The sequence below is a fragment of the Gillisia sp. CAL575 genome (genome assembly GCF_000403785.1).
Lineage (GTDB): Bacteria > Bacteroidota > Bacteroidia > Flavobacteriales > Flavobacteriaceae > Gillisia.
The window spans coordinates 57,672-155,336 of the sequence record NZ_APHJ01000025.1 but is presented as its reverse complement, the minus strand read 5'-3'; the positions used below and the strand labels follow the sequence as shown (position 1 = coordinate 155,336).

86 protein-coding genes and 2 tRNA genes (1 of these 88 cut by a window edge) are annotated in these 97,665 nt (G+C 33.8%); 40 read left to right on the top strand and 48 right to left on the bottom strand.

Annotated elements, in window-relative coordinates; genetic code table 11:
- Positions 1–803: IS110 family transposase (locus I130_RS08640; RefSeq protein ID WP_034921680.1), on the bottom strand; the 803-nt coding region annotated here is incomplete at its 3' end.
- Between the two features lie 201 nt (positions 804–1,004).
- On the opposite strand from I130_RS08640, the gene I130_RS08635 reads away from it, so the two are divergent.
- The 20 genes from I130_RS08635 (at position 1,005) to I130_RS08540 (ending at position 24,579) form a co-directional block, all read left to right on the top strand.
- The gene (locus I130_RS08635; protein WP_034921678.1) at positions 1,005–3,212 is read left to right on the top strand and encodes a S41 family peptidase; all 2,208 of its coding nucleotides are present in this window, start codon (positions 1,005–1,007) and stop codon (positions 3,210–3,212) included.
- 1,118 nt (positions 3,213–4,330) lie between these two features.
- Positions 4,331–5,473 (top strand): alpha/beta fold hydrolase, encoded by a 1,143-nt coding sequence (locus I130_RS08620; RefSeq protein ID WP_034921672.1) that lies wholly within the window; start codon positions 4,331–4,333, stop codon positions 5,471–5,473.
- A gap of 276 nt (positions 5,474–5,749) precedes the next feature.
- Positions 5,750–5,905 carry a hypothetical protein gene (locus I130_RS16695; RefSeq protein WP_198012043.1) on the top strand — a complete coding sequence of 52 codons (156 nt, stop codon included), beginning with the start codon at positions 5,750–5,752 and terminating at the stop codon, positions 5,903–5,905.
- 369 nt (positions 5,906–6,274) lie between these two features.
- A complete protein-coding gene (locus tag I130_RS08610) occupies positions 6,275–6,850 on the top strand; it encodes a hypothetical protein (RefSeq protein WP_157480556.1) in 576 nt (191 codons plus the stop codon).
- A 454-nt stretch (positions 6,851–7,304) separates the two neighbouring features.
- The gene (locus I130_RS16620) at positions 7,305–7,466 is read left to right on the top strand and encodes a hypothetical protein (protein ID WP_157480554.1); all 162 of its coding nucleotides are present in this window, start codon (positions 7,305–7,307) and stop codon (positions 7,464–7,466) included.
- A 393-nt stretch (positions 7,467–7,859) separates the two neighbouring features.
- Positions 7,860–8,222 (top strand): RDD family protein, encoded by a 363-nt coding sequence (locus I130_RS08605; RefSeq protein WP_034921665.1) that lies wholly within the window; start codon positions 7,860–7,862, stop codon positions 8,220–8,222.
- 333 nt (positions 8,223–8,555) lie between these two features.
- Positions 8,556–9,392: a tetratricopeptide repeat protein gene (locus tag I130_RS08600; protein WP_051119658.1), complete on the top strand. Its 837-nt coding sequence runs from the start codon at positions 8,556–8,558 to the stop codon at positions 9,390–9,392.
- A 144-nt stretch (positions 9,393–9,536) separates the two neighbouring features.
- Positions 9,537–10,028: a hypothetical protein gene (locus I130_RS08595; RefSeq protein WP_051119657.1), complete on the top strand. Its 492-nt coding sequence runs from the start codon at positions 9,537–9,539 to the stop codon at positions 10,026–10,028.
- A gap of 156 nt (positions 10,029–10,184) precedes the next feature.
- Positions 10,185–10,733: a hypothetical protein gene (locus tag I130_RS08590; protein ID WP_034921660.1), complete on the top strand. Its 549-nt coding sequence runs from the start codon at positions 10,185–10,187 to the stop codon at positions 10,731–10,733.
- Between the two features lie 256 nt (positions 10,734–10,989).
- A complete protein-coding gene (locus I130_RS08585; RefSeq protein ID WP_034921656.1) occupies positions 10,990–11,772 on the top strand; it encodes a head GIN domain-containing protein in 783 nt (260 codons plus the stop codon).
- A gap of 684 nt (positions 11,773–12,456) precedes the next feature.
- The gene (locus I130_RS08580) at positions 12,457–13,386 is read left to right on the top strand and encodes a M64 family metallopeptidase (RefSeq protein WP_034921648.1); all 930 of its coding nucleotides are present in this window, start codon (positions 12,457–12,459) and stop codon (positions 13,384–13,386) included.
- Positions 13,387–13,504: 118 nt separating this feature from the next.
- Positions 13,505–14,212 carry an SUMF1/EgtB/PvdO family nonheme iron enzyme gene (locus I130_RS08575; RefSeq protein ID WP_034921644.1) on the top strand — a complete coding sequence of 236 codons (708 nt, stop codon included), beginning with the start codon at positions 13,505–13,507 and terminating at the stop codon, positions 14,210–14,212.
- Between the two features lie 133 nt (positions 14,213–14,345).
- Positions 14,346–14,534 carry a hypothetical protein gene (locus tag I130_RS08570; protein ID WP_034921640.1) on the top strand — a complete coding sequence of 63 codons (189 nt, stop codon included), beginning with the start codon at positions 14,346–14,348 and terminating at the stop codon, positions 14,532–14,534.
- A gap of 364 nt (positions 14,535–14,898) precedes the next feature.
- Positions 14,899–15,741 carry an aldo/keto reductase gene (locus I130_RS08565; RefSeq protein ID WP_034921636.1) on the top strand — a complete coding sequence of 281 codons (843 nt, stop codon included), beginning with the start codon at positions 14,899–14,901 and terminating at the stop codon, positions 15,739–15,741.
- A 255-nt stretch (positions 15,742–15,996) separates the two neighbouring features.
- Entirely contained in the window at positions 15,997–17,664 is a 1,668-nt protein-coding gene (locus I130_RS08560) for a MutS-related protein (RefSeq protein WP_034921633.1), read from the top strand.
- Positions 17,665–17,833: 169 nt separating this feature from the next.
- Entirely contained in the window at positions 17,834–19,546 is a 1,713-nt protein-coding gene (locus I130_RS08555) for an erythromycin esterase family protein (RefSeq protein WP_051119656.1), read from the top strand.
- A gap of 50 nt (positions 19,547–19,596) precedes the next feature.
- Positions 19,597–20,220, top strand: a complete 624-nt coding sequence (locus I130_RS16235; RefSeq protein WP_051119655.1) for a hypothetical protein — start codon at positions 19,597–19,599, stop codon at positions 20,218–20,220.
- 197 nt (positions 20,221–20,417) lie between these two features.
- Positions 20,418–20,642: a hypothetical protein gene (locus tag I130_RS08550; protein ID WP_034921632.1), complete on the top strand. Its 225-nt coding sequence runs from the start codon at positions 20,418–20,420 to the stop codon at positions 20,640–20,642.
- A gap of 325 nt (positions 20,643–20,967) precedes the next feature.
- On the top strand, positions 20,968–23,508 hold the full coding sequence (gene uvrA / locus I130_RS08545; RefSeq protein ID WP_034921705.1) for an excinuclease ABC subunit UvrA: 2,541 nt from the start codon (positions 20,968–20,970) through the stop codon (positions 23,506–23,508).
- Positions 23,509–23,604: 96 nt separating this feature from the next.
- Entirely contained in the window at positions 23,605–24,579 is a 975-nt protein-coding gene (locus I130_RS08540; protein ID WP_034921629.1) for an NAD(P)H-quinone oxidoreductase, read from the top strand.
- A 198-nt stretch (positions 24,580–24,777) separates the two neighbouring features.
- On the opposite strand, the gene I130_RS08535 is transcribed toward I130_RS08540, so the two are convergent.
- The 5 genes from I130_RS08535 to gntA form a co-directional block, all read right to left on the bottom strand.
- Positions 24,778–25,206, bottom strand: a complete 429-nt coding sequence (locus I130_RS08535) for a DUF4174 domain-containing protein (RefSeq protein ID WP_198012042.1) — start codon at positions 25,204–25,206, stop codon at positions 24,778–24,780.
- Between the two features lie 192 nt (positions 25,207–25,398).
- The gene (locus I130_RS08530) at positions 25,399–25,653 is read right to left on the bottom strand and encodes a DUF3253 domain-containing protein (RefSeq protein ID WP_034921622.1); all 255 of its coding nucleotides are present in this window, start codon (positions 25,651–25,653) and stop codon (positions 25,399–25,401) included.
- A 26-nt stretch (positions 25,654–25,679) separates the two neighbouring features.
- Positions 25,680–26,246 carry a DUF421 domain-containing protein gene (locus I130_RS08525; RefSeq protein ID WP_051119654.1) on the bottom strand — a complete coding sequence of 189 codons (567 nt, stop codon included), beginning with the start codon at positions 26,244–26,246 and terminating at the stop codon, positions 25,680–25,682.
- Between the two features lie 176 nt (positions 26,247–26,422).
- Entirely contained in the window at positions 26,423–26,656 is a 234-nt protein-coding gene (locus tag I130_RS08520) for a hypothetical protein (RefSeq protein WP_034921610.1), read from the bottom strand.
- Positions 26,657–26,885: 229 nt separating this feature from the next.
- Entirely contained in the window at positions 26,886–27,539 is a 654-nt protein-coding gene (gntA, locus tag I130_RS08515; protein WP_034921702.1) for a guanitoxin biosynthesis heme-dependent pre-guanitoxin N-hydroxylase GntA, read from the bottom strand.
- Between the two features lie 108 nt (positions 27,540–27,647).
- Here gntA and I130_RS08510 point away from each other — a divergent pair, with 108 nt between their 5' ends.
- Positions 27,648–27,881, top strand: coding sequence for a hypothetical protein (locus I130_RS08510; protein ID WP_034921601.1), 234 nt, complete (start codon positions 27,648–27,650; stop codon positions 27,879–27,881).
- A gap of 137 nt (positions 27,882–28,018) precedes the next feature.
- Here the strand turns inward: I130_RS08510 and I130_RS08505 are convergent, their stop codons facing one another.
- Together I130_RS08505 and I130_RS08495 are read right to left on the bottom strand one after the other, a co-directional pair.
- Entirely contained in the window at positions 28,019–29,722 is a 1,704-nt protein-coding gene (locus I130_RS08505; protein ID WP_034921593.1) for a potassium channel family protein, read from the bottom strand.
- A 484-nt stretch (positions 29,723–30,206) separates the two neighbouring features.
- Positions 30,207–30,291: transfer RNA gene (locus I130_RS08495), tRNA-Ser, on the bottom strand.
- A gap of 261 nt (positions 30,292–30,552) precedes the next feature.
- On the opposite strand from I130_RS08495, the gene I130_RS08490 reads away from it, so the two are divergent.
- Positions 30,553–31,575, top strand: coding sequence for a M28 family metallopeptidase (locus I130_RS08490; RefSeq protein ID WP_034921582.1), 1,023 nt, complete (start codon positions 30,553–30,555; stop codon positions 31,573–31,575).
- Positions 31,576–31,986: 411 nt separating this feature from the next.
- Here the strand turns inward: I130_RS08490 and I130_RS08485 are convergent, their stop codons facing one another.
- Positions 31,987–33,363, bottom strand: a complete 1,377-nt coding sequence (locus tag I130_RS08485; RefSeq protein WP_034921577.1) for a pyridoxal phosphate-dependent decarboxylase family protein — start codon at positions 33,361–33,363, stop codon at positions 31,987–31,989.
- Position 33,364: 1 nt separating this feature from the next.
- Positions 33,365–34,981, bottom strand: a complete 1,617-nt coding sequence (gene bshC / locus I130_RS08480; RefSeq protein WP_034921569.1) for a bacillithiol biosynthesis cysteine-adding enzyme BshC — start codon at positions 34,979–34,981, stop codon at positions 33,365–33,367.
- Positions 34,982–35,096: 115 nt separating this feature from the next.
- Between bshC and I130_RS08475 the strand changes: the two genes are divergently transcribed.
- The 3 genes from I130_RS08475 (at position 35,097) to I130_RS08465 (ending at position 41,598) form a co-directional block, all read left to right on the top strand.
- Entirely contained in the window at positions 35,097–37,598 is a 2,502-nt protein-coding gene (locus tag I130_RS08475; protein WP_034921565.1) for a M14 metallopeptidase family protein, read from the top strand.
- Positions 37,599–37,760: 162 nt separating this feature from the next.
- Positions 37,761–40,577: a M16 family metallopeptidase gene (locus I130_RS08470; RefSeq protein WP_034921562.1), complete on the top strand. Its 2,817-nt coding sequence runs from the start codon at positions 37,761–37,763 to the stop codon at positions 40,575–40,577.
- Positions 40,567–41,598, top strand: a complete 1,032-nt coding sequence (locus tag I130_RS08465; RefSeq protein ID WP_034921559.1) for a hypothetical protein — start codon at positions 40,567–40,569, stop codon at positions 41,596–41,598. The genes I130_RS08470 and I130_RS08465 overlap by 11 nt, the downstream gene beginning before the upstream one ends.
- Before the next feature lie 177 nt (positions 41,599–41,775).
- Here I130_RS08465 and phoU read toward each other — a convergent pair whose 3' ends face one another.
- From phoU to recR, 19 genes are all read right to left on the bottom strand, one after another.
- Complete coding sequence (phoU, locus tag I130_RS08460) at positions 41,776–42,459, bottom strand: phosphate signaling complex protein PhoU (protein WP_051119653.1); 684 nt, start codon at positions 42,457–42,459, stop codon at positions 41,776–41,778.
- Positions 42,460–42,470: 11 nt separating this feature from the next.
- Positions 42,471–43,271 carry a phosphate ABC transporter ATP-binding protein PstB gene (pstB, locus tag I130_RS08455; protein ID WP_051119652.1) on the bottom strand — a complete coding sequence of 267 codons (801 nt, stop codon included), beginning with the start codon at positions 43,269–43,271 and terminating at the stop codon, positions 42,471–42,473.
- Positions 43,272–43,286: 15 nt separating this feature from the next.
- Positions 43,287–44,141 carry a phosphate ABC transporter permease PstA gene (gene pstA, locus I130_RS08450; RefSeq protein WP_034921552.1) on the bottom strand — a complete coding sequence of 285 codons (855 nt, stop codon included), beginning with the start codon at positions 44,139–44,141 and terminating at the stop codon, positions 43,287–43,289.
- Positions 44,134–45,012, bottom strand: coding sequence for a phosphate ABC transporter permease subunit PstC (gene pstC, locus I130_RS08445; protein WP_034921547.1), 879 nt, complete (start codon positions 45,010–45,012; stop codon positions 44,134–44,136). The genes pstA and pstC overlap by 8 nt, the downstream gene beginning before the upstream one ends.
- A gap of 123 nt (positions 45,013–45,135) precedes the next feature.
- The gene (locus I130_RS08440; protein ID WP_034921545.1) at positions 45,136–46,083 is read right to left on the bottom strand and encodes a PstS family phosphate ABC transporter substrate-binding protein; all 948 of its coding nucleotides are present in this window, start codon (positions 46,081–46,083) and stop codon (positions 45,136–45,138) included.
- Between the two features lie 13 nt (positions 46,084–46,096).
- A complete protein-coding gene (locus tag I130_RS08435; protein ID WP_034921543.1) occupies positions 46,097–47,299 on the bottom strand; it encodes a porin in 1,203 nt (400 codons plus the stop codon).
- Positions 47,300–47,564: 265 nt separating this feature from the next.
- Positions 47,565–48,917 (bottom strand): 30S ribosomal protein S12 methylthiotransferase RimO, encoded by a 1,353-nt coding sequence (rimO, locus tag I130_RS08430; RefSeq protein WP_034921538.1) that lies wholly within the window; start codon positions 48,915–48,917, stop codon positions 47,565–47,567.
- A 112-nt stretch (positions 48,918–49,029) separates the two neighbouring features.
- On the bottom strand, positions 49,030–49,311 hold the full coding sequence (locus tag I130_RS08425; protein WP_034921535.1) for a hypothetical protein: 282 nt from the start codon (positions 49,309–49,311) through the stop codon (positions 49,030–49,032).
- Position 49,312: 1 nt separating this feature from the next.
- Complete coding sequence (locus I130_RS08420) at positions 49,313–50,947, bottom strand: amidase family protein (protein WP_034921532.1); 1,635 nt, start codon at positions 50,945–50,947, stop codon at positions 49,313–49,315.
- A gap of 60 nt (positions 50,948–51,007) precedes the next feature.
- On the bottom strand, positions 51,008–51,967 hold the full coding sequence (gene ftsY / locus I130_RS08415; RefSeq protein ID WP_034921524.1) for a signal recognition particle-docking protein FtsY: 960 nt from the start codon (positions 51,965–51,967) through the stop codon (positions 51,008–51,010).
- A 125-nt stretch (positions 51,968–52,092) separates the two neighbouring features.
- Complete coding sequence (locus I130_RS16450) at positions 52,093–52,245, bottom strand: DUF4295 domain-containing protein (RefSeq protein ID WP_083932888.1); 153 nt, start codon at positions 52,243–52,245, stop codon at positions 52,093–52,095.
- Positions 52,246–52,254: 9 nt separating this feature from the next.
- Positions 52,255–52,437: a 50S ribosomal protein L33 gene (rpmG, locus tag I130_RS08410; RefSeq protein WP_010229301.1), complete on the bottom strand. Its 183-nt coding sequence runs from the start codon at positions 52,435–52,437 to the stop codon at positions 52,255–52,257.
- A 25-nt stretch (positions 52,438–52,462) separates the two neighbouring features.
- The gene (gene rpmB, locus I130_RS08405) at positions 52,463–52,702 is read right to left on the bottom strand and encodes a 50S ribosomal protein L28 (RefSeq protein ID WP_010229300.1); all 240 of its coding nucleotides are present in this window, start codon (positions 52,700–52,702) and stop codon (positions 52,463–52,465) included.
- A gap of 158 nt (positions 52,703–52,860) precedes the next feature.
- Positions 52,861–54,111 (bottom strand): competence/damage-inducible protein A, encoded by a 1,251-nt coding sequence (locus tag I130_RS08400; RefSeq protein ID WP_034921520.1) that lies wholly within the window; start codon positions 54,109–54,111, stop codon positions 52,861–52,863.
- The gene (locus I130_RS08395; RefSeq protein WP_034921517.1) at positions 54,111–54,449 is read right to left on the bottom strand and encodes a hypothetical protein; all 339 of its coding nucleotides are present in this window, start codon (positions 54,447–54,449) and stop codon (positions 54,111–54,113) included. Before I130_RS08395 ends, I130_RS08400 begins: the two co-directional genes overlap by 1 nt.
- Positions 54,450–55,064 carry a fumarylacetoacetate hydrolase family protein gene (locus I130_RS08390; protein WP_034921510.1) on the bottom strand — a complete coding sequence of 205 codons (615 nt, stop codon included), beginning with the start codon at positions 55,062–55,064 and terminating at the stop codon, positions 54,450–54,452.
- A gap of 10 nt (positions 55,065–55,074) precedes the next feature.
- Positions 55,075–55,851 carry a 3'-5' exonuclease gene (locus I130_RS08385; RefSeq protein WP_034921505.1) on the bottom strand — a complete coding sequence of 259 codons (777 nt, stop codon included), beginning with the start codon at positions 55,849–55,851 and terminating at the stop codon, positions 55,075–55,077.
- A 199-nt stretch (positions 55,852–56,050) separates the two neighbouring features.
- The gene (locus I130_RS08380; protein WP_034921501.1) at positions 56,051–57,370 is read right to left on the bottom strand and encodes a dihydrolipoamide acetyltransferase family protein; all 1,320 of its coding nucleotides are present in this window, start codon (positions 57,368–57,370) and stop codon (positions 56,051–56,053) included.
- A gap of 199 nt (positions 57,371–57,569) precedes the next feature.
- Positions 57,570–58,187: a recombination mediator RecR gene (recR, locus tag I130_RS08375; RefSeq protein ID WP_034921499.1), complete on the bottom strand. Its 618-nt coding sequence runs from the start codon at positions 58,185–58,187 to the stop codon at positions 57,570–57,572.
- A 104-nt stretch (positions 58,188–58,291) separates the two neighbouring features.
- On the opposite strand from recR, the gene I130_RS08370 reads away from it, so the two are divergent.
- Entirely contained in the window at positions 58,292–59,737 is a 1,446-nt protein-coding gene (locus I130_RS08370) for a sodium:solute symporter (protein WP_034921496.1), read from the top strand.
- Here the strand turns inward: I130_RS08370 and I130_RS08365 are convergent.
- Positions 59,708–60,070 (bottom strand): CoA-binding protein, encoded by a 363-nt coding sequence (locus I130_RS08365; protein WP_034921494.1) that lies wholly within the window; start codon positions 60,068–60,070, stop codon positions 59,708–59,710. The genes I130_RS08370 and I130_RS08365 overlap by 30 nt on opposite strands.
- Positions 60,071–60,381: 311 nt before the next feature.
- Between I130_RS08365 and I130_RS08360 the strand changes: the two genes are divergently transcribed.
- Positions 60,382–62,748 carry a TonB-dependent receptor domain-containing protein gene (locus I130_RS08360; protein WP_034921490.1) on the top strand — a complete coding sequence of 789 codons (2,367 nt, stop codon included), beginning with the start codon at positions 60,382–60,384 and terminating at the stop codon, positions 62,746–62,748.
- Positions 62,749–62,833: 85 nt separating this feature from the next.
- Here the strand turns inward: I130_RS08360 and I130_RS08355 are convergent, their stop codons facing one another.
- Positions 62,834–63,844 carry a 3-oxoacyl-ACP synthase III family protein gene (locus I130_RS08355; protein WP_034921487.1) on the bottom strand — a complete coding sequence of 337 codons (1,011 nt, stop codon included), beginning with the start codon at positions 63,842–63,844 and terminating at the stop codon, positions 62,834–62,836.
- Between the two features lie 139 nt (positions 63,845–63,983).
- Between I130_RS08355 and I130_RS08350 the strand changes: the two genes are divergently transcribed.
- Positions 63,984–66,440 carry a prolyl oligopeptidase family serine peptidase gene (locus I130_RS08350; protein WP_034921484.1) on the top strand — a complete coding sequence of 819 codons (2,457 nt, stop codon included), beginning with the start codon at positions 63,984–63,986 and terminating at the stop codon, positions 66,438–66,440.
- Positions 66,441–66,577: 137 nt separating this feature from the next.
- Here I130_RS08350 and I130_RS08345 read toward each other — a convergent pair whose 3' ends face one another.
- Both I130_RS08345 and I130_RS08340 read right to left on the bottom strand, forming a co-directional pair.
- Positions 66,578–67,885, bottom strand: a complete 1,308-nt coding sequence (locus I130_RS08345; protein ID WP_034921482.1) for an ABC1 kinase family protein — start codon at positions 67,883–67,885, stop codon at positions 66,578–66,580.
- A 95-nt stretch (positions 67,886–67,980) separates the two neighbouring features.
- Positions 67,981–68,646 (bottom strand): TetR family transcriptional regulator C-terminal domain-containing protein, encoded by a 666-nt coding sequence (locus tag I130_RS08340; RefSeq protein WP_034921479.1) that lies wholly within the window; start codon positions 68,644–68,646, stop codon positions 67,981–67,983.
- 218 nt (positions 68,647–68,864) lie between these two features.
- Between I130_RS08340 and htpG the strand changes: the two genes are divergently transcribed.
- Positions 68,865–70,751, top strand: a complete 1,887-nt coding sequence (gene htpG / locus I130_RS08335) for a molecular chaperone HtpG (protein ID WP_034921476.1) — start codon at positions 68,865–68,867, stop codon at positions 70,749–70,751.
- 116 nt (positions 70,752–70,867) lie between these two features.
- Positions 70,868–71,698: a hypothetical protein gene (locus I130_RS08330; protein WP_034921474.1), complete on the top strand. Its 831-nt coding sequence runs from the start codon at positions 70,868–70,870 to the stop codon at positions 71,696–71,698.
- A gap of 2 nt (positions 71,699–71,700) precedes the next feature.
- On the opposite strand, the gene I130_RS08325 is transcribed toward I130_RS08330, so the two are convergent.
- Entirely contained in the window at positions 71,701–73,896 is a 2,196-nt protein-coding gene (locus I130_RS08325; RefSeq protein ID WP_232224042.1) for a response regulator, read from the bottom strand.
- 190 nt (positions 73,897–74,086) lie between these two features.
- Here I130_RS08325 and I130_RS08320 point away from each other — a divergent pair, with 190 nt between their 5' ends.
- Together I130_RS08320 and I130_RS08315 are read left to right on the top strand one after the other, a co-directional pair.
- Positions 74,087–74,440, top strand: coding sequence for a MauE/DoxX family redox-associated membrane protein (locus I130_RS08320; protein ID WP_034921470.1), 354 nt, complete (start codon positions 74,087–74,089; stop codon positions 74,438–74,440).
- 3 nt (positions 74,441–74,443) lie between these two features.
- Positions 74,444–75,040 (top strand): alpha-ketoglutarate-dependent dioxygenase AlkB family protein, encoded by a 597-nt coding sequence (locus tag I130_RS08315; protein ID WP_034921466.1) that lies wholly within the window; start codon positions 74,444–74,446, stop codon positions 75,038–75,040.
- A 137-nt stretch (positions 75,041–75,177) separates the two neighbouring features.
- On the opposite strand, the gene I130_RS08310 is transcribed toward I130_RS08315, so the two are convergent.
- The gene (locus tag I130_RS08310; RefSeq protein WP_034921698.1) at positions 75,178–75,960 is read right to left on the bottom strand and encodes a S1/P1 nuclease; all 783 of its coding nucleotides are present in this window, start codon (positions 75,958–75,960) and stop codon (positions 75,178–75,180) included.
- A gap of 122 nt (positions 75,961–76,082) precedes the next feature.
- Between I130_RS08310 and I130_RS08305 the strand changes: the two genes are divergently transcribed.
- The 7 genes from I130_RS08305 (at position 76,083) to I130_RS08280 (ending at position 81,589) form a co-directional block, all read left to right on the top strand.
- Positions 76,083–76,946 carry an SPFH domain-containing protein gene (locus I130_RS08305; protein ID WP_034921464.1) on the top strand — a complete coding sequence of 288 codons (864 nt, stop codon included), beginning with the start codon at positions 76,083–76,085 and terminating at the stop codon, positions 76,944–76,946.
- Position 76,947: 1 nt separating this feature from the next.
- Positions 76,948–77,352 (top strand): hypothetical protein, encoded by a 405-nt coding sequence (locus I130_RS08300; RefSeq protein ID WP_034921461.1) that lies wholly within the window; start codon positions 76,948–76,950, stop codon positions 77,350–77,352.
- A 98-nt stretch (positions 77,353–77,450) separates the two neighbouring features.
- A complete protein-coding gene (locus I130_RS08295; RefSeq protein ID WP_034921459.1) occupies positions 77,451–78,383 on the top strand; it encodes an alpha/beta hydrolase in 933 nt (310 codons plus the stop codon).
- Between the two features lie 6 nt (positions 78,384–78,389).
- Positions 78,390–78,557 carry an Arc family DNA-binding protein gene (locus I130_RS16445; protein WP_083932887.1) on the top strand — a complete coding sequence of 56 codons (168 nt, stop codon included), beginning with the start codon at positions 78,390–78,392 and terminating at the stop codon, positions 78,555–78,557.
- On the top strand, positions 78,558–79,376 hold the full coding sequence (locus I130_RS08290) for a Cof-type HAD-IIB family hydrolase (RefSeq protein WP_034921458.1): 819 nt from the start codon (positions 78,558–78,560) through the stop codon (positions 79,374–79,376). It begins immediately after the preceding gene.
- A gap of 162 nt (positions 79,377–79,538) precedes the next feature.
- Complete coding sequence (locus I130_RS08285; RefSeq protein WP_034921455.1) at positions 79,539–80,804, top strand: DUF819 domain-containing protein; 1,266 nt, start codon at positions 79,539–79,541, stop codon at positions 80,802–80,804.
- 53 nt (positions 80,805–80,857) lie between these two features.
- Positions 80,858–81,589 (top strand): DUF4369 domain-containing protein, encoded by a 732-nt coding sequence (locus I130_RS08280; RefSeq protein ID WP_034921453.1) that lies wholly within the window; start codon positions 80,858–80,860, stop codon positions 81,587–81,589.
- A 323-nt stretch (positions 81,590–81,912) separates the two neighbouring features.
- On the opposite strand, the gene I130_RS08275 is transcribed toward I130_RS08280, so the two are convergent.
- From I130_RS08275 to idi, 5 genes are all read right to left on the bottom strand, one after another.
- Positions 81,913–81,986 (bottom strand) — tRNA-Thr (locus I130_RS08275).
- Between the two features lie 12 nt (positions 81,987–81,998).
- Positions 81,999–82,265, bottom strand: coding sequence for a hypothetical protein (locus I130_RS08270; RefSeq protein WP_034921450.1), 267 nt, complete (start codon positions 82,263–82,265; stop codon positions 81,999–82,001).
- Positions 82,266–82,311: 46 nt separating this feature from the next.
- Positions 82,312–83,289, bottom strand: coding sequence for a type I phosphomannose isomerase catalytic subunit (locus I130_RS08265; protein ID WP_034921448.1), 978 nt, complete (start codon positions 83,287–83,289; stop codon positions 82,312–82,314).
- 214 nt (positions 83,290–83,503) lie between these two features.
- Complete coding sequence (locus I130_RS08260) at positions 83,504–83,914, bottom strand: 6-pyruvoyl trahydropterin synthase family protein (protein ID WP_034921445.1); 411 nt, start codon at positions 83,912–83,914, stop codon at positions 83,504–83,506.
- Positions 83,911–84,429 carry an isopentenyl-diphosphate Delta-isomerase gene (idi, locus tag I130_RS08255; RefSeq protein ID WP_034921443.1) on the bottom strand — a complete coding sequence of 173 codons (519 nt, stop codon included), beginning with the start codon at positions 84,427–84,429 and terminating at the stop codon, positions 83,911–83,913. Before idi ends, I130_RS08260 begins: the two co-directional genes overlap by 4 nt.
- Before the next feature lie 160 nt (positions 84,430–84,589).
- On the opposite strand from idi, the gene I130_RS08250 reads away from it, so the two are divergent.
- Positions 84,590–86,176 carry a peptide chain release factor 3 gene (locus I130_RS08250; protein ID WP_034921440.1) on the top strand — a complete coding sequence of 529 codons (1,587 nt, stop codon included), beginning with the start codon at positions 84,590–84,592 and terminating at the stop codon, positions 86,174–86,176.
- 164 nt (positions 86,177–86,340) lie between these two features.
- Here I130_RS08250 and I130_RS08245 read toward each other — a convergent pair whose 3' ends face one another.
- The 8 genes from I130_RS08245 to nusG all read right to left on the bottom strand — a co-directional run.
- The gene (locus I130_RS08245; RefSeq protein WP_034921696.1) at positions 86,341–86,655 is read right to left on the bottom strand and encodes a DUF3467 domain-containing protein; all 315 of its coding nucleotides are present in this window, start codon (positions 86,653–86,655) and stop codon (positions 86,341–86,343) included.
- A 122-nt stretch (positions 86,656–86,777) separates the two neighbouring features.
- A complete protein-coding gene (rpoC, locus tag I130_RS08240; RefSeq protein ID WP_034921436.1) occupies positions 86,778–91,079 on the bottom strand; it encodes a DNA-directed RNA polymerase subunit beta' in 4,302 nt (1,433 codons plus the stop codon).
- A 78-nt stretch (positions 91,080–91,157) separates the two neighbouring features.
- The gene (gene rpoB / locus I130_RS08235) at positions 91,158–94,970 is read right to left on the bottom strand and encodes a DNA-directed RNA polymerase subunit beta (protein ID WP_034921433.1); all 3,813 of its coding nucleotides are present in this window, start codon (positions 94,968–94,970) and stop codon (positions 91,158–91,160) included.
- A 131-nt stretch (positions 94,971–95,101) separates the two neighbouring features.
- Positions 95,102–95,476 (bottom strand): 50S ribosomal protein L7/L12, encoded by a 375-nt coding sequence (gene rplL / locus I130_RS08230; RefSeq protein WP_034921431.1) that lies wholly within the window; start codon positions 95,474–95,476, stop codon positions 95,102–95,104.
- 56 nt (positions 95,477–95,532) lie between these two features.
- A complete protein-coding gene (rplJ, locus tag I130_RS08225) occupies positions 95,533–96,054 on the bottom strand; it encodes a 50S ribosomal protein L10 (RefSeq protein WP_034921428.1) in 522 nt (173 codons plus the stop codon).
- An 11-nt stretch (positions 96,055–96,065) separates the two neighbouring features.
- Positions 96,066–96,764, bottom strand: a complete 699-nt coding sequence (gene rplA / locus I130_RS08220) for a 50S ribosomal protein L1 (protein WP_034921425.1) — start codon at positions 96,762–96,764, stop codon at positions 96,066–96,068.
- 18 nt (positions 96,765–96,782) lie between these two features.
- The gene (rplK, locus tag I130_RS08215; RefSeq protein ID WP_034921423.1) at positions 96,783–97,220 is read right to left on the bottom strand and encodes a 50S ribosomal protein L11; all 438 of its coding nucleotides are present in this window, start codon (positions 97,218–97,220) and stop codon (positions 96,783–96,785) included.
- Positions 97,221–97,294: 74 nt separating this feature from the next.
- Positions 97,295–97,665: the 3' portion of a transcription termination/antitermination protein NusG gene (nusG, locus tag I130_RS08210; RefSeq protein WP_034921420.1), read on the bottom strand. Its footprint extends 181 nt past the window's final position; the window shows 371 of its 552 coding nt (coding positions 182–552); its start codon lies off the right edge, out of view; its stop codon occupies positions 97,295–97,297.

Genomic DNA, 97,665 nt, shown 5'->3' with positions numbered 1-97,665 from the left:
GGAGCCAATCCAATATAACCCGCTAAATGTTTAAGCGTGTTGAAACGTCTTATATCACCCAGCTCAGACAAAATCCCTACCGCTACAATCCCTCCAATGCCCGGAACACTTCTTAACAAATAGTAATCTTTCTTGAAATGTTTTCGGCAATAGGCCCTTAATTGACTTGATACATCCCGAAGCTCTTTATCGATAAATCGGAAAGTTCGCATTTTGCTAGCCATGGTTTCCTGTGCGGTGGGGTAATTGAATTCTTGGCTATCCACCCAATGACGAAAAGCATGGCTCCAGTGATCATTATCAAATTCTGCAGGAACTTTAATTCCGAAATATAGCAAGTGCATCTTAATCCTACTTTTTATTCGACGAAAGTCTTTGACTAACTCATTGCGACGGCGAAACAGACTACGTAATTCTTCTCGTTCTATATCTGGAACAGTGATACCATCCAGACGGCCATCTTTAAGCTCTCGGCTAATGAGTTGCGCATCAATACGGTCTGTTTTAGTGTAGCGCTCCTTTCCTTTACGATGGATATCAGCAGGGTTCACAACTAGAGATTTCCAACCATAGCTCTCAAAACTACGATGGGCAGAATACCCACAGCAACCAGCCTCATAAGCAGTAGTTACTTGGTGATCAGAAAAATGTTTCTGAACGTACTCATATAACTTCTCAGGATCTGGAGGCATTGTAAAAGATTTACCGCCAAAGAGATCGGTGCTGCAATGTATTTTCCAGCTTCTCTTGTGAATATCAATTCCTATGAATAACTTTGGTAATGCAGTAACTCGGGTTTCCATATCTTTAGTTTTTATCGTGATTATTAAAGATACTCGATTACTGCTTTTTCATGGATGCTAACAGCAAATAGCGGGTAATTAGGTGAAAATTACTATTTTAGAGAATAAGTAAAAAACAACAATGCCGACAAGAAAGCGTCCCTACTCCACGTTACTTGCGTTAAACAAGACTGTTGTGTTCATATTAATAAAACGAAATCGATGAATAAAGTACTGATCGCATTATTGACAATTATCTCTTTCAATTGTCAAGGACAAGAAATCGAAAAATTCAACCTCGGATTTGAAAATCAAAAAGAGGAAAAATCACTCTCCGATGGATGGCTCAAATGGGGTAACTATGAACTAACAATAACTGATACGTCTCATTCGGGAAAAAAATCAGGAAAAATCACATCAGACCAAGAAGGTAGTTCTTTTGGAAGTATCGCTTATAAAATCCCAGCAAACTATGAAGGAAAAGAAATAAAACTTGAGGGTTTTATGAAAATGAAAAATGTTGAAAATGGATTTGCGGGTTTGCTGTTGCGAGTTGACGGAAATGGAGGTTCTTTGGCATTTGACAACATGCAAAATCAAAATGTGACAGGAACAAGAGATTGGCAGAAATATACAATAACTCTCGACTATCCAGAGGGAGCTGAAAATATATTTATTGCAGGAATACTTACAGGAAAAGGAGAAGCTTGGTTTGACGATTTTACTTTATCAATTGACGGTAAAAATGTTCAAACGTTAAAAGAAGTAGAAAAAGAGTTGTCAAAAGCACAGCTTGACAAGGAATTTGATAATGGGTCTTTAATTGAGCTATCTAATTTGACCACTGAAAATATAGAAAACCTCGAATTATTAGGCAGAGTTTGGGGATTTCTTAAATATCATCATCCTGAAATTGCGAAAGGGAACTACAATTGGGACTATGAACTTTTTAGGTTTTTACCAAAATACATTGAGGTAGAAAATAATAAAGAAAGAGATAAACTTATCATTGATTGGATTAATTCACTTGGCAAAGTAGAAGAATGTACAAAATGTGAACCAGCAAATAAAAATGCATTCCTGAATCCTGATTTAGAATGGATTAACAATCAAAATGAAGAACTTAAAAACGAGTTATTTCACATATATAATAATCGTTCTCAAGCCAAACACTATTATATTGGAATGACTGCAAATGTTGGAAATCCTAATTTTAAAAACGAAAATCCATATTCAAATATGTCCTTTCCCGATGATGGATTTAGATTATTATCGCTTTATCGCTATTGGAATATGATAAACTACTTTTTTCCTTACAAACACCTAATGGATGAAGATTGGAATAAAAAATTAAAAGAATACATTCCTCTTTTTCTTAAATCAAAAGACGAGTTAGAATACGAATTGACAGCAGTTCAAATAATTGGAGATATAGAGGACACTCACGCAAATCTTTGGGGCGGAGCGGACAAAATTGATGAATGGAAAGGCTCAAACTATCCACCAATAATAGTACGTTTTATAGAAAACAAATTAGTTGTAACAGATTATTACAACGAAGAAATAAAAAACCAAGTTGGACTAAAAATTGGAGATGTCATTACCAAAATAAATGGCAATCTTATTGACAAAATTGTAAAGGAAAAATCCAAATATTATCCAGCTTCAAATGAGCCAACAAGATTAAGAGATATTTCGGCAGACCTTTTACGTACAAATTCAAATAATATTGAAATTGAGTTTGTTTCGAGTAATCCTAACCTCCAAACAAAGACAATTAAACTATACCCAAAAGATAGCCTGGACATTTATAGTTGGTATAGAAGAAATGATACCAAATCTTTTAAAATGTTAGACAATAACATAGGTTATGTAACACTTCAAAACATCAAAGAAGAAGACATTCCCAATATAAAAAGTGAGTTTAAGGATACAAAAGGAATTATTATTGACATTCGCAATTATCCGTCTACTTTTGTTCCTTTTAGTTTAGGCTCATTTTTTGTTTCGTCATCGACACCTTTTGTGAAGTTTACTAACGGGAATGTTAATAATCCAGGTGAATTTACATTCACAAGTAATTTAGAAATACCAAGTCAAGGTAAAACCTATAAAGGAAAGCTGATTGTTTTAGTCAACGAACTATCCCAAAGTCAGGCAGAATATACATCAATGGCATTTAGAGCAGGCGATAATACCACAATTATTGGAAGTACAACAGCAGGAGCAGACGGAAACGTGTCAACAATTGTGTTGCCAGGTGGATTAAGAACAATGATTTCAGGCATTGGAGTAAATTACCCAAATGGAGAAGAAACCCAACGAATTGGAATAGTTCCAGACATAGTGGTTAAGCCAACTATCGATGGTATTAGAAAAGGAAAAGATGAACTGCTGGAAAAAGCGATTGAAGTAATTTTAAAAGAATAAAAACCTGCACAAAACATCATTTAACAGCGAATAGCGAATATTAAAGTTAAAAGTGCTATTCTAAACACCAGGCAAAAAAAACAATGCTGGCAAGAACGTGTCCCTAATCCACGCTACTTGTCTTAATTAAGAGCGTTTGCAAAAATTTAAGTCAGACAAATTTTAAGATTTGATCTTTAAAATATAGAATAATGAAAAACGTGATTTATTCACTTACTTTAATGGTATTTTTTTCGTCGTTTAGTTCTGATGATTCAAACAAAACTGGCTTAGATAATTTGACTCTAGAATGGAAAAGAACCGAATCTTTTGTAAGTGCGGCAGGACCACTATTAGTGATTTGGATTATTTACCTTGTCTATATGATAATTACAAAAAAGGAAAAGGAAAAAATAACAGAATTATTTTTTTTGGGATTATTTTTTCTCGCTATTTGGACCGTTTTTTACCTATTAATATTTTAAAATGCTGTTTATAAAAACTTATTTGCAACCGACTTATTTAGGGCGATTACCAACGCCTGATAGTCCTGCGGACAATCAGGACCCCCAACTCGCATTGTTTTTATAAGAGACTTTGGCGAAAATTTAAATACACTAACAATAAAAAAATCTACAAATGGACAAAATATTGATAATATTAATAGCGATAGCAATTTTTCTAATATTCAATCCCATTTATTATATAAATATGAGGGGTTATGTGGGAAAAGCATTCGGTAAAAAGTGGTTGAAAATTTGGGTAAACAAGGTTTATTTCTGGCAAAGTTCCTTGTTTGTTAGTTCTGCAGGTACGTTTTTAATAATGTTCATTCTAAAAGGGTCAATATTTTGAATTTTTAAACCAACCTGAGTTTACACTTTATTTTTAATTCATCGATATGAACGTTAAAGGACATTTATAATTTGTGTTGTCTCAGTATGATCTGAACAAATTAATAAATAAGATAAAAACTTTTGCCAACAACATATAAAAACAATTCTCAAATCTGTCTTAAATAGAAATACCGTGCTCACATATAATGGTTGATTGTCCTGCGGACAATCAGGCTCACCAACTCGCACTGTTTCAATACGAGACGTTTTCATAATAATGGAATAACTTAAATAACAAACCAAATGAGACATTTTTATTTAACATTCTTTGTAATTTTCACTTTATCATTCTCTTTGCATGCCCAAAGTCAAGATACGCTAATAGACGTTGGAGGTTATAAAATGTATTTTAACATTATGAAAGGAAAAGGAACTCCAATTCTTTTTGAAGCTGGTGCGGGTGATGATAGTTATGTTTGGAACAATATATTAGAAAAGATTCATAATGTTACAGGTACAACACTAATTACTTATGACCGGTCTGGATTTGGACAAAGTGAATTAAATCCAAATTTGATAAACGATATGGATTTTGGAATAGAAAATGGTATTAAAGAATTGGAGACAGGTCTTTCCATGTTGGGTTACAACAATGAAATTATTCTGGTTTCCCATTCATACGGTGGATTATATAATTTGTTATTCGCTCGTAAACATCCTGAAAATGTGCTCTCGGTCATTTTAATAGATGCTACTCTTAGTGATTTCTGGAATGAGGAATTACTGACAATGAGAGATATGAATTTTGATATGAGTACTATAAAAAAGCCTTCAGGCGATTATTATTTGAATTCAAATTTCAATGAAACAATGCGCTATACGAGAAATATGCAGTTCCCAGAAAACACCGCAATTACAAATGTTTTTCCTGAAAACTCCTTTCAAAATTTCCCGGAGATTCTTTCAAACAGGTGGAAAAAACTCCACGAAGAGCTTGGTGAAAATAAGGAGAATGTAAAAAATATTATAGCCAAGGGAAGTGGTCATGCTGTATTTCAAGATAACCCTGCGTTAATCATCAATACCATAATTAAAGCGTACTCAGAAACGGTAGACGAAGATCAACAAAATGCGCTGTTAAATAAGGTTCTAGATAATGCAATAGAATTATCTATTGAAGCTAAGGTAAATAATCGTTCTGAACATGATTTGAATGAATTAGGTTATTCATTTTTGAGAAATGAAGAATTAGATAAGGCTTTAGAAGTTTTTAAATTAACTGCAATTTTATATCCAGATAGTTTTAATGCATATGATAGTTATGGTGAAGCCTTATTGATGGCAAATAAAAAAGAAGAAGCAATTGAAATGTATGAGAAATCAATTGAATTAAATCCAGAAAACGAAAATGGAAAAAAAGTATTACTACAAATGAAACAAGAATAATTATATACAATATCGGATAATTTCAAATAGCGGGTTAATTGAATGTAAAATGCTATTCTAGACACCCGGCAAAAAAAAACAATATTGCTGGCAAGAACGTATCCCTACTCCACGCTACCTGCGTTAAACAAAACCGTTGCCGCGATAAATCTTAAATAATTACTTGAAAAAGAAAAAATGGTTAAAATTTAAAAGGTATATTTTAAATTAGCATTATTGAGAGTAATTTAAAACTGAAAATAATTCTAAACAAAATCAAAATAATAACACAAGATTATGAAATTCAATATTAAAGTTAGAGATGTGAAATTTTTTATATTAGGAATTTTTGCTTTCTTTATTTTTTCTGTTATATATGACTGGAAAGATAATGTAAAATCATTCAGAGAAGGATTTGCAAAAGGCGAACAAGCAAACTTTATAACTAGATAAGTATGAATGGCAGAATAAAATCTGGTTTGGTCATCCTAAATGCACTTCTAATATTAGCCATAATTATAGGTCAATATGAATTATTAGAACCAAAAACGGTCATTGATATATTTATAATCCCAGCATTTATAATTTCAATTTCACTATTTCTATTCAGTAAAAAATCCGCAAAAGAAAAAGGTTAAAGAATAAAATCAGGAAATAGGTACTGCAGGTAACATCGCTTATCGTAAATAACGGGCAATTAAGTGAAAAGAGATATTTTAGACATCAACTAACAAACAACAAAGCGGCAATTACATGTCCCTATTAAACCCACTTAAATTAATTAAGACGTCGTGCAAAATTTATAACAATAGTCGAAATGTCATGAAAAAATCCGTTTTCTGTCTCCTTATTATATTTTCTATAATGGGTTGCTGTAGAGATCAAATTGTCTCTATTTATAAAATTCCCGTAGACCAACAATATTTAATTCCTTTTGAGCAAGATGCTGGTTTGACTTATATAAGCCAACAAAACATTGCTTTCTCTGCGAACGCTAAACAAAAAAAAATACAAATTCTTGAAGAAAGATCTGGTCCAGATAGTTGTAATTTATGGACCTTTGAGGTATTGAAAAGCTCAATTTTCATAAACATATTTGAGTTAAAATTTGAATTCATCCTCTCTAGAGGATTCAACGATGATGAACTTATCTTGTCTATGAAGAGATTATTCAAAAGTGGATCACATCAAGATTATCGAATAGTAAATGCAAATGGTCAAAATCACTTTAGTGAAGATCTATTTACAGAAATTGAAATAAATGGCTTTACTTTCAATAATGTATTGATTTTTAAAACATCCCTCCTGTCCGAAATAAATCAAGTAATTTACTCAGCAGAAAATGGAATTGAATATATAGATTTTGACGATGGTAGATATCTCAAGCTAAATAGATAATAAAAGTTTCACGACCTGATTTTGTGGCACATAGCGGGCGATCTCGTGAAAATCCTAAGTCGGTTACCTGCTATGATTCAATTAAGATTACTATAGTAATAAAAATAACTGCTCATTTATTAAAATTTTCATAGTTTTAAAATTATAAATTAGAGTGTTATGAATAAGAAACGAATTCAACTTCCTTTTATAATTAAAGCTTCATTACTAATTGTGTTTTCAATTCTGTTCCTCGGACAAATTGCTTATTATTTTGGACGATTATTTAATAATTGTCTGTAAAAAAGCTTGACTTAACGATTGAAACATAAAAATATAAATATGCAAAACTTCCAAAAAATATTAAAAGTAATAGGAGTAATTGCGTTTGTAATAATTACCATTTTTATACTAGATTATTTTTTAGAAGTGGCTCTTGGTGCTTGGAATAATCCAATATAAACTTTAATTATATATGACTGAAACAACATTCCATATTGATTCCCATCAAATAAAATTTGAAAACTCAATATTTAGTAAAGAAAAAGTTATTCTCGATGGAGAAGAAAAATCAAGTCGCTATTCATTTATTGGTACAAAACATAAGTTTAAAATTGAAGTGAAGATTTCTCAATAATTACTAAATACAATATGTTTGATAAATCGGTTATACAATTAAAAGTCTTGAAAGAAAATAATCTAATACAAGAAAGATCTATAAAATTAAGTTTTAAAGATCGTTTGCCTTGGATCATTCTAGGAATAATTTCTGGGATAATATCTTATCAATTGCTCAATCTGATAGTAAAAGTAATTTAGAACTTAATTAAGCTGCTAGTATTCAACACTATTTAAATTATCTGTTACGCACAAATAGCGGGCATTATTGTGAAAATCCTAAGTCGGCTACCTGCCTTAATCCAAACCTTTCCAAGCAAGATTCATTATGATTGTATCAAATACAGAGCCTTATCTAACTAAAAGAATTATTGCCACTATAATTGATTATGGACTGTTTTATTTGTTCTGAATGATTTATATCGGGTTTTTTGGCCACGATACTGGAGATGGTGGACAAGAGGTAAATGGAGCAATGACCTTACCTATTATTCTAGTATGGTTTATATATTTTGTGCTATCTGAAATTATTTTTTCTGCAACATTGGGACATCAACTTTTTGAACTAGAAGTTAGACAGACAGATGGAAGTAAAATTTATTTTACTCAGGCTATAAAGAGAAGATTTTTAGATCCCATAGATATTTTTATTTGGGGAATTCCAGCAATTATTGCAATTAAAAATACTGACAAGAATCAAAGACTTGGCGATTTATGGGCTGAAACAGTTATAATGAAAATTGTAGATAAGAAAACTAACGTTAAAGTAAATTAAAATTCAAACGAAACAGGTAGCATCTGATAAATGTATACGTCCGACATTTGGTAAAAAAGTAAAATTTCATAGATCTACATCCTTGAAAATCTAGACCGATCTAATCAATAATTATTATAAAGATCACTCTCTTCGTTAATAAGTGTTTATAACTAGTAGACTAAAGAGTTAGGAGCTTTAGAAAAATAGAATTATGTTTGAAACACGGAAATTCCAGTTGCCCTACCCATTTAGAGTTTCTCTCTTGTTATTAAGAAATATTTTGTCTTGAGATTCTGGGGTTTTAGTATTTAAAAATAATGATATATGCATGTGCAAAATTTAAAATAAGATTTGAAATACTTAAAATTACCCCTTCTGACTTTGCTTTTTATTTCAACTTTAAATAGTTGTAATCAGAAAGAAGAATTAAAAAATTCCAATGAAAAATCAGTTTCAAAATTCACTGAGAAACAACAAGATTCTTTAAAAGAAATTTATCTTAAAAACGGGGCTTGGCAAACCGATGTTTATTCTCAGGAATGGCAAAATGAAATAGATAAAGGACTGGAAGTAGATTCTACATTAGCTTATTTCTGGCAACAGAAAGCTATGCCACTTTTCAAGCAAAGCAAATACGAGATAGGAATGACTTTTATTGATAAAGCAGTAAAATACAATCCTGAAAGATGGCAAAACTACCGAGCCTTTATTAAGTGTATATTTTCTAAGCAATATAAAGATGCTATTAATGATTTTCAAGATTATCAGGAGACCTATGGTTATGGCTTTGTAATGGATCACTCTTACGATTTTTACATTGCATTGAGCTATTTGCAACTCAGTGAATTCGAGGAAGCAGAAAAATTATTTGAGAAAGATTACCAAAGAACCCTTGATAAAAAAGGTGAAGACTGGCTACATCATTTAGACCTATTTTACTATGGAATTAGCAAGTATGAACTAAAAAAATATGATGAAGCCTTAGTATTATTTGATCAAGCATTAGCGCGATATCCCCAATTTTCAGATGTTCAATATTACAAGGCCAAAATCCTTTATAAATTAGGAAAACCAGAGGAAGCCGATAGCGTGTATAAAAGCGCAAAGGAATATGCACGGAAAGGCTTCTCGATTAATGAAGACAATGTAGTTTATGAAAGATATCCCTATCAAATTAGGTGGAATTAGACTTTTTATAGCTAGTTCTACTCAAAAGTAATTTTGAAGATTTAAAAATTCACAACATTGCATACAAGTTTGCATGCTTGCACATAACAGTTAATATAATCAAGACCAATAGCAACCAGTATCATCCAGTATCAACCAGAAATTATGAAAAGAGAATTGATTTTCTTACTTGGGATTTTAATTTTAGCCTGTAATCAAAATAAAAAAGAGGATTTAAGAACTGAGTCTAAATCTGATACTTTAATAAAGAATCCTGAAAATTTTGACTGGCTATTAGGTAAATGGAAGCGACTAAACGAAGATGAAGGGAAAGATACTTTTGAATACTGGGAAAAAACAAATAAGACTGAATACTCCGGGATAGGCTTTACCATGCAAAATGGAGACAATTTTAAGCAAGAAAATATTCGACTTACAAAAGGAGCAAAATTTTGGGATCTAGTCGTTAAAACTCCCTATGAAGAATCAATTATATTTAGAGGAACCAGTTATACAAAAACTGAATTTATTTGTGAAAATAATGAAATCGAATTTCCAAACAGAATAAAATATTGGATAGATGGCAATCAATTAAATGCTACAGTTTCTGGAGGAGAAATGAAAATATCATTTGAATTTGAAAAACTGAACAAATAAAAGCCCTAGGTAATCATTAGTATATTTTTTTAACCAAATAATGATAAACCAAAGCCTAATCCTGATAAATAGGATCACTCCCCTACACCGCCCCTATTGGGATTTACACGACACCAATAATTTTAAATTTAATTTAAATCTACAAATTACATATTTATGAAAACAATATCAATATTAGTTATTCTAGCGCTATTTGCAATTACAACAAATGCGCAAGAGGAAAAATCTTATAAAACAGAAAAAGTCTGGAGAGTTAATTTTCTAAATCCTGCCTTAGAATTGGAACTCCCAACAGGAAATTATTCAACATTTTCAGCCGCTTTTGGAATTGGATATGGAGGAGGATATCCCGATTTAACTTCAGGAGCAAATGGGATTATTTATATTATTGCGCCATTTGTAGATTTACAACAAAAATGGTTTTATAATATTGATAAGCGGGTTAGAAAGGGAAAAACTGTAGATAACAATTCAGGAAATTTCATTTCTGCGAGAATAATAAGTCGGGGTCCGTCTATTGCAGATAACGTTTTTAGAACATCGGACTATGATTGGGCTGTAGGACCAACTTGGGGAATACAAAGAAAATACGGGAAAAATTTTCATTTACTATTTGATATTGGACCTCAATATTATATAGGTGTAGAAGGTAGAGGGAATATATTTCCGGTTATGTTTCAGCTTAATTTAGGATTTGATTTATAAACTGAGATTAGTAAGGCTGAATAAACTTAATTGTTTAAATCTCTAAATTGCAGGACAAAATTCTAATAAAGAATTCGACTACACATATTATTCTAAGCACTATTATATGTAATTACTCGAGGGAGTTGGGTTAAGGAAAAGCAAGGCTAAGATTATCTATAATTCGATATTCATCAAAGAGTTTTATAAGTAAAAGTGTAACACTTCAAAAAAAGTACTGTCTTTATAAAAAGTATAATCATTAAAATTTCAGCAAATGTTTAAAGATCAAAAGATTATTCCATTAAAAAAGATAGTAAAAATAACAAGTTTAGCAGTTCTGGCATTCCTGTTTTGCTCAAATTATTCCATTGCTCAATCTAAAGTTATTGATGTCGAAGCTTTTGACAAGGTTATTATAAGCCCAAATATTGAAGTCATTTTCGTAGAAGGAAACAAAGAATCTGTGAGTATTGAATTTATTACAGTACCAATGGATAAGCTGAATGTCATTGTTAAAAATAACACACTAAATGTATATTTAGATGATGCAAAAATCACAGCAAATAAAAGGAAAGAAAAAAATAAGGGGAACATCAGAAACACCTCCATCTATAACGGCACTGTAGTTAGAGCCATTATCACTTATAAGAAAATTAGTTCATTAGACTTAAGAGGAGAAGAAAAGTTTGTTTTTAAAAGCACTATGAATTCAGACAATTTACGTTTAAACATATATGGGGAATCTCAGGTTTACTTTAATGATGTCTACCTTAAATATCTACAGGTATCTATATATGGGGAAAGTTATCTGGAAATCACAAAAGGAAACATTGAAAAGCAGAAATTTACTGCATATGGAGAAAGTAAAGTTAATACCTCTAACATAGTAAATACGGAAACAAAGTTAACTGCATATGGAGATGGAAGTTTTCAATTGAATGTTTCTAAAAAGCTTAAAATAACATCTTATGGAGAAGCCACAATTATTTACTCTGGCAACCCAGAAATAGATAAAGGGATCGTAATAGGAGAAACGAAGATTACAAGAATCAATTAATAGCTTTCTATTTAATTATTAAAGATATTTATAAAAATCCAGATTGTTGACTACTAGGTTTTAATCTGGTTTTTTACTGAATTACACCATTAAAATCGAGTGTCATTAATCACTATTATTGGTATGTATTCGGCTGAAAAATGATATCTAAAAAACCAAGAAACAAACAAGAACTCTCACCATAAAAAAGGTTTAGGAATGTCTAATCCCTGCTCCAGGACCCTTTAGTCAACCCAAACCGTTAAACCGTTGGGCATTATATGCAGCCAGCAATAACAATTTTTATTCTTCATTAAAAGAAAGCTGTATAAAGTGTGATTTATTTAGAATTAATAAGCTTATAATCATAATTTTAGAATTTAATTTGAATTAACACCTTAATTCAGAGAAATATATAATTTAAAAAATCTCTCCCCAAGATTTTTAAATCAATTTCAGAATTAGAGGACTATTACAAAAAAAATAACAACTCTTTAAGTGACTGACATTACTACTGCCAGAATAGGTTAAATGCTAAAATGGGGTGTTTAAATAAAAAGTTATATTTTAGAGTTTAAATTAAAACTAACAAAGCCTACAATTCAGGAATTTATCGCAACACCTCCCTACTCCACGTTAGTTGCCTTTTCCAAGACAGGAATGCCAAAGTTGATTAGAGAATTCATGATTTAATCTTAAAAAAGTATGCAAAAAACTATATTTCTTATTTTAACGTGTGTTCTCATTTTTAGCTGTAATAATGATGACTTACCAGAAAAAGAGATCACTCAAAACTGTGAAGACCCTAAATTCCCTTGTCCAATAATAATTGGAGAAGAAAAAACAGGTTGTGTTGCTAACATTATATTCTTAGCGGAAGGCTTTACAGAGGAAGAAATACCAGAATTTCAAAATTTAAGTAATATTGCAAAACAAGCAATTCTTGATATGGAACCTTTTGCCTCCTCAAGCAATAGCTTAAACTTTTATAGAGTAGACTCGCCATCCTTAACCTCAGGTATTAGAACAATAGAATTTACCAGCGATTGTAATGGAACAACTGGCACTAATACTACCTCACAAACTCCTTGGAGTGTGTTTAGCAACAAAATTGGACTTGAACGTTTGTTAGGCCTGGAATCTTCAAAAAGAGACACTCTTGAAACCTTATATGGACGCTACTCAACAGGAGATTATGCGTATACCATAATTATAGTAAATTCTTCAGGATATTTTGCAAGTGCTGAATTTCCTGGTATAACAGAATATAATACAATTTCAGATCCCAAGGTTTCTAATATGATCGTTTCAAAAAATGACAGTGATGAAATATTCAAATTTTTGATAAGACATGAATTCGGTCATTCTTTTGGAAATATGGATGATGAGTATGAAAATTCCGAATCTAATTGTGCAATGAAATTACAACCTTGGTTTCTACCAACAATACCAAAATTAAACGTTCTAACACATAATCCAGATAAATGGTTTGAAGGATCAAGGTATTCTCAAACAGGTTATTGGAGAGAATGGAACAATTCTATAATGAGAAATGACTTTTATTCAACTGAATTTTCTCCGACACAAAAAAGTATCGTTGAACAAAGGTTAGTTGATGCAATAGGATGTAATTAATTAAAAAAAATAGATCTGAATAATTGTTTTATAGTTGAAACAATAACATCGGAAATTTTAATTGAGATTTGGACTTTCGGCTCCAAACTATTTGCCTGATTTTAAACCGTTTACCCTTATGAAGAAACTTTTTATTTTATTATTTATTAGCTTAAATCTGAATTCCCCGACTTTATTTGGTCAAAACAATTTAGAAACCCCACCTGGAACAATTTTTCTGAATGACAGTTTGTTCATTGATAAAGTTCCTGTTACCAATTTAATGTTCTTGGAATATTTAACAGCAAAACATTTCATTAGAAAAAAAGGTTTTGATTCTTTTTCTGAATTTCATAAAAGCGCAGATCAAAAATTTGATCGACTAACATTTTTATATCCTTCCTTCTTAAAAAACCTGAATAAGAAGGGAAGTTTCCTTACAAAGAAAAATTACTTTGAAAATTATAGATACAAAAATTCGCCTGTCTTGAATGTATCTAAAGAACAAGCCTTGGACTATTGCAAATGGAGGACAGAAATGGTACGATATTCTTGGTCAAATAAAACTGACCAAATCAATTACAAGATTAATTATAGATTGCCCAAAGAAGATGAAATAAGTTTAGCCAAGGAATATTTCGAAAATCTCAATAAATTCAAGTATCACGCTGGTAAAAATCCTACTAAATTCAAAACCCAGAATGAAGAAAATGATTTTGTTTTATATAATATTTCAGAGTATACGTTGAAAGAAAACCTTTTTGGGCAGAATTGGAAGAATAGCTCTCCCTCCGAATTTCCAAATGAAGCGACAGGATTTCGATGCGTATGTGAAATTCAGCCATAACAAAGTATGCCGAAAATAATAAAAGCTTTAGCAATTGGCACTCCTGAAAAATATTAAATTCTAAATAACAATTTTATAAATAAGAAAAACAAAATTCAAAATTGTAATTTCAAGAAATTAAATATTATTAAAAATGAATAAGCGCAAAATTCAGTTATTACAATTAATTTCAGTTGGTTTAATTATCATTGCACTTTCTCAAATAATTTGGCACTATTTAGAATTATCAGATTTTTATAAAGGTGCATCTATCGGAATTGGGTTTGGATTAATGCTGTTAGCAATTCTTAAAATAAGAAAAAACAGTTTCGCTAAAACTTGATTTGGTTTGTATATAGAGTAACTATTCATTGATTGAAAATTCTGTTTCTGGCTAAAGAAAACTCTTAAATATGGGCAAAGGAAATTTGAAGTAATTCTCATAAAAATTCTTTCAGTATTTTCTTATCTCCAGCACTCGAATATCTTTCAATAGCAATTAATCCAGTCACTGCAGTTTAAAATGAAAATTATTATGAATAATAAACATTACAGTAAAAAAGTTATATAGTAAAAACAAGGAATGTTTAAAAAGATAAGATTCACGGGAGTTTTAAGATTGCTTCTGCTTTGTCCTTATTGAATTAACAAATGTTATTAGTATACATTTTAAAGAATAAATAATTTAAGAAATTGACTAAAGGTTTATGAAGAAAGTAATCTTAAATGACGGAAATAAGATTCCACTAGTAGGTTTTGGGACTTACAAAGCAAAAGAGCAAGAAGGGATTGAAGCCATCACCACTGCTATTTCTAAAGGTTATTCTCTAATAGACACCGCAGCAAAATACGAAAATGAAGAAGCTATTGGTAAAGGAATAAAAGCTAGTGGAGTTTTAAGAGAAGAAATTTATATAACTACTAAATTATGGCGTGAGAATTTAGGTTTTGAATCAACTAAAACGGAATTTGAAAATTCTTTAAGAAGACTTAATCTGGACTATATAGATTTATACTTAATACACTGGCCTGCAAATGCCAAAAATTACGATAATTGGCAAAAAACCAATGCTGATACCTGGAGAGCAATGGAAGAATTACAAGCTGAAGGGAAAATAAAATCTATAGGTGTTAGTAATTTTTTTCGAGAACATTTAGAAGCTTTATTTGAAACGGCAAATGTGATTCCTGCAATAAACCAAATAGAATTTCATCCAGGTTATTGGCAACAAGAATTGGTAGAATATTGTAAAAGTAAAAACATAGTAGTGGAATCTTGGTCACCTTTAGCACGAGGGAAGGTGTTTGGGAATGAAGTGTTGCAAGCAATTGCCAAAAAATATAATAAATCTGTATCACAAGTGTGTCTTAGATGGATTATTCAACACGATGTAATTGTAATTCCAAAATCCACCTCGCCAAATAGAATTGAAGAAAATATCAATCTGTTCGATTTTGAGTTGAATGCGGTAGATATGGAATATATTAATAATCTTCCTGAAATAGGTTTTAGTGGAGAAATGCCTAATAACTGGCCAGATAAGGTTTAAGATAACCTTCGCTAACGAAATTTAAGAATTTGGGGCACTGCTATATTCCAATTAAGCTTTTCTAACAAATAATTGTAAATTGTAATTTCCAAATTATTGAACTGGCTTTCCTCACTTGTTAGTTAGCAATTAAGATAATTTGTAGCAAAGATAATTTAAGAGACATTAAGCGTTTACAGCAGTAAATTGTAACAAACGACATAATTTATATACAAATCTTTTAGTAAATATATTAATCATGATTTTAGCTTAGATATGAACTGGATTTTAAGCTTTGTTCTAATTTTAATTGTAATGTACCTTGTTGGTATTCAATTAAGAAAACGCCGAAGTAAAATTGCAAGAAAGACTTTAGAAGAAATTTGGGGGAAACCTAAAAACGAAAAGAACTTCGATTTTAATTTAATAGATCAGTTTTATAACAATCATAATTCCCAAAAAGGAATATTTCAATCAATATCTAATACTACCTGGACTGATCTAGATTTAGATGATATTTTTAAATTTATAGATAGAACAACCTCAAAGATAGGTCAGCAATATCTTTATTATAAACTTAGAACAATCTCAGGGGTTTCAGAATTAAACCGATTTGGAAATCTTACTGAAATTTTTAAATTAAACCCAAGCTTAAGACTTCAATGTCAGGTAGAGTTATATAAATTGTCGTCTAATAAAGCCTATTACTTAGAAGAAATATTCCGATCACAAAGCGTAGAAAGATCTAATAAAATATGGCTGTTCAGTTTTCTTTCTTTAGCTGCAATTTCATCTATTATTCTTAGCTTTTTTAATCCAATATGGTTTCTCTTACTAATTCCTATATTTTTCATCAATCTTGTTTTTCATTATAAAAATAAATCTTCAATACAATATTATTTAAATGGTGTTGGGCAATTAGCCACTGCATATAAAGTTGCTAAGAAATTAAGCTCTTCTACAGAAATTGAATCCTTCTATAAAGACTTCATTTTTTTAAAGAACGTGAAAGCTATTTTATCAAAAATTAAATTTATTGAATGGGAGAAAAAGTTGGATAGTGAATATACCTTGTTCATTTGGTTCATATCAGAGATCATAAAAATCACTTTTAATATAGAACCCATACTTTTTTACATTTTTCAAAATTCATTAAAAGAAAAAGAAGAAGATATCAAACAACTTTTTCAGTTTATAGGCGAAATAGACTCTGCGATATCTTGCGCTTCAATACAATCTGCTCATGCTAATTATTGCAAACCAAATTTTATAAGCGGTAAAAAAGTTGTTACTGAAGACATCTATCATCCTTTGATAGAAAATTGCGTCTCTAATAATTTAAATTTAGAAAATAACAGTTTGTTATTGACTGGCTCTAATATGTCTGGCAAAACAACATTTATAAGAACATTTAGTATTAATGCAATTTTAGGACAAACATTAAACTTTTGCTTTGCTACAAAATTTGAAGCTGCATTTTTTAAGATCTATTCATCTATTAGAATTTCTGATAATCTAATGAATAGTACCAGCTATTATTTAGAAGAAGTTGTTAGAATTAAAGAACTAATTGATGCTTCAAATCAAGGAAATTGCAACCTGTTTATTTTAGATGAACTTTTTAAAGGAACCAATACCATGGAAAGAATCGCAGCTGGAAAATCAATATTATCCTATTTGAATAAAAAGAATCATGTTGTTATGGTTTCTACCCACGATTTGGAACTCACAGAACTTTTGAAAGAGGAAAATTTTGATTTATATCATTTTTCAGAAACTATAAAAAATGACCAATTAAGTTTTGATTACAAGATTAAGCCTGGAAAACCGCAGAGTGGAAATGCTATAAAAATTTTGGAGTTATATGATTATCCCTTAGAAATTATAAGGAATTCTAGAGATTTTGAGATCATAGTAAAAAAACTAATCATGCAATCCATATAGATCATGAGATCCTTTTCCTCTTCTTATTGATCTTGTGTTATCCAAGACAGTTATCCTAGTACAAAGCCGAAAATAAAAATTATAATACTATGCTCAGGCAACCATTTCTGGTTTTAATACGTCTTTATTAAAAGGAAGACTTCAATCGTCCTTTAACTCCCGAAAAATTATGAAGTATTATTATTCTATTTTATTCTTACTTATTGCCACTTATTGTCAGGCGCAAGAATTAAAAACCTTTCCATTATATCCGCCTCAAACAGAAAATCTTGAAGATCTTAAATTCCTGAATGAAGAATTGAAAGGTACACGTTTGGTAACCTTGGGTGAGCAAAGTCATATGTATGGTAATATTTTTGAAATGAAAATACGGGTTATTAAGTATTTACATCAAGAATTAGGGTATGCTACCATAGCGATGGAATCGCCAATCTATGATCTTTATAAACTTAGTTTAAATCCCGAATTTGATACGATTGCTTTTAACGAATCTATATATGGTGTTTGGTCAAATTCTTCTGAGTTTCAAGAATTAGTGAAATACATTGAAGAAAATAATTTAAAAACAATTGGATTTGACTCCCAGATAAATGATACAGATTCTTTTATCACAGATCTATTTGATTATTTGGAAGTTAATGAAATTGAGCTCCATTTAGATGAAGAAGATTTTGGCATTGTTTTAGAAAATCTACTTAACACCAATACCTACGAGGATTTTGATATTGGTTTTCCGCAATTTGAGAAAGAATTAAAATCACTTCTGAAAAAAATAAGCAAACTGAAAGATACTGAAGAGAATTACTATTGGAATCAGTTTATAAAAGGCCTTTTGGCATCTACGAGAGATGCTTACTACAACGAAGAACCTATTTTAAGCACCTATTATGCAAATAAAAGTCATAATTTTCGAGATGAGCAGATGGCAGATAATTTACTTAATTACATGGCCAGAAATCCCACAGAGAAAATAATCGTCTGGGCAGATAACATCCATCTTATCAATACCATGAAAAGTGAAACAAATTTTATAACCAAAGAATTTTTACCCATGGGTTCCTTCTTAAAACAACAACTTAAAGAGAAAGTATATAGCCTTGCGACGATACACGCAAACGACTCTCTTTTTGAACAAAAAGAATGGTACAAAACCCCCATTCAAATCCCTTCTTTTGAGTATGAGTTGAATTCCTTTAATGAACCTTTTCTATTTGTAAGTTCTAATCAAGTGGCAATGAAAACCTTAAGATCTCACAGATTATTGAGTTTTATAGACTTTTCTGAAAGTCGGTTGGATGAGCTACATGATGGTTATATTTTTATAAAAAATGCAGTCAACTCTAATTCAGTACATAATCATAGAATAGAAGTAAAAAATAACATTCCAAAGGATACGGTACTAGCCACCATTAAAATTGATAATGATCTTTCGTTTTTATCAGGAAAAATTATAGATGCCCAAACTAACCTATCTGTTCCTTATGCAAACTTAATAATGAAGACTAAAGAAATATATAGAGTTTCAGATGAAGAAGGAGGATTTAGCTTACCTGTGTTGAATAAAGATATGCTTAACAATTCATCTATAGAAATTTCTTCTATGGGTTATGAAACACGCGTAATACCTTTAAAAAATTTGCCATCAACTATTTATTTAAGTCCAAGTATGGATGAGTTGGAAGCTGTTGTAATTATTAGTAATAGAACTGCTAAATCTGTTTTAAAACAAGCAGTAAAGCAATTGGATATCAACCATCCTATCACTCCCTTTAATTATTATAGATATTCTAATTATTTACTAAATAAAGATGATAAGGATCTAATTGATGTAGATATAATTACCAAGGAGTATGAACAAGGCTATCGTCAGCTAAACAGATAACTCAACGGGTAGAGCAAATTAAATGGAATAAAAGATCTGAAAAGTCAAATTTGCAGAATGTTAGGCAAATATTTCATTATCGTCAAAACCCAATTAGATATTCCAACATTTTACATCAGAGAAAATACAAGAAATTTAATGTAAGTTTCAATAAATCAAACAAGCTTGAAGACGAAGGATTATATATAATTGCTTTTAGTACAGATAGAAATAAATGGAATTACACGAATCGTAACTATCCAACATCCTATTCCGGTAAAGTTTATATAGATAAAGCAAATTTTGCAATTGTAAAAGTTATAGAAAATTGGGAAACTACTTTAAATAATGAGGAAATTAAAAAGAATTATAGACTGAAGTCCTATAATAGTATGAATCAATTAATATTTAAAGAGGAATACATAGCAGATTTCGCTAAGGATAGTGATGAAAAATATTATGCAACTAACTATTTTCAGCGCCAATTTATTGAAACAAAAGATTCTAAAAACCTTAGAGATAACATTGTTATAGAGTTAAGGTCTTCCATTTTCGACCTAGAAAAAGATAATTTAGAAGTTATAGATTATGATCATTATCAAGAAAACGAGGTCTTACTCAACAGAGTTGAGTTCAATGAATTGTTCTGGAATACATTCAAAAATGAACTATACGAGAATAAGAAAATAGACTGAGTAAATTCAATATTCAACTTTAAGACAAAAGCGAGCATCACGAAAATTGAAAATTTTAGTTGTTTAAAATAGTTGTCGGGTCATCCAGACTTCATGTGAATTAAGTTAACCAGCTTGCGCAGCACTAAAGTTAATAAAGGGGTAACTATCATCTAAACTCTAGTATCTTGCACCAATAAATTATTATCGATATTATTATGAAATTAAATTTATTGTCTTGTGATGCTCCTAGACCAGATAGAAGAGCGATAGCCAAATGTATTGAAGAAATTTCATCTAACATTGATGGATCCATATCCAATGAACTCACCGATATTCTCCTAGAAGGTGATGCTGTAGATATTGAGATGGAAGATAAAAATTCTGGTTCTGCTTTGAGGGCTTTGCGAAAATTAAGTGTTAACTATGAAATTATTGAATAACCCAAAAGGCTTTACAAAATCGCTATGAAAAGGAAATGTCGCTTTGTGAACTGAATGCATTTACGGGAGACGTGTCATTTTATAAATCGGGGAAAGAACTTATTTGATAATTATTCACTTTCGAGTAACTATCCTGCTACCTCCAAAGCATTACGCAAGATCTCTAGCTAGAACCCAGCTTTATTAATATTTTTTTCTATTCATTAAAAAAAATACAAGATTTTGATCTGTCGTGAATAGCGTTTAGCGTTAAACTTAAGCAAAAGTCTTGGGCTTAGAGTTAATCCAGCTGCTGCTTGGTATATTTTTTGGACGAACCGAAGATATGAAACAACCGCATGACAACAAGACAAAAAAACAAGGCTTCGTTACTGTAAGTGGAGCAAGACAACATAATCTAAAAAATGTCTCTCTGGAAATTCCTCGTGATGCCTTGGTAGTCTTCACTGGGGTCTCTGGGTCGGGTAAATCGTCACTCGCTTTTGGTACTTTATATGCCGAAGCTCAGCGAAGATATTTAGAATCTGTCTCGCCGTATGCACGCCGACTTTTTCATCAGATGCCAATCCCAGAAGTAGATGAAATTGAAGGTTTACCACCAGCGGTTGCTTTACAGCAGCAACGTGGTTCTGGAACCACAAGATCTTCAGTAGGCTCCGTAACTACATTGTCTAACTTGTTGCGCATGTTATATTCCCGTGCAGGTGATTATCCAGAAGGTCAATCTATTTTATATGCCGATTCATTTTCAACAAACACTCCAGAAGGAGCTTGCCCTCAGTGCCATGGACTTGGTAGAGTTTACGAAGTAACAGAAAAAAGTATGGTTCCAGATGATAGCCTGACAATTCGGGAGAGAGCTATCGCTGCCTGGCCAACCGCCTGGCAAGGGAAAAACCTGCGGGACATATTAGTCACCCTTGGTTACAACGTTGACATTCCTTGGAAAGATCTTCCAAAAAAAGAACGTGACTGGATCTTGTTTACTAATGAAAAACCGCAAGTGCCGGTATACCGAAACCTAAATCAAGAGGAGGTACAACTAGCCATTAAAGAAAAGAGGGAGCCAAGCTATATGGGTACCTACACTGGTGCTAAAAAACATGTATTGCACACCTTCGCAAATACACAAAGTGCTTTAATGAAAAAGCGCGTTTCACAATATATGCTTAGCAGCGAATGTCCTACCTGCAATGGCAAACGTTTAAATCGCGAAGCTCTTTCTGTCACTTTTGCAAATTATGATATTGCCGATATTTCAAGATTACCTTTAAAAATGTTGCTCTCTATTTTCAAGCCTTATAGCGATGGATCTGCACTTGGTTTAGTTGAATTAAGGGAACAACATCAGGAGAAAGCAATGGTGGCACAACGAATAGCAGAAGATCTTGTTGCTAGAGTAAATGTATTATTAGAATTAGGACTTGGTTACTTATCATTGGAGCGTAGCACTCCTAGCCTTTCTCCTGGGGAACATCAGCGTTTAAGACTAGCTACCCAAGTACGTAGTAATCTATTTGGGGTAGTTTATGTTTTAGATGAACCTTCTGCAGGATTACACCCCGCTGATACCGAGGCTTTACTTAAAACGTTGGATAGATTAAAAGCTTCTGGGAATTCACTTTTTGTTGTAGAGCATGAGCTGGACGTAATTCGCTATGCCGACTGGATTGTAGATGTAGGGCCAGAAGCTGGTGAAGGTGGCGGCGAGATCTTGTATAGTGGTCCTCCAGCAGGATTAAAAAATATAACTAGATCTAAAACCAGGGAACATCTTTTTAATGATTTGCCTTTCAAAAAGCCCACACCCAGAAAACCATCTGGATGGATGAAAATAAGTGGAGTTACAAGAAATAATTTAAATGACCTTGAGGCATCTTTTCCACTAGGTGTATTAACAAGTGTTACAGGTGTTTCAGGCTCGGGTAAAAGTAGTTTGGTAAGTCAGGTTTTGGTGGAGTTAATGACCACCGAGTTAGGAAATGGAGTTGCGCCAGAAGAGGAAGGAGAAGATGTTTTGCAACAGGATGTTGTAGCAACGCTTGGAGGTGAAATTACCGAAGGTTCAGAAAACATAAAACGTTTGGTTGTAGTCAACCAGAAACCAATTGGAAGAACCCCGCGCTCTAACCTTGCAACGTATACTGGCTTATTTGATGTGGTTCGAAAATTATTTGCTTCAACAAAATTAGCTAAATCTCGACATTATAGTGCTGGCCGTTTTTCATTTAATGTTGGAAAGGGTCGTTGCCCAAATTGCGAAGGAGAAGGATTTGTTATGGTTGAATTATTATTTCTACCAAGTGTCTATGCACCTTGTCCAGTTTGTAGCGGTACTCGATATAATGCTGAAACCTTGGAAGTAACCTATCATGAAAAGAATATTGCACAGGTTCTTAACATGACCGTAAATGAGGCAGCTAAATTTTTTGAGAAAGAAGACCGTGTAAGTCGGCCGCTAAAAGTATTGCAGGAAGTAGGTTTAGGTTATTTACGCCTAGGACAGCCAGCAACTGAGCTCTCCGGTGGAGAAGCGCAACGAATTAAGCTCGCTAAAGAACTTCAGCGTCCTAGTCGTGGGAATACTCTTTATATATTAGATGAACCAACTACAGGCTTACACCCAAATGACGTTGAAAAATTACAACTTCAGCTAGCGAGCTTAGTTGATGCAGGGAATACCGTAATTGTAGTAGAACATGATATGCAGATAGTGGCAGGAAGTGATTGGGTTATAGACATAGGTCCTGGAGCAGGAGAAGATGGCGGAAAAATAGTGGCGGAAGGTACGCCAGATGAAGTAGCAAAAAACAAATCTAGTAAAACAGCAGTTTACCTAGCGAGAACTTTAAATGGACATCCATAAACTGAGGAATTAAGTACATATAAAAACCTTATGTTTTTATTATAATAGAGTTATAAAATATTTTGTTTATTAATCTTAATTGAAAAAATAGAAGAAATGAGAGCGATTCATATAACAAAATCCGGAGGACCGGAAGTATTAAAATTAAAAGAGACTCCAAAGCCAAAACTGGAGAAAAACCAAGTTCTAATAAAAGTAAAAGCGGCAGGTATAAATCGTAGTGATATTGTAACTCGTAAAAACATGAACACCTATGGCAATGGTTCTACTGAGACAATAATTCCTGGGCTGGAAGTTTCTGGTGTAATCACTGAAATTGGCGATACTGTGAGTGACAAAAAGATTGGTGATGAAGTATGCGCCCTTGTTTCAAGTGGAGGTTATGCAGAATATGTAGCAGTTGAGAGTTCCCACTGTCTTCCTATACCAGCGGGAATAAGTTTAACAGATGCCGCTGCAATTCCCGAAACTGTTTTTACAGTTTGGTTCAATGTATTCCATTTAGCAAATCTGCAGCCGGAAGAAAAGTTACTAATACATGGTGGCACTAGTGGAATTGGAACAATGGGCTTACAAATGGCTAAAGCTTTAGGCTCTCAAATATATACCACTGCTGGTAGCGATAAAAAGATTGATTTTCTCAATAAAATGAATCTCGGCAAAGCCATCAATTATAAAAAAGAAGCTTTTGAAGAAGTTTTTAAAGATGAAAAAATAGATGTCATCTTAGATATGGTAGGTGGAGATTATACCCAAAAGAATCTTGAAATTTTGAATAAGAAGGGTCGCCTTATTAATATCAACGGAATGAATAGTATGGAGGCAACTATCAATCTACGTAGCATAATGAGTAAAAATCTCGTTTTAACTGGTAGTTTTTTAAAGCCACAGTCGGCTGATGTAAAAACTCAGATTGCGAAAGAGGTAGAAAAAAATATATGGCCACTGTTTAAATCTGAAAAAATACATCCTGTTATTTATAAAAAGTTTCCGTTAGAAGATGCTGCAGAAGCTCATAAGCTAATGGAAAGCAGCGAACATATCGGGAAAATATTATTGATAATGGATTAGAAAACTAGATTGGCTAATTCAAAAAATTGAAGATTTTCTTCTCGATTGTTATTCTGATACCGAATGATTAATTTATCTATATAACAAGGAAAGAGGTTTATAAAACTTCCCTGAGTAGCGAAATTAAATGAAAAAAAATGTTCTGATTTTTTTATAGTAAAAATCTAAAAATTCAAGTTGATGAATTAATAAAATCTTCTAAGTTTTCGGCTGGATCTTATTTTTTCTAATTGGCATCGTATCAATAAGATCTTGTATTTTGTCTATAGAAATACAACTAGTATCCTGCAGTTTTACTTTTCCATCTAAGCCAATTAGATAAAATTCAAACGGACTATTCTTTTCATCATATTTTTTGTACAAATTGGTCGCAGCGGTCCATTCTGCGTCTTTTTCCAAGCCTACTTTCATTTGATGTTGATATACCTGATAAACAATCACTTTTCGTTCTTCCAGACCTATTAAACCAGATTCCAGTTCCTTTATCTGACTGTTGAAATCTTCATCTGCAAGATCTTCTGTGAGCAATAAAATTAACCTATTTTCCCAATGATGCTTGGAAAGATCTTGTGATTGCGAAATTTGCACACAAAGAAAAAACAGTAAAAAAGGGAAAATAATTTTCATTCCTAATAATACGACTTTTTGCATGAAACAACTAGAAACAAACACTTTTCTCCCTGCACAATGGCAGAAAATACCAGATATTAATTGAGAGTTCAAGGATGTAGAATATTCTACGCCGATGAATTCTATAAAAAATGCATCCGCTTAATTAAAAGATTAAAATCTAATCTGGGATAATGAAAAAAGTCTTTCTTATTGACTCCCTTTTTTCTGTAAACGTATAGGTCCAGATAATTTAGAAGGTGGTGTCAAGCTAATTTCTCCTTTTTGTAAAACTACGAGCGTTCCAGACTTAACCAATTCATCTGCCATTTCTCTTACAAGATTCATTTTATCTCTCCAATTTTCCGGAAATAATTTTCTAGCTACTTCAGAAGGGCAATATGTTTTTTCTATTCCACGCTCTTCAGCAAAGAATAAGTGAGAGTTTCGAATTTTATCCAGCATGGTTTCATGAATTATTTAATATCTAATTATTCATTATCCAGAATAACTTCATTTATTAAATTCATTTTAGACACTGGTTTATCTTCTACATATTTAAAAATGCTAAGATCTCCTGTTCGCTCTAATATTGCAAATTCAACCTCACCCATATTACGAATTCCACCAACTCTTAACATTCCGTAGAGCTCCTCTTCTCGTATTCTAGATTCCTTGAGTCCTGATACATGAATTTCTCCATTCTTAATGAGAACAACAGGGGTACCATCTAAAAAAGTATTCACTTTTTTAACTCTAATTTGCAAATATTGGATATACCTGGATATACCAACAATAATTATTATCACTATACAAGCATATACCAGAGGGACTTTTGGATAAAACATAGAATCCCCAATGGCCGAACCTAAGGCGATAATTAAAACATTTTCAAACATGGAGAGGCTTCTATTCCCCCGCTTACCCATAAAACGCATAATAAGCACTGCGAATAAGTAAATAAAGGCTACTCTAAAGCCTATTTCCAATAAAAACAAGGCATCGTTTTCTTTGCCTATAAATATTCTTTGCCAATCAAAAGGCTCAACTTTATCCATGTTTTATTTTTTAGTGCTACTCCGTTTTAACCAAGCATTATTAGATAATTTTAACCAATTTTAAAAGTTAAGTTTAACTGTGTCTTTATTTTCTCAACAAATCCTATGACATATGTATTAGTACTCGAAGACTATAATACCTCTGGATCAGAAAAATTGATGAGCGTATTTCCTATCTAGAATATAATTATAAATGATAAAACGATAATAAGCAAAAGCGATAGTCCAACAGTATTTAGCAATTTATTTCTACCATCCTTCTTAGCAATTTTAAAACTAAACCTCCAAATTCTTCTGGAAATCTTATCTGCCATAAAGCTTGCCCCTCTTGGTGAAAATATCGTTGCAATCATATCGTAAATAGTAATCAATGTAATTATCACTCCATTAATAAATAAAGTAATATTCATACTTTAAAACGGATGTTAGTGTATATATCTAAATATCAAAACAATATTATAAGAACAAACAATGGAGTAAAATTTATTAACTGATAATTTCCCAAATAATTACCTGTTATAATATTGCAATATGAGGAATAATTTAAATCGTAAATCAGATTGATTATGCCTTTCGCAATACTCGAATTCTCTAAAATTAAATTTTCACTAACTGCTACAATCTTTTTATGATTCCGAATTAAACATATTTTTTATCGAAACCATATGGACATTTCCAATCTTTCTCTACTTCTCTACCACTATATTGCCGAGCCTCACTGCTAGTCCCGAAGTCTTCAAGCATAGGATTAATAGATCCTTGAAAATCTTTATCTCGTCTTCGAATAATATCTCGAACTCGGGTATATCTTCCTACTTCTCTAAGTAATTCAAATTGACTATGTAAATTAAAAACAATCATAGGGAAGGGCGCACTTCTAGCCTTTCTTGAAGAGTTTGGGTGCATACCAACAATGTAGAATGAATCTCCTATCAAACTAAAACTAAATTTTGAAGAAGAAGGATCTGCACTTGTATTTTTATCCCAAGGCTTGGGATCTAATTGATTTAAATCGCTTAAAAGTTTCCACAATGAATTTTCAAAATCTAACTCATCTTCATAATGATCCTCCTCAAAGGTTGCTATAAATGTCTGGAACTTTTTATCCTCTTCATCTATACTTTCCAAATAAGCTTGAAGATCTTCAAGTAATGCAGAAGGAGTATTGATATTGGTGATTTTTTTATAATCTCTAATTGTCAAGTTATCATCTGCTACTAAACTTTGAGCCATCACACATGGATGATCATCTAAAATAAATTCTCTTATAGAATCTTCAGTATTCTCCTGCATATTATCCATGTTTATAATATTTTTTCAACGTCACAATATTAATTGTAAAATTAAAAACCCACCTATTTCTATTTTTTAAATTATTGTTAATTAACGAATTGTAAACATATGCTGCGGTGTGGACTTATAAATACCGCGACATCTGGACTGAGAACCTCTGAAGGTGCAATCAAAGATATGTTTGCCACGTCTGAAGCTATTAAAGTTGAATATATGGCTGATCACACCATAGAAAAAGTTAGAAAAGAATTTACAAAAGGTTTAGTTCCAAATATGCTGAATATTGCTGTAGATTACTTTTTACCAAATTTGACAAAAAAGTTCCTAATTATAATAAAGTGAAAAATGATATCCATTAGCCAAAATCATTTTTTTTTGGAGAAAGACGGTTTAACATCGTTGATCCAATTATGGGGATTCTGAGTAATCATGCAAACCCAGATAATGATAAAAATGCGCAACTGGTTATTATTCACTCTTTAGACTTGTCCCACATATATTTCATTAAATTTATTTCTCATTTCAGTATTTCCAAGCATAACTATTTCAGCTCCATAGGGAAGCAGTGTATCTGCGTTTAATAATGTAAGGACTTTTGAATTCTCTTTAATGGCGATGACTGAAAGTCCTGTTTTAGCACCTATACCAGACTCTGCAAGAGATTTACCTTCTAACGAAGAGGGTGTCGGGGTAATAAATAAAGTAATACCTTCTCCAAGAACAGTAAGTTCGTGACCTTTGGAAATAGCCGAAATTGCTTCAGAACCTAAAGTCGCATAACTCAGCACAAAATTCGCTCCTGCCCTATGGATAATATCAATATTTCGAGCTTCTGAAATCCGGCTCACTATCCTTAATTCCTTGTTCAATTGACGGCAATATGATGCAAGATAAATATTCATAGTATCATCATTGGTAGATAACAATACCGAAGGAGCTTCCAATACTCCAGCTTTTTTTAGTAGCTCGTAGTCTGAGGCTCTCCCAGCGAACACTTTATCACAAAGATGTCTTGCTTTTTCGCATATTTCTGGATCCTTATCAATTAGATTCACTAGGATATCATTTTTACGTAGCAATTTAACCGCAGCTAAACCTACCTTCCCTCCACCAATTACAAGAATGGGATTTGGGTTGATATTATGCTCATAGAAGAGTTCATCAATACTTTGGAGTTGATCTTTATTTCCAATTATAACCAAAACACTTTCATAGGTTAGCTTTTCATTGCCATGCACTGGTTTCAGCCTACCTCGCTCCCAAATTGCCACAATGCTAACCCCGAATTTCTGTCTCAGTCCAGCTTCCCTAATAGTTTTAGAAACCAGACGAGTATAAAGGACGGGCAATTCTGCGATAAATAGATCTTCATACTGTCCTATAGATCTTGTATTTTGCGCGTTTACCCTATTCGCTAATTGCTCCCCAAGCCATCTTTTCACAGGTAGTACGTGATTTGCGCCACTCAGTTCCTGTACATGAACCGATTCATCATCAGTTGCTATAGCAACAACAGGTATAGCAGGAGCTATGACGCGTATGGTGAGAATGATCTTAGTGTTAAGAATGTCATCCCTATTAACAACAAGCATTTTCGCCTCCTTAATATTGGCACGAACATAGGTTTCCTGACTATCCAGTTCTCCAAAAATTACTGGGACCCGCTCGTCATGATATTCCAGCGCTTTAGTCAGGTCGTTTTCGATAACATAAAAAAGGGTCTTCTCTTGTTTCAATCGCTCCGTTAGATCTCTTGCTATAACATCATAAGAACAGATTAAAATATGATTTTTTGTTCCCTCAGGAACTTGACGGGGAACCCTGTTTCTGTCTTGAGATTCTAAAAGAGGAACATAAAAATGCCTTATAAATGCAAAAGGCAAAACAATTAATAACATAATAATTCCAGACACTAGCACTATTATGCTGAACAGTCGACCTATATCAGATTCGAAAGTGATATCTCCAAAACCAAGCGTACTCATCACCGTAAGTGTCCAATAAAACCCAGTGATCCAAGAATGATAATGGCCTTCAACCTGAGCCATTATAATATGGAAAAGAACAGAAAATATTATGATGACAATTCCCAAAAGAACTAGATATCTAAGCAGAATCTTAGAGTTTCTTTTAAAGTCTCTGTCTCTCAAATAATATTCTAACTGACTACCTACAAATTTCATAAGCTGTATTTCTGAAAAGAGTTAACAAATTGTCTGGTTTACATTCCTGACTCATACAATTTACGTTATGTTTTTCTTAATTCCTCATTGCAGTTTTAATTCCCCCGGCTGGTCAGGTTCCCTATCCCGACAGCATTCGGAAAACCTTGAAGATCTATCAAATTGGTGGGAAGCAATGAGCTTATGAAATGTACCGCCGCAAAAGATAGTTTAGAGAAGTGAAAATGTGGTATTTTATTTATATAGATTATCAAATATTTTTGTCTAGTAGATAACAATGCTGCTGGAGATGTAGCAAAGTCAAATAGGATTAACTGTGTTGACCCCAGAGCTAATCCCGGGCAAGCATAGAAACAAAGCCACGCTAAAAAAAAGGGAGAGGGGGCTTTGTTTTTTTGTTTTACAAAAACGCTATCAAGCTGAAAATCTTGGCATTTTTTAAAAAACAAAAAGCCCGTAAACATTACGTTTACGAGCTTCTCAGCGGAGAATGAGGGATTCGAACCCCCGGAGGTGTAACCCTCAACAGTTTTCAAGACTGCCGCATTCGACCACTCTGCCAATTCTCCAGTGTGTCTCATCAAGTATTCCTTGATTGCGGGTGCAAATATAATGAGCTTTTTTTAAAATAGTGAAATATTTCAACCATTTTTTCTAGATTTTTTCTTTTATAAGAAATATAGCATTCAATCTTCCTAAATATCAGTACTATAACCAAAAATATCTTATTATAACTCCGCCTAAAGTATTAGTATTTATTTATAAATAGGAAACTAATATTTATATTCAATTCCCTTATCTTGCGATTTATATTAAATCAACAATCCTTTATGAAAAATGTTTTTTTAGGCGCAATGGCCTTTACTTTACTCGGTTGTGGAGCGCAACAACCTAAAATGATCGAAGATGTAAACCCAATGAATTATGCTGAGAGTATAACTTCTAAAGAATTAAAAGAACATCTTTACATTTTTGCCAGCGACGAATATGAAGGTCGTGAAACTGGAGAACCAGGTCAAAAGAAAGCAGCGGAATACCTCAAAAAAGAATATAAATCCTTACAAATAATTTCTCCTTTAGGTGGTGATGATTATTATCAAGAAGTCCCTTCTTCTATGTTTAGAGGAGATGTAAAAGATTCTGAAAACGTATTAGCTTACATTCCAGGAAGTGAAAAGCCAAATGAAATTTTAGTGATCTCTTCTCATTACGATCATGTTGGGATTGATGATGAAGGAAATATTTTTAATGGAGCAGATGATGATGGTTCTGGTACCGTCGCTATTTTAGAAATCGCTGAAGCTTTTGCAAAAGCCAGAAAAGATGGATTCACTCCAAAACGTTCTATATTGTTTTTAAATGTAACTGGTGAAGAAAAAGGTCTTATTGGTTCTAAGTATTATACAGATAATCCAGTTTTTGCACTTTCTCAAACTGTTGCTAATCTTAATATAGATATGATTGGAAGAACAGATGAAGCTCATAAAAAGAATGATAACTACGTTTATCTAATAGGTAGTGATAAGTTAAGCACAGAACTTCATGAGTTGAGTGAAGCGGTAAATGCTAAATACACAAAATTAGATTTGGATTATACTTATAATGATGAGAACGATCCAAACCGTTTTTACTACAGAAGTGATCATTACAACTTCGCTAAAAACGATATTCCAATTATCTTTTATTTCAATGGTGTTCATGCCGACTATCATAAAATGACAGATACTCCAGATAAAATTAGATACGATCTTTTGGAAAAACGTGCTAGATTAGTATTCCTAACAGCATGGGAAATTGCGAACAGAGAAGAACGTCCTACAGTAGACAAAGGAGCAAAGACTTCCTCTAAGTAAATTTTACTGAATTCAATTAAAAAATCCTGAAAGAAAACTTTCAGGATTTTTTTGTTTCTTGTCATTTTCGAAATATCACCATGAGACCAATGATAAAAAAATTATCTAGCGGAGTCAATTGACATACGAGGGTTCTCAATAAATTTATCGTTTTAAAAACTTCTTTTTTGTAAGTGTAGTGCTTCCTAAGCGTAAAATTTTCAAAGCCTTGGAGAAAATTTAGCCTGGGAAGTATGGTTGCAAATATGCGGTAGCATAAATGGAAACACCTTCAAAAAAGTGTTCTTCCTGCCCGAAATGTTCAGGCGGGTTTTTGGTTCGTTTTTTTGGACACGCAAAAAAATGAACAATTTCAAATGTTAGAAATTATTACCGACTTCCCGAAAGCTTGACGAAGGGCTGACACAAAAATCACTTCATCGTATCCAATATCAAATCGATATCCGCTTCAGTAGTGTCAGGATTTATAAAGCAAAATCTGGAAATAGTTTCTTGCTCCCCATTTGTTTTCCATTTAGTTGGAGTTACTAAAGCAATTCCTTCTCTATGGTTCTTATACGTCCAATCTCTATATTGGTCTGGAGTCCAGCCTTTTCTTCTATAAAGAACTATTGAAAGGCTTGAAGGCCTTACCAATTCTAGAAAATCTCTATCCTCTATCTTATTAGCCGCAATTTTAGCCAGCTCGATTCCCCGCTCTATAGAATCTCTGTATTTCTCAGTTCCATGCATCGCTAAGGAAAACCATAATGGCATTCCACGTAACCTTCTGGTTAGCTGAATTTGATAATCTGCTGGATTAAAGCCGTGCGCACCTTCATCCTTGAAAATCTCCAAATAAGAGCCTTTTTGTGAATGTGCATTCTTAGCTAATTCCATATCCTTATAAATCACCGCCCCACAATCGTAAGGTGAAAAAAGCCATTTATGAGGATCTATAGTAATACTGTCTGCTTTTTCAATTCCGTTAAACAAATGTCTTACAGAAGGAGCAGCTAAAGCACCTCCACCGTAAGCGCAATCTACATGAAACCATAGCTGTTCTTTTTCGCAAACCTCAGCGATAGTGTCTAATTCATCAATAATTCCCGCATTGGTAGTACCACCAGTAGCTACCACTGCAAAAAGTCTTTCCCGATCATCTTTGCTTAAATTAGCTATAGCCGTGTTTAATTCTGCACCGCTAAGATTCTCTCCATCGCACAGAACCATTTTTAGGTCGGCATCCATCACCTTAGCCATTGCCTGAATAGAACTATGCGCGCCATCGGAAGTCAATAAAAGTCCTTTTACTGCTTTATGTTTTTCATCTCTACTTCTCCAATCTTCTCTTGCGGCAACTAGTGCCGATAAATTTGCAGCTGTTCCTCCACTGGTAAAAACTCCAAATGCATCTTTAGGCAAGCCGGTTAAGGAAACCAACCACTTCATTGCCTGATTTTCACAAAAGATCCCACCTGCCCCTTCCATCCAATAAGCTCCATGGATACTGGAAGCTGATGTCACTAGATCGAACATAATTGCTGCTCTGGTAGGTGCTGCAGGCACAAAAGCCAAGTGTCTTGGGTGATCTATAGGCACTGTAGCCTTTACTAATACATCTTTAAAAAGTTTAAAAGCAGTTTCTCCTCCAATTCCATTGGGAGTAATAGTTTCTCCAACCATCGCAAACAACTCCTCTTCTTTTTTGGGAGCACCCAGTTCTGGAGTTACATTGGATATACGGTCTATGGTGTATTTCATAACGTCTAGCGTCATTTCCACCAAATCCATATCTATGCTGTGCATTTTATTTTTCTCCAAAAGTCAATATTTTAAAGTTTAATTTTAAGGGCTCTAAATTCTCAATTAATGTAGGAATTAAAGCTTGTCCATATTCCAGATACATTTCAGAAAAATTGGTTTGTCGCTCTTGTAAGCTCTTATTAGGAAAAAGCTCATTTTGAAGTGCTGCAATTCTTGCAACCTCATCTTTCAATTTTCTTTTTTGAGCCAGAAGCAATCTGTTTTCCAGATGCTCTAAGCCTTTCAATTGTTTTACTTCCTGTGCTTTTACTGCGCCCAAAAATGTTGGATCCGTCTTTTCTGCTAATTCATACATCTGCTGAAATTGCTTCACCAAATGCACCTTCTGTGAAGAAAAATCGATATCTATATTAGAAATCTTTCTCACTTTTCTATTAATTAGCTCGTGCTGCTTCAGAAATAATTCTGATTGAGAAATATCTAATTTTCTGCGTTTTTCATTTTGCTTACTTGTTTCTATCAAGGCTGAATTCCGAAGTAATAATATTGGAAAAGGAACATTTAATTCCTTAAACATTTCCTTTAATTCAAACCAATATGCCAACTCTCCCCCTCCACCTATATAACAAAGATTGGGCAGGATCACTTCTTGGTATAAGGGCCGAAGCACCACATTAGGACTGAAACGTTCTGGGAAGTTTTGAATTTCCGTTTGCATTTTATCGTTACTCCAAGAGATCTCGGTTTCGTTCACATAGAACTTACCTTCTTTCTCTATAATTCGCTCACGCAAGCCTTTATTTAAATAAAACAAGTTAATCTCCCTCGGGTTTACTTGAATACCATAATCCAACTGCTCCAACTTTTCTGCTGTAGAAATAGTTGTAGTATGAGACACATTTTCAAATAACTCCTTTTCCACATAAGGAATAAATTCTTTTTTTAATTCTCTATTATGAGCATCAAGGATTACAAGTCCATATTCTTTAAAAAGTTGATGTGCCAGATACCGAGTAGCATCAGTTAAATTAGAATGCTCTAAATAAGCCGACTTAAATAAATCTTTAAGATCTTCGGCATTTTTCCCTCCTCCTATTTCTGCTGAAAAAAGATTAAAAACCTCCTCTAATCCTTCTGTATGTAACTCACCAACTGCATTTTCTCCCGCTTCCTTTTGTTGACTATTCCATTTGAATTTTTTACCATTCAGATTAAAATAATTGATCTCCTCGAAATCATGATCTTCTGTAGCCATCCAATAGATTGGAACAAAATGATTGTTCGGGTATTGCTTTTTTAATGTTGAAGCTAAATTTATAGTAGAAACAATTTTATATAAAAAATACAGAGGTCCAGTAAAGAGATTTAATTGGTGCCCCGTAGTAACTGTAAAAGTATTTTCGTTTAATAAGGCTTTTATGTTAGCTGAAACTTCTTCTCCTTTTTCAATTTCAGAATATTGCTGCTCCAAGACTTTCACTAATACCTCACGTTTTTCAGCAGAGAAAAACTTTTGCTTATCATTAATCTGAGCTTCAAAATTCTCAATAACAGGAAATCTATGATAGAAGGGCTTTAGCTCCTCTTTTTGGTCCAAATAATCTGAAATGAGATTAGAGTAATAATTAGTTTCACGATAGGAAAGACAGTCTGCAGGCATAAATAAATTTTAAGCGGTAAAGATATCGAAGATAAGTATTTTAGACCCTAAATTATAGTTAATTCCGCGCTGTATACTATCTTTACTACTCAAATTTCAATATTCGCTTATATAAATGAAAAAATCGATCTTCTTTCTCCTCCTCACTTGTTTAATTACAACTTCAATCTTCTCTCAAAATCTACAATCTCCTGAACAGTTTCTAGGCTACGAAATTGGCACTCAATTTACCAGACATGCAGATGTGGTGAATTATTTTAAGCAAGTTGCAGAAAATTCCGATTTAGTTGAATATTCTACTTATGGGAAAACTAACGAAAATAGACCACTTACCTATGCGGTGATTTCTTCAGAAGAAAATTTAAAGAATATTGAAGAAATCAGAAAAAACCATCTAGATAACTCAGCAGGAAATAAAACTAACTCCCCAAACCAAGCAGATAAAGCAATTGTATGGTTAAGCTATAATGTCCACGGAAATGAAGCCTCTAGTACTGAAGCTGCTATGCAAACCGTTTATGAACTGGTAACCAATAAAAAAGAATGGCTTAAGAATACTGTGATTATTATGGATCCCTGTGTTAATCCTGATGGAAGAGATCGTTATGCCAATTGGTACAATCAAGTAAAAGCTACTCCTTATGATGCATCTCCTCTGGCGGCAGAGCATAACGAACCATGGCCGGGAGGAAGACCAAACCATTATCTTTTCGACCTGAACAGAGATTGGGCTTGGGCTACACAAGTAGAGACCAAAGCCAGATTAAAAATATATAACACCTGGATGCCTCAAATTCATGTAGATTTTCATGAACAAGGCATTAACGATCCTTATTATTTTGCTCCTGCAGCAGAGCCATTTCATGAAATAATCACACCATTTCAACGTGGTTTTCAAACCGAAATAGGGCAAAATCATGCGAAATATTTCGATGAAAATGGCTGGCTTTATTTTACCAAAGAACGTTTTGATCTTTTATATCCAAGTTATGGAGATACCTACCCAACTTATATGGGCTCGATCGGAATGACCTACGAACAAGCAGGAAATGGAGAAGCAGGTCTTGGGATCCAAACTACAGAGGGTTATGAATTAACTCTAGTAGATCGGGTAGCGCATCATTTTACTACGGGATTATCTACCGTGGAGATCGCCTCTCAAAATGTTGAAAAATTAAATTCTGAATTCAATAAGTTCTTTCAGAACGATCAGTTATCCTATAAAAGTTATGCGTTGAATGGTAGCGCAGATAAAATTGCTGCATTAAAAGCACTTTTGGATCTTCATGAAATAAAATATGGCGCAACCAATTCAGGAAAAATAAAGGGTTTTAATTACTCTCAGAATAAGCAATCAGATTTTAATACCAATGAAAACACATTGGTTATTAATACCAATCAGGCAAAAGGGAAAATGGTAAAAGTATTATTCGAGCCTAACACCAAGTTAAGTGACTCCTTAACTTACGATATTACAGCTTGGAGCTTGCCTTATGCTTATGGACTTGAGGCAGTAGCAAGTAATAAACTATTAAATCTTAACAATACGGCTCCAAAAACTGCTGTTAATAATACCACTTCTAATGCAAGCGGTTATATTTCTAAATGGGACAGTATGGAAGATGCTCGTTTTCTAGCAGCTTTATTAAAAGAAGGAATTAAGGTAAGATTCAGCACACTGGAGTTTGAAAATGAAGGTAAAAAATTCAATCCAGGAAGTCTTATAATTACTAAGAGCGACAATAGAACTTACAAAGATTTCAATTCTAAAATAATTACTATTGCCAACGAACATGGGCGAGAACTTACATCTGCGAGTTCCGGTTTTTCTAAAAGCGGACCAGACTTTGGCTCTTCAGAAATAAAAATCATTAACCACCCAAGAGTCGGCGTGCTTCGAGGAGAGGGAGTTTCCTCATTAAATTTTGGTGAAATTTGGCACTTTTTTGAAAAAGATCTACACTTCCCTATCACCCCCATTGATACCGACTATTTTAAGGATATAGATTTTTCTCTAATTGATGTGTTAGTAATTCCATCTGGAAGATATAATAGCCTATTCAATAAAGAAACTTTAGCAAAACTTAAATCCTGGATTCAAGGTGGTGGAAAAGTAATCGCAATTGGAAATGCAGTTGGCAGTTTTGCAGATAAGGATGGCTTCAACTTAAAAGAGAATAAACCTGAAACTAAAAAAGATACAACTGCAACCGCAAATCTAATTTCTTATGCCAGTCGGGAACGAGAAGGCATTAAAGATCTTATTACCGGGAGTATTGTGCAAACAATTCTAGATAAGACCCATCCTATGGCATTTGGTTATGGAGATTCTTATTTCAGTTTAAAATTAAGCAGTGATAGCTACAGCTATTTATCTAAAGGTTATAATATTGCCTATTTAAAAGATTCTCCTGAAGTGGTTTCTGGTTTTGCAGGTAGCGAAGCCACGAAAAATATGAAGAATTCCATGATTTTCGGGGAAGAACGAATAGGTAACGGAAGCATTATTTATATGGTAGATAATCCTTTATTTAGAGCATTTTGGGAGAATGGAAAATTGTTTTTTGCCAATGCAGTGTTTTTTGTGAATAACGAAAATTTCAGATTGAAGATTTAACAAGTGACATTCAGATTTTTCGTCACCCTGAACTAGTTTCAGGGTCTTCTTCAGGATAACTGGGATGCTGAATCAAGTCCAGCATGTCGAATACTAGTCTGAAGTAATTATTCGCAAAAATCAGGAACATAGAAAAATTTAGAAAAAACTTAAAATAAAAATATGAAGAATACTTTTTCAGCACTATTACTCCTTTTCTTAGCGATACCATTTTCAATACTAGCTCAAGAAAAAGGAAGCGGAATCAATGTAAATTTTGAAACCTTTACTTTACAAAATGGCTTACGCGTGATCCTGCACCAAGACACTTCAGATCCTGTGGTGGCAGTTGCACTTACCAGTCATGTTGGGTCTGCTAGAGAAATAGAAGGAAGAACGGGCTTTGCACACCTTTTTGAACACCTATTATTTTTAGAATCTGAAAATTTAGGAAAGGGTGGTTTAGATAAAATGAGTGCGCGAATTGGTGGCTCTGGAGCTAATGGATCTACAAGCAGAGATAGAACTAACTATTTCCAAACAGTGCCTAGCGATGCTCTTGAAAAAATGATCTGGGCAGAAGCAGATAAATTAGGTTACTTTATTAATACTGTGACAGAACCAGTATTAGCTAAGGAAAAGCAAGTGGTGAAGAATGAAAAAAGACAAGGGGTAGATAATAATCCTTACGGCCATACTTTTGCCGTAATAGATCAAAATCTTTATCCTAAAAATCATCCTTACCACTGGCAAGTAATAGGTTCTTTAGAAGATTTGCAAAATGCAACCTTACAAGATGTCAAAGACTTTTATAATAAATGGTATGTTCCCAACAATGTTACCTTAACTATTGCAGGGAATTTTGATAAGGAACAAGCAAAAGAATGGGTCCATAAATATTTTGATGAGATTCCGGCAGGAAAAGATATCGCAAGACAAGATAAAAGACCTGCTAATTTAAAAGAGAGCAAAAGTCTTTACTACGAAGATAATTTTGCAAATCTTCCCGAACTAACCCTTACGTGGCCTTCTCAATATTCGTATCATGAAGATTCCTATGCTTTAGAGATCTTAACCAAATATCTTGCAGATGGTAAAAATGCGCCTCTTTATAAAAAGTTGGTGTTAGAAAAAGAGCTTACAGACAGGGTTAGTATGTTTGATTACACCTCTGAACTTGCAGGGCAATTAATGCTTCAGGTAAGAGCTTATGATGGTAAAGATCTGGATGAAGTTCAGAAAGCCATAAATGAAACCTTTGAAGACTTTGAAAAGAAGGGAATTTCAGAAAAAGATCTAAAAAGAATTAAAGCCGGACAAGAAACCGATTTTTATAATGGTATTTCTAGCGTTTTAGGGAAAGGTTTTCAATTAGCACAATATCAGATCTTCGCAAATGATCCCAACGAGATCAATAAAAATGTAGATAAAATTTTAAATGTTTCCGCGGAAGATGTTATGCGAGTGTATAATACATACATTAAGGATAAACCATATGTTGCTACTAGTTTTGTGCCGAAAGCTCAGAAAGAACTGGCTTTAGAAAATGCAGTTCTAGCAAGCGTAGCAGAAGAAAAAATAGTTGAAGGAGCTGAGGAAGAATTTGATTCTACTACCAATGTTTCCTACGAAAAAACCCCAAGTAGTTTTGATAGAAGTTCCGAACCTCCTTACTGGGGAAATCCAGAAATCGTAGTTCCAGAAATATGGAAATTCAATTTACCTTCTGGCTTAAGTGTTTCGGGAATAACTTCTCAAGAAGTTCCAATTATTCAATTCAGTTTAGAAATGGAAGGCGGATTGTTGCTGGAAAAACCAAATAAAACTGGGGTTTCTAATTTATTAGCTACGCTACTAACTAAAGGAACCGCAAAGAAAACTCCTCAAGAGCTGGAAGAAGCAATAGAATTACTAGGCTCTAAGATCTATATAAATGCAGAGGATGAAAAGATCATCCTTTCTGGAAGTAGTTTGACTCGCAATTTTGGGGAAACCATGAAACTAATGGAAGAAATTCTATTAGAACCAAGATGGGATGAAACCGAATTTAAATTAGCAAAACAGCAAGTTATTAGTCAGTTACAGCAACAACAAGCGAATCCTAACAGTATAGCTGAAATTGAATTTAAAAAACTGATCTATGGTAAAGATCATATTCTTTCCAGGAATATTTTAGGAACTTCAAAATCTGTGGAGGCGATTGCCCTAACAGATCTTAAAACCTATTACAAAAACAATCTTTCTCCAATGAGAGCTAAGTTCTTGGCTGTGGGAGATCTGGATCAAAAAATGGCTAATAAATCCTTAAAAGCGATTTCAGCAAATTGGAAACCGGTGTCGGTAAAAATTCCAAGCTTCCCTACTCCTGTTGCTCCAGAAAATTCTCAGGTTTATTTTTATGATGTTCCCGGAGCAAAGCAGTCTATTATTAAAATTGGAGCTCCAGCTTTAAAAGCTACAGATGAGGATTTCTATAAAGCAGAAGTTATGAATTATAGACTTGGTGGCGGAGGATTTGCATCTCAGCTTACTCAGGAACTAAGAGAAGGTAAGGGCTATACTTATGGAATAAGATCTAGATTTAATGGTAGTAATTTAGTTGGACCTTTCGAGATCTCTAGTGGTGTTCGTTCTAATATTACTTTTGAAGCGGTAGCATTGATAAAACAGCTGCTAATAAATTATTCTGAAAGCCTGCAACCAGAAGACCTTGATGTAACCCAGAGTTTTATGATTAAAAGCAATGCGAGAAAGTTTGAAACTTTAGGAGCAAAATTGAATATGCTTAGTGATATTGCAAACTTTAATTATAAGGATGATTTTATTAAGCAACAAGAAGTTATTGTAAAAGGAATGAGTTTGATAGACTTACAAGCATTAGCTGGGGAATATGTAAACCCTTTTAAAATGTATTATCTAATTGTTGGTGATGCTGAAACACAATTAGAAAAATTAAAGCAACTCGAATTCGGGGAGCCAATTCTTTTGAATGAAAAATAATCGAAATTCATTTATAAATGCAACTGTCGGGATTTTGAAACTTCCTTCAGTTGCATTTTTTTTGTTCCAAAATGTTAGGGAGCAAAAAAAGCATCTAAATAAAAATGTACTTCCAGAGCTTCAATCTTTCCAAAACACTAATGACGGCAGCCTTAAAAAAGATGATTTTAATAAGTTCACTAAGTATTACGCTTTAGGAGTACCAGCAATTTTGGGTTATGCATTTGGTATTTTAAGAGGCTCTCCTTTGGATTTAGCAGAACGAAAAACTATCACTTACTTAGGTGGAATATCAGGCTTACTCGATGATCTCTTTGATGAACAGGACAAAGAAGTGATGCATCTGAAAGATTTTATAATTGATCCTGAAAAATTAGAACCTAAAAACAGCTACGAAGCCCTATTAAAGCATTGCTATATAAAAGGCCTGCGATCTTCAGAAAACCCGCAAGCCCTAAAACAACAAGCTAAGGCAGTTTTTAATACACAAGCAGAAAGTGAGCTTCAACTTAACAAAGATCTTTCAGAAAAAAAGATCAAAGAACTCACTTTTCTCAAAGGAGGACATTCCTTTTTGTTCTATAGATTGTGTTTGAATAACAGATTAGAGATAGAGGAAAAAAAAATGATCTATCACTTAGGCGGCCTGATGCAAATGGGGAACGATATTTTTGATATTTGGGAGGATGTACAACAAAAGATAGAAACACTTGCTACCAACACAAATTCCATTCACCAATTACGCAATTCATTCTCTACAGAGTTGCAGAAAACTATAAGCTTATTATCTAAATGTAATTATCCAGAAAAACAGCTTCAAGAATTTACAAGGATCATAATTTTTGGACTTTCTCGTGTATATGTATGTCTAGATCAGTTTAAAAAATTACAAACTTCGGAAACTTCACTTTTTCAACCTGAAAAATATTCCAGAAAGCAGTTGATATGCGATATGCAATTGCTTAAAAATAAAAATGCAGCCATTAAGTATTACTTAAGGCTGCATTCTCAATATTTATAAACTTTTATCTAATTGTACTTAGCTTTGTTAGATATTACATTTAACTAGTTGCATTAAAAGTTTTCGTCATGCTGAACTTGTTTCAGCATCCCAATAAATCGGGAGAAGACTCTGAAAGAAGTTCAGCATGACGAAATTATCAAGTGCCTGCTGAACCCCTAAAGGATTGGTACACTCTTATTTATTTGGCTTAGATGGACCTTTTTTCTTTCTGTGCTTTAATACTTCTGCTTCAAGGTAAAATATAATCTCTTCCCCAATATTGGTGATTAAATCCCCTACCCTCTCAATTTTCTTTATTACAGAAAACAGCAATAAATACTGCTCGATCATATTAGGATCTTTTCGTACTTCCTCAGAAATAACACCAAAAGAGTTTAAATTAATCTTATTAAGGATCTTATCTTTTTTAAATACCTTTCTAGCCTTTTTAGCATTTCCTGTTGTATAAGCATCTCTAATATCATCTAGCATAGACAAAGCTGCCTTATACATTTCCTCAAAGTCTAATTTTGCCAATACTTCTTTATCCACAGGAGTATCTACCTCTACGATGTAACTAGAAATCCCATAAGCATGATCTCCTATACGCTCCAAATCGAAATTGATCTTTCTTAAGGCCAAAACAAAACGTAAATCGCCAGCTACAGGATTATGCAAAGCTATAAAACGCTCACATTCTCTATCTAACTTAAGATCCATTCCATTTACTCGGTTTTCTGTATGCAAAACTTCTTCTGCAAGATCATTATCGTGATTAAGAAATGCCTCTTTAGATTTTATAAATTGTTTTCTAACCAGTTGGAACATTTCCAAACCTGACTGATTCAAAATTTCCCTGTGATCTTCTAAATTCATCATAATGTTTAAGTTTATCCGAAACGACCTGTAATGTAATTTTCGGTTTGTTCTTTTTCAGGATTAGTGAAGATTTTGTTGGTCTTATCGTATTCTATTAGTTCTCCTAGATAGAAAAATGCCGTATTATCACTAATTCTACTTGCTTGTTGCATGTTATGCGTAACAATCACAATAGTATACTTGTCTTTTAATTTATAAATAAGTTCTTCAATTTTAGCCGTGGAAATAGGGTCTAAAGCTGAAGTTGGCTCATCCATTAGTATAATAGATGGTTCTACTGCCAAGGTTCTAGCAATACATAAACGTTGTTGTTGCCCACCAGAAAGCGCTAATGCCGATTTATTAAGATCGTCCTTTACCTCATCCCAAAGTGCCACTTGTTTCAAAGAGCTTTCCACACGTTCCTCCAAAAATGCTTTATCCTTTAGTCCTTGGATCTTTAATCCGTAGGCTACATTTTCAAAAATAGATTTAGGAAATGGATTTGGTTTTTGAAATACCATCCCCACTTGCTTTCTAAGCAATTCCACGTTTATATCCTTATCATTGATATTACTACCATCTATATTGATCTCACCTTCCATCTTAAAACCATCTACATAATCGTTCATTCTATTGAATAATCTTAAAAATGTAGACTTCCCACAACCCGAAGGTCCAATAAAAGCAGTCACCTTGTTGGGCTTAATATCCATGCTAATCCCTTTGATAGCCATGAAATCATCGTACCACACTTTTACATCATTCGCTTGTAACTTATACTTACGTTTAATGCTACTTTCTATCACGCTTTCCTTTTTATCTTTACTCATAGTATAACACTTCTGTTATTTAAATTTTTTCTGCCATTTATTTCTGAAATAAACTGCAATCCCGTTCATTACAAAAGTAATCAACAATAAAATAATTATAGCTGCGGCCGCATTCTCCACAAATCCGTGCTGCGGACGCGTGATCCAGTTAAATATTTGAATTGGTAATACCGAGAACTCATCCATTGGTGAGGAAGGCGCAAATGGTACATATGCTAATGCTCCAATTACAATTAATGGTGCAGTTTCTCCTACCGCTCTAGATAAAGCTAAAATAATCCCTGTTAAAATTCCTCCAAAAGAAGCCGGTAATAATTGATGATACACAGTTTGCCATTTTGAAGCTCCCATTGCAAAAGAAGCATCCCTAATAGATTTAGGCACTGCTTTTAATGCTTCTCGAGTAGAAACGATGACTATAGGCAAAATTAGCAATGCTAAAGTAAAACTCCCAGCCAATACGCTTGCTCCCATTTCTAAGATCCTTACAAACACTTCCAATCCTAACAATCCATAAATAATAGATGGTACTCCAGCAAGGTTAGAAATATTAACTTCTAAGATAGTAGATAATCTATTCTTTTTAGAATACTCTTCTAAATATATAGCCGCTGCGATACCAACTGGTAATGCGATTAAGGTAGTAAGTAATAGCACCCAAATACTTCCCATTAAGGCAGTATAAATACCAGCTTTTTCGGGCTTTCTAGATGGAAGATTCATCACAAATTCCCAATCTATTCTCATAATTCCATCTACGAGAATATTTCCAATAAAGACTGCAAGCAAAACAAGACCTAACAACGTACAGAAAATTCCCCATATTTTGAAAGCCTGATCCTTCAGTCTGTTCTTTCTAATATTATTCATATTTCTCCTGGAATTTTTTTCTGATTCTATAACTAATCGTATTTAGCAAGAAGGTAAATACGAACAAGGTGATCCCAGCTGCAAAAATAGTTTTGTACTCCAATGAATCATGTTGCACATCCCCTAAACTCACCTGAACGATATATGCTGTAATTGTTTCTACGGGTACTGTTGGGTCAAAAGTTAATCTTGGTTGTTGTCCTGCTGCAATAGCAACGATCATAGTTTCCCCAATGGCTCTCGATATTGCCAAAATTATAGAAACTATTATTCCAGACGAGGCTGCTGGAACCATCACTTTAAATGAATTTTGCAATCTTGTAGATCCCATTCCATAGGCGGCCTCCCTTAAAGAGTTTGGAACCGCATGAAGCGCATCTTCACTCAAGGAAGAGATATAAGGAATAATCATGATCCCCATAACCAAACCAGCAGATAAAGAGTTAAAACTGGACATTCCAGGTATAAAAGACTGTAAGAACGGAGTTACTACCATTAAAGCAAAGAATCCATAAACTACAGTAGGTACTGCAGCAAGTAGTTCTAAAAGAGGCTTTATAGTTCTTCTAAAACTTTTTGGTGCATATTCACTAAGATAGATACTAATGGATAGTCCTACAGGTACTGCAAATGCAATTGCGATAAACGAAGTTAAAAGGGTACCAGACAGTAAAGGCAGGATCCCAAAATGTTTATCAGAAAATAACGGAGTCCATTCTGGATCTGTTATAAAGTCTATTATCGAAACTTCACTGAAAAAATTTATGGCCTCAATAGAAAGCACTAAAACAATTCCAACTGTCACGGCAATAGTAATAAGAGCACTTAATAATAGGCCCCTTTCAATTACTAATTCCTTAAGTTTTCGCATTTATAAAATATAAATTAGTGTAAAAGGTTAAATAAACTGAAAACCCGCCCACAATTTGGGCAGGTATTTCAGTCTTCAGTAAAATTATACTTTTTCCAATATTGTAATCATTTCAATATCTGACTATTGATTTTCTTTTACAAACTTATTGAATTTTTCTTTTTGAACGGCATATTCTTCTTTGGTCATAGAAATATATCCCACATCTTTTGCCAATGCTCCAGCTTCATCTAAATAAAACTCCACGAAATCTATAACCTGCTTATCTTTTAAAGAAGAACTATTTACATAGATGTATAAAGGTCTAGATAAAGGAGAATAAGTTCCGTTTTTCACAGTTTCTGTGGATGGTTTCACTGGACCATTGCCTCCATCTACTGAAGCTAATGCTAATTTGTCCTGATTTGCCTCGAAATAAGCCAATCCAAAAAATCCTAACCCGTATTTATCTCCAGCAACTCCTTGTACTAATACATTATCATCTTCACTAGCAGTAAAGTCTCCTCTACTAGATCCACTTTTACCAACAATAGCTTCTGTAAAATAATCGAAAGTTCCAGAGGCAACACCAGGTCCGAATAAATGAATTTCTTCATTTGGCCATGCTGGATTTATTTGATTCCATTTTTTGATCTTCCCTTGCGCTGCAGGTTCCCAGATCATTTTTAATTCTTCTACTGTAAAAGAAGTAGCCCAATCATTTTCTGGATTAATAACAACTGCAAGTCCATCATAGGCAACTTCCAATTCTACGTAAGTAATGTTATTTTCTTTAGCAACTGCAGCTTCTTCAGCTTTAATTGGTCTAGAAGCATCTGAAATGTTGATCTCTCCTCTTCCAAATTTTTGAAAACCTCCTCCAGTTCCTGAAACTCCAATAGTAACATCTACTTTAGGCTGTACTGCTCTAAACTCTTCAGCAACAGCTTCAGTAATAGGATATACTGTACTAGAACCATCTATAGATATCGTTCCAGATCCTGCTTCCCCATTCTCGTTATTCTGACCTTTATTATTTCCGCAAGAAATAACAGCGAAAGATAAAATTGCAATTAATAATACTTTTTTCATGGTTTAATTATTTTTAAAAATGAATGTCTATTTGTAATCTATATGCTAAGCTATTGTCTAAGTTGTTCTCGTAATCGTTCCAACTTACATCTGTTTGAACTTTTAATTTATGTCCAACAATATATTTTGAAACACCAAAGGTATATTGATTCTCTATACCCTCACCCGTTAAAGCTTCATCTAAAGCAACCTGCGTATATCTACCAACAACTTCAAAATTGTTTTTAAACAAATATCCAGCTTGCATATTTATCCCGTCTCCTACTTCTACCACTTTACCAGTTGTAGTACCATCAGAATTCACAGCAATTTCATTGTCTGCAGTTCTTTTAGCATATTCTGCCATTGCAGAGAATCCCTGATATTTGAAAATCCCATCTATAAAGAATGTATTTATATCTGTTTCAAAAAAACCAGTATCAGTGGTCATATAACTCCCACTATTTGAACGAGTTTTTACAGCATTGCTATTATGATCATAACTTACTCCTAAAGCTAATTTTGGAGTTTGCTCTCTTTTTAAATCTGCGCCAGAATAATCATCGAAATCTCCAAAAGGAAGAACCTCTAATCTACCTGTATACTGATATCCTCCAAGATTTCCAGTAGTTACGTTTCTACCTTCTCCTTGAGAAAAAGCAAAGGCTTCTTTAATGATCAACTTTTCACCCAATCCAAAATGGTGGTGTAACTGGAAACCCATTTCTCGATCTACATTAAATTCACTATTTACTAAAGAACGATCTACGGTTTGTAGATTTGCTGAAGAAATAACTCGTTCTCTGTTACCAGGAAGTTTAGTTTGTCCAACCCATAATTCGAAATTTTCGTAGAAGTTCCATTTTAAAACGGCATCTAAGATATATCTAGGCGAGTTGCTCGTAAATTCCGAACCTCCGCTTATATCTCTGTTAGACAAGCCTAATTCAATCTTGTAAGTTAATTTTGGAGAATATGCAAAACCTTCAAATTTCAATCTAGCTCTTCTAATTAATAATTGTCCTTCGCCATTTTCCAAATTATCGTTATTAGGAAAATCCCAGGAACCAGTATATAAAGATTGAAAACGAGCTGCAAATTTTAAGCTATACGAGCTATCTTTTGCCACTACGTTTACCAAACCTTTACCAAATTTGTTATTTGTAATATCCTGCGCATTGGCAAAATAGGATGTTACCAGTCCGAAAGCAAGTAACATAGTCCACTTTAATTTCATTATCTGTTTGTTTTTGTCGGTGCAAATGTGCGACTCTAATGTTAAGTTAATGTTACTTGCAAGTTACGATTTAGTCAAAAAACAAAAATTAATAAGAAAAGCCGTCCTTTTGAGACGGCTTCTTCACAAATCGATGTCGACAAAAACTAAAGATTATATGAAACAGCCTTAATTAAAAGGCTATTCAAATATTATAGTTTTTTTGCGATATAAAGTGACCTTAAGATTAAGCAATGATTACCTTTTTGTAACCAACTGCAATTATCTAGGAGGTTCTAATTTTTAATTCTTTTCTAACAGGTTTAGAAACATCTGCATTAACCGGAATTCCATAAAGATCAAAATCTGCTGCTTCATGAATTTTCACATCATAGAATTCACCTGTTTTTAAGTAAATCTCTGTTGCGTCTATTAGCACTTCGTTATCTACATCTGGCGAATCAAATTCGGTTCTCCCAATAAAATGATTCCCGTCTTTTCTATCGATGATCACTTTAAAGGTTTCTCCAATTTTATTCTGATTTAATTCCCATGAGATCTGAGATTGAATTTCCATGATCTCATTAGCTCGCTGTTGTTTCACTTCCTGCGGAACATCATCTACTAGATTAAATGCATGCGTATTTTCTTCATGAGAATACGTAAAACAACCTAGACGTTCAAAGCGCATCTTGATCACCCAATTCTTCAAAGTTTGATAATCCTCTTCAGTCTCTCCAGGATATCCAACAATTAAAGTAGTTCTAATCGTCATATTTGGAACAGCTTTTCTAAACTCTTGTAAAAGTTTAGTTGTTTTTGCTTCCGTAGTTCCTCTTCGCATAGATTTCAAAATAGAATCTGAAATATGCTGAAGCGGGATATCTAAATAATTACAGATCTTCGGCTCTCTATTCATTACCTCCAACACATCCATTGGGAATCCTGTTGGAAATGCATAATGCAACCTGATCCATTCTATTCCCTCTACCTGTACAAGATTCTCTAATAACTCTGCAAGATTTCTTTTCTTATAAATATCCAACCCGTAATAAGTAAGATCTTGTGCAATTAAAACCAATTCTTTAACGCCATTAGCCGCTAAACTTTTAGCTTCTTTCACCAATTGTTCTATGGGAGTAGATCTATGTTTTCCACGCATTAAAGGTATTGCACAAAAAGAACAAGGTCTATCACAACCTTCTGCAATCTTTAAATATGCGTAATTTTTAGGGGTTGTAGTTAAACGCTCTCCTAAAAGTTCGTGTTTATAATCTGCTTCTAGAGCTGCTAATAATTCCGGTAATTCTGTAGTTCCAAAATATTGATCAACATCTGGAATTTCTTTCTGTAGATCTGGTTTGTACCTTTCACTTAAACATCCTGTTACAAAAACCTTATCTACTTCTCCTTCTTGCTTTTTTGCAACATATTCTAGAATTGTGTTTACAGACTCCTCCTTGGCATTATCTATAAATCCACAAGTATTGATTACAACAATATTTCCTTCTTCTTCATGAACAACATCCTTGTCGTTTGCTTTCAGTTGCCCCATTAATACCTCACTGTCGTAAACATTCTTACTACAACCAAGTGTGACTACATTAATTTTGTTCTTTCTTCTGGACTTTGTTCTCATAACCTAATACCTTTTTGAATTCCCGCCTATTACAAAAATAGTGCTAGCGGAAAACGGCTGCAAAGATACAACCTAAAAATCGATTAAAAGAAGATTAAGGATTTTCTGTAAATTAAGTAAAATATTCATGCAAAGTAACCACCCATCTTGCTTCGTAATACCTAATTGCGCTTATTACCAAAACGCCAATGACCACATAGATCCAAGAAAATTTTTCTTTTTTCATAAGTAAACCACCAATTGTAGCGAAAAGCAAAAAAGGCAAAGCTAAAATTAGATTTGGAAGTATCCATGCATCTTCAAAAAGTATAGCTATTAGCTTCATTATTACATAAAACACGCTGTAAAACACGATGATCTTACTAATAATTGCCTTAAAATTGGTTTTAGGCATTCTAGTTTTTATAATTTGAAGGTGAAACTCTTTTCTTTGAGGCTTTTTCGTAAGCTAAAGCCCAGCTATATAGAGCAGCTTCTTGATAAGGTCTGCCAATAAACGTTAAGCCTTTTGGAGCGTTATTTTCTGCATATCCCATAGGAACTGTAATGGCTGGATATTTGGCAACTGCAGCAAATCCTGCATGATAATTATTTATGGAAAGAATTCCGTCTAAATTATGAGCTTTCATAGGAACCTCAAAAAAACGTTTCCCATTCGTAGTTAGCGTATCCTGAATAGCTGCAAATTCTTTAGCAGTTGCAGAATCGGCCACTATTCCATCAAATAATTTCTGCCCATAAGGTGAACGCATCAAAGAATCTGAATTATTATAAGCAACCACATCCTGCACAGACTTGAAGGATATGTCCTTATTTCCGTGTTTTTTGAAATATACAGGAAGATCTCTTTTCATCTCTAAATTAAGAAAACGAGTAAAATTTGGAAGATCTAGATCTTCTCCCTCAAACTCAATTATTTCTGCTCCAGCCGATTTAAGATCATTAATGGCTGCAACATATAAAGTATCTTCCATCAAAGATTTTAAAGCGCCAAATCGTTTTCCTTTTAAAGAAACATCAGCTAAACTTTCATAATAATTTGAAGTGTTATTTTTGTTTGCTACAGATGCAGGATCTTGAGGATCTCTACCAGACATAGCAGAAAACAAGATCGCATTATCTATTACATTTTTAGTGATAGGTCCTGGAGTATCCAAATAACTGGAAATTGGAACGATCCCACCTCTACTTAAAACTCCAATTGTTGGTTTTAGACCCACCAAAGAATTCTGACTTGCAGGGGATAAAATTGAACCAGCAGTCTCAGATCCTACCGCAACTGGTGCAAAATTTGCCGCTATAGAAACCGCACTTCCAGAACTAGATCCACCTGTATCTAAAATTTTTCTTCCGTAAGGATTTAATGTTTGACCTCCAACTGCAGAATATCCGCTAGGACAGTCTCCACAAAAGAAATAGGCCCATTCACTTAAATTAGCTTTACCCAAGATAATGGCTCCATTTTCTTTTAATCGCTTTACGATAAAAGCATCTTCAGTGGTGTTTTTGGTTAAAGCAACAGCACCTGCCGTAGTAGGCATATTTGCCGTATTAATATTATCTTTTAGTAGAACGGGAATTCCGAAGATCGGGTGTTTCAACATTTTATTCTTTAACCCTTGATCCTTATCACGAGCTTCTTGTAGGATATTCGGATTTAATGAGATTACCGAATTTAAACTTAGCTCATTATTTCTGTCATATTTCTGAATACGTGTTAAATAGAACAACACTAATTCTTCGTAACTAAAAGTATTTGCAGTGATCGCCTTCTGAAGACTAGGAATGTCCTGATCTAATATAAGTGGTAATAATTCTGAATAGCGATCATCTGAAAAAGCTTCTAATTCTTTATTGAATGGTGCCCAGATAGAATCTGATTTGATATATTTTGAATCTAAAACTTTGAATTCCCTAAAATCGGCAACTTTTGTGGTGTCCTGAACAATTGGTTCCGATTTCATTTCTTTCGATTCTTCCTTACAAGCAATAACTAATAATAAGGAGAGGGAGAATAATAACTGTTTCATATGATATAAAAATATTATGTGTTCAACATTCTTAAACAGAAATCAAAAAAAAATATAGAGCTACTGTTTTTTGAAAAACGAATCTACAAATTCAAATTTATTAAATACTTGAAGATCTTCCAATCCTTCTCCAACTCCAATATATTTAACCGGTATTTTAAATTGATCGCTAATCCCGATCACCACTCCACCTTTAGCAGTTCCGTCCAATTTAGTAACTGCAAGTGAAGTTACTTCTGTTGCCGCTGTAAACTGTTTAGCCTGTTCAAAAGCGTTCTGACCCGTAGAGCCATCCAAAACCAACAATACCTCATGAGGTGCGTTAGGAATAACTTTTTGCATTACCCGTTTTACTTTGGTAAGCTCGTTCATTAAATTCACTTTGTTATGCAATCTTCCAGCAGTATCAATAATTACCACATCTACATCCTGCTTCACTGCAGCCTCCACAGCATCAAAAGCAACAGATGCAGGATCACTCCCCATTTGTTGTTTTACAATAGGTACTCCTGTTCTATCTGCCCAAACTTGAAGTTGATCTATAGCAGCAGCTCTAAAAGTATCTGCTGCCCCTAAAAGAACTTTTTTACCGTCCTTTTTAAATTGGTGAGCTAGTTTCCCAATAGTTGTAGTTTTCCCTACTCCATTCACACCAACTACCATAATTACATATGGTTTACTTGAATTATCGAAATCGAATCCATTTCCAGAACCTGTTTCTGTTTCAGATAACAAACCAGCAATTTCTTCTCTTAGAATTCCATTAAGCTCGGCTGTGCCTAAATATTTATCACGCTCTACACGCTCTTCTATTCTCTTAATTATCTTGATAGTTGTTGCAACTCCAACATCACTGCTCACCAACACATCTTCTAGATCATCTAAAACATCCTCGTCTACGGTAGATTTACCAGCAACCGCTTTACTCATTTTAGAAAGAAAGGTGGTTTTAGATTTCTCTAATCCTTTATCTAGGGTTTCCTTTTTCTCTTTGGAAAATATTTTTTTAAATAAACTCATTTCTATTGGATGGTTTTCTTGCTGAAATTAAACCAAGAATCAGCATAAATTCATGCGTAAATATACACAAAAAGAAAAAGCCGTCCAGATGGCTCGGGACGGCTTTTAAAATATTTTAAAATGACTTATTTTTTAGCCAAAAAGTCATTTACTTGTTCTGGTGCCATTATACTTTCAACAAAAGTATAAGAGCCAGTTTTTGGAGATTTCACCATTTTAATGGCTTTAGATAATCTCTTAGATCCAGTTTGTAACGATGCTACTGATTTTTTTGCCATGACTTATACTTATTTAATTTCTTTATGAACCGTCATTTTCTTAAGAATTGGGTTAAATTTCTTTAACTCCAATCTATCTGGCGTGTTCTTTTTGTTTTTTGTTGATATATATCTAGAAGTACCCGGTTTACCGGATTCTTTGTGTTCTGTACATTCTAAGATAACCTGTATTCTATTGCCTTTCTTTGCCATTTTTCCGTGTCTTTATGGTTTAGGATTATTTGTTTAAAAATCCTTTTTCTCTAGCTTCCTTCATGACAGCAGAGATCCCTTTTTTATTGATGTTCTTTAATGCAGAAGCAGATATTTTTAGGGTTACCCACTTATCTTCTTCAGGAATATAAAAACGTTTTTTTAATAAATTAATATTAAATTTACGTTTAGTTTTATTCATGGCGTGAGAAACATTGTTCCCAACCATTGCTTTTTTACCAGTAAGTTCACAAACTCTAGACATTGCTCTAATCTTTATCTTGTTATTTCAAAACAGGCTGCAAATTAACGATTTTTTTACGCAACTGCCAACATAAAAATAAAATTTTTTATAGCTTATTTACTGTTTATCATCTTGATACATTCTAGTTGTTTTGATATCAAATACTTCTGAAGTAAATATTATTTTAAAAGCAGCTCTTTTAGCAATAATTCCAGTGCCTTATTCACTGCTTTCTTAACCACTTGCTCCCTACTTCTTCCAAGTTTGAATTTTTCTGAATACACCTTCTTGGGAGTAGCGATCCCAATAAACACCGTTCCTACCTCGGCATCACTATCCCCTTTGTCTGGTCCGGCATTTCCAGTAGTTGCAATTGCATAGTCCGATTTAAAAATTAGCCTAGAATTCCTAGCCATTTCCTCTGCTACCTCTGCACTTACTACAGTGTTTTTTTCTATAATTTTATGAGAAATATTTAAAATATCCTCTTTGGTATCGGTCGCATAGGTCACAATTCCACCTCTAAAAAAGGTAGATGCTCCAGGATTCACAGTAAATTTTGTTGCCAATTCCCCTCCTGTACAGCTTTCTGCAAGAGATAAAAATTGATTCTTAGCGTTTAATAATTCCCTGATTGTGATGCTGATATCCTCATTTTCTCCATTTACATCAGAAATTATATCGTGCAAGATCGGATAGATCTTTTCAAATTCTTTTTCGATAGAAGATCTAAGATCCTCCTCATTAGGTCCTTTTCCTGAAAGCCTTAATCTAACGGTACCAAAACTGGGTAAATAAGCGAGCTTAATATGAACTGGCAAATTATTCTCCCAATCTTCTATTCGTTGGGCTATAGCACTTTCCCCTAATCCATAAGTTCTAATAGTCTTATGATAGATAAAGGGTCTCTTAAATTCTTTAATTATTCTTGGTAAGACTTCGCGCTCCATCAAAGATTTCATTTCGAAAGGCACACCAGGCATTGAGATATAAACCTTTTCATCTTTTTTCATCCATAAGCCAGGAGCTGTTCCATATTCGTTGTGTAGCGCAATTGCTTTTGAAGGCATAAGTGCTTGTTCCCTGTTAAGATCTGAAATAGGAGTAGTAATATATTTAGCAAAAATAGATTCTATGTGCTTTAGAACCTCATCATTTCTCACGAGTGAATCTTCAAAAAATTCACATAAAACCTTCTTGGTGATATCATCTTTTGTAGGACCCAACCCGCCAGTGATCAAAATGATATCTGCGCGCTTAGAAGCCTCTTTTAGAGTAGTAAGTATATGCTCATGTTCATCTTCCACAGATGTGATTTGATGAACAGAGACACCTATTTTATTAAGCTCTTGAGCAATATGCGCAGAGTTTGTATCTACAATCTGACCAATTAGAATCTCATCTCCAATTGTAATTATTTCTGCAATCATTAGAGGCCAAAATCATTCTTCAACTCTCGCTCCGCTAATCTAACTTTAGCGGCTATTTTTTCTCCTGCATCACGAGCATTTGTTTCACGCTCTTTTCCTTTAGACCAAGCTTCTATTATTAAAATATTATCCATTTGATTCAAGCCAAAAAGCTGAAGATTAGGCTTCATCTTATGTGCAAATTGATATGCTAATGCTGGATTACTGCTAATAATAGCTTCAGACATCGAAGCTACATCCGGGGGGATTTCCTCTAAAAATGTTTGTACAATTATCTTCACAAAATCATCGTCACCACCTGCCATTTCTATTACGTCGTCTAAGTTGTAGTTCTTCATTTATTTTACTTGTATTGAAAATAGTTGCTTTTCTTCTATTAAGCCGGTTAAGACATCGTTGACCTCAACCTTACCAACTCCTTCTGGAGTTCCTGTAAAAATAATATCCCCAATTTTTAGCGTAAAATACTTTGAGACATAAGAAATGATTTCATCAATTTTCCACAACATATCACTGGTATTCCCTGTTTGCACTGGTTCATTATTTTTAAGCAAGCTAAAGTTAATATTATTTAGATGGGAAAAGGAATTTTTATCAATCCATTTCTCTCCTATTACAGCAGCGCCATCAAAACCTTTCGCCTTTTCCCAAGGCAAACCTTTATCTTTCAATTTTTGCTGAAGGTCTCTAGCAGTGAAATCTATACCCAATCCTATTTCATTGTAATATTTATGAGCATATTGTTCTTCAATATATTTCCCAACCCTATTTATTTTAACCAAAATTTCCACTTCGTAATGAACGTCGTTACTAAAGTCTGGAATAAAAAACGGTTGCTTCTTTAAAAGAATGGAAGTGTCAGGTTTTAAGAATATTACGGGTTCTGTTGGCTTCTCATTCTTTAACTCTGAAATGTGGGCACTATAATTTCTCCCAATGCAAATGATTTTCATAGAAATTCCGCTATTTCACTTTTGTATTTAGCTTTCTCAGCTTTATCCCAGTTAGGATCTTCTTAGTATATAATGGAAAGTCGGCATTTTGGATCCATCCGAAATATCCAGGTTCCTCTTCTAAGACTTTCTCTACATGTTTTCCTTTGTATTTCCCAAAGGCAAAAACTTCTTGTCCTTTTTTATCGAAGGCTATAAATCCTGCAAAATCTGCAAATTTTCTTCTTTCGCTATATTTAGACAACCATGACATATCGTTCTCTAAATCTTCATATTTGTCTAACTGAGATTTTAAAACCTCATAAGTTGCATTGGTATCTGCTTCTGCTCCGTGAGCTCCTTCAAGATCTTTATCACAATAGAATTTATATGCCGCAGATAATGTTCTTTGTTCCATTTTATGGAAGATAGTTTGTACATCTACAGATGCTTGACTTTTCATATCGAAATCTATATCTGCACGTAATAATTCTTCTGCCAGTAATGGAATATCAAACCTGTTGGAATTATAACCACCCAAATCGCAACCTTTAATCATATCATAGATCTTTGGTGCTAACTTGTTAAAAGTGGGTTCGTTTGCTACTTTTTCATTAGAAATTCCGTGAATAGCAATTACCTCAGCCGGAATATCCATTTCAGGATTCACCAACCAGGTTTTACTTTCTTTATTCCCATTGGGAAATACTTTTAAAATAGAAATCTCCACAATTCGATCCTTCGCAACATTAGTTCCAGTGGTTTCAAGGTCAAAAAAGCAAATTGGTTTTGTGAGTTTTAACTCCATAGAAATAGTTGATTTTTGTAAAGATAGTATATTTTGAATGTTATGAAAATTCAAAGTTCCCTTCAGTAAAAATGATTTTTATCTAATTTTTAAGTAAAGTTAAAAGCCACGAATACTACATGTTTAATGAAGCATTGTGGCTTAAAATTTTATTCATGTCTAGAATTAAGAACCTCGGAATATACTCCCGAGAAAAGATTTAAACTTCTCTGTTCTTATCAAAAGCTTCCAGATACTGTGCAACACGCTGCACAAACTGTCCTCCTAATGCACCGTTTACAACACGATGGTCGTAACTATGCGATAAGAACATTTTATATCTAATTCCAATAAAATCTCCATCTGGAGTCTCAATCACCGCTGGCACTTTTCTAATAGCTCCAAGTGCTAAAATAGCAACTTGCGGCTGATTGATAATTGGAGTTCCCATGATACTTCCAAATGTCCCCACGTTAGTTACGGTGTATGTTCCTCCCTGGATATCATCTGGTTTTAGCTTATTCTCTCTGGCTCTATTTGCAAGATCATTCACAGCTTTCGCCATTCCCACAAGATTTAGTCTATCAGCATTTTTTATAACCGGCACAATTAAATCGCCATTACCAAGTGCCGCAGCCATTCCAAGGTTTATATTCTTTCTCTTAATGATCTTATCTCCGTCTAAAGCGATATTAATCATTGGGAAATCTTTGATAGCCTTCGCAACTGCTTCCATAAAGATTGGAGTGAAAGTTAATTTCTCTCCTTCTCTCTTTTCGAAAGCTGTCTTGTTTTTGCTTCTCCAATTCCAAATATTGGTGACATCTACTTCAATAAAAGATTGAACATGCGCAGAGGTTTGAACACTCTCTACCATATGGTGAGCGATCATTTTACCCATTCTACTCATCTCAATGATCTCATCTCCGCCATTTACACTTACTGGAGCAGCAGGTTTTTTCTCAGCCGGAGCAGATTGCGCAGGTGCAGTTTTACTCGCTGTAGATTTAGGTTGAGAACTTCTATTTTCTAAATATCCTAAAATATCATTTTTGGTAACTCGTCCATCTTTTCCTGTTCCCTCCAAAGTTTCTAATTCCTGAAGACTTACTTCTTCTTTTTTAGCGATATTTTTCACTAAAGGAGAATAGAATTTAGTAGAGTCAGAGAAATCTGATGAAGAAGTGTTTGAACTATCTGAAGTGCTCTTAGCAGAAGTTAGCATTTCTTCTGCTTCTTCAACTAGTGCTCCTTCCGGTTTTTTAGTTTCCGTAGGTTGTGCTTTAGAATCATCCCCACCTGCTATTTCAATAATAGCGATAGTTTGTCCTACTTGCACTACATCATCTGGCTCAAAAAGTTTTTCAATAAGCACACCATCTACCTCACTTGGAACTTCACTATCAACTTTATCTGTTGCTATTTCCAGTACTGCTTCATCTGCTTCAATAGTATCTCCAACTTCTTTTAACCAGCTAGTAATTGTTGCTTCTGCGACACTCTCCCCCATTTTGGGTAACTTAAGTTCAAACTTTGCCATATTATTATCTCAACGATGTTTTTTATAATTCTGATTGCGAAATTACTCAATTTAACACTTCAGAAGTATTAAATATGTAATAAAATTATTTCTATAGGAGAATTTAACCTAAAAATAACCCAATCCAATGATGGTAAAATACGATTATGATCCTTTATATTAAAGGCTTTATAATAAATTAAAGTAAATTTAAAGGTCTTTAGCTTTTTAAAGAACTCTCAAATGGAATTCTATTGGTTATACTTCTTCCTAATGTAACCTCATCTGCATACTCTAACTCGTCACCTACCGAAATTCCTCTTGCAATAGTAGAAGTTTTGATGTCTATACCTTCTAGTTGCCTAAAAATATAAAAGTTGGTAGTATCTCCTTCTAAAGTACTACTAAGAGCAAATATGATTTCTTGAACCTCGCCTTCTTTTACTTTATCTATTAAAGATTTTATGGTTAACTGCGATGGTCCAATTCCATCCATAGGACTTATCTTCCCTCCTAACACATGATACAATCCACGATATTGACCTGTATTTTCTATGGCCATTACATCCCGAATATCTTCTACAACACATACCAATTCTCTTATTCTATTAGGATTAGCACAGATTTCACAAATTTCGGTATCACTTATATTATGACAATTCTTACATAATTTTATATTCGATTTTAAATCCACTAAAGCCTCGGCTAATTGCTGGGTTTGACTTGCTGGTTGTTTTAGTAAATGAAGCACGAGTCTTAATGCCGTACGTTTGCCAATACCAGGTAATTGTGACATTTCTGCCACCGCTTGTTCCAATAATTTAGAAGAAAAATCCATAGCCCAAAATTACATATTTTATAGGATACTATTAAATTATAGTAGCTCATACTAAACAAGAACTTATGCATAAATTTGTAATTTGACCCCGAAATTGAAATTCTATGCAACCAGCTTATATCCTACTGTTAATAGCATCCTATTTTGGAGCACTATTAATAATCTCCTACTTTACCGGTAAAAATTCTAATAATGATGCTTTTTTCAAGGCAAACAGACAATCTCCTTGGTATGTAGTAGCTTTTGGAATGATAGGCGCTTCTCTTAGTGGTGTGACTTTTATCTCAGTACCAGGATGGGTAGAGGCCAGCCAGTTTAGTTATATGCAAGTGGTGTTGGGGTATATTGTAGGATACGCGGTTATTGGATTGGTATTACTCCCTCTTTATTATAAAATGAACCTGACCTCCATTTATACTTATTTAGAAAGCAGGTTTGGGAGATACTCTTATAAAACAGGAGCGTCTTTCTTTCTTTTATCCAGAGTGGTAGGTGCAAGTTTCAGGCTTTTTCTAGTTGCTAATGTTTTACAAATAATTCTTTTTGACGGCTTAGGAATTCCCTTTTGGGCCACAGTTGTTATGACCATTGCCTTAATTTGGCTGTACACTTTTAAATCCGGAATAAAAACCATTGTTTATACAGATACATTACAAACGCTATGTATGCTAATTGCTGTGGGAGTAAGTATCTATTACGTTTCTGACAGCTTAGGTATTCAAGGAAGCAATTTAATAGGACATATTGCAGATAGTGATTTTTCTAAAATGTTCTTTTTCGATGATATTAAAAGCGCTGACTATTTCTGGAAACAATTTATATCCGGAGCTTTTATAGCGATTGTGATGACAGGTTTAGATCAAGATATGATGCAGAAAAATCTTACCTGCAGAAATCTTAAAGATGCCCAAAAGAATATGTTCTGGTTTACCATAGTACTCACATTCGTTAATTTACTGTTTGTAGCACTAGGTTTGTTACTTACAGAATATGCCAGGTTAAATGGAATAGATGCTTTTAAAGATAATCTTTTCCCAGTGATTGCTACACAAAGCGGATTGGGTATTGGAATTGCTACTTTCTTTATTTTAGGATTGATAGCTGCTGCATATAGTAGTGCAGATAGCGCACTTACTTCACTTACCACCTCTTTTAGTATCGATATATTAGATATTGAAAAAAGATATGCTGTTGCCAAACAAGAAATTGTAAGAAAGCGAATTCATGTTGCAGTTTCCGTTGTATTAATACTTGTAATAGTAAGTTTTAAATATATTATAAAAGATGAAAGCGTAATAGCCAAACTCTTTGTATTTGCAGGATATACCTATGGGCCATTACTTGGGCTCTATAGTTTTGGACTTTTTACGAAATGGTTGGTTAAAGATAAATTAGTGCCTGTAATCGCAATATTATCCCCAATTGTTTGCTACTTAATAAGCATAAACAGTGAAGCGTGGTTTGGATTTGAATTTGGATTTTTTGTGCTTATTCTAAATGGTGCTATAACCTTTTTAGGATTAGTATTGATTCGTAGAAAGCATAACTAAGGTGCAAGCATTCTGAAAATCAATTTTGTTTTTTCTCAATAGCTCATACAACACAGGATTTTCCGTGCCCGGATTAAAAATCACCCTTTTTGGATTTAGATCTATAATGTAATCATAATAGGCTTCCTGTCTTTTGGCATTTAGATAGAGAGTGATCGTATCTATATCTTCAAAATCTATCATTTCAGAATTAATGGGAACACTATTTACAGTTCCTTCTCTTAAACCAATTGCTACAGTCTCAACATTTTTTCTAACTAATCGTTCTATAGCAAGATTAGAATAACGAGCTGGATTTAGAGAAGCCCCAAGGACTAGAGTTTTCTTTTTCATAGATATCAAAGTTAATATTTAACCTGCACTGTAACAAATTAAAATTTAGCTAGTCTTTTGAATATAAGCATATGTGTAAATTTGACACTTAGATGGTAGTGTACTTTACATATTTACTTTTTTAAACCCATTTCCGCAGGGGAGATGGGTTTATTTCAAAGAATTATGTAACAAATTATAAAAAGGATCGTCTACTAAGTATAGAGAATCGCCGGAAGGCTTTTTTTTAGTTCGATTTATTATGCATTGCAAGCTACCTTGTATAATTAATCATAATCAAATATTTCATCAATCATCAACATCAATCAAAAATGAAACAGTTAATATTAATTTTAAGCTTGTTCAGCCTTCTACAAGCAAATGCTTTTCAAGCATCCAAAGGAAGTGTATTAGGGCAAATTTCAGGAATGGTCGTAGACAAGAATCTTGGATATCCCATTCCATATGCCACAGTATTAATTAATAATGCTGAAGGAAAATTAGTTTCTGGAAATAGTTCTCAGGACGATGGAAGTTTTATAATAAAAGATATTCCAGAAGGCTCTTATACTTTGCAAATACAATTTATAGGATATAAAACCTATTCTAAATCTATTGAAATAAGTTCTGGAAACAAATTGGTTAACATTGGATCTATTTCTTTAGAGGCAGATATCGCCAGTCTGGAAGATGTAACAATCATTGCTGAACGTTCTACTATAGAACAAAAAATTGACAGAAAAGTAATTAATATAGGAAAAGACCTTACTACTAGTGGTGCTTCCGCTGCAGACATTATGGGAAACCTGCCTACTCTAACAGTAGATCAGGATGGAAATATAGCAATGCGCGGGAACGATAATGTTAGGATCCTTGTAGATGGAAAACCCACAAATGTACCGGCAGCTCAATTATTAAAGCAAATCCCTAGTACTTCTATTAAAAGTGTAGAATTAATTACAAATCCTTCAGCTAAATACAATCCTGAAGGAATGAGCGGAATTATCAATATAATTTTACATAAAAATTCAAACTTAGGTTTTAATGCGAATGTAAGTACTGGTGTAACATTCGGGAAACACACCAGAGCTAATGGGTCTTTAGATATGAATTACCGAACAGGAAAATTCAATTTCTATACAAATATTGGTGGAAACTTCGGTAAGAAAGATTTTAACGGGAGGATCTTCAGAGAGGAGTCCAATTCTCAGGATAACATCTTTGTTCAGAATGATAACAACTCATATCTATATAAAGTAGGAGTGGATTTTTATTTGAATGATAAGAACACATTTTCTTTCTATACCAATCAGAATAAATCTCTAGGAGAGCCAATAGGAATTATTAAAATTTCCAACTTTAATGATCTAAGCTCTAATCTAACTCAGAATTTTTTCTTGGATAACGAGGGACTTTCCAGCACTTATAATTTTGATTATAAAAGAGAATTTAAAAAAGATGGCCACAACATAGAATTAGAATTGAACTATAATGAAGGTGAGAATACAGAAATTGCGATTTTTGAATTTGAAGGTGTTGGTAATAACTTCACCTCATATAGAGATAATGTAGCAAATGATAACTCAAACACCACTATTAATTTAGATTACGTGAATCCTTTAAGCGAGAATTCTAAGCTAGAGTTAGGTGCAGAAGCCAGAATGCGAGAAACTGATAACACTTATAAAACAACCAACTCTAATTTAAATAATGCCAATTATAACTACGATAACAATATTTACTCTTTCTATACTACTTATGGACAAACCTTCGAAAAATGGTCTTATCAATTAGGAGCAAGGTTAGAACAATATAATGTGGAAGCTGTTTTAGATGGCGTAAAGATCTTCGAAGATGATTATTTAACTGTATATCCTACAGCTTATGCAACTTATACTTTATCCGATAAGAAAACCCTTCAGTTAAATTACGGAAGACGTGTAGATAGACCTAGTTTAAGTCAGGTAAACCCTGTAAGAGAATTTAGTACTCCAAGAATTACCGGAGTTGGAAATCCAGAATTAGACCTACAATTTACCAGTTCAATAGAATTTAACTATACTCAAAACTTAGACAAAGGGAATTTCACAGGAGGAGTGTTTTATAGATTTATTCAAAATGAGATCAATCAGACATTTTCAATAGATCCTGAAGATCCCGCAAAATTACTTTTAACGTATATTAATGGAGATGACAATACAGCTTTTGGATTGGAACTTTCCGGAAGCTATAAACCTAATAAATGGTGGAGTATTAATTCTAGTTTTGAAATTTACAATCAGAATAACCGTGGTTTTATTGGAGAAAAATTTGTAGAATACGAAAATACAAGCTTTAACTTCAGAATAAATAACAGCTTTAAAGCTTCAGAGAATTTAACCTTCCAATTGTTTGGATATTATAGAGCACCAGGCCAAGATTTACAATTTGAGGCTGAAGCCTTTTATTTTGTAAATACGGGTGCACGATATAGTTTCTTGGATGATAAGGCGACACTTAGCTTAAATTTTACAGATATTTTTAATACTCAGAAATTAAAATTTACTACAGACGAACCTTATAAACAAGAAGGAACACTTAATCCAGAAAGTCAAACTGTATTTGTAGGATTTTCATATAGGTTTGGTGGAGGAAAAAACAAAGCATTAAGACGTAAAAATCGAGATGATAATGAAAAAGATGGAGGTGGATTATTTTAGATAATCATTTAATTAGTTAGTTAGTCAAAAAGAACGCCCGTATAGATAGACTATACGGGCGTTCTTGATTTTAAACCTTTATAAATTACCACTCTATAATAGCACTCCCCCAGGTAAAGCCACTTCCAAAAGCAGCTAATACAACAACGTCTCCGTCTTTTATTTTACCTTGCTCCCAAGCTTCAGTAAGAGCAATAGGAATAGATGCTGCGGTTGTATTCCCGTATTTCTGAATATTGTTGAACACCTGATCGTCACTAAGTTTTAATTTCTTCTGAATAAATTGAGAGATCCTTAAATTTGCCTGATGTGGGATAAGCATGTCTATATCTTTCACTTCCAATCCGTTAGCTTCAAGGCCCTCATGAATCACTTCAGAAAAACGCGTGATAGCATTTTTAAACACAAATTGCCCATTCATATAAGGGTAATAAGGAATATCATCTCCCTGAGGATTTTCAGCAATTATCTCTGGCACCCAATGCATTGTACTTGGTCCTTTTAGAGAAAGTTCCATCGCATTTTTTCCTTCTGAATGTAAATGAGTAGAAAGAATTCCTTGCCCAATATGGTTGCTTCTAGTTAAAACAGCTGCGCCAGCTCCATCCCCAAAAATTACTGAAACAGATCTTCCACGGGTTGTAAAATCTAAACCTCCACTATGATTTTCACTACCTATAACCAGCACATTTTTGTACATCCCTGTCTTTATAAATTGATCTGCGACAGAAAGCGCATAAATAAATCCGCTACATTGGTTACGTACATCTATAGCAGGGCAGGTATGAATATCTAACATTTCTTGTACTTGCACTCCACACCCAGGGAAATAGTAATCTGGACTTAAAGTTGCAAAAACTATTAGTTCTATATCATCTTTCGAGATCTTTGCACGTTCTAAAGCAATTTTAGCCGCCTTTACGCCCATGATCGCGGTAGAATTTCCGTCTCCTTTTTTGATATGTCTGCGTTCCTCGATCCCAGTTCTCTCTTGGATCCAAGCATCGTTGGTATCCATCAATTTGGAAAGATCGTCATTGGTTACCACATTTTCAGGAACATAACTTCCCAATCCGGCTATTTTTGATTGATACATACGTGTATAATTATGGTATTAATATTTATTCTTACTAAATTTAAGCAATTAATAAATTTTTGCCCCGCAATATAAGAAACATTAATTTTTTTAAACCCGGTTATTAGCGGTGGTATCTTAAATATTTAAAAATTAATCTATGAAAAAAATTCTATTATGCTTTTTAGCGAGTTTTTTATTCGCGAATCTTCAAGCTCAGGAAAATTTAACTTATCAGAAACCACCTCAGGAGATCATGGATCTTGTTGATGTTCCCTTAGCTCCAGCTACTCTAGTAGACAGTAAAGGAGAAATGATGGTGTTTTTATATAGAGATCAATATAAATCTATTGCAGAATTAAGTGAACAGGAATTAAGATTAGGGGGATTAAGGATTAATCCTAAAACCAATATTAATAGTAGAACAACCTATTATAATAATGTAGAGGTAAAATCTTTAAAATCTGATGCGCCAAAATCTATCGCAGGATTACCAGAAAATCCACGTTTAGCAAATTTCTCTTGGTCTCCAGACGAGTCAAAAATTGCCATGACCCATACCACAGAAACTGGTGTAGAATTATGGGTGTTGGATATTACAGCAGCTTCAGCTAAAAAATTAACCGATGCGACCTTGAATGCGAACATGAGAGATGTCATTAATTGGTTTAAGGATGGTTCTGCCGTGCTGGTTAAAATGCTTCCTGAAAATAGAAAGGAGTTAGTTAACACCAATACAGCGGTTCCAACCGGACCTACAATTTCTACGAGTGACGGTCAAAAAGCACAAAATAGGACCTATCAAGATTTACTACAAACTCCAAATGATGAATTTAATTTTGAACAATTAGCAAAGGCGGCTCTTGTAAAGGTAGATCTAAACGGAAGCGCTACACCGTGGATGGATTCTAAAATGTATAATGAGATCTCCTTTTCTCCAGATGGAAATTATGTGATGGTTTCTGCTATTAAAAAACCATTTTCCTATATAGTTCCTTACTATAGGTTTCCTTTTGAAACAGTGATCTATGATAAAACTGGTAAAGAAATAAGTAAAGTGAATGATGTTGCTCTTTCTGAAGTGTTGCCTATTGGATTTATGGCAGAGAGAGAAGGAAGAAGAGATTTAAGCTGGAGAAGTGATGCGCCAGCAACTTTAGTTTATGCAAAAGTATTAGATGGTGGAGATCCTGAAGTAGAGGTTGAATATCGAGATGAGGTGTTTTTACTAGACGCACCTTTTATTGGAGAAGGAAATTCCATTTTAAAAACAAAAGATAGATTTTCCGGTATCACGTGGGGAAATAAGAATACAGCAATCGCCTATGATTACTGGTGGAATAACAGGAATACAAGAACTTATGTTTTTGATCCTTCTAATAATAAAAAAGCTCCAAAAGTAATTTTCAATAGAAACTATCAAGATCAGTATAGCGATCCAGGGAGTTTTGTTACTCAGAAGAATCAATTTGGAACAAATATACTGGCACTAAAGGAAAATCACGCTTTCTTAATGGGAAGAGGTTTTACTGAAAAAGGTCAATTCCCTTTTGTAGATAAGATAGATCTTAATAGTGCAGAAACTAGTAATATGTATCGTTCCAATTACAACGAGAAAAAGGAAACCTTAGTAGAAGCCATAGATATTAACAAGGGCGAAATTTTAGTAAGAATTGAGTCTTCTACAGAATATCCTAATTATTATTTAAGAGACATCAACAAAAAAGATGCGACCACTCAAATAACAAATTTTGAGAACCCTTTTAAAAGCTTGGAAGACGTTCATAAAGAAGTGATCACCTACAAAAGAGATGACGGATTAGAATTAAACGGAACTTTATATTTACCTGCTAATTATAATCAAGATTCCAAAGAGAAATTACCTATGATCCTATGGGCTTATCCAAGAGAATTCAAGGATAAAAATTCGGCTTCACAAAACACTTCTAATGCAAATGATTTCACTTATCCCTATTATGGATCACCAATTTACTGGGTGAATCGCGGTTACGTTGTTTTAGATGATGCTTCATTTCCTATTATTGGAGAGGGAGATGAGCAGCCTAATGATAGCTTTAGAAAACAATTAGTTGCTAATGGAAAAGCGGCAATAGATGCTGTAGACGAGATGGGTTATATAGACAGAAATAGAGTTGCCGTTGGTGGTCATAGTTATGGAGCTTTTATGACTGCAAACTTATTATCTCATTCAAATCTTTTTGCAGCAGGAATTGCTAGAAGTGGTGCTTACAATAGAACTTTAACACCTTTTGGATTTCAAAGTGAAGAGCGTAGCTACTGGGAAGCCCCAGAAGTTTATAACAACATGTCTCCTTTTATGCATGCAGATAAAATGAAAACTCCATTATTACTAATTCATGGGGAAGCAGATAATAACTCTGGAACCTATCCCATGCAAAGTGAGCGTTATTTTAATGCTTTAAAAGGACTTGGAGCAACTGCAAGATTGGTAATCCTACCTAAAGAAAGCCATGGGTATAGCGCAAAAGAATCTGTATTACATGTACTTTGGGAACAAGATCAATGGTTAGAAAAGTATGTAAAGAACAGAGTGAAAACTGAAATAAGCCAGAAAGAAAAAGTAATGGTAGACTAATTTTTAATTCTAAATTAAATCAAATAAAACCCGCGTCTTAATTAAGGCGGGGGTTTTAATTATGGATTATTTACAAAAAAGAAAAGCATCACTCGCAATAGTGACGCTTTCCTATTCAACCTAACCAATATTTATTATTAACTCATCAATTTATAATTATTCACTTCTATTTTTGCTTCTAGATCGTGAAGCAGATTGTAAAGTCCAAAGAAGGTCCTACTCATATATAAAAAGTGCTGACTACCCCTAGAACCATTCATTTTGCGAAGTTCTGGATCTTTACTATATCTTTCACTTAATTCTGTAAGATTGTTCCAAAAAGCCTCATCTGTAAAATCAAAAGTCTCAGATTGAAACGGAGTAGAGAACATATTGAACATTTCGTGAAACATCTCTGTAAAGAAATCTATTTCTTTTTTTGAATCACTTTCTTGTAAGATTTCTAGTTCATATAATTTCTGATTGAAAAACTCTTTATTGTTTAAATTTGCTCTATCAGAAAGCTGAAAATATGGAGTATAAAAATCCTTAGGAATTCTTTTAACACAACCAAAATCTATTGCTATAAGATTATAGTCTTTATCTACTAAAAAGTTTCCGGGATGAGGATCTGCATGCATTGCTTTTAATTTATGCATTTGGAACATATAAAAATCCCATAAAGCCTGACCTATTTTATTAGCAAGATTGGCATCTGAATTTATTTTTGAAAACTCACTTAAATGAATTCCATCCATCCAATCCATTGTTATTATACGCTCACTAGATAATTCCTCGTAATACTTAGGGAATTTAAGGTTTGGAATATTTGCACATGCTTCAGAAATCTCCTTGCTCTGCTGTACTTCCAAAATATAATCTGTTTCTTCTAACAGCTTCCCTTCTACTTCTTTAAAATATTTTTCTGAATCTTTCCCTTGAAGGTTGAACATTCTCAAAGCAATTGGCTTTACCATTGCAAGATCTGAACTGATACTATCTGCAACGCCCGGATATTGGATTTTCACAGCAAGTTTTTTCCCATTCTTTGTAGCCTTATGCACTTGACCTATGCTAGCTGCATTTACCGACTGCGTTGCAAACGTATCATATAATTCTTCGGGGTAGCTTCCATTATATTTTTTAAAGGTTTTTCTAACTAAGGGAGCAGATAATGGTGGAACACTAAATTGGGCTAGAGAGAATTTTTCTACATATGCGCTTGGCATTAAACTCTTCTCCATAGAAAGCATCTGCGCCACCTTAAGTGCGCTTCCTTTCAAGCTTTTTAATCCATCATAAATGTCTGTAGCGTTATCTTCATTTAATTCATCGCGGGTAATATTCTTATCGAAAGCTTTTTTACTGTAATATTTAATGTAATTCCCACCGATTTTAACACCAGTTTGAACCATTTTAGTGGTTCTTCCTAATTTTCCGGTTGGGATGCTATCTATTGTTTTCATAATATCTTGTTGCTATTAAAATCATACGGGTGTGAAAAATACTTGTAGGGAAATACACTTATAGGGTGCCACACCCGAGTGATTCTAAAAACTATTTAATTCATTTTTTCTTTCCATAGAAATTTTCCGAGATCTATCACTCGTTCCAATGGAGTATTATCAAAAAGATCAAAAACGGTATTCACAGATTTTTCAATAACAATATCGGTACTTTCAAATTTTGCAGAATTATCATCTACCCAAAATTTAAGAATAAATAAAAATTGAACCCAAGTGGCTTCGGAAAAAACAGTTTCAGATTGTTTAAGAATCTGAGTATTCTTTGTTTCATTCCCTTCAGAGATTAACTCCTTTGCGAAAACTTTGATATCTTTTCGCAATTCTTTTAATTGGTCTAAGTTTTTAAATTTATCTGGATTCTCATTTAAAGTTAACAGCACATAACTTCTATTGGCAGTTAACAATTCAAAGAAGGTATAGTAAAAGGTGAGTAATTTTTCTCTTGGAGTAAAAGCATCAAATTCGGGGCTTTTATGCATCACTTCCATGGTATTTAGGAAGAATTGATTCCAAATTCCTTTTCTTAAGCCTTCAAAACTTCCAAAGTATTCATAGAATTGATCTTCTGTAATCTTATGATCCTTTGCGAACTTGTAAACACTTTTAGGCATATGCTCATGCTCTAACACATAATTCATATAAAGTCCAATTAAGATATCTTTACTGAATTTCTTTTCTACTGGTTGCTTTTTAGTTGCCATAATTCTTTCTTTCTTTTTCAAAGATACAAATTGTTTAATCTTTACAAACAATCGTTAAACAGAAATATTTGTTAAATCTTATTTGGCATCAAAGTGCCAATAATTATTAGACGTAAATAGGAAATGCACATTACAAGTGTCAGTTTGTCAGCGCATCCGTCTTGGTATTTTTTTTGACTGTAGAAAGGAAAGTAATAATTCAATAAAATTTTTGATATATGGCTAAAGGAAAAATTAATGTATCTGTAGAAAACATCTTCCCATTAATAAAGAAGTTTTTATATAGTGATCATGAGATCTTTTTAAGAGAATTAATCTCTAACGGTACAGATGCTACTTTAAAATTAAAGCACCTTACTAGTATTGGTGAGATAGATGTAGCTTACGGTGACCCGAAGATTGAAGTTAAAATAGATAAAGAGAATAAAACACTTCATGTGATAGACCAAGGAATTGGGATGACTAAAGATGAGGTTGAAAAGTATATAAATGAAGTTGCATTTTCTGGAGCTGAAGAATTTCTAGAAAAATATAAGGATTCTGCAAAGGATAGCGGAATTATTGGGCATTTTGGTCTTGGTTTCTATTCTGCCTTTATGGTGGCAAACAAAGTAGAGATCCTTACTAAGTCTTATAAAGATGAGCCAGGTGCACATTGGATTTGTGAAGGAACTACAGAATTTAGTTTAGAAGAATCAGACAGAACCGAAAGAGGAACAGAGATCATTCTTCATATAAATGAAGAGGACAACCAGTTTCTAGAAGAAGGAAGAATTAGTGAGTTACTTGTTAAATATAATAAGTTTATGCCAGTTCCAATTAAATTCGGAACTAAAGAGGAAGAATTACCACTTCCTGAGGATGCAGAAAAAGATGCTAAGCCAGAGACTTTAGAGGTAGACAACATCATTAACAATCCAACTCCAGCATGGACAAAGCAGCCAGCAGATTTGGAAGATGAAGATTATAAAGGATTTTACAGGGAATTATATCCTATGCAATTTGAAGATCCTTTGTTTCATATTCACCTTAACGTAGATTATCCTTTTAACCTTACAGGGATCTTATATTTTCCAAAGATGGGTCAGGATATGAACATGCAGAAAGACAAGATCCAATTATACCAAAATCAGGTATATGTTACAGATAATGTTGAGGGGATTGTTCCAGAATTTTTAACCATGTTACGTGGGGTAATAGATTCTCCAGACATTCCGTTAAATGTTTCTCGATCTTATCTTCAGGCAGATGGTGCTGTAAAGAAAATTTCTAGCTATATAACTAGAAAAGTTGCAGACAAATTAAAATCTCTGTTCAATAACAACCGTGAAGATTTCGAAAAGAAATGGAACGATATTAAGATTGTTATTGAGTACGGAATGCTTTCTGAAGATAAATTCTTTGAAAAAGCAGACAAGTTTGCATTATATCCAACTGTAGACAATAGCTATTTCACTTTTGAAGAGCTTCAGGAGAAAATTAAAGATACCCAAACAGATAAGGATGGGAACCTAATTATTCTTTATGCTTCAAATACAGATGCACAACACAGTTACATTGAAGCTGCTAAAGAGAAAGGATATCAAGTTTTATTGATGGATTCTCCAATTGTTTCTCACTTAATTCAGAAAATTGAAGGAAGTAAAGAAAAAGTTTCTTTTGTACGTGTAGATGGAGATAATATTGATAATCTAATTAAGAAAGAGGATGAGAAGATCTCTAAACTTTCTGAAGAAGAAAATGAAAAGCTAAAAGCAGATTTCGAAAAAGTGATTCCAGCAGGAAAATATACTGTTCAGTTAGAAGCTATGGATAGCAATGCGTCTCCACTTATTATCACACAACCTGAATTTATGAGAAGAATGAAGGAGATGCAACAAACTGGTGGTGGCGGAATGTTTGGAATGGGCAATATGCCAGAAATGTACAATTTGGTAGTGAATACCAATCATGAGTTAATCTCAGAAATTCTAAACTCTAAAACCGAAAAGAAACAAGAGCGTTTAATTAAGCAATCTTTAGACTTGGCAAGATTATCTCAGAACCTTTTAAAAGGAGAAGAGTTAACTGCCTTTATCAAGAGAAGTTTTGATATGGTGAAATAATCATATTTAGACTAAAAATATCTAACCGTTTAGTTTGTTTAATTACGACTAAACGGTTTTTTTATTTTCATTACTGAAAGCTTTCGTAAATTTAAAGACCTAAACAAAAAAAAACTATGAAAAATTTAATTCTACTATTTTCTGTGCTGTTACTAATAAGCTGCAAAGACGAACAAAAAAAAGAAACTCCTGCCGATGAGGTTATAATGACAGAGCCTGATGGCGGAATTGGAGATGGCGCTGTTTCACCAGCTGTTGCCTTTGCACAAGGAATAGAAAGTGCGCATAATAAAACAGCTTGGAATAAAAACAAAGCAGTTTCTTTCGATATTTCTCTAACTTTTGGAGGACAAGAAAGATTGAATGGGAAGATCACCAGTCTTACAAATTCCACTAAAGTACGAGTAGATAAAAACAACAATACGCAGTTAATTTATGATGGGAATGAAGTTTATTTATGCCCTGCAGATGCAGAACCAAAGGGTGCAAGATTTGACATGTTCACCTGGCAATATTTCTTTGCAATTCCATTTAAGCTAACCGATCCGGGGACGAATTGGGAAACTTTGGAATCTGTAGAAATGAATGGAAATAAATTCGATGTTGGAAGACTCAGTTTTGGTGAAAATATAGGAGATGCTCCAGACGATTGGTATGTAATTTATCAGGAAAGAGAGACTGGTTTATTGCATGGAGCAGGATATATTGTAACATTTGGAAGTGGAGATCAGGCAAAAGCTGAAGAAAATCCGCATGGAATTGTTTATTCAGAATATAAAGTAGTTGATGGAGTTCCTGTAGCAACCAAATGGTCTTTCCATAATTGGAGTATAGAAGACGGTTTTGGAGAAAAAATAGGAGAAGCTACTTTAAGTAATATAGTATTTTTTAATGCTGAAGATAAGCTATTCGATAAACCAGAAGATTCTAAAATTATAGAAAAATAAAATTAGTTTAAAATTGAAGAAGGGAGATTTTTGAAGATCACCTGATAGAATCGGGCCGTATCGTATGGTTTAACAATAATATCATTTAAGCCAGATTCAAAAATCTCCTCTCTTATTTCATCTATTTCCATTGCTGTTAAAGCTATAATAGGAATATGCTTATTGAATTCTCTAATTCTCTTAGTAGCTTCCAAGCCTGAGATCCCTGGCATGTTCACATCCATTAGGACCAGCTCGAATTGATCGTTTTTTACCCTTTCAATGGCATCAATTCCATTATCGCAAATATCCACTACAAATTGTTGCTGTTCTAGAATTCTTTTAGTTACCACCTGATTTATTCTATTATCATCTACCACCAAAATGCGCTTCTCTCCTGAAGATATAATAGAATCAAGACTCAACTCGTGATTATGAATGTTTTGTATAAAATCTTCTTTTGAAAATTCTCCATTTTCGAATTCAATTGTAAAACTAAACTTAGAGCCCTCTCCCTCCTTGCTTTCCAGGTTTATTTCAGAATTAAATAGAACCAACAGTTTTTTAACAATTGGTAATCCTAATCCAGTCCCTTGATAATTATAATTAGAGGATTGTAATTGAGAAAATTCTTCAAAGATCAATTCTTGATTGTGCTTGGAGATTCCAGTACCACTATCCTTAATTTCAAAATATATTTTAGAAGATTTATCTAAACTTTCAATTAATTTAGTTTTTATCCAAATATCGCCACGCTCCGTAAATTTCATTGCATTACCAACGAGATTCATTAAAACTTGTGAAAGTCTTACTTTGTCACCAATTAAATTCGCATTTGCATCTTTGCATAACTCTAAATGAATGGTGTTTTTATTTTGAAGCCTTGTGAACTCAAAGGATTTCACAATACTTTTCATTAACTCATTCAAATTGAAAGGCATGGGCTCTAAATCCAGTAAATTAGACTCCATTTTATTCATTTGAAGTACATCATTAATTAAAGCAAGTAAATAATCTGCAGAAAATTTTAAGGATTTAAGATCGTCCTCATGTTTATAAAGGGATTTATCGTCCATTAAGATAGAAGTAAGTCCAATTACCCCATAGAGCGGAGTTCGCAACTCATGACTAATGGTAGAAAAGAATTTTGTTTTAAGCATGGTAAGACGTTCCGCTTCTTCCTTAGCTGCTATTAATTCCTCATTCTTTTTACTTAATTCTAAAATCAAGGTCCTTCTGGAAAGATTTATGCGATAAACTAAAATTATGATGACAATTAGAATAATAGATGCGATGATCATCCCGTACATCCGCTCTCTAGACTTCTCTATTAATCCATCTTTTATTAATTGTTCCTTCCTTGCAATTTCTAAATCTTGCTGATACTCTCCTACATCAAATTTTGCACTGGCAAATTGAATTTGTTGCAATCTTTCTTTCTGAAATATCTTATCATTATACTCCTTCGATATTTCTAATGCTACATAAGCTTTTTCAAACTGACCTTCATTGAAGTAAAGCTTAGAGAATTCGTAATATACTGCTCCACCAAATAAAACTAAACTATCTTGATCTACTAATGCGGCAGATTTTTCAAAATATTCTTTAGATTTATCTAGTTCGCCCTTACCCATATAATACCTTCCTGCTAGAAAATTCAACTGGGATAGATGGAGTGTATTATCTAGATTAGTAAATAATTCCAATCCTTTTCTTAAATAAACCCAAGCATTATCATAATCTTCATTATCTAAATAAGTCCATGCTATATTTAAAGTGGGAACTATGAGTTCCTCTGGCATATCTTTCTCTTGTGCTAAATCTATTATTTTATGATAATAATCGATCCCTCTTTGGGCAGTTTTTTTATTTTCAGAATATATGTTACCTAAATTATTATAGGATTTCATTAGATAAGAAACATCATCTAATTTTTTCGCGTATTCTAATACATAATCATAATGTTTTAAAGCCTGAATAGTATCATTAAGATCGTTGTAACTATAACCTAGTAAGGTATGAGCTCTAAAAGCATAGTAATTATTATTTCTTTTATTAGCGGCATCTAACAATTCCATAGATCGTTCTATGGACTCTTTATAATTATAACTTTCTAAATATGTTGTAGAAATAACATCAAGGGAGTCTAGATATTTATTTTCATAGGATTTCTCCTGAGAAAGCAAATTTCCAGCTATAAACGCAAACAATAAAAGCAAAAAGCAGCTTTTTTTCAAGGACTTCAATGGTTAAGTTAAACAGAACAGGGGCGGGAAGTTACTCTATATTAATTAATTAGGCAAAAAAAAATTAAATATTTCAAAATTTATTAAGGAATAACTTAAAACTAAGTGGTTTTGGTAAACATTTTAATTAAATTAAACCATTAACTAACTTAACTCATCTTTAATGAATTACCCTTGGCATTTTCTTTTTATGGCTGGAATGTACATCATGGCTGGCTTATTTCATTTCATAAAACCAAAGGCTTATTTACGAATTATGCCTAGATATTTACCTCAACATAAATTATTGGTTTATTTAAGTGGTGCTGCAGAAGTTCTTTTGGGTGTAGGATTATTATTTAAAGAAACTAAAAACCTAGCCATATATGGAATAATATTGATGTTATTAATTTTCTTATTGGTTCATTTTTATATGCTTAGTTCTAAAAAAGCAGCAGCAGGAATACCATTTTGGGCATTAATTCTCCGATTACCGCTTCAATTTGTTTTAATATGGTGGGCATACTTTTATCTTTAAAAAATGAAACAGGATTGCACTCCTACTTATATCACTCTTCCAGATGCCAATTTGGAATATTACCCTAATTTTCTGAGTAATGAATTAGCTAACGCGCATTTCGAAACACTTTTAAATTTGCTTCAGTGGGAACAATACTCTATTAAAATCTTTGGTAAAACAATTCCACAACCAAGATTAACAGCATTATATGCTCTCAATTCTGAACCTTACTCCTATTCAGGGCTTAAATTAAATCCATTAAAATTTACTAAAGAACTTGGTGAGATATATTCGGAAATATCCAATATAACTGGATATACTTTCACACACTGTCTAGCAAACCTTTACAGAAATGGAAATGATAGTATGGGTTGGCATGCAGATAACGAAAAAGAATTAGGTAAGAATCCCATCATTGCTTCTTTAAGTCTGGGTGAAGTGAGAAATTTTCAGCTTAGACATAAAATTAAGTCAGAGTTAAGACATTCAATAGCATTAGAACACGGTAGTTTACTAATTATGAAAGGTGCTACTCAAGAATTCTGGAAACATCAATTACCTAAAACAAAGAAATCTTTTGAACCACGAATCAACTTGACTTTTAGAACAATATATTAATTAATAAAGTTGGACTATTCTGGTGAGGTCGAATTAAGCTATTAACGGTTTTTACTAAAAATAAAATTAGATCGGCCGCAATAAATACAGCCGGATCTAATTCTTTACTTACTATAAAAGATTCCAAAAAGATCTTACTAATCAAAAATCTCGTTTAATACTCGAGCAAGCCGGATTCCACCTTTTTGGAGCTGTTCTCCAACAACAGGAAACCAATCGTACATATATCTATAGCTTAATTTTTCACCAACTTCTGCTGAAGCATATACTCGTTCGCTTAATTTTTTGGATTCATACATCCAGTCTTCAAAAGTTCCAGAGGCAATACTTTCTGTTTGTGCTTTTGAAAGGACATTCGTATTATTTGCCATTTCAGTATAGCTCATATCATAAGAATCAATCATTTCGCTATCCCAAACTCTGTGAAGATTAGATCCATCACCAAACCATCTTACCTGGATATCGTTTCCACCTTTATCTTCTCCCCTACCAGTATGAAGCGGCTGATGAAGATCTCCCATAAAATGAATTAACATTTTTAAATAAAATTCTTTCTCCTCTTTAAGTGAATTTTTGTCTTTTAATACCTGTACACACTTTCTAATACCCATTAAAAGATCTCCATCTGGATTAGCATCTTCAGCCTTATACTTAGTCGCACCTCCAGGCAAATTTACATAATGCCAAGGCCCGTACTTTCTATATTCAGAGTCGCTTTTAATTTCATCTCCAAAAGTAGAAACAAAAGCAAGACTTTTGCCATTCAGTATTTTTGCAATCTCCTTTTTAGCGTTTTTACTAAGATAAGATTGCGCTATTTCTCCAGTAGCTCTGTGCCCAGTTTGTCCCCAATCATTATCTCCGGCAAAGCCAATTGAGATACTAAATAAAAAACAGACCGATACTATTAATTCTTTCATAATCATTTTTTACAAATATATAGAACCTAAAGTAATCCTATTGTTAATATTTAATTTGCGTAATAAAATTTATTACAATATATTTATGATATCATTTTAATATCACTTCTAATAATACTCTTATGAATTCCAACGAAAAAACCACCACTCCTTCTAATGGTTATGTTATGCTCTCCATGATTGTTCTTTTATTAATTATAGGAGTTGGCGGACTAATCATGATAAAAATGCCATTATTCATCCTTTTAATTCTAATAACACTTAGTCTTGTTCCAGGATTGATACTAGTTAATCCTAATGAGTGTAGAGTACTATTACTTTTCGGAAAATATAAAGGAACTGTAAAAAGCAATGGACTTTTTTGGGTGAATCCTTTTTTCACCAAAACGAAAATTTCACTAAGAGCTAGAAATTTTGACAGCGAACGATTAAAAGTAAATGACAAGTTAGGAAACCCAATAATGATAAGCACTATTCTAGTGTGGAGGGTAAAAGACACATTTAAAGCTTCTTTTGATGTAGATAATTTTGAAAATTTTGTAGTTGTGCAAACCGATGCGGCAGTAAGAAAACTTGCCAGTATGTATCCTTATGATAATTTTGCAGACGAAGGTTTAGAAGAAGATATTACTCTAAGATCTAGTGTGAATGAAGTGAGCGAAGCCTTAGAGAAAGAGCTTGAGGAACGGCTAGATATTGCCGGAATTGAAGTTTTAGAAGCACGAATTGGTTACTTAGCTTATGCACACGAGATTGCAAGTGCAATGCTAAAACGTCAACAAGCAACGGCCATTGTAGCTGCCAGACATAAGATTGTTGAAGGTGCGGTAAGCATGGTAGAAATGGCTTTAAACGAATTGAGCAAGAAAAACATCGTGCATTTAGATGATGAACGCCGTGCCGCTATGGTAAGCAACCTAATGGTCGTACTATGCGGCGATAAAGATGCCTCTCCCATTGTTAATGCAGGAACCTTAAATCATTAATATGCGGGTTTTTGAGGAAGAACAAAAATTTCGTCAGTGGTGGTTAATCGCTATCATGGCCATTCTTTTGATAGGAGGATGTATAAATGTCTATTATGAAACAGAAGGATTTAGTAATATCGAATCTAACCCATCATCAATTTTAGGTGTTTTATTGGTATCACTAATTTTTGCTAGCATTTTTATTTTGGCACTAAGAACTAAGATAGATTCTACAGGGATCTCTGCTAATTTTTATCCTTTTCCTTTTTTCAGAAAAAAATATACATGGTCTCAGATAGATAAGGTTTATGTTAGAAAATATTCAGCATTAACCGAATATGGCGGATGGGGAGTTCGAGGTTTGGGAGTAGCTAAAGCTTATAATGTTTCAGGAAATTATGGCATCCAAATTGTAACCAAGTAAAATAAGCAGTTTTTAATAGGAACTCAAAAACCACAAGATGTAGAAAGTTCTAATAAAATATACTGAAAAAATAAGCCATTAAATCCTCTCAAATAACTATGAAGAAATACATAATAATTTTAGCAATATTGGTTTCCAATTTAGGATTTTCCCAGAATGACTCCATTGTTGAAAGTGAAGTATCCATCAATAAATTTATAGATGGCACTTTAACAATGCCTGTTGGGGCAGAATATCCCGATCTAGTAATCTTGATTCAAGGCTCTGGACCTACAGATAGAAATGGAAATGGATTTATGATGAAAAATGATGGATCCAAACTCATCGCAAAGGAATTAGCTAAATACGGGATTGCCTCTTATAGATTCGACAAACGAATATTTAAAATGAATAAGTTTAAGATTCGAGAAGAAGAACTTAGTTTTGAAGATTTCGTTAAAGATGTGAGTGATATTATAGATCATTTTAAAACTGGGCAAACCTTCAGTAAGATAATTGTCGCAGGGCATAGTGAAGGTTCATTAATAGGAATGCTTGCTGCTAAAGACAAAGCTGATGCATTTATCTCATTTGCCGGACCTGCCAGAAGTATAGATAAAATAATTGTAGATCAATTAGCAAAACAATCTGAAGGCTTAGCTGAAAATGCAAAAAACGCTTTTCAAGAAATAAAGGAAAATGGCAAAACCTCTAATTATAATCCATTATTGCAATCTATTTTTAGACCTAGTGTACAGCCTTACATGAGATCTTGGATGAAATATAATCCTACTGAAGAAATTTCAAAATTAAAAATACCTATCCTTATTATTAATGGAAGTTTCGATATTCAGGTAGATACTATTGAAGCTGAACTATTAAAAGAAGCTAATCCTAAAGCAGAATTAGTGATACTAGATAAAATGAATCATGTTTTTAGAAAGATTGAAGGGGATGATTTAGAGAACACCAAAGCTTATAATGAGCCTAATAGACCCTTACACCCAGAGCTAATTTCGGTTTTAGTGAATTTTATAAAGCAGGAAGAATAAAGTAAAATGAGTAAAAAGAAAGCATTTGCCTTAAGGTTAAATGAAGATATGCTAAAAGCTATCGAGAAATGGGCTTCAGATGATTTCCGGAGTACTAATGGACAGATAGAGTATATGCTTTCTAAAGCATTAAAGGAAGCCAAAAGGCATCCAAAAAAGAAAGAAGAAAATTAAATGAAATACAAAATAGTTTTTTCAGATATAGACGGAACTCTACTTAATAAAGAACGCCAGTTATCTACTTCTACCATTTCAGAAATAAGGAAATTAAAAAATAAAATCCCTTTTATTCTTATTTCAGCCAGAATGCCAGCAGCGATGAGGCATCTTCAGAAAGAATTAGAAATAGAAGATCTTCCTATTATAAGTTATAATGGCGGTCTTATCATTGTAAATAATCAAGTAGTGAGCACAACCGAGATTCCAGTTACTATCATAGAACAACTGTGCAATTGGAATTCTAGTTTAAAGTGTCATTTAAGCTTATATCATAATGACGAATGGTATGTCCCTTCAATGGATTATTGGGCAAAGAGGGAAGAGAATAACACTAAGATCTCACCAGATGTGAAATTAAGTCAAGATATTATTTCTAAATGGAAAGCAGAGAATAAAGGTGCCCATAAGATAATGGCTATGGGTGAGGTAGATGAGATAGACCAAATTGTAGATTTTCTTGGTAAAGAGTATCCTAATGAAGTTCATCTTTATAGGTCAAAATCGACTTATCTTGAAATTTCTCCTAAAAGTATTTCTAAGCTAACTGCAATTAAGTTTTTGTTAGATCAACATTTTAATTTAAATCTTGAAGATGTGATCGCTTATGGTGATAATTACAATGATGTGGAAATGCTAAACCACGTAGGGTTTGGAGTCGCGGTAGGCAATGCCCGAGATGAGGCTAAGCTTGTAGCAAAACATATTGCAGCCTTAAGTATTGAAGATGGTGTTGCACTACATTTACAGCAGTTTGCACCATTGAAAAATTGGTAAAATTCTTTTTCGTTTCCATAATTATAAGGCTCGGGGCAAGCCTACACGATAAGTGGTAGTTATAGTATGAAAAATAATTTTGAAAATTCGAGGCGAGCCTCGGGGATTTAAAACCTCAATGAGGGATAAAAATTGTATTTTGGCCGGCAAACAAAATAATTCATGGAAAACGCTCCCCTATTCACTAACGATGCTATTGTCTTAGGAATTTTAATGGTCTCTTTAGGATTTGTATTTATAACATCTTCTAAAGAGGAAGGCTTTTGGAAAAAATTCTATTCAATCGTTCCTGCACTTTTAATGTGTTATTTGATTCCTGCGATATTCAATTCTTTAAATATCATTTCAGATGAAACCTCCCAACTCTATTTTGTAGCCAGTAGGTATTTATTACCCGCTTCCTTGGTTTTAATGACATTAAGTATAGACTTAAAAGCCATCTTTAATTTAGGACCAAAGGCTTTAATCATGTTTTTTACAGGTACCGTAGGGATAATAATTGGTGGGCCATTAGCAATACTTTTAATTTCATTCTTTTCTCCGGAAACAGTTGGAGGAATAGGGCCAGATGCTGTTTGGAGAGGATTGTCTACATTAGCCGGAAGCTGGATTGGTGGTGGCGCCAACCAAGCTGCTATGTTAGAAATATACGAATACAATCCTGATCTTTATGGTGGAATGGTACTTGTTGATATCGTGGTAGCGAATCTTTGGATGGCAATCATATTATTTGGAATTGGTAGAAATGAGCGAATAGACAAATGGCTTGGTGCAGATGATTCGGCTATAGTTAACCTTAAAAATAAAGTTGCTTCTTATGCCGAAAGCGTTACAAGAAATCCCTCCTTAGCAGATATTATGATCCTGTTAGGATTGGCTTTTGGAGCTGTTGGAATTGCACATTGGGGAGCCGATGGAATCTCTGCTTATCTTACAAACAATTTCGAAATTTTCACCGACAGTAAAAGCGCACTCTCCTCCTTTTCCTCATCATTTTTCTGGATGATTTCTATTGCAACTGCAATTGGAATTATACTATCATTCACCAAATTCAAATCTTACGAAGGCGCGGGAGCAAGCAAAATAGGAAGTGTATTTATATATATGTTGGTAGCAACTATCGGAATGAAAATGGATCTAACCATGGTCTTTGAAAATCCCGGACTAATTGCGATTGGATTAGTTTGGATGACAATTCATGCAGTTCTTTTAATTTTGGTTGCCAAATTAATCAAAGCCCCGTATTTCTTTCTAGCTGTTGGTAGTCAGGCTAACGTTGGTGGGGCAGCAAGCGCACCAGTAGTCGCTGCAGCGTTTCACCCATCCTTAGCAACTGTAGGCGTACTACTTGCAGTGTTTGGATATGTAGTAGGAACTTACGGCGCAATTTTGTGTACAATTCTTATGCAAATGGCTGCTGCTAGTTAGTATAAAATGAAAAATAACATGATATTTGTCTTCAAATATTCCAAAAAAAATTGATGAAAAAAATTAGCTTCTTACTACTCATTTTTTTGAGTATTACTGCATGTTCTGATAAAGAAAATAACCTTTTTGTAAAGGGTCATGTAAAAGGTTTAAAAAAGGGAACCATTTATTTACAAAAGATCGAGGATACGTTATTAATAAATGTAGATTCTGTGATGATAGATGGAGACGCCAATTTTGAGTTAGGAGATTATTTAGAAAGCCCTCAGATTATGTATCTGTTTTTAGATAAGATAGATAATACAGAATATAATGATCGAGTTGAGTTTTTTGCTGAAGAAGGGGAAGTTACAATAAACACTACCCTAAAGAATTTTGAAGTTGATGCTAAAGTGGTAGGTTCTGCGAACCAACAGAAATTAATGGATTACAAGAAGATGATGCAGCGATTTAACGATAAGAATCTAGAACTAATTCAGAAGAATTTTGAAGCGCAACGAGATGAGAATGAAGAATTGATCATTTCTACAAACAAGGATTTTGATAAGCTCCTAACTAGAAAATATCTCTATACCGTAAATTACGCAATGAATAATAAGGATTTAGAGATAGCTCCTTATTTAGCGTTATCTGAAGTGTTTGATGCAAACATTAAATACTTAGACACCATATATACATCTCTTACTCCAGAGGTTAAAAAATCTAAATATGGAAAAGACCTGAAATCCTTCTTGAAGGAAAGAAGAAAAAACGAGAAAATACAAGAAAAGCTTGACGACCAATAAAATTCAATTTTAATATTATTTAAAAAGCTTCAGTTAGAAACTGAAGCTTTTTTTTTACAATTAATTATTCTAAAAATTAGGCACGTTATAAATTTTCTTATATCCGTAATAGTCTGAAAGTGTGTATTTTTTTTAATATTTATATAACTATCTAAATTCACTCAATCATCCCAAATATTAAAAATCAAAAAATTCAGGACTAAACACTGAAACTCCAGATACCTAAGGACAAAGTGACTATTACAATATTATTTTTTACCTACACTTATTGAAAATTTTATCCATAAAAAAAACCTTTCTTTTCAGAAAGGTTTTTTATTTAGAGCCGATGGAGGGACTCGAACCCACGACCTGCTGATTACAAATCAGCTGCTCTAGCCAGCTGAGCTACATCGGCATCTAATAAATATTATAATTTATTGATCTTCTCTACCAAAGCATTAGCCTTAGTTTCAAGTTCCTTTTCTATACCTTTAAAATGTTTCTTTTTATCTTCAACATTCTTTTGATTGATCTTAGCGATCAATCCATCAAAAGCAACGATAGCTTCATCTACAATCGCCTCAGTATTTTTTGGGTCTTGTTTAGGATCTGCTAATTGGTGGATATATGCAGCTTCAATAATATCTCCCATCACATAATTCACATCCCTTTTTAACAATCTCTTACTTGCCATATTTTCTAAATTTTAAGTTGCGAATTTAATCTATTTTTCAATAATACTACACACTTACCTCTAAAATTTTTGCTCCTTTACTATTAATTTTAATTTTCGATGCTAAAGCCGGTATTAGCAGGGTTTCTCCTTGTTTCAAAATTTCACAATTTCCATTTTCTAGATGAACAAAGGATTCACCTTCTACTCCCATTAATATAAAAAAGCAGTCAATTTGAGAATAATCTTTAGTTAGTTCCCCTTCAATCGCCACAATATTTGTCTTAAAATATTTACTGGATATAATATTCGAAGTAGAATTATTAGAAATCGCATAATCTATCTTATGACCATTTTTATTAGAAAGCTCTATTGCTTCCAATGCTAGATTGGTATGTAATTCTCTTTTTTGACCAGAGATAGTTTCCCGATCCCAGTCGTAGATTCTATAGGTAACATCTGAAGTTTGCTGAATTTCAGCCAGCACGACCCCTTTCCCAATTGCATGTACCAAACCAGGAGGAATAATAAAAGCATCCCCAACATTAACCTTAACTTTATTTAATGAATCTGGAAGCTCATTCTTTTCAACTAATTCTACATATCGCGATTTGGAAATAGGCTCTTCAAAACCTAAAATGAGTTCAGCATCATTATCTGCCTGCATGATATACCACATTTCAGTCTTCCCAAATGAGTTATGCTTTTCTTTTGCAATCTTGTCATTAGGATGGAGTTGAATAGACAAGTTTTCAGCAGCATCTATATATTTTATAAGTAAAGGGAATTTTAAACCAAAATTTTCAAAAACCTTTTTGCCAACTAATTCTTCTTTGTATTGCTCTAATAGCCATTTAAGAGACCTCCCTTTTAAGTCACCATTTGAAACTATAGAAGTATCATTTTCGAGATCTGATATTTCCCAGCTTTCCCCAGTTTTATCAGATATAGTCTTTTTATTGAATAAAGATTTCAACTTACTACCACCCCATATCTTTTCTTTAAGTATAGGCTCAAATTTTAAAAGGTATAATTCATTCTTCATCCTGTAATGTCTTAATTTTCATTTGTGCTTATTAGTATGAGAAACTGCGTCAAGATTAACATACCCTCTTTATTAAACACAAAAACTTCTCTTCCGGGAAGCAATCCCAAAAAGTGCTTGCTTAACACCAAAAGCGTTTCGAATTTAGTTATGTTAGATAAAAACATGAATAGCAACTTGTATCTAGAAACTTATCATCAATCTACAAACCCATCTACTCTCCACTATAGGTCACGTAATTCCTTGGAGTTTCAAATAAGGTAACACTAAGTTCTAGAGATTCTTTAAGTTTAGCTCTTAATTTGCCCCAAATAACCACTGCAATATTTTCTGCTGTTGGATTAATGGTTTTAAACTCTTCAACTTCAACGTTTAGATTCTTGTGATCTAAATATTCCTCAATTTCTAAAGCAATAAGGTCCTTTAAAACCTTCATGTCAATTACGAACCCAGTTTCGGTATCAATATCTCCCTTAACAGACACCACTAACTCGTAGTTATGACCATGAAAATTAGGATTACTGCACTTCCCAAAAATATTCTCATTCTTTTGATTGTCCCAATCTTTGCGATATAATCTATGTGCAGCATTAAAATGAGCTTTCCTATGTACTGTTACTTTCATCTCTCTATGGATTGATAATATTTCTCGAAAATAATCTTAAACCACTCTGTGTAAATAGTCGGATTGTTCACCATATCCCTTGCCACATCATCTAACGACATCCATTTCCATGCCTCTGCTTCCTCTGGATTTAAGTTTGGTTGCTCATTATAATTCCCAACTAATATATGGTCGAATTCGTGCTCCGTAAGTCCGTTATCAAAGGGAGCTTTATAAATAAAAGAGATCGTATCCTCCAATTCAGCAGTAAAACCCATCTCTTCCTGAAGACGTCTTTTACCAGCTTCAATGTTAGTTTCCCCTTCCCTTTGATGGCTACAACAGGTATTTGTCCATAATCCGGGGGAATGATATTTAGACAATGCTCTTTGCTGAATCATCAATTCATTCTTTTCATTAAATATAAATACTGAAAATGCACGGTGTAACAGTCCTTTTTCGTGGGCTTCCATCTTTGGCATTAAACCAATAGGCTCGTCCTTTTGATTCACCAAGATCACTTTTTCTTCTGTCATAGCTAAAATTGAAAATCAAAAATACAAAATAGCAATACCAAATCATAGTAAAATTAGGAGCTAACAGGGGTTAATTCCATTTTAAATAATAAAATCCAAATCAAAGAACAATTCCCTTTTCTAGAGCAAAAATTTTATCTTTGCAGCCTTAAAGAAGCATATGAAATTTACCGACGAGATAAAAAGAAGAAGAACATTTGGCATTATTTCTCACCCAGATGCTGGAAAAACCACTTTAACTGAAAAGCTTTTGCTTTTTGGAGGTGCAATACAAGAAGCCGGGGCGGTAAAATCTAACAAGATCAAAAAAGGTGCTACGAGTGATTTTATGGAAATCGAGCGACAGCGTGGAATTTCTGTAGCAACTTCAGTATTGGCGTTCGAATATGATGGGATAAAAATTAACATTCTTGATACTCCTGGGCACAAGGATTTTGCTGAAGATACCTTTAGAACTTTAACAGCTGTAGATAGCGTTATTGTAGTGATAGATGTTGCAAAAGGTGTGGAGGAACAAACGGAAAAATTAGTAGAAGTTTGTAGAATGCGAAATATCCCTATGATCGTTTTTATAAATAAAATGGATCGTGAAGGAAAAGATGCCTTTGAATTACTCGACGAAATAGAACAAAAGTTAAGCTTAAGAGTTACTCCCTTAAGTTTTCCAATAGGAATGGGATATGACTTTAAAGGGATTTATAATATTTGGGAGAAAAATATTAACCTCTTTACAGGAGATCCAAGAAAAGATATTGAGGATACCATTGAAATTTCCGACCTGAAATCCGAGAAGTTAGATGAGTTAATAGGTTCTAAAGCTGCAGATACTTTAAGAGAGGAAATTGAATTAATAGAAGGTGTTTATCCAGAATTTGACAATGAAGCTTATTTAAAAGGAAATTTACAACCTGTATTTTTTGGCTCTGCACTTAATAACTTTGGAGTAAGAGAATTATTAGACTGTTTTGTTAGCATTGCACCCACTCCACGTGCCAAGGACAGTGAAGAACGAACTGTAGAACCAGATGAAAAGCAATTTACCGGATTTGTATTTAAGATCCATGCGAATATGGATCCAAAGCATAGAGACCGATTAGCCTTTATAAAAATCGTATCGGGTATTTTTGAAAGAAATAAACCTTATTTACATGTGCGTCAAGGTAAGAATTTGAAATTTTCTAGTCCCAATGCATTTTTTGCAGAAAAGAAGGAAATTGTGGACACCTCCTACCCTGGTGATATTGTTGGATTACATGACACCGGAAACTTTAAAATTGGTGATACTTTAACCGAAGGAGAAGTGCTACATTATAGAGGGATTCCAAGTTTCTCTCCAGAACATTTTAGATATATTAACAATGCAGATCCTATGAAATCCAAGCAATTGGAAAAAGGAATAGATCAATTAATGGACGAAGGGGTTGCACAGTTGTTTACTTTAGAAATGAACAACAGGAAAGTGATAGGAACTGTTGGAGCTTTACAGTTTGAGGTTATTCAATATAGATTAGAACATGAATATGGCGCTAAGTGTACCTATGAGAACGTAAATGTGTTTAAAGCCACTTGGGTGGAAGTGAAAGACTCAAAAAGCGAAGAATTCAAGGACTTTAAAAGAGTGAAAGCTAAATTTTTAGCTCACGATAAAAGAGGGCAATTGGTGTTCTTTGCAGATTCTCAATTTTCTTTACAAATGACACAATCTAAATATCCAAGTATTAAATTTCATTTGGTTTCTGAATTTTAAAAGCTAAGCTTTTTTTATAAAAACAAAAACCCCGAAGAAAATTCTTCGGGGTTTTTGTTGACCTTTAAGTATCGAGTGTTATTCCGACAAAGGAGAAATCCCATCAGTACCCAAGAGATTCTTCACTTCATTTCATTTCGTTCAGAATGGCATTGAAAATATTATTAAGCCTGCCCAGTTGGTCCAAAATTCAATGGAATTGGTGGCTGCTCGTAATCTTTAATTTCTCCATGTGCCTTTTCAAAACGTTTCACGTTCTCTCCCAATGCCTTCAATAATCTTTTTGCATGTTGCGGAGTTAATATAATTCTAGATTTCACCTTGCTCTTTGGTGTTCCAGGCATAATACTCACAAAATCAACAACAAATTCTGAAACAGAATGATTGATAATAGCTAAATTGGAATAGGTTCCTTCAGCTATTTTCTCATCCAATTCTATATTGATCTGTCCTTGTTTTGCATTCTTATCTTCACTCATAATTTCAATAGTTTTGTCTAAAATAAGAAAATCTGCATTCAATCGGCCGAAGCTTCAAAAAATGCAGATTTCTTAAGATATATTTCTTGTCTCACTCTTCAGCTAAACAGGAAACAGATTTATTAATTATAGTTTACTTCCTGCTTTTTCTCCATCATATCGTTAAGATCCTCTTTAGAACCAACAATGATGTTATCATAAGCACGCATTCCAGTACCTGCAGGGATCTTATGTCCAACGATAACGTTCTCCTTAAGTCCTTCTAGGTAATCTATCTTACCAGCCACTGCTGCCTCATTCAATACCTTAGTAGTTTCCTGGAAGGAAGCTGCAGAGATGAATGATTTAGTTTGTAGGGAAGCTCTTGTTATACCTTGAAGAATTGGTGTTGCTGTTGCATTCACCGCATCTCTAGCTGTAGCAAGTTCTTTGTCCTCTCTTCTTAAAGATGAATTCTCATCTCTCAGCTCACGAACACTTACAAGCTGACCCGCTTTTAGTTTAGTAGACTCTCCAGGATTTTCTACGACCTTTAATCCAAATAAATTGTCATTTTCCTCAATGAAATCTGACTTATGGATCAATTGGTTTTCTAAGAAAATAGTATCTCCAGAATCTACAATTCTTACTTTACGCATCATTTGTCTAACAACAACCTCAAAATGCTTGTCATTAATTTTCACCCCTTGTAAACGATATACTTCTTGTACTTCATTCACTAAATATTGCTGAACCGCGTTGGGTCCTTTAATACTCAAGATATCTTCTGGTGTAATAGATCCATCAGACAATGGCATTCCCGCACGAATATAATCGTTCTCTTGAACTAAGATCTGGTTAGAAAGTTTAACTAAATACTTCTTAACTTCTCCTAATTTAGATTCAACAATGATCTCACGGTTACCCCTTTTGATCTTACCAAAAGAAATCACACCATCTATCTCACTAACAACTGCAGGGTTAGAAGGGTTACGTGCTTCGAATAACTCAGTTACACGTGGAAGTCCTCCTGTAATATCCCCAGCTTTAGAGGATTTTCTTGGAATTTTAACCAAAATCTTACCAACCTTGATCTTCTCATCTTTATCTACCATAAGGTGAGCCCCAACTGGTAGGTTATAAGAACGAATCACTTCATCTTTCTTACCTAAAATAAGTAAAGTCGGAATCATTTTCTTGTTCTTAGAATCAGAAATTACTTTTTCTTGGAATCCGGTTTGCTCATCTATTTCAACTTGGTAAGTATACCCTTGTTCGATATTCTCGTACTTGATTTTACCAGCAAATTCTGAAATGATCACACCGTTATAAGGATCCCATTGACAAACAATATCATCAGGTTTCACAGCGTCGCCACTCTTAATGAAGATTTGAGAACCATAAGGAATGTTATTAGTACTTAATACTACTCCGGTTTTCTTGTCTTTCACTTTAAGTTCTGAAGTTCTAGAGATTACGATATCAGTAATAGTTCCATCTGGACCTTCACCTTTAACAACCTTTAGATCTTCAATATCAGCAACACCACCAAACTTCACAATAAGTTTGTTTTCTTCTGAAATGTTACCTGCAATACCACCCACGTGGAAGGTACGTAGAGTAAGTTGTGTTCCTGGCTCTCCAATAGATTGAGCAGCAACAACACCTACAGCTTCTCCTCTTTGAACCAATTTATTGGTTGCAAGGTTTCTACCATAACATTTTACACAAATACCCTTTTTAGCCTCACAAGTAAGAGCAGATCTTACTTCAACGCTACCAATAGGAGCTTCGTTTATTTTCTTAACAGCTTCTTCAGAAATCTCTTCTCCTGTAGAAACTAAAAGTTCCTGAGTCAAAGGATTGTAAACATCATTTAAGGAAATTCTTCCTACAATTCGCTCTCCTAAAGATTCTACTATTTCATCATTTTTCTTAAGTGGTGTAACTTCTACTCCTCTTAAGGTTCCACAGTCTTCTTCATTTACAATTACGTCTTGTGAAACATCTACCAATCTACGAGTTAAGTAACCTGCATCGGCAGTTTTAAGTGCAGTATCGGCAAGACCTTTACGAGCACCGTGAGTTGAGATAAAGTATTCAAGAATTGAAAGACCTTCCTTAAAGTTAGATAAAATCGGGTTTTCAATAATTTCTCCACCACCAGAGTTAGATTTCTTAGGCTTCGCCATCAATCCACGCATCCCGGTTAACTGACGAATCTGTTCTTTAGATCCACGCGCACCAGAATCAAGCATCATGTACACAGAGTTGAATCCTTGGTTATCCTCACGAATACGTTTCATAGCCAATTCTGTAAGTCCAGCATTGGTAGCAGTCCAAATATCAATTACCTGGTTATAACGTTCGTTGTTGGTAATAAGACCCATGTTATAGTTGCCAATAATTCCTTCCACCTGTTCGTTGGCTTCATCGATCATTGATTGCTTCTCTTCTGGAATAATAATATCACCTAAACTGAATGATAAACCACCTGTATAAGCGAATTTATATCCTAAGTTTTTAATGTTATCAAGGAATTCAGCAGTTTCAGCTACACTTGTTAACTTCAATACTTTTCCAATAATATCACGTAAAGATTTCTTAGTTAAAACCTCATTGATATATCCAGCTTTAGCAGGTACCGTTTCATTAAACAATACTCTACCAGTGGTAGTTTCAATAATTTTCTTAACTAATACTCCTTCTTCATTTAAATCTAAAGTTCTAATTTTTATAGAAGCATTAAGATCTACCATTTTCTCATTGAAAGCGATAATAACCTCTTCTGCTGAATAAAAAGTAAGTCCTTCTCCTTTAATCTTCACTTCATCTGTAGATACTCTTAGTTTGGTCATGTAATAAAGACCAAGTACCATATCCTGAGATGGAACCGTAATTGGCGATCCATTTGCAGGGTTCAAGATGTTGTGAGAACCTAACATTAAAAGTTGAGCTTCCAAGATAGCTTCTGGTCCAAGTGGCAAGTGTACCGCCATTTGATCCCCGTCAAAATCGGCGTTGAATGCCGTAGTTGCTAATGGGTGAAGTTGGATTGCTTTTCCTTCAATAAGTTTTGGTTGGAATGCCTGGATTCCTAAACGGTGAAGTGTAGGAGCCCTGTTCAATAATACAGGATGACCTTTAAGTACATTCTCTAAAATATCCCAAACAACTGGTTCTTTTTTGTCTATGATCTTCTTAGCAGACTTCACAGTTTTTACAATTCCTCTTTCAATCAGTTTTCTGATCACGAAAGGTTTGTAAAGTTCTGCAGCCATATCCTTAGGAATACCACATTCAAACATTTTTAATTCTGGTCCAACAACAATTACAGAACGAGCAGAATAATCTACACGCTTCCCAAGTAAATTCTGACGGAAACGCCCTTGTTTTCCTTTTAAGGAATCTGAAAGGGATTTTAATGGTCTGTTAGAATCTGTTTTTACTGCTGAAGACTTTCTTGTATTATCAAATAACGAATCTACAGATTCCTGTAGCATACGTTTTTCGTTACGCAGAATAACTTCTGGAGCTTTTATTTCCATTAATCGCTTTAAACGATTGTTACGGATAATTACTCTACGATAAAGATCATTTAAATCTGAAGTTGCAAAACGTCCACCATCCAAAGGCACTAAAGGTCTAAGTTCTGGAGGAGTAATTGGCACAACCTTCATGATCATCCATTCCGGACGATTCTCTCTATTTTTATTTGCATCTCTAAAAGCTTCTACAACCTGAAGTCTCTTTAAAGCCTCCGTTTTACGTTGTTTAGAAGTTTCGTTGTTTGCTTTGTGTCTTAGATCGTAAGAAAGTTCATCAAGATCTATTCTTTTTAAAAGTTCGATCAAACATTCAGCTCCCATTTTTGCAATAAATTTATTTGGATCTGTATCGTCCAAATAAAGATTTTCTTGCGGAAGGGTATCTAAAATATCAAGATATTCTTCTTCTGTTAAGAAGTCCATCTTTTTTACTGGTTCTCCTTCAGCATTCTTTGCAATACCTGCTTGGATCACTACATAACGTTCGTAGTAAATAATCATATCCAATTTCTTGGAAGGAAGACCCAATAAGTATCCTATTTTATTAGGTAAAGAACGGAAATACCAGATATGTGCTACAGGTACAACTAAGTTAATGTGCCCAACACGGTCACGACGAACTTTTTTCTCTGTAACTTCTACTCCACATCTATCACATACAATTCCTTTATATCGGATTCTTTTATATTTTCCACAGGCACATTCATAATCCTTAACAGGACCAAAAATTCGCTCACAGAATAACCCGTCACGCTCAGGCTTGTGCGTACGATAGTTGATAGTTTCAGGCTTAAGAACTTCTCCTCTGGATGCCGCTAAAATGGATTCCGGTGAAGCTAAACCTATAGAGATTTTATCAAACCTCTGTTCTGTACTCTTTTCATTATTTCTAGCCATAATCAATGCTATCTAATTATTGTGAAAATCCTGTTTTAAGGTTGAGCACTTTCGTACTCAACCTATAAGAACAGTATATTATTCTTCTAATCTAATATCCAATCCTAATCCTTTCAGTTCGTGCATTAACACGTTGAAAGATTCAGGTAGTCCCGGCTCTGGCATAGGCTCTCCTTTTACGATTGCCTCGTAAGTTTTAGCTCTACCAATCACATCATCCGATTTTACAGTTAAGATCTCACGCAAGGTTGCAGAAGCTCCATAAGCCTCTAATGCCCAAACTTCCATCTCACCAAAACGTTGACCTCCAAATTGCGCTTTACCACCTAATGGTTGTTGCGTAATAAGAGAGTATGGTCCTATAGAACGTGCGTGCATCTTATCATCAATCATATGTCCTAATTTCAACATATAAATAATACCAACAGTTGCAGGCTGATCAAATCTATCTCCAGTACCACCATCATAAAGGTAAGTATGTCCAAATCTCGGCACACCTGCTTGATCAGTTAATTCATTGATCTGGTCTAATGTAGCACCATCAAAAATTGGAGTAGCATATTTTCTACCTAATTTTTGTCCTGCCCATCCTAACACAGTCTCATAAATTTGACCAATGTTCATACGGGAAGGCACCCCAAGTGGATTCAATACTATATCTACAGGCGTTCCATCTTCTAAGAAAGGCATATCTTCCTGACGAACGATACGTGCAACAATACCTTTGTTACCGTGACGACCTGCCATTTTATCACCAACCTTCAGTTTTCTCTTCTTAGCAACATATATTTTTGCTAATTTGATAATTCCTGCAGGTAATTCATCTCCAACAGATACTGTAAATTTCTCTCGTCTTAAATTACCTTGAAGATCATTTTCCTTGATCTTGTAGTTGTGGATTAAATCTGCAACCAGATCGTTCAAGTGATCGTCGGTAGTCCAAGTTCCTTGAGTAAGGTGAGTATAATCATCTACAGAGTTTAACATCTTAAGAGTGTATTTCTTACCTTTTGGCATTACTTCTTCCCCTAAGTCGTTAATTACTCCTTGTGCAGTCTTACCTCCAACGATTGTAAATAACTTATCTATCAACTCAGCTTTAAGAACATTAAATTTTGCATCATAGTTTTTCTCTAATGCATTAACATCCTCTTTATCTTGTACTCTTTTACGTTTATCTTTTACAGCTCTAGCAAAAAGTTTCTTATTAATTACAACCCCTCTTAAAGATGGGTGTGCTTTTAACGAAGCATCTTTTACATCACCAGCTTTGTCTCCAAAGATCGCACGTAATAATTTTTCTTCTGGAGTTGGATCACTTTCTCCTTTAGGAGTGATCTTTCCAATAAGAATATCACCAGGCTTCACTTCAGCTCCAATTCTAATCATACCATTTTCATCCAAGTCCTTAGTGGCTTCTTCAGAAACGTTTGGAATATCATTAGTTAATTCTTCGTTACCTAATTTGGTATCTCTAACTTCTAATGAATATTCATCTATATGAATAGATGTAAATACATCTTCTCTAACAACTCTTTCAGAAATTACAATTGCATCCTCAAAGTTGTAACCTTTCCAAGGCATGAAGGCAACCTTCATGTTTCTACCTAAAGCTAGTTCCCCAGCTTCTGTAGCGTATCCTTGACAAAGTACCTGACCTTTAGAAACTCTATCCCCAACACTTACGATTGGTCTTAAGTTAATAGAAGTACCTTGGTTAGTTTTTCTAAACTTAATAAGATTGTAAGTTTTAGAATCACTTTCAAAACTCACCATTCTTTCTTCCTCTGATCGGTCGTACTTAATGGTAATTTTTTGTGCATCTACATATTCAACTTCTCCTGGTCCTTCGGCATTGATCAACACACGAGAATCTGTAGCTACTTGTCTTTCTAGACCTGTACCAACAATAGGAGATTCTGCTCTTAATAAAGGAACCGCCTGACGCATCATGTTTGATCCCATCAATGCTCTGTTGGCATCATCATGTTCCAAAAATGGAATTAATGAAGCAGAAATTGAAGAGATTTGGTTTGGTGCAACATCAATATAGTGGATCTCTTTTGGATCTACTACTGGGAAGTCACCTTCCATACGTGCAATAACCTTATCTGTATTTATAGTACCATCTTCTTTTAAAGGAATGTTGGCTTGTGCAATCTTTTTATTCTCTTCTTCCTCAGCACTTAAGTAAATAGGCTCTTCAGAAAAATCAATTTTAGCATTATCCACCTTTCGGTAAGGAGTTTCAATGAATCCCATTCCATTCACTTTTGCAAATACAGAAAGTGAAGATATAAGCCCAATGTTTGGTCCTTCAGGAGTTTCAATAGGACAAAGTCTTCCGTAGTGTGTATAGTGAACATCACGTACCTCAAACCCTGCTCTTTCTCTTGAAAGTCCACCTGGTCCTAATGCAGATAATCTACGTTTGTGTGTGATCTCTGCTAATGGATTCGTTTGATCCATAAATTGAGATAACTGGTTTGTTCCAAAGAAGGAATTAATTACAGAAGACAAAGTCTTTGCATTAATCAAATCTATAGGAGTAAACACTTCATTATCACGAACGTTCATACGCTCACGAATAGTACGTGCCATACGTGCCAAACCAACACCAAACTGCTGAGAAAGTTGTTCTCCTACTGTTCTAACACGACGGTTAGATAAGTGATCGATATCATCTATCTCTGCTTTAGAGTTTATTAACTCTATTAAATATTTTACGATGGTAATAATATCTTCTTTGGTAAGCACTTGCTTATCCATTCCGATATCCAACTGTAATTTCTTATTCATTCTATAACGACCTACTTCCCCTAAAGAGTAACGTTGATCTGAGAAGAACAATTTATCTATAATTCCACGTGCAGTTTCCTCATCTGGCGGTTCTGCATTACGTAATTGACGGTAGATATGCTCAACAGCTTCTTTTTCAGAGTTTGTTGGATCTTTTTGCAATGTATTATGAATAATTGCATAATCTCCAGTAGAGTTATCTTCCTTATGAAGCAAAATAGTTTTATTACCAGTTTCAAGGATCTCCTCGATATGGTCTTTATTTAATTCTGTATCACGGTCTAATACAATCTCATTTCGCTCAATAGATACAACTTCACCAGTATCTTCATCTACGAAATCTTCATACCATGTATTTAGTACTCTTGCCGCAAGTTTACGACCAAGATATTTTTTAAGTCCTGTTTTAGAAACTTTTACTTCTTCTGCAAGGTCAAAGATCTCAAGGATATCCTTATCTCTTTCAAAACCAATTGCACGGAAAAGTGTAGTAACAGGTAATTTTTTCTTTCTATCGATATACGCGTACATCACGTTATTAATATCGGTAGCAAATTCTATCCAAGACCCTTTGAAAGGAATAACTCGTGCAGAATATAATTTTGTTCCATTTGCATGGAAAGACTGACCAAAGAAAACACCAGGTGAACGGTGCAACTGAGAAACAACTACTCGCTCTGCTCCATTAATACAAAATGTCCCACTAGGAGTCATATAAGGAATGGTCCCTAAATATACATCCTGAACAATAGTTTCGAAATCTTCGTGTTCTGGATCTGTACAATATAATTTTAAACGGGCTTTTAAAGGCACGCTATAAGTCAAACCACGCTCGATACATTCCTGAATGGAATATCTTGGTGGATCCACAAAATAATCCAGGAATTCTAAAACGAATTGATTGCGGGTATCTGTAATAGGAAAGTTTTCCAGGAAAGTGTTATAGAGACCTTCATCTCCTCTTTCTTCTGATTTTGTTTCTAATTGAAAGAAGTCCTGAAACGACTTAATTTGGACATCCAAAAAGTCTGGATAATCAGGCTTGTTCTTTACAGAAGAGAAATTCAATCTTTCAGTTTGCGTTGCTAACATCAATGGACGGAATTATAATTTATATAAAATATGTGTGCGTTATAAGGCGTAAGCTTCATATACGCAAAAGGGTTTAGACCTTCGGGAGCTAGTCCCGAGGTCTAAACCTAAATATATTGCTTGTGGTAAGCTTATTTAAGCTCAACCTCGGCTCCTGCTTCTTCTAATTGTGCTTTTAATGCTTCAGCTTCATCTTTAGAAACTGCTTCTTTTACTGCTTTTGGAGCTCCATCAACTAATTCCTTAGCATCTTTAAGACCTAATCCAGTAAGTTCTTTTACTAATTTAACTACTGCTAATTTAGATCCACCTGCAGCTTTAAGAATTACATCGAATTCTGTTTGCTCTTCAGCAGCATCATCACCACCACCAGCTGGACCAGCCATAGTTACAGCAGCAGCTGCAGGCTCGATACCATACTCATCTTTTAATATAGTAGCCAACTCATTTACTTCTTTTACAGTAAGGTTAACCAATTGTTCTGCGAAATCTTTTAAATCTGCCATTTTCTATCGTTTTAAAATGTTCTTTAATTTATAATTGTTAAAAAGTGCGTACGTGCTTAATCTTCCTTCTCAGAAAGAGTTTTAAGAATTCCGGCTAATTTACCACCACTTGATTTTAATGCTGAAATAACATTCTTAGCAGGTGATTGTAACAATCCGATAATATCTCCAATAACTTCTTCTTTAGACTTGATGTTAACCAAGGTCTCTAAGTAGTCATCACCAACATAAATAGCTTCTGCTATAAAAGCTCCTTTAAGTAAAGGTATTTGGGTCTTTTTTCTGAATTCTTTAATTACTTTCGCTGGAGCATTTCCAGTTTCTGAAAGCATTATTGAGGTGTTACCTTTTAAAACTGTTGGAAGATCACCGAAATCTTTATCGGAAGCTTCCATAGCTTTAGCAAGTAACGTATTTTTAACTACCGCAAGTTGTACGTTCGCTTTGTAACAAGCTCTACGTAAACTTGTAGTACTCAAGGCGTTTAAACCTGAGATATCTGCAAGGTAAATAATAGAATTATTTGTTAACTGCGCAGTTAAATCTTCAATTACTAATGATTTTTCTTCTCTTGTCATAATCTATAATATTATTGCTCAGTGAACCTTTTAGTATCAACTTCAACACTTGGGCTCATTGTAGAAGACATATATATACTCTTAATATATATACCCTTAGAAGCCACTGGTTTCAATTTAACCAAAGTAGTTAATAATTCTCTTGCGTTTCCAGCAATCTTATCAGCATCAAAAGATGCTTTTCCAATACCTGCATGTACAATACCAGTTTTATCAACTTTAAAGTCAATTTTACCAGCTTTCACCTCAGAAATTGCTTTAGCAACATCCATAGTTACTGTACCTGTTTTTGGGTTAGGCATTAATCCTCTTGGTCCTAAAACTCTACCTAAAGGTCCTAATTTCCCCATTACACTTGGCATGGTGATAATTACATCAACATCTGTCCAACCACCTTTAATTTTCTCAAGGTATTCATCTAAACCTACAAAGTCTGCTCCAGCTTCTTTAGCTTCAGCTTCCTTATCTGGAGTTACTAATGCTAATACCTTTACATCTTTACCAGTACCGTGTGGAAGAGTTACAACTCCTCTCACCATTTGATTAGCTTTACGTGGATCTACATTCAAACGAACTGCTAAATCTACGGAAGGATCAAAATTTGAGTTGGTAATTTCTTTTATCAAAGCTGAAGCTTCTGCTACCGAATACTGTTTCCCGTTTTCGATTTTAGATTGAGCTTCTTTTTGCTTTTTAGTTACTTTTGCCATTTTTCTATCTATTTTGGATTAAAACGGCGCTTGCCCTTTTACAGTTACACCCATAGAGCGAGCAGTTCCTGCAATCATTTTCATAGCCGATTCTACATTAAATGCATTTAAATCTTGCATTTTATCCTCAGCAATTGCTCTTACTTGATCCCAAGATACACTAGCAATTTTTTTACGATTAGGTTCACCCGATCCTTTTTTTGATTTTGCCGCTTCTAATATCTGCACAGCAGCTGGTGGAGTTTTAATTACAAAATCAAAAGACTTATCTTTGAATACTGTAATTACAACAGGTAATACTTTACCTGGCTTATCTTGAGTTCTAGCATTAAACTGCTTACAAAACTCCATGATGTTAACTCCGGCAGCACCTAAAGCAGGTCCAACTGGTGGTGATGGGTTAGCAGCACCTCCGCGAACTTGTAGCTTAACAACTTTACTTATTTCTTTTGCCATTATTATTGTTTTTAGTTGATAGTTTTAGAGTGGAAGCTTTAAAAACTATCAAAAATATATGTAACAGTAATTCTTTATACCTTTTCTACTTGCATATAACTCAATTCTAATGGAGTCTTTCTTCCGAAGATCTTAACCATTACCTCAAGCTTACGCTTTTCTTCATTGATCTTTTCTACAGTTCCATTGAAACCGTTAAAAGGACCATCGATTACTTTAATAGTTTCGTTAATAGTAAATGGTATTGCAACATTATCTGCCTTCACAGATAATTCATCTACCTTACCTAACATTCTATTTACTTCAGCTCTTCTTAATGGAACAGGATCTCCTCCTTTTGTTTCACCAAGAAAGCCAATAACACCATTAATAGTTTTGATGATATGAGGAATCTCTCCCCCCAAATTTGCAAGTACCATTATATAACCAGGAAAATAAACACGTT

What these genes read in the sequence shown, in the direction of transcription:
- I130_RS08440 (WP_034921545.1), bottom strand. Translation starts at nt 46,083, where the DNA reads ATGAAAAAAGTATTATTAATTGCAATTTTATCTTTCGCTGTTATTTCT.
- I130_RS16450 (WP_083932888.1), bottom strand. Translation starts at nt 52,245, where the DNA reads ATGGCAAAAAAATCAGTAGCATCGTTACAAACTGGATCTAAGAGATTA.
- rpoC (WP_034921436.1), bottom strand. Translation starts at nt 91,079, where the DNA reads ATGGCTAGAAATAATGAAAAGAGTACAGAACAGAGGTTTGATAAAATC.
- I130_RS08470 (WP_034921562.1), top strand. Translation starts at nt 37,761, where the DNA reads ATGAAGAATACTTTTTCAGCACTATTACTCCTTTTCTTAGCGATACCA.
- I130_RS08555 (WP_051119656.1), top strand. Translation starts at nt 17,834, where the DNA reads ATGAAGTATTATTATTCTATTTTATTCTTACTTATTGCCACTTATTGT.
- I130_RS16445 (WP_083932887.1), top strand. Translation starts at nt 78,390, where the DNA reads ATGAGTAAAAAGAAAGCATTTGCCTTAAGGTTAAATGAAGATATGCTA.
- I130_RS08605 (WP_034921665.1), top strand. Translation starts at nt 7,860, where the DNA reads ATGATTTATATCGGGTTTTTTGGCCACGATACTGGAGATGGTGGACAA.
- pstB (WP_051119652.1), bottom strand. Translation starts at nt 43,271, where the DNA reads ATGAGTAAAGATAAAAAGGAAAGCGTGATAGAAAGTAGCATTAAACGT.
- I130_RS08420 (WP_034921532.1), bottom strand. Translation starts at nt 50,947, where the DNA reads ATGAAACAGTTATTATTCTCCCTCTCCTTATTATTAGTTATTGCTTGT.
- gntA (WP_034921702.1), bottom strand. Translation starts at nt 27,539, where the DNA reads ATGCAGGAGAATACTGAAGATTCTATAAGAGAATTTATTTTAGATGAT.
- rplL (WP_034921431.1), bottom strand. Translation starts at nt 95,476, where the DNA reads ATGGCAGATTTAAAAGATTTCGCAGAACAATTGGTTAACCTTACTGTA.
- I130_RS08540 (WP_034921629.1), top strand. Translation starts at nt 23,605, where the DNA reads ATGAGAGCGATTCATATAACAAAATCCGGAGGACCGGAAGTATTAAAA.
- rplK (WP_034921423.1), bottom strand. Translation starts at nt 97,220, where the DNA reads ATGGCAAAAGAAATAAGTAAAGTTGTTAAGCTACAAGTTCGCGGAGGT.
- I130_RS08635 (WP_034921678.1), top strand. Translation starts at nt 1,005, where the DNA reads ATGAATAAAGTACTGATCGCATTATTGACAATTATCTCTTTCAATTGT.
- I130_RS08305 (WP_034921464.1), top strand. Translation starts at nt 76,083, where the DNA reads ATGAATTCCAACGAAAAAACCACCACTCCTTCTAATGGTTATGTTATG.
- I130_RS08370 (WP_034921496.1), top strand. Translation starts at nt 58,292, where the DNA reads ATGCAACCAGCTTATATCCTACTGTTAATAGCATCCTATTTTGGAGCA.
- I130_RS08570 (WP_034921640.1), top strand. Translation starts at nt 14,346, where the DNA reads ATGAATAAGCGCAAAATTCAGTTATTACAATTAATTTCAGTTGGTTTA.
- I130_RS08330 (WP_034921474.1), top strand. Translation starts at nt 70,868, where the DNA reads ATGAAAAATTTAATTCTACTATTTTCTGTGCTGTTACTAATAAGCTGC.
- rpmB (WP_010229300.1), bottom strand. Translation starts at nt 52,702, where the DNA reads ATGTCTAGAGTTTGTGAACTTACTGGTAAAAAAGCAATGGTTGGGAAC.
- I130_RS08535 (WP_198012042.1), bottom strand. Translation starts at nt 25,206, where the DNA reads ATGAAAATTATTTTCCCTTTTTTACTGTTTTTTCTTTGTGTGCAAATT.
- I130_RS08585 (WP_034921656.1), top strand. Translation starts at nt 10,990, where the DNA reads ATGTTTAAAGATCAAAAGATTATTCCATTAAAAAAGATAGTAAAAATA.
- rplJ (WP_034921428.1), bottom strand. Translation starts at nt 96,054, where the DNA reads ATGACAAGAGAAGAAAAATCATTAGTAATTGAAGATTTAACTGCGCAG.
- I130_RS08380 (WP_034921501.1), bottom strand. Translation starts at nt 57,370, where the DNA reads ATGGCAAAGTTTGAACTTAAGTTACCCAAAATGGGGGAGAGTGTCGCA.
- I130_RS08595 (WP_051119657.1), top strand. Translation starts at nt 9,537, where the DNA reads ATGAAAAGAGAATTGATTTTCTTACTTGGGATTTTAATTTTAGCCTGT.
- I130_RS08560 (WP_034921633.1), top strand. Translation starts at nt 15,997, where the DNA reads ATGAACTGGATTTTAAGCTTTGTTCTAATTTTAATTGTAATGTACCTT.
- I130_RS08550 (WP_034921632.1), top strand. Translation starts at nt 20,418, where the DNA reads ATGAAATTAAATTTATTGTCTTGTGATGCTCCTAGACCAGATAGAAGA.
- rplA (WP_034921425.1), bottom strand. Translation starts at nt 96,764, where the DNA reads ATGGCAAAAGTAACTAAAAAGCAAAAAGAAGCTCAATCTAAAATCGAA.
- I130_RS08265 (WP_034921448.1), bottom strand. Translation starts at nt 83,289, where the DNA reads ATGAAGAATGAATTATACCTTTTAAAATTTGAGCCTATACTTAAAGAA.
- bshC (WP_034921569.1), bottom strand. Translation starts at nt 34,981, where the DNA reads ATGCCTGCAGACTGTCTTTCCTATCGTGAAACTAATTATTACTCTAAT.
- I130_RS08365 (WP_034921494.1), bottom strand. Translation starts at nt 60,070, where the DNA reads ATGAAAAAGAAAACTCTAGTCCTTGGGGCTTCTCTAAATCCAGCTCGT.
- phoU (WP_051119653.1), bottom strand. Translation starts at nt 42,459, where the DNA reads ATGATGAATTTAGAAGATCACAGGGAAATTTTGAATCAGTCAGGTTTG.
- pstA (WP_034921552.1), bottom strand. Translation starts at nt 44,141, where the DNA reads ATGAATAATATTAGAAAGAACAGACTGAAGGATCAGGCTTTCAAAATA.
- I130_RS08590 (WP_034921660.1), top strand. Translation starts at nt 10,185, where the DNA reads ATGAAAACAATATCAATATTAGTTATTCTAGCGCTATTTGCAATTACA.
- I130_RS16695 (WP_198012043.1), top strand. Translation starts at nt 5,750, where the DNA reads ATGAAATTCAATATTAAAGTTAGAGATGTGAAATTTTTTATATTAGGA.
- I130_RS08565 (WP_034921636.1), top strand. Translation starts at nt 14,899, where the DNA reads ATGAAGAAAGTAATCTTAAATGACGGAAATAAGATTCCACTAGTAGGT.
- I130_RS08525 (WP_051119654.1), bottom strand. Translation starts at nt 26,246, where the DNA reads ATGGATAAAGTTGAGCCTTTTGATTGGCAAAGAATATTTATAGGCAAA.
- I130_RS08485 (WP_034921577.1), bottom strand. Translation starts at nt 33,363, where the DNA reads ATGCACAGCATAGATATGGATTTGGTGGAAATGACGCTAGACGTTATG.
- I130_RS08530 (WP_034921622.1), bottom strand. Translation starts at nt 25,653, where the DNA reads ATGCTGGATAAAATTCGAAACTCTCACTTATTCTTTGCTGAAGAGCGT.
- I130_RS08390 (WP_034921510.1), bottom strand. Translation starts at nt 55,064, where the DNA reads ATGAAAATCATTTGCATTGGGAGAAATTATAGTGCCCACATTTCAGAG.
- I130_RS08350 (WP_034921484.1), top strand. Translation starts at nt 63,984, where the DNA reads ATGAAAAAAATTCTATTATGCTTTTTAGCGAGTTTTTTATTCGCGAAT.
- I130_RS08510 (WP_034921601.1), top strand. Translation starts at nt 27,648, where the DNA reads ATGCTGCGGTGTGGACTTATAAATACCGCGACATCTGGACTGAGAACC.
- I130_RS08465 (WP_034921559.1), top strand. Translation starts at nt 40,567, where the DNA reads ATGAAAAATAATCGAAATTCATTTATAAATGCAACTGTCGGGATTTTG.
- htpG (WP_034921476.1), top strand. Translation starts at nt 68,865, where the DNA reads ATGGCTAAAGGAAAAATTAATGTATCTGTAGAAAACATCTTCCCATTA.
- I130_RS08400 (WP_034921520.1), bottom strand. Translation starts at nt 54,111, where the DNA reads ATGATTGCAGAAATAATTACAATTGGAGATGAGATTCTAATTGGTCAG.
- pstC (WP_034921547.1), bottom strand. Translation starts at nt 45,012, where the DNA reads ATGCGAAAACTTAAGGAATTAGTAATTGAAAGGGGCCTATTATTAAGT.
- I130_RS08345 (WP_034921482.1), bottom strand. Translation starts at nt 67,885, where the DNA reads ATGAAAACAATAGATAGCATCCCAACCGGAAAATTAGGAAGAACCACT.
- I130_RS08250 (WP_034921440.1), top strand. Translation starts at nt 84,590, where the DNA reads ATGAAATTTACCGACGAGATAAAAAGAAGAAGAACATTTGGCATTATT.
- I130_RS08620 (WP_034921672.1), top strand. Translation starts at nt 4,331, where the DNA reads ATGAGACATTTTTATTTAACATTCTTTGTAATTTTCACTTTATCATTC.
- I130_RS08340 (WP_034921479.1), bottom strand. Translation starts at nt 68,646, where the DNA reads ATGGCAACTAAAAAGCAACCAGTAGAAAAGAAATTCAGTAAAGATATC.
- I130_RS08270 (WP_034921450.1), bottom strand. Translation starts at nt 82,265, where the DNA reads ATGGCAAGTAAGAGATTGTTAAAAAGGGATGTGAATTATGTGATGGGA.
- I130_RS08490 (WP_034921582.1), top strand. Translation starts at nt 30,553, where the DNA reads ATGAAAAATGTTTTTTTAGGCGCAATGGCCTTTACTTTACTCGGTTGT.
- idi (WP_034921443.1), bottom strand. Translation starts at nt 84,429, where the DNA reads ATGACAGAAGAAAAAGTGATCTTGGTGAATCAAAAGGACGAGCCTATT.
- I130_RS08395 (WP_034921517.1), bottom strand. Translation starts at nt 54,449, where the DNA reads ATGAAGAACTACAACTTAGACGACGTAATAGAAATGGCAGGTGGTGAC.
- I130_RS08355 (WP_034921487.1), bottom strand. Translation starts at nt 63,844, where the DNA reads ATGTATCAATCAAAAATAGCCGGATTGGGAAGTTATGTTCCTGAAAAT.
- I130_RS08285 (WP_034921455.1), top strand. Translation starts at nt 79,539, where the DNA reads ATGGAAAACGCTCCCCTATTCACTAACGATGCTATTGTCTTAGGAATT.
- ftsY (WP_034921524.1), bottom strand. Translation starts at nt 51,967, where the DNA reads ATGAGTTTATTTAAAAAAATATTTTCCAAAGAGAAAAAGGAAACCCTA.
- uvrA (WP_034921705.1), top strand. Translation starts at nt 20,968, where the DNA reads ATGAAACAACCGCATGACAACAAGACAAAAAAACAAGGCTTCGTTACT.
- I130_RS08320 (WP_034921470.1), top strand. Translation starts at nt 74,087, where the DNA reads ATGAATTACCCTTGGCATTTTCTTTTTATGGCTGGAATGTACATCATG.
- I130_RS08435 (WP_034921543.1), bottom strand. Translation starts at nt 47,299, where the DNA reads ATGAAATTAAAGTGGACTATGTTACTTGCTTTCGGACTGGTAACATCC.
- rpoB (WP_034921433.1), bottom strand. Translation starts at nt 94,970, where the DNA reads ATGTTAGCAACGCAAACTGAAAGATTGAATTTCTCTTCTGTAAAGAAC.
- I130_RS08610 (WP_157480556.1), top strand. Translation starts at nt 6,275, where the DNA reads ATGAAAAAATCCGTTTTCTGTCTCCTTATTATATTTTCTATAATGGGT.
- I130_RS16620 (WP_157480554.1), top strand. Translation starts at nt 7,305, where the DNA reads ATGACTGAAACAACATTCCATATTGATTCCCATCAAATAAAATTTGAA.
- rimO (WP_034921538.1), bottom strand. Translation starts at nt 48,917, where the DNA reads ATGAGAACAAAGTCCAGAAGAAAGAACAAAATTAATGTAGTCACACTT.
- I130_RS08260 (WP_034921445.1), bottom strand. Translation starts at nt 83,914, where the DNA reads ATGAAAGTAACAGTACATAGGAAAGCTCATTTTAATGCTGCACATAGA.
- I130_RS08280 (WP_034921453.1), top strand. Translation starts at nt 80,858, where the DNA reads ATGAAAAAAATTAGCTTCTTACTACTCATTTTTTTGAGTATTACTGCA.
- I130_RS08290 (WP_034921458.1), top strand. Translation starts at nt 78,558, where the DNA reads ATGAAATACAAAATAGTTTTTTCAGATATAGACGGAACTCTACTTAAT.
- I130_RS08580 (WP_034921648.1), top strand. Translation starts at nt 12,457, where the DNA reads ATGCAAAAAACTATATTTCTTATTTTAACGTGTGTTCTCATTTTTAGC.
- I130_RS08575 (WP_034921644.1), top strand. Translation starts at nt 13,505, where the DNA reads ATGAAGAAACTTTTTATTTTATTATTTATTAGCTTAAATCTGAATTCC.
- I130_RS08385 (WP_034921505.1), bottom strand. Translation starts at nt 55,851, where the DNA reads ATGGAGTTAAAACTCACAAAACCAATTTGCTTTTTTGACCTTGAAACC.
- I130_RS08245 (WP_034921696.1), bottom strand. Translation starts at nt 86,655, where the DNA reads ATGAGTGAAGATAAGAATGCAAAACAAGGACAGATCAATATAGAATTG.
- I130_RS08315 (WP_034921466.1), top strand. Translation starts at nt 74,444, where the DNA reads ATGAAACAGGATTGCACTCCTACTTATATCACTCTTCCAGATGCCAAT.
- I130_RS08295 (WP_034921459.1), top strand. Translation starts at nt 77,451, where the DNA reads ATGAAGAAATACATAATAATTTTAGCAATATTGGTTTCCAATTTAGGA.
- I130_RS08425 (WP_034921535.1), bottom strand. Translation starts at nt 49,311, where the DNA reads ATGCCTAAAACCAATTTTAAGGCAATTATTAGTAAGATCATCGTGTTT.
- recR (WP_034921499.1), bottom strand. Translation starts at nt 58,187, where the DNA reads ATGGATTTTTCTTCTAAATTATTGGAACAAGCGGTGGCAGAAATGTCA.
- I130_RS08310 (WP_034921698.1), bottom strand. Translation starts at nt 75,960, where the DNA reads ATGAAAGAATTAATAGTATCGGTCTGTTTTTTATTTAGTATCTCAATT.
- I130_RS08300 (WP_034921461.1), top strand. Translation starts at nt 76,948, where the DNA reads ATGCGGGTTTTTGAGGAAGAACAAAAATTTCGTCAGTGGTGGTTAATC.
- I130_RS08360 (WP_034921490.1), top strand. Translation starts at nt 60,382, where the DNA reads ATGAAACAGTTAATATTAATTTTAAGCTTGTTCAGCCTTCTACAAGCA.
- I130_RS08520 (WP_034921610.1), bottom strand. Translation starts at nt 26,656, where the DNA reads ATGAATATTACTTTATTTATTAATGGAGTGATAATTACATTGATTACT.
- I130_RS08505 (WP_034921593.1), bottom strand. Translation starts at nt 29,722, where the DNA reads ATGAAATTTGTAGGTAGTCAGTTAGAATATTATTTGAGAGACAGAGAC.
- I130_RS08475 (WP_034921565.1), top strand. Translation starts at nt 35,097, where the DNA reads ATGAAAAAATCGATCTTCTTTCTCCTCCTCACTTGTTTAATTACAACT.
- rpmG (WP_010229301.1), bottom strand. Translation starts at nt 52,437, where the DNA reads ATGGCAAAGAAAGGCAATAGAATACAGGTTATCTTAGAATGTACAGAA.